Origin of the sequence: Pueribacillus sp. YX66, from assembly GCF_041725775.1 — a bacterium.
Lineage (GTDB): Bacteria > Bacillota > Bacilli > Bacillales > UBA6769 > Pueribacillus.
The window spans coordinates 1-95,058 of record NZ_JBEUEL010000009.1 but is presented as its reverse complement, the minus strand read 5'-3'; the positions used below and the strand labels follow the sequence as shown (position 1 = coordinate 95,058).

84 protein-coding genes and 3 pseudogenes are annotated in these 95,058 nt (G+C 39.0%); 72 read left to right on the top strand and 15 right to left on the bottom strand.

Annotation, left to right across the window (positions count from 1 at the left end):
- Nucleotides 1–165 precede the first annotated feature (165 nt).
- The 8 genes from ABU914_RS06240 to ABU914_RS06205 all read left to right on the top strand — a co-directional run bounded on the left by ABU914_RS06240 (nucleotide 166) and on the right by ABU914_RS06205 (nucleotide 7,669).
- The gene (locus tag ABU914_RS06240; protein WP_379668872.1) at nucleotides 166–927 is read left to right on the top strand and encodes an SDR family NAD(P)-dependent oxidoreductase; all 762 of its coding nucleotides are present in this window, start codon (nucleotides 166–168) and stop codon (nucleotides 925–927) included.
- A 33-nt stretch (nucleotides 928–960) separates the two neighbouring features.
- On the top strand, nucleotides 961–1,410 hold the full coding sequence (locus ABU914_RS06235) for a MaoC family dehydratase N-terminal domain-containing protein (protein WP_379668871.1): 450 nt from the start codon (nucleotides 961–963) through the stop codon (nucleotides 1,408–1,410).
- The gene (locus ABU914_RS06230) at nucleotides 1,407–1,808 is read left to right on the top strand and encodes a MaoC/PaaZ C-terminal domain-containing protein (protein WP_379668870.1); all 402 of its coding nucleotides are present in this window, start codon (nucleotides 1,407–1,409) and stop codon (nucleotides 1,806–1,808) included. Before ABU914_RS06235 ends, ABU914_RS06230 begins: the two co-directional genes overlap by 4 nt.
- Before the next feature lie 111 nt (nucleotides 1,809–1,919).
- Nucleotides 1,920–3,494 (top strand): FMN-binding glutamate synthase family protein, encoded by a 1,575-nt coding sequence (locus tag ABU914_RS06225; protein ID WP_379668869.1) that lies wholly within the window; start codon nucleotides 1,920–1,922, stop codon nucleotides 3,492–3,494.
- Between the two features lie 192 nt (nucleotides 3,495–3,686).
- On the top strand, nucleotides 3,687–4,508 hold the full coding sequence (locus ABU914_RS06220) for an MBL fold metallo-hydrolase (protein ID WP_379668868.1): 822 nt from the start codon (nucleotides 3,687–3,689) through the stop codon (nucleotides 4,506–4,508).
- Between the two features lies 1 nt (nucleotide 4,509).
- Nucleotides 4,510–5,688: an iron-containing alcohol dehydrogenase gene (locus tag ABU914_RS06215; RefSeq protein WP_379668867.1), complete on the top strand. Its 1,179-nt coding sequence runs from the start codon at nucleotides 4,510–4,512 to the stop codon at nucleotides 5,686–5,688.
- A gap of 36 nt (nucleotides 5,689–5,724) precedes the next feature.
- The gene (locus tag ABU914_RS06210) at nucleotides 5,725–6,123 is read left to right on the top strand and encodes an acyl-CoA thioesterase (protein WP_379668866.1); all 399 of its coding nucleotides are present in this window, start codon (nucleotides 5,725–5,727) and stop codon (nucleotides 6,121–6,123) included.
- 922 nt (nucleotides 6,124–7,045) lie between these two features.
- Complete coding sequence (locus ABU914_RS06205; protein ID WP_379668865.1) at nucleotides 7,046–7,669, top strand: trimeric intracellular cation channel family protein; 624 nt, start codon at nucleotides 7,046–7,048, stop codon at nucleotides 7,667–7,669.
- A 636-nt stretch (nucleotides 7,670–8,305) separates the two neighbouring features.
- On the opposite strand, the gene ABU914_RS06200 is transcribed toward ABU914_RS06205, so the two are convergent.
- Nucleotides 8,306–8,803 (bottom strand): sigma-70 family RNA polymerase sigma factor, encoded by a 498-nt coding sequence (locus tag ABU914_RS06200; RefSeq protein WP_379668864.1) that lies wholly within the window; start codon nucleotides 8,801–8,803, stop codon nucleotides 8,306–8,308.
- A gap of 844 nt (nucleotides 8,804–9,647) precedes the next feature.
- On the opposite strand from ABU914_RS06200, the gene ABU914_RS06195 reads away from it, so the two are divergent.
- Nucleotides 9,648–10,865: an MFS transporter gene (locus ABU914_RS06195; RefSeq protein WP_379668863.1), complete on the top strand. Its 1,218-nt coding sequence runs from the start codon at nucleotides 9,648–9,650 to the stop codon at nucleotides 10,863–10,865.
- Nucleotides 10,866–10,962: 97 nt separating this feature from the next.
- Here the strand turns inward: ABU914_RS06195 and ABU914_RS06190 are convergent, their stop codons facing one another.
- Nucleotides 10,963–11,958, bottom strand: coding sequence for an NADPH:quinone oxidoreductase family protein (locus tag ABU914_RS06190; protein WP_379668862.1), 996 nt, complete (start codon nucleotides 11,956–11,958; stop codon nucleotides 10,963–10,965).
- Nucleotides 11,959–12,496: 538 nt separating this feature from the next.
- Here ABU914_RS06190 and ABU914_RS06185 point away from each other — a divergent pair.
- The 4 genes from ABU914_RS06185 to ABU914_RS06170 all read left to right on the top strand — a co-directional run bounded on the left by ABU914_RS06185 (nucleotide 12,497) and on the right by ABU914_RS06170 (nucleotide 15,286).
- The gene (locus tag ABU914_RS06185) at nucleotides 12,497–12,937 is read left to right on the top strand and encodes a MarR family winged helix-turn-helix transcriptional regulator (protein WP_379668861.1); all 441 of its coding nucleotides are present in this window, start codon (nucleotides 12,497–12,499) and stop codon (nucleotides 12,935–12,937) included.
- Nucleotides 12,934–13,389, top strand: a complete 456-nt coding sequence (locus tag ABU914_RS06180) for a hotdog fold thioesterase (RefSeq protein ID WP_379668860.1) — start codon at nucleotides 12,934–12,936, stop codon at nucleotides 13,387–13,389. Before ABU914_RS06185 ends, ABU914_RS06180 begins: the two co-directional genes overlap by 4 nt.
- Nucleotides 13,390–13,401: 12 nt before the next feature.
- Complete coding sequence (locus tag ABU914_RS06175; protein WP_379668859.1) at nucleotides 13,402–14,202, top strand: MBL fold metallo-hydrolase; 801 nt, start codon at nucleotides 13,402–13,404, stop codon at nucleotides 14,200–14,202.
- Between the two features lie 106 nt (nucleotides 14,203–14,308).
- A complete protein-coding gene (locus tag ABU914_RS06170; RefSeq protein ID WP_379668858.1) occupies nucleotides 14,309–15,286 on the top strand; it encodes an NAD(P)H-dependent flavin oxidoreductase in 978 nt (325 codons plus the stop codon).
- Between the two features lie 817 nt (nucleotides 15,287–16,103).
- Here the strand turns inward: ABU914_RS06170 and ABU914_RS06165 are convergent.
- Nucleotides 16,104–17,750, bottom strand: a complete 1,647-nt coding sequence (locus ABU914_RS06165) for an AMP-binding protein (protein WP_379668857.1) — start codon at nucleotides 17,748–17,750, stop codon at nucleotides 16,104–16,106.
- A 277-nt stretch (nucleotides 17,751–18,027) separates the two neighbouring features.
- Between ABU914_RS06165 and ABU914_RS06160 the strand changes: the two genes are divergently transcribed.
- Nucleotides 18,028–18,177 carry a hypothetical protein gene (locus ABU914_RS06160; protein WP_379668856.1) on the top strand — a complete coding sequence of 50 codons (150 nt, stop codon included), beginning with the start codon at nucleotides 18,028–18,030 and terminating at the stop codon, nucleotides 18,175–18,177.
- 46 nt (nucleotides 18,178–18,223) lie between these two features.
- Here the strand turns inward: ABU914_RS06160 and ABU914_RS06155 are convergent, their stop codons facing one another.
- Together ABU914_RS06155 and ABU914_RS06150 are read right to left on the bottom strand one after the other, a co-directional pair.
- Entirely contained in the window at nucleotides 18,224–18,595 is a 372-nt protein-coding gene (locus ABU914_RS06155; RefSeq protein ID WP_379668855.1) for a YhjD family protein, read from the bottom strand.
- A gap of 123 nt (nucleotides 18,596–18,718) precedes the next feature.
- Nucleotides 18,719–20,140 (bottom strand): aldehyde dehydrogenase family protein, encoded by a 1,422-nt coding sequence (locus ABU914_RS06150; protein ID WP_379668854.1) that lies wholly within the window; start codon nucleotides 20,138–20,140, stop codon nucleotides 18,719–18,721.
- 264 nt (nucleotides 20,141–20,404) lie between these two features.
- Between ABU914_RS06150 and ABU914_RS06145 the strand changes: the two genes are divergently transcribed.
- The 6 genes and pseudogenes from ABU914_RS06145 to ABU914_RS06120 all read left to right on the top strand — a co-directional run bounded on the left by ABU914_RS06145 (nucleotide 20,405) and on the right by ABU914_RS06120 (nucleotide 25,542).
- Nucleotides 20,405–20,881, top strand: coding sequence for a PCYCGC motif-containing (lipo)protein (locus tag ABU914_RS06145; RefSeq protein ID WP_379668853.1), 477 nt, complete (start codon nucleotides 20,405–20,407; stop codon nucleotides 20,879–20,881).
- Nucleotides 20,882–21,266: 385 nt separating this feature from the next.
- Nucleotides 21,267–22,724: pseudogene (locus tag ABU914_RS06140) on the top strand (type I restriction endonuclease subunit R); the annotation flags it as partial.
- Nucleotides 22,714–22,948 (top strand): annotated as a pseudogene (locus ABU914_RS06135) (N-6 DNA methylase); the annotation flags it as partial. The pseudogenes ABU914_RS06140 and ABU914_RS06135, both read left to right, overlap by 11 nt.
- The gene (locus ABU914_RS06130) at nucleotides 22,945–23,571 is read left to right on the top strand and encodes a restriction endonuclease subunit S (protein WP_379668852.1); all 627 of its coding nucleotides are present in this window, start codon (nucleotides 22,945–22,947) and stop codon (nucleotides 23,569–23,571) included. The pseudogene ABU914_RS06135 and the gene ABU914_RS06130, both read left to right, overlap by 4 nt.
- 154 nt (nucleotides 23,572–23,725) lie before the next feature.
- On the top strand, nucleotides 23,726–24,097 hold the full coding sequence (locus ABU914_RS06125; protein ID WP_379668851.1) for a DsrE family protein: 372 nt from the start codon (nucleotides 23,726–23,728) through the stop codon (nucleotides 24,095–24,097).
- A 182-nt stretch (nucleotides 24,098–24,279) separates the two neighbouring features.
- Nucleotides 24,280–25,542 (top strand): MFS transporter, encoded by a 1,263-nt coding sequence (locus ABU914_RS06120; protein ID WP_379668850.1) that lies wholly within the window; start codon nucleotides 24,280–24,282, stop codon nucleotides 25,540–25,542.
- A 31-nt stretch (nucleotides 25,543–25,573) separates the two neighbouring features.
- Here ABU914_RS06120 and ABU914_RS06115 read toward each other — a convergent pair whose 3' ends face one another.
- Nucleotides 25,574–27,058 (bottom strand): methyl-accepting chemotaxis protein, encoded by a 1,485-nt coding sequence (locus tag ABU914_RS06115; RefSeq protein ID WP_379668849.1) that lies wholly within the window; start codon nucleotides 27,056–27,058, stop codon nucleotides 25,574–25,576.
- Nucleotides 27,059–27,404: 346 nt separating this feature from the next.
- Nucleotides 27,405–28,289, bottom strand: coding sequence for a LysR family transcriptional regulator (locus ABU914_RS06110; protein ID WP_379668848.1), 885 nt, complete (start codon nucleotides 28,287–28,289; stop codon nucleotides 27,405–27,407).
- Between the two features lie 232 nt (nucleotides 28,290–28,521).
- On the opposite strand from ABU914_RS06110, the gene ABU914_RS06105 reads away from it, so the two are divergent.
- The 4 genes from ABU914_RS06105 (at nucleotide 28,522) to ABU914_RS06090 (ending at nucleotide 33,726) form a co-directional block, all read left to right on the top strand.
- The gene (locus ABU914_RS06105) at nucleotides 28,522–30,696 is read left to right on the top strand and encodes a malate synthase G (RefSeq protein WP_379668847.1); all 2,175 of its coding nucleotides are present in this window, start codon (nucleotides 28,522–28,524) and stop codon (nucleotides 30,694–30,696) included.
- Between the two features lie 342 nt (nucleotides 30,697–31,038).
- Nucleotides 31,039–31,833 (top strand): enoyl-CoA hydratase/isomerase family protein, encoded by a 795-nt coding sequence (locus tag ABU914_RS06100; protein ID WP_379668846.1) that lies wholly within the window; start codon nucleotides 31,039–31,041, stop codon nucleotides 31,831–31,833.
- Nucleotides 31,814–32,515 carry an ABC transporter ATP-binding protein gene (locus ABU914_RS06095; RefSeq protein ID WP_379668845.1) on the top strand — a complete coding sequence of 234 codons (702 nt, stop codon included), beginning with the start codon at nucleotides 31,814–31,816 and terminating at the stop codon, nucleotides 32,513–32,515. The genes ABU914_RS06100 and ABU914_RS06095 overlap by 20 nt, the downstream gene beginning before the upstream one ends.
- Complete coding sequence (locus ABU914_RS06090) at nucleotides 32,512–33,726, top strand: ABC transporter permease (RefSeq protein WP_379668844.1); 1,215 nt, start codon at nucleotides 32,512–32,514, stop codon at nucleotides 33,724–33,726. The genes ABU914_RS06095 and ABU914_RS06090 overlap by 4 nt, the downstream gene beginning before the upstream one ends.
- A gap of 412 nt (nucleotides 33,727–34,138) precedes the next feature.
- On the opposite strand, the gene ABU914_RS06085 is transcribed toward ABU914_RS06090, so the two are convergent.
- On the bottom strand, nucleotides 34,139–35,323 hold the full coding sequence (locus ABU914_RS06085) for an MFS transporter (protein ID WP_379668843.1): 1,185 nt from the start codon (nucleotides 35,321–35,323) through the stop codon (nucleotides 34,139–34,141).
- Between the two features lie 773 nt (nucleotides 35,324–36,096).
- On the bottom strand, nucleotides 36,097–36,168 hold the full coding sequence (locus ABU914_RS06080; RefSeq protein WP_379668874.1) for a hypothetical protein: 72 nt from the start codon (nucleotides 36,166–36,168) through the stop codon (nucleotides 36,097–36,099).
- A 375-nt stretch (nucleotides 36,169–36,543) separates the two neighbouring features.
- Here ABU914_RS06080 and ABU914_RS06075 point away from each other — a divergent pair, with 375 nt between their 5' ends.
- The 6 genes from ABU914_RS06075 to meaB all read left to right on the top strand — a co-directional run bounded on the left by ABU914_RS06075 (nucleotide 36,544) and on the right by meaB (nucleotide 44,190).
- Nucleotides 36,544–37,077, top strand: coding sequence for a GNAT family N-acetyltransferase (locus ABU914_RS06075; RefSeq protein ID WP_379668842.1), 534 nt, complete (start codon nucleotides 36,544–36,546; stop codon nucleotides 37,075–37,077).
- A gap of 315 nt (nucleotides 37,078–37,392) precedes the next feature.
- Nucleotides 37,393–37,764, top strand: a complete 372-nt coding sequence (locus ABU914_RS06070; protein WP_379668841.1) for an iron chaperone — start codon at nucleotides 37,393–37,395, stop codon at nucleotides 37,762–37,764.
- Nucleotides 37,765–38,270: 506 nt separating this feature from the next.
- Nucleotides 38,271–38,903: a TetR/AcrR family transcriptional regulator gene (locus ABU914_RS06065; protein WP_379668840.1), complete on the top strand. Its 633-nt coding sequence runs from the start codon at nucleotides 38,271–38,273 to the stop codon at nucleotides 38,901–38,903.
- A gap of 49 nt (nucleotides 38,904–38,952) precedes the next feature.
- A complete protein-coding gene (locus ABU914_RS06060) occupies nucleotides 38,953–41,019 on the top strand; it encodes a methylmalonyl-CoA mutase family protein (RefSeq protein ID WP_379668839.1) in 2,067 nt (688 codons plus the stop codon).
- Nucleotides 41,006–43,189 carry a methylmalonyl-CoA mutase gene (scpA, locus tag ABU914_RS06055; RefSeq protein WP_379668838.1) on the top strand — a complete coding sequence of 728 codons (2,184 nt, stop codon included), beginning with the start codon at nucleotides 41,006–41,008 and terminating at the stop codon, nucleotides 43,187–43,189. Before ABU914_RS06060 ends, scpA begins: the two co-directional genes overlap by 14 nt.
- Nucleotides 43,186–44,190, top strand: coding sequence for a methylmalonyl Co-A mutase-associated GTPase MeaB (gene meaB / locus ABU914_RS06050; RefSeq protein ID WP_379668837.1), 1,005 nt, complete (start codon nucleotides 43,186–43,188; stop codon nucleotides 44,188–44,190). The genes scpA and meaB overlap by 4 nt, the downstream gene beginning before the upstream one ends.
- A gap of 28 nt (nucleotides 44,191–44,218) precedes the next feature.
- Here the strand turns inward: meaB and ABU914_RS06045 are convergent, their stop codons facing one another.
- Entirely contained in the window at nucleotides 44,219–44,749 is a 531-nt protein-coding gene (locus tag ABU914_RS06045; RefSeq protein ID WP_379668836.1) for a chromate transporter, read from the bottom strand.
- Nucleotides 44,746–45,330, bottom strand: coding sequence for a chromate transporter (locus ABU914_RS06040; protein WP_379668835.1), 585 nt, complete (start codon nucleotides 45,328–45,330; stop codon nucleotides 44,746–44,748). The genes ABU914_RS06045 and ABU914_RS06040 overlap by 4 nt, the downstream gene beginning before the upstream one ends.
- 153 nt (nucleotides 45,331–45,483) lie before the next feature.
- On the opposite strand from ABU914_RS06040, the gene ABU914_RS06035 reads away from it, so the two are divergent.
- Nucleotides 45,484–46,302, top strand: coding sequence for a methyl-accepting chemotaxis protein (locus tag ABU914_RS06035; protein WP_379668834.1), 819 nt, complete (start codon nucleotides 45,484–45,486; stop codon nucleotides 46,300–46,302).
- A gap of 67 nt (nucleotides 46,303–46,369) precedes the next feature.
- On the opposite strand, the gene ABU914_RS06030 is transcribed toward ABU914_RS06035, so the two are convergent.
- Nucleotides 46,370–46,717, bottom strand: coding sequence for a DUF3243 domain-containing protein (locus tag ABU914_RS06030; RefSeq protein ID WP_379668833.1), 348 nt, complete (start codon nucleotides 46,715–46,717; stop codon nucleotides 46,370–46,372).
- Nucleotides 46,718–46,814: 97 nt separating this feature from the next.
- Entirely contained in the window at nucleotides 46,815–47,924 is a 1,110-nt protein-coding gene (locus ABU914_RS06025; RefSeq protein ID WP_379668832.1) for an NAD(P)H-dependent flavin oxidoreductase, read from the bottom strand.
- Nucleotides 47,925–48,061: 137 nt separating this feature from the next.
- Here ABU914_RS06025 and ABU914_RS06020 point away from each other — a divergent pair, with 137 nt between their 5' ends.
- The 21 genes from ABU914_RS06020 (at nucleotide 48,062) to ABU914_RS05920 (ending at nucleotide 69,009) form a co-directional block, all read left to right on the top strand.
- Nucleotides 48,062–48,610 carry a hypothetical protein gene (locus ABU914_RS06020; protein WP_379668831.1) on the top strand — a complete coding sequence of 183 codons (549 nt, stop codon included), beginning with the start codon at nucleotides 48,062–48,064 and terminating at the stop codon, nucleotides 48,608–48,610.
- 849 nt (nucleotides 48,611–49,459) lie between these two features.
- Nucleotides 49,460–49,621, top strand: a complete 162-nt coding sequence (gene sda / locus ABU914_RS06015) for a sporulation histidine kinase inhibitor Sda (RefSeq protein ID WP_379668830.1) — start codon at nucleotides 49,460–49,462, stop codon at nucleotides 49,619–49,621.
- Between the two features lie 604 nt (nucleotides 49,622–50,225).
- On the top strand, nucleotides 50,226–50,738 hold the full coding sequence (locus ABU914_RS06010) for a hypothetical protein (RefSeq protein ID WP_379668829.1): 513 nt from the start codon (nucleotides 50,226–50,228) through the stop codon (nucleotides 50,736–50,738).
- A 463-nt stretch (nucleotides 50,739–51,201) separates the two neighbouring features.
- A complete protein-coding gene (locus ABU914_RS06005; RefSeq protein WP_379668828.1) occupies nucleotides 51,202–51,843 on the top strand; it encodes a TetR/AcrR family transcriptional regulator in 642 nt (213 codons plus the stop codon).
- A gap of 140 nt (nucleotides 51,844–51,983) precedes the next feature.
- Nucleotides 51,984–52,322: an SCP2 sterol-binding domain-containing protein gene (locus ABU914_RS06000; RefSeq protein WP_379668827.1), complete on the top strand. Its 339-nt coding sequence runs from the start codon at nucleotides 51,984–51,986 to the stop codon at nucleotides 52,320–52,322.
- A gap of 117 nt (nucleotides 52,323–52,439) precedes the next feature.
- Entirely contained in the window at nucleotides 52,440–53,981 is a 1,542-nt protein-coding gene (locus ABU914_RS05995) for a class I adenylate-forming enzyme family protein (RefSeq protein WP_379668826.1), read from the top strand.
- A gap of 68 nt (nucleotides 53,982–54,049) precedes the next feature.
- On the top strand, nucleotides 54,050–55,195 hold the full coding sequence (locus tag ABU914_RS05990; RefSeq protein ID WP_379668825.1) for an acyl-CoA dehydrogenase family protein: 1,146 nt from the start codon (nucleotides 54,050–54,052) through the stop codon (nucleotides 55,193–55,195).
- Nucleotides 55,192–56,406, top strand: a complete 1,215-nt coding sequence (locus ABU914_RS05985) for an acyl-CoA dehydrogenase family protein (protein ID WP_379668824.1) — start codon at nucleotides 55,192–55,194, stop codon at nucleotides 56,404–56,406. Before ABU914_RS05990 ends, ABU914_RS05985 begins: the two co-directional genes overlap by 4 nt.
- A 227-nt stretch (nucleotides 56,407–56,633) precedes the next feature.
- The gene (locus ABU914_RS05980) at nucleotides 56,634–57,437 is read left to right on the top strand and encodes an enoyl-CoA hydratase/isomerase family protein (protein WP_379668823.1); all 804 of its coding nucleotides are present in this window, start codon (nucleotides 56,634–56,636) and stop codon (nucleotides 57,435–57,437) included.
- Nucleotides 57,438–57,459: 22 nt separating this feature from the next.
- Complete coding sequence (locus ABU914_RS05975; protein WP_379668822.1) at nucleotides 57,460–58,302, top strand: SDR family NAD(P)-dependent oxidoreductase; 843 nt, start codon at nucleotides 57,460–57,462, stop codon at nucleotides 58,300–58,302.
- 21 nt (nucleotides 58,303–58,323) lie between these two features.
- Nucleotides 58,324–59,469, top strand: a complete 1,146-nt coding sequence (locus ABU914_RS05970; protein ID WP_379668873.1) for a thiolase family protein — start codon at nucleotides 58,324–58,326, stop codon at nucleotides 59,467–59,469.
- A 187-nt stretch (nucleotides 59,470–59,656) separates the two neighbouring features.
- Nucleotides 59,657–60,004, top strand: coding sequence for an SCP2 sterol-binding domain-containing protein (locus ABU914_RS05965; RefSeq protein ID WP_379668821.1), 348 nt, complete (start codon nucleotides 59,657–59,659; stop codon nucleotides 60,002–60,004).
- Nucleotides 60,005–60,054: 50 nt separating this feature from the next.
- A complete protein-coding gene (locus tag ABU914_RS05960) occupies nucleotides 60,055–60,960 on the top strand; it encodes a R2-like ligand-binding oxidase (RefSeq protein WP_379668820.1) in 906 nt (301 codons plus the stop codon).
- A gap of 215 nt (nucleotides 60,961–61,175) precedes the next feature.
- Nucleotides 61,176–62,012, top strand: a complete 837-nt coding sequence (locus tag ABU914_RS05955) for an alpha/beta fold hydrolase (RefSeq protein ID WP_379668819.1) — start codon at nucleotides 61,176–61,178, stop codon at nucleotides 62,010–62,012.
- 82 nt (nucleotides 62,013–62,094) lie between these two features.
- A complete protein-coding gene (locus ABU914_RS05950; RefSeq protein ID WP_379668818.1) occupies nucleotides 62,095–63,096 on the top strand; it encodes an NAD(P)/FAD-dependent oxidoreductase in 1,002 nt (333 codons plus the stop codon).
- Between the two features lie 15 nt (nucleotides 63,097–63,111).
- Entirely contained in the window at nucleotides 63,112–63,345 is a 234-nt protein-coding gene (locus tag ABU914_RS05945) for a DUF362 domain-containing protein (protein ID WP_379668817.1), read from the top strand.
- Between the two features lie 585 nt (nucleotides 63,346–63,930).
- Complete coding sequence (locus ABU914_RS05940) at nucleotides 63,931–64,551, top strand: DUF6230 family protein (protein ID WP_379668816.1); 621 nt, start codon at nucleotides 63,931–63,933, stop codon at nucleotides 64,549–64,551.
- Between the two features lie 246 nt (nucleotides 64,552–64,797).
- A complete protein-coding gene (locus ABU914_RS05935) occupies nucleotides 64,798–65,484 on the top strand; it encodes a hypothetical protein (RefSeq protein WP_379668815.1) in 687 nt (228 codons plus the stop codon).
- A gap of 56 nt (nucleotides 65,485–65,540) precedes the next feature.
- Nucleotides 65,541–66,725, top strand: a complete 1,185-nt coding sequence (locus ABU914_RS05930) for a DUF6114 domain-containing protein (RefSeq protein ID WP_379668814.1) — start codon at nucleotides 65,541–65,543, stop codon at nucleotides 66,723–66,725.
- 27 nt (nucleotides 66,726–66,752) lie between these two features.
- Nucleotides 66,753–68,333, top strand: coding sequence for a hypothetical protein (locus ABU914_RS05925; RefSeq protein ID WP_379668813.1), 1,581 nt, complete (start codon nucleotides 66,753–66,755; stop codon nucleotides 68,331–68,333).
- Nucleotides 68,334–68,391: 58 nt separating this feature from the next.
- On the top strand, nucleotides 68,392–69,009 hold the full coding sequence (locus ABU914_RS05920; RefSeq protein WP_379668812.1) for a hypothetical protein: 618 nt from the start codon (nucleotides 68,392–68,394) through the stop codon (nucleotides 69,007–69,009).
- A 238-nt stretch (nucleotides 69,010–69,247) separates the two neighbouring features.
- Here ABU914_RS05920 and ABU914_RS05915 read toward each other — a convergent pair whose 3' ends face one another.
- Nucleotides 69,248–70,768 (bottom strand): response regulator transcription factor, encoded by a 1,521-nt coding sequence (locus tag ABU914_RS05915; RefSeq protein ID WP_379668811.1) that lies wholly within the window; start codon nucleotides 70,766–70,768, stop codon nucleotides 69,248–69,250.
- Nucleotides 70,769–71,231: 463 nt separating this feature from the next.
- Here ABU914_RS05915 and ABU914_RS05910 point away from each other — a divergent pair, with 463 nt between their 5' ends.
- The 15 genes from ABU914_RS05910 (at nucleotide 71,232) to ABU914_RS05840 (ending at nucleotide 90,361) form a co-directional block, all read left to right on the top strand.
- Nucleotides 71,232–72,995 carry an ABC1 kinase family protein gene (locus tag ABU914_RS05910; protein WP_379668810.1) on the top strand — a complete coding sequence of 588 codons (1,764 nt, stop codon included), beginning with the start codon at nucleotides 71,232–71,234 and terminating at the stop codon, nucleotides 72,993–72,995.
- 184 nt (nucleotides 72,996–73,179) lie between these two features.
- Entirely contained in the window at nucleotides 73,180–73,506 is a 327-nt protein-coding gene (locus ABU914_RS05905; protein WP_379668809.1) for a hypothetical protein, read from the top strand.
- Nucleotides 73,507–73,991: 485 nt separating this feature from the next.
- Nucleotides 73,992–75,767 carry an ABC1 kinase family protein gene (locus ABU914_RS05900; RefSeq protein WP_379668808.1) on the top strand — a complete coding sequence of 592 codons (1,776 nt, stop codon included), beginning with the start codon at nucleotides 73,992–73,994 and terminating at the stop codon, nucleotides 75,765–75,767.
- 22 nt (nucleotides 75,768–75,789) lie between these two features.
- Nucleotides 75,790–76,122 (top strand): hypothetical protein, encoded by a 333-nt coding sequence (locus tag ABU914_RS05895; protein ID WP_379668807.1) that lies wholly within the window; start codon nucleotides 75,790–75,792, stop codon nucleotides 76,120–76,122.
- 42 nt (nucleotides 76,123–76,164) lie between these two features.
- Nucleotides 76,165–77,265 carry a Zn-dependent alcohol dehydrogenase gene (locus ABU914_RS05890; RefSeq protein ID WP_379668806.1) on the top strand — a complete coding sequence of 367 codons (1,101 nt, stop codon included), beginning with the start codon at nucleotides 76,165–76,167 and terminating at the stop codon, nucleotides 77,263–77,265.
- A gap of 23 nt (nucleotides 77,266–77,288) precedes the next feature.
- On the top strand, nucleotides 77,289–78,779 hold the full coding sequence (locus ABU914_RS05885) for an aldehyde dehydrogenase family protein (protein WP_379668805.1): 1,491 nt from the start codon (nucleotides 77,289–77,291) through the stop codon (nucleotides 78,777–78,779).
- 362 nt (nucleotides 78,780–79,141) lie between these two features.
- Nucleotides 79,142–79,753, top strand: coding sequence for a DUF6230 family protein (locus tag ABU914_RS05880; protein WP_379668804.1), 612 nt, complete (start codon nucleotides 79,142–79,144; stop codon nucleotides 79,751–79,753).
- A gap of 104 nt (nucleotides 79,754–79,857) precedes the next feature.
- The gene (locus ABU914_RS05875) at nucleotides 79,858–80,442 is read left to right on the top strand and encodes a DUF6230 family protein (RefSeq protein WP_379668803.1); all 585 of its coding nucleotides are present in this window, start codon (nucleotides 79,858–79,860) and stop codon (nucleotides 80,440–80,442) included.
- A 57-nt stretch (nucleotides 80,443–80,499) separates the two neighbouring features.
- Nucleotides 80,500–80,988 carry a DUF6114 domain-containing protein gene (locus ABU914_RS05870; RefSeq protein ID WP_379668802.1) on the top strand — a complete coding sequence of 163 codons (489 nt, stop codon included), beginning with the start codon at nucleotides 80,500–80,502 and terminating at the stop codon, nucleotides 80,986–80,988.
- Between the two features lie 62 nt (nucleotides 80,989–81,050).
- A complete protein-coding gene (locus tag ABU914_RS05865) occupies nucleotides 81,051–83,513 on the top strand; it encodes a hypothetical protein (protein ID WP_379668801.1) in 2,463 nt (820 codons plus the stop codon).
- 176 nt (nucleotides 83,514–83,689) lie between these two features.
- Nucleotides 83,690–84,940, top strand: a complete 1,251-nt coding sequence (locus ABU914_RS05860; protein WP_379668800.1) for an immunoglobulin-like domain-containing protein — start codon at nucleotides 83,690–83,692, stop codon at nucleotides 84,938–84,940.
- A 716-nt stretch (nucleotides 84,941–85,656) separates the two neighbouring features.
- Nucleotides 85,657–86,673: a DUF6801 domain-containing protein gene (locus tag ABU914_RS05855; protein ID WP_379668799.1), complete on the top strand. Its 1,017-nt coding sequence runs from the start codon at nucleotides 85,657–85,659 to the stop codon at nucleotides 86,671–86,673.
- Nucleotides 86,674–86,686: 13 nt separating this feature from the next.
- The gene (locus tag ABU914_RS05850) at nucleotides 86,687–87,292 is read left to right on the top strand and encodes a class D sortase (RefSeq protein ID WP_379668798.1); all 606 of its coding nucleotides are present in this window, start codon (nucleotides 86,687–86,689) and stop codon (nucleotides 87,290–87,292) included.
- A 73-nt stretch (nucleotides 87,293–87,365) separates the two neighbouring features.
- Nucleotides 87,366–88,151, top strand: a complete 786-nt coding sequence (locus ABU914_RS05845; RefSeq protein ID WP_379668797.1) for a DUF6230 family protein — start codon at nucleotides 87,366–87,368, stop codon at nucleotides 88,149–88,151.
- Nucleotides 88,152–88,177: 26 nt separating this feature from the next.
- Nucleotides 88,178–90,361, top strand: a complete 2,184-nt coding sequence (locus ABU914_RS05840) for a coiled-coil domain-containing protein (protein ID WP_379668796.1) — start codon at nucleotides 88,178–88,180, stop codon at nucleotides 90,359–90,361.
- A gap of 34 nt (nucleotides 90,362–90,395) precedes the next feature.
- Here ABU914_RS05840 and ABU914_RS05835 read toward each other — a convergent pair whose 3' ends face one another.
- The gene (locus tag ABU914_RS05835) at nucleotides 90,396–90,821 is read right to left on the bottom strand and encodes a DUF2243 domain-containing protein (RefSeq protein ID WP_379668795.1); all 426 of its coding nucleotides are present in this window, start codon (nucleotides 90,819–90,821) and stop codon (nucleotides 90,396–90,398) included.
- Nucleotides 90,822–90,946: 125 nt separating this feature from the next.
- Here ABU914_RS05835 and ABU914_RS05830 point away from each other — a divergent pair, with 125 nt between their 5' ends.
- The 5 genes and pseudogenes from ABU914_RS05830 to ABU914_RS05810 all read left to right on the top strand — a co-directional run.
- Nucleotides 90,947–91,402 (top strand): hypothetical protein, encoded by a 456-nt coding sequence (locus ABU914_RS05830; protein ID WP_379668794.1) that lies wholly within the window; start codon nucleotides 90,947–90,949, stop codon nucleotides 91,400–91,402.
- A gap of 254 nt (nucleotides 91,403–91,656) precedes the next feature.
- Entirely contained in the window at nucleotides 91,657–93,039 is a 1,383-nt protein-coding gene (locus ABU914_RS05825; RefSeq protein ID WP_379668793.1) for a DUF5011 domain-containing protein, read from the top strand.
- Between the two features lie 278 nt (nucleotides 93,040–93,317).
- Nucleotides 93,318–94,046 carry a FadR/GntR family transcriptional regulator gene (locus ABU914_RS05820; protein ID WP_379668792.1) on the top strand — a complete coding sequence of 243 codons (729 nt, stop codon included), beginning with the start codon at nucleotides 93,318–93,320 and terminating at the stop codon, nucleotides 94,044–94,046.
- Nucleotides 94,046–94,768 carry a (Fe-S)-binding protein gene (locus ABU914_RS05815; protein ID WP_379668791.1) on the top strand — a complete coding sequence of 241 codons (723 nt, stop codon included), beginning with the start codon at nucleotides 94,046–94,048 and terminating at the stop codon, nucleotides 94,766–94,768. Before ABU914_RS05820 ends, ABU914_RS05815 begins: the two co-directional genes overlap by 1 nt.
- Nucleotide 94,769: 1 nt before the next feature.
- A pseudogene (locus ABU914_RS05810) lies at nucleotides 94,770–94,979 on the top strand (amino acid dehydrogenase); the annotation flags it as partial.
- Nucleotides 94,980–95,058 lie beyond the last annotated feature (79 nt).

Below are 95,058 nucleotides of genomic sequence, written 5' to 3'. Positions count from 1 at the left end.
TTTTATGATAGAGTGCCTTCTCTTTTTTGGCTAGTAAATAAGGTGAAAATATCCCCCGAGTAAAATATTACACATATAATGCTTTGACAACAAACTGAATACTCGGTATGTTAAAGATGTAGATTTTTTTAAGTGTTTAAACAGAAAAAAGGAGGAGTCATTCAGATGGGAAGATTTGACGGTAGAGTTGCAATTGTAACAGGAGGAAGCCGGGGTATTGGACTCGGAATTGCAACGAAATTTGCAGAAGAAGGCGCAAAAGTCGCAATTTTTGACATTAACGAAGAAGCGTTGGAGCAAGGTGCGAAAGAACTTCGTGATAAAGGCTTCGAAGTGATGACACAAGTAACAAACGTTGCTGACGCTGAACAGGTAGAAGCATCAGTGAAAGCTGTCGCCGATCAATTTGGAAAAGTTGATATTCTCGTTAACAACGCTGGAATTATTCGTGACAACTTGCTTTTTAAAATGACAGACGAAGATTGGCAACTAGTGATGGACGTTCACTTGAAAGGTTCATTCAACTGTGCACGTGCAGCACAAAAGTATATGGTTGAGCAAAAATATGGACGTATCGTAAACATTTCATCGACGTCTGCCCAAGGAAATCGTGGTCAAGCAAACTATGCAGCTGCAAAAGCGGGTCTTCAAGGTTTTACGAAAGCACTTGCAATTGAGCTAGGTAAATATGGGGTCACGACAAACTCTGTTGCACCTGGTTTCATTGAAACAGAAATGACGAAAGCAACGGCAGAAAGAGTTGGAGTGCCTTTTGATAAATTCGTTCAAGGGGCGATTTCGCAAATTCCAGTTGCTCGTAGTGGCAAACCTGAAGATATTGCAAACGCTGTCGCATTTTTCTGTGATGAAGCATCTGGATTCGTAAACGGTCAAGTTATCTATGTTGCTGGTGGTCCAAAAGATTAATTTTTATTTAAAAAAATACGAGGGGGACAGACAATGTTCAAAGATTTGATTGGCAAACGCTCAGAAAAAGTGTTGAACACAATCGAGCGTGGGGCAGTTCGTAAATTCGCTCATTCGATCGGTGACGAACATCCGATTTTTGTCGATGAAGACTATGCAAAAAACTCACGCTATGGAAAAAACATTGCACCTGTTACATTCGCACGTACGCTCAATTTTGGAACGATTGAAGAGCTAAAACTTCCGAAACAAGGACTCATTCATGGGGAACAAAGTTTCCATTATGAGCGTCCTCTTTATGTTGGTGAAGACGTTTACTGCTACACGGAAGTTAAAGATTACTATGAGAAAACAGGAAAAAGTGGAACAATGAGCTTTCTCGTTACAGAAAATAACGGTGAAGACGAAAACGGCAACACAATTTTTAAATCAAGATCCGTCGTTATTATTAATGAAGCTGTGAGAAAGGGGATGAACGCATGAGCACGTTAGCAAATCTCCAAGTTAGCGATTCGCTTCAACCGGTCGAATTAGCACCTGTATCACGTATGGATTTAATCAAATATTCCGGTGCATCTGGGGACTTTAACCCGATACATACGATCGATGAAGCAGCAAAAAAAGCTGGTCTGCCTGGCATCATCGCTCATGGTATGTGGACGATGGGGAACTTAGCGAAGCTGTTTACCCCTTATCATGAAGAAGGATTTGTTCAAGATTATGCTATCCGTTTTGCGGGCATGGTGTTTATTGACGACGTCATCACATTAAAAGCGGAACTCTCTGAAAAAAATGATGACGTTCTCGTCTTTAATGTCGTAGCTGAAAATCAAGGTGGAAAAGCAGTCATTAAAGGAACAATTAATTTTAAACTCGTTTAATAATAGTAAAAGCTTCGTTCATTCTATTGAACGAGGCTTTTTTTTGGTATGATGGATTTACATAATGTGACAAGAATGGACATTTTTTTAAAACCGCGAGGAGGAACGTAATTGAATATTGCCGATTGGTTTATTATCATCTTTTTTATTGGTCTCGTTTTACTTACTCTCGTTATTGTCGTAACAGGCGTTATCCTTTATTATTTTGACAAAAAACAAGCGGCAAGCCCAGTGTTAAGAAACTATCCGTTGCTCGGACGGATGAGATATTTTCTAGAACAAATCGGTCCTGAATTTCGCCAATATTGGTTTAACAGTGATCGGGAAGCACGTCCGTTTTCACGGGCTGACTATCAGCACGTCGTTAAAAGTGCTAAATATAAGCAAGATATTATCGGGTTCGGCTCAACGAAAAATTTTGATGAACCTGGGTTTTACATAAAAAATGCAATGCTTCCGAAGCTGATTTCCGAATTAAAAATTAATGACAAAGCAGTCGTTGAAACGAAGCGATATACCGTTATCAATGAACCAATGTTTAAGAGACGGGAAGAAGTTTTTGAAAAACATATGTCACAAGCATTTTTACTTGATGATGAAAACGCGATTGTTATCGGTCCGAACACAAGACAGCCATTCATTGTGAAAGGTCAAATTGGCATGTCAGCGATGAGCTACGGATCACTTGGGAAAAATGCGATTACAGCATTATCTGAAGGGATCGCTATGGCGGAAGGTAGCTGGATGAACTCAGGAGAAGGTGGACTGTCGCCGTATCATCTCACCGGGGGAACGGACGTTATTTTTCAAATTGGTCCTGGTTTATTCGGAGTCCGAGATGGTGATGGAAAATTCGATTGGGAAGAGCTTAAACGGAAAAATGAAATTCCACAAATTAAAGCTTACGAATTAAAGTTTGGGCAAGGCGCAAAAGTTCGGGGTGGTCACGTTGACGGTGAGAAAGTCACACCGGAAATCGCAGAAATTCGGAGAGTCGAACCGTATAAAACGATTGATAGCCCAAATCGATTTAGAGACTTTCCTGATTTGCCATCTGCATTTGAAATGATCGAAAAAATTCGTGACGTGACTGGGAAGCCAGTAGGAATGAAAGTTGTCGTAGGCTCACCAGATGAAGCGGATAAGCTTGCAAAAACAATAAAGGAAACTGGAAAAGGTCCAGATTTTATAACGGTTGATGGCGGGGAAGGCGGAACGGGAGCATCGTATCAGGAACTTGCGGATAGCGTCGGCTTACCGATCCAATCAGCGTTACCGTTAATGGATAGTGCGTTACGAAAGTACGGGATTCGCGAGCAAATTAAAATCATTGCGTCTGGAAGGCTGTTCAGTCCAGATCGGATCGCAATTGCACTTGCAATGGGAGCCGACCTTGTTAACATTGCACGTGGTTTTATGATTGCCGTCGGATGTATTCAAACGTTGAAATGTCATACGAATGAATGTCCAGTCGGTGTTGCAACGACCGACCCAGATCTTGAAAAAGCACTCGTCGTTGAAGAGAAAAAGCACCGTGTTGCTAATTATTTAATTACGTTACGCGAAGGTTTATTCCGGATTGCTGCAGCAGCAGGTCACGAATCACCAACTCAATTTACAAAAAAAGATGTTTATTTTAAAGATGAAAAAGGTCTTGTCTATTCATTAGATGAATTATATCAATAATTTACAAGCAGTAAGGTTCGGGGTGCTCTCAGCATTTTGAACCTTATTTTAGTATAGAAGTTTCTTCAATAATTAAACGGAATCGGCTATAATTAACAAAAAGAGACTTTCATCGCTTGTTTGTGCGAATATGAATATCAGGCGGTTGACACGTGATAATTTTCGAAAAAGTCATAATAAAGAGGTTTTCCAATGCTTACTACGTTCCAACATGAAGATGTGATAATTGGGCACTTAGGGAACATGCAGAGAACAAGCTATTTATATTATGTCGATGGGATGCTCGTCGATACGGGTCCGCCGAAAATGCTTCAGCACGTCATCCCGTTTTATAAACAAACCGAAATTGATTTCGTCTGTTTAACTCATTCACACGAAGATCATTGCGGTACAGCACCTTGGTTAGCCAACGAATGTGGAATTCCTGTATACGCTCATAAAAATGCGATTGACATTTGTTCGAAGCCGGCAACGTATCCACGTTATCGTCAGTTCGTCTGGGGCTTAAGAGATGAAGGTTTTCCTGTTCAACCGATACAAGAAACATTTCAGACGCGTAACTTTACGTGGGAAGTGATTGAAACTCCTGGGCACGCATACGATCAAGTTGCTTATTACAATCGAGAAAAAGGCTGGTTATTTGCTGGGGACATTTACGTTACACCGAAAACGCGCCTCATTTTATCATGGGAGCATATACGTGACACAATGAATTCACTCCAGCGTGTCCTTACTTACGATTTTGACCATATGTTTTGTGGCCATGCTGGACATGTCAAAGACGGGAAACGAATGTTGCAGATGAAATTTGATGACCTTGAAGAAAAGAAAGTAGAAATTTTGTACCTCCATGAAAAAGGTTGGTCCGTTGACGAAATAACAAAAAAATTATTTCCAAAACATTATCCGCTTATCGATCTTTCGGAAGAAGAGTGGCATTCGAAATATATTGTTGAGACGATGATTGATGGTTTCGCATCAAAAGAAACAAGTACTTATAAAAAGGAGAACTAAAATGGTAGTTTCTAAACTTGTTTTTCCAACGTTAAGTTATACAGGTTGGGGTTCGATCAAGCAACTTCTTTCATCCGTTAAATCGTTTCAAGCGAAACGAATTTTATGTGTGACCGACGAAATTTTAGTGAAGATCGGACTCGTTGACAAAGTCACAAAGCCACTCATTGAAAAGGGCTATGAACTTAACATTTATACCGACGTTGAACCTGAACCTCCACTGGAATGTGGACAAAAGCTTGTTGACTATACAAAAGCAGAGAAGTTTGAACTCATTATCGGTTTAGGTGGAGGAAGCACACTTGATCTTGCAAAAATTGCTGCGATTTTAGCGACTCATGACGGTGCAGTTAAAGATTATTTAAATTTAACAGGAACGAAATCGTTAAAAAATAACGGACTTCCAACGATTTTAATTCCGACAACGTCGGGCACAGGTTCGGAAGTGACGAACATTTCCGTTTTATCACTTGAGACAACGAAAGATGTTATTACCGATGATCGGTTAATGGCAGATGTCGCGATCGTAGACCCCGAACTTACGGTTTCCCTGCCTGCAAAAGTAACAGCAGCGACTGGAGTTGACGCACTCACTCATGCTGTTGAAGCATTTTTATCAGTACAAGCAAGTCCGACGACAGATGGTCTAGCATTGCAAGCAGCCCGACTTATCGATCACTCACTTCGAAGGGCTGTGAAGAATGGAAGCGATCGTGAAGCACGGACAAACATGAGTATGGGGAGTTATATGGCAGGACTCGCGTTTTTTAATGCTGGTGTTGCTGGTGTTCATGCGTTAGCCTATCCGCTTGGGGGACAATTTCATATTCCACACGGGGAATCGAATGCCGTGTTACTCCCGTACGTGATGGCATATATTCGTCCTAGTTGTGTAAAGAAGATGGCGTATTTATATGAAGTCCTTTCCGGTGACACGAGTAAAACTCTAGCTGAAGCGTCACATTTATTTGTTAAAAGAATGGAAACGCTCGTACGCGATGTCGGGATCCCATCGACATTGAAAGGTTTTCAAATTCCACGTTCCGCTCTTGAATCGCTTACAGATGATGCGGTAAAACAGACACGTTTGTTAGCGAGAAGTCCGAAGCCATTATTACGAGCGGATATATTTACGATTTACGAGGCAGCATTTGAAGGAAAACTTCCGAACGAACTATAAGATTCAACGATGACAACAAGATAGGAGAGATAGCCGTTGTTTGAAACAACGATCGAACCGCGTGTTAGTGAAACAGACGGAGCGGGTCACATTAATAACACGACGATCCCGATTTGGTTTGAAGCTGGGAGAAACAAAATTTTCGAAATGTTTACACCCGACTTTTCATTTGAAAATTGGCGTTGCATCATTTTACATACGTCCGTTGACTTCGTCAGTCAACTTTATTACGGATACGATGCGGTCGTAAAAACATGGGTTGAAAAGATCGGAAATACGAGTTTCGTCTTATATGAAGAAATTCATCAAAACGAGACACTCTGTGCGAAGGGAAAAGCCGTGTATGTGAATTTTAATCTAAAGACGCAACAGAAAGAGCCGATCCCCGACAATATACGTAAACAGTTGGAAGAGCATTTAATAGAAAGTGAATGAAAGCGACATTTCCTTTCGTAGGAAATGTTGCTTGTTTGGTGTGCCCAGCATGGGCGCAGTCTATAGGGTGCAAGTCCCGAGCTGTGACGGGAGAAGTAACCGTTAGCTTAACGTAAGGGTGTCCGTGGTGACATGATTGGACTGGCCATTCCGGAAGGATCGGCTTATGAATGGGGCAACTGTCGTAAAGGATACTGACAAATATCCAACAGTCAAATATTTATTGGTTAAAATTCTTGGCAACACCTACTGGAGATCCCAGGCGCTCAAAAGTCTAGTATCATCTTATGAAACTTTGCGACATCAATCTTGATTGAACCGCCGTATACCGAACGGTACGTAAATCACTTCCTTTGTATTCGTGCCATTTTCTCGGATTCAAGTTATAATACATTTAGATTCACTATGTTATGGAGCTGGAAATTTCAATAGCGATCAAGGGGATTTTTGTGATGGGGAAAAGGATCATATTCATTATAATATTTTTATTAAGCTTTTTTTCTTTAATCATTTCACTAAAATTATTCTGGAACTTAGGTATTTTTGTTGATGAGTATGGTTTAAGTCCTAATATTGTTAATGGCGGCGACTTTTGGCTTATCATGGATTGGTTAAGATTATTATTATTGTTTTTACTATGTGTAATATCCGGTACTCTTATTTTTAGTAGTAAAGAAAAAAAGTGAAATAAATGTCGTGTTAAATGATAAAACGAACTAGAACTTCTAAATCTAAATCATTGGAAGTTCTAGTTTTTTATTTCATATTAAACTTTAATAGAATTTTTGATGATTTATCGTTCGTGAAAAGAAGTCTATACTTATGAGGCGAGACATTGATAAATATTCTTGAAAAATTCCATTAAATCGGTTTGATTGTGGTAAACTATAATTTCATGGAACAGCGTAAGGAGGAGCCATTCGTGGTTTGGGACGTGTTAAATATAATCGGTACGATCGCGTTTGCGATTAGTGGTGCGATTGTCGCTATTGAAGAAGACTACGATCTTCTCGGTGTTTACATACTAGGGTTTGCGACGGCCTTCGGTGGAGGGATTACACGGAATTTATTAATCGATCTTCCGTTAGGGCTCGTTTGGCAACAAGGCATCCTTTTCTATATTGCAGCGGTTGCGGTTGCGATCGTTTTTGTTTTACCGAATTATTGGTTAGAACGTTGGAATCGATGGTTTGTTTTTTTTGATGCAATTGGACTGGCCGCTTTTGCCATTCAAGGAGCCATGTATGCGAAAGAAATGAACCATCCGATTATCGCAGTCGTGCTTGCAGCAGCATTAACAGGGGTAGGTGGTGGTGTGATCCGCGATGTGCTCGCAAGACGACAACCTCTCATTTTTAGAAAGGATTTATATGCGGTCTGGGCGATGCTTGGTGGTTTTATCGTCGGTATGGGGTTTGCCGAAAGTGAATTTGTTTTATATAGTCTTGTGGCGCTTATCGTCCTTTTAAGGATGCTTGCATACCAATACGGTTGGCGTCTGCCACGGCGACAAAAAAGCGGAGAAGAGCCATCCCCAATGCGATGAAAAAGACAGCAGATCTCGATTTTATGACGCTGTGTACAGACATCATCTTCCAAAATGAGAATAGTTCAGTGACCTAGATATATAAATTTTATTGTCAAAAATACTTACCTAGTTAATCTAAGCTTGGAGAAGCTCACATATCAAAGACTGCTGACGGATCCTGGCCGGTTTGAAAAAACATTTCAAATTACGTTAGCAAATTAAAAACCCGCTTTGAGACGGGTTTTATAGATGAAAGGACTTGGGATAGTTCATGAGTTCTTTCTTTTTACATTTCTTCAGATTTATTTCATTCAAAAGCAATGTATGTTGTTCTTTTGTAATCAATCAATTTTTGAAGAGATGTTTTCATCGTATTCCAACGATGTTTTAGAATATAAATTTCGTCTTTTAGATTGATAAGCATGTTTTCCTAAAAAATTGGAAAAACGGCGAAACCCTAAAAAAACGAGAAAAAAAGTAGCGATGTAAGGTCGAAAAGAATATTTAAAACTAGCCGGGAATATGTGAGAATAATACTTATAAAAGTTACACATACATCATATAAAACAATGGTAAAGAAATGTCATAGTTATCGTTCCAGCGTACATTTTAGTCATTTGTAGAAAAGCTCATAAATGACTATGAACTGAAATTCTACGTAACGTTGTAGGAGGTTTGTTTTCTTAGTTTTTTTAATGCTCCTTTTCGCCACGACTTCACAGCTTCAACGGTTGTGCCGTATTCGCTTGCGATTTCTGCAAACGTCTTTTCATTCAGAATCGCTTCAATGGCCCACGTTTTTTGCTTTTCTGTTAACGCCGTCAAATAGCTTTCGAACATCTCTTTGTCTAATAACGTTTCTGAGTAACTTTCATAATCCTGATTCATCAACTTGTTTGAATCAACGGTAAAGCGCTCGTCATATTGAGAGTCTTTACGAAGCTGATCAAGCATGCTTCCTCTAACACTTACGTAAGCATACGCTGAAAATTTCCCTTTTCGGTCATCATAGTTTTGCCAGGCTTTCCATAATGCAATTAACCCAATTTGATAAAATTCATCATAGTTTTTGTAAATGTTTAACGATTTAATTTGGTTTTTAATCATTTTTTCATATTGTTGAAACACATCATAAAATGAATTGTTGTTCATCACTTTTCCTTTTTGAAAAGCGCGCTTTTCCTGTATTCCGCGGTACAGTTAACATAAATGATAGCGGCGTTTTTTTCCTATCTCGATTTCTAGCGAATGATTATTAAAGAAAGTTTATTTTCTAAAAATCTTTACGTGATAAAAGGAAAATTATATGAAATATTGGAATATTTTAAAATAATCGAACGATATTTTTACATAAAAAACGAAAGGAGAGATAAACACTGCCAGATGTTATTCAAAAGTATGACATTAACGATGAAACGATGGTGTTGTTACCGCGTTTTGATGACTATGCGAATAGTTTCTATATGATCGTGATGGAAGGAATTAAGAGGGAGATGGGCTTGCGAAAGTGTGCTGATCGCGATTAGCGATGAACTAGCGATTTTTTTCGCATGAATCTTCGAGCAATCACTCAACGTTTGACTTTCATATACGCATATTGAATGACTAGAAAAAAAGGACAAGCGTCAAGCTCTTGTTTATTTTTCAAAAGTACCTGTAATCATCTCGAAACGAAAGTGCTACGAATGGCACAATACCGTTATTTGCTACAAAACCACACTAATGTAATACGATGTACGTCCCGTTATAGTCTTAGAAAAGAGTCGCTCGTGTTCGTTCATAATGACCAAAAACAAACGTATGTAGGGAGAAAAAAATAAAAAGATAAGGTATAGTAGAGAAATGTGACTTATTGTTTTCACTGATTTGGTATCTTGCAAGTGTTATTTATTGCTTCAGATGACGAGCGCAGTTACCTGTAGTAAGTTAAGTTGTGTGCTTTGAACTTATTTTGCGCGCCATGCGCTTTTGTGTTTTTCAGTTGGAGGCATCTAAGATGGTAGGTACACACTTTGATAGACGATTATTTTGGAAAATGAGCAGTGCGATGTTTATAGGCGGCTTTGCGATCTTTCTACTTTTATATACAACACAGCCGTTGTTCCCGATTTTCTCTGAACAGTTCGAAGTGTCTCCAGCGATAGCAAGTTTATCGCTTTCCGTATCGACGGCCACGCTCGCAATCGCGATGCTGTTTACAGCAGGGGTTTCTGAACGGTTTGGGAAAAAACAAATCATGACATTATCATTAATCACATCGGCGTTGCTTACAGTATTTTCCGCATTCAGTCCAAGTTTTAGTGCATTGCTCGGTTTGCGTGTTTTGCTTGGAATTACGATTGCTGGTTTGCCTGCGATTGCAATGGCATACATCGTTGAAGAATTTCCAAAGCGAACGATCGGACTTGCAATGGGACTATATCTCGCTGGCAACACGATCGGTGGTATGACAGGGAGAATATTGACAGGCATTCTTGCAGACTATTTTTCTTGGAAGATTGCATTGCTTTTCGTTGGAGCGTTGTCTTTATTGTGCGGAGTCGTGTTTTGGAGATTATTGCCGAATCCTCGTTATCAAAAGAAACAGACTAAACTTAACTTACATGAAATGTTTCATCCGCTCTTCGAGCATCTTAAAAATGTTCGGCTTCTCTGTTTGTACGGTCTCGCATTTTTATTAATGGGCGGATTCGTTACGCTGTATAACTACGTGACGTACTATTTGCTTGGAGCCCCGTATTACTTAAGTCACACGTTCGTTAGCTGGATTTTTTTGTTATACATTATGGGAACGATTAGTTCAACGGTTATGGGGAGATTAGCGGATCGGATTGGAAGAATGACAGTACTTGTAATTGGATTAGTCCTTATGCTAGGAGGAATACTGTTGACACTTCACCCGCATCTGTTTATGAAAACCGTTGCTATTGCTCTTTTTACGTACGGATTTTTTAGCTGCCATACAGTTGCAAGCAGTTCTGTCGGAATGAATGCGACTCATCATAAAGCACACGCCTCATCGTTATATTTGTTGTTCTATTATACGGGTTCAAGTGTGTTTGGAACGGTTGGAGGGTTTTTTTGGAACCGCTACGAATGGTATGGGGTGACATCGTTTATTAGCGCACTCATCCTCGGTGGATTTTTGCTTACGCTTTGTTTATTCGTCTTACAAAGTAACATGAAAAAATCGGCGAAGCATAACCTAAATTAATTAAGCAGCGAATTAAAAACTCGCTGCTTGTTTAAGTTTGCCTATACATATACTGGTGCAGTCTATACAGTGCTAGTTTTGAACAGTTAATCATAATTTACGATAATTTTACGATAGTTCGACCGCGGACTTCGCCTTTTAGAATGCTGGAGAGGACGTTCGGTAATCCATTCAAATCAACTTCTTGACCGATATCGCTTAGCAGTGACTCAGGTTTTAAATCTGTCGCCATTCGCTCCCAAAGTGGTTTCCGAATGTCCATCGGGCAATAGACGGAATCAATGCCGAGCAAGTTTACGCCACGGAGAATGAAAGGGAAAACCGTTGTTTCTACTTTCGGACCTCCTGTGAGTCCACTTACTGCAACACTTCCACCGTACTTTGTATTGCTTAACAATGCAGCGAGTGTTTTACCGCCAACCGGATCGATCGCTCCTGCCCAGCGCTGTTTTCCGAGCGGACGGATTTTTTCTGGATTGATTTCTTCTCGTGAGACGACGTCTTTCGCTCCAAGTCCTTTTAAATACTCATGCTCACTCGCTTTTCCTGTACTCGCAACGACATCGTAACCGAGCTTCGCTAACATTGCAACTGCTAAACTTCCAACTCCACCCGTAGCTCCTGTTACGACAACCTCACCGCTGTCAGGACGAACGCCATGTTCTTCAAGTCGTTGAATCGAAAGTGCAGCCGTAAACCCAGCTGTTCCGTATGCCATCGCTTCTTGTAATGAAAGACCTTTCGGCAACGGAATAACCCACTCTGATTTCACTCTTACATATTCACTAAACCCACCGTAATGAGTTACCCCTATCTCATAGCTCGTGGCAATGACTTCATCACCTTCTTTAAAGCGCGAATCTGTTGATGATACAACCGTTCCTGCTAAATCAATCCCAGGTACGAAAGGATATGTACTTACAATATTTCCATTCGGAATCGAAGCAAGTCCATCTTTATAATTTACACTTGAATACGCTGTTCGAATTGTGACTTCTCCTTCAGGCAAGTCATCAAACGTAAGCGTTTTCACATCAGCTGAAAATTGTTCGTTGTCTTTATTTACAACTAGTGCACGAAATGTATCGGTCATTCCTTTTTCCCCTTTCAATTCTATGTTGAACAATCTATTTTCAGTATAGTGTAAGATCAGAGTCGTATCAATGAGGAAAAGATAGAAAGAGTGACAACAGCTTATAGTTATTTGAAAATTACAATTAATATGTAGTTGCATAGTTGAGTAAGCGACTGATCCTTATACCTTCGTTAGAAGGGTGGAGGTCCGTGATTACAGCAGACGTAGCAAACACCACTTTTGCATTTGGCATCTTTGTTTTAACCTTGATTATGGTTGTAATCATGCTTCTGCAAATTAAAAAGCAATCACCCTCAGCTTTCCAGGCTATGTTGGATGATTACACTTGCTTAACGATTGACTGGCCGCGCCATTACAAGAGATATAGGTGTGGCTAGCACCTGTGTCTTTGTTGATTCTATCCCCATTATATGGCAAGCATTTACGCTAATCAACAATGAACGAGAGTCGTTTTATTGTTTGCGCACAAATTACTTGTATACAAACTACTTGTGCACATGGTATACTCTGAGTAATTCGAATATTTAATTAGGAGGTGAATGAAATAAACGCAGGTCATATTTGTGTCCACTTTTTACTTGGAAAAGCGTTACAACGAGCGAGTCAAATTAGTAAAGCGAAACTCGAGCCTTATGGTGTTACACCAGTGCAATACGCTCTTCTTTATCAACTGTGGAAAAAAGATGGACAGTTTAGTTATGAACTGGGCAAAAGTTTGTTGTTAGATAGTGCGACGATTACAGGAATCATCGATCGTCTTGAACAAAATGAGCTCATTAAACGACGTTTTGATCCGACGGATCGACGCACAAAACTGATTTACTTAACGGAAAAAGGTAAAGAATTGGAACAGCCATTAAAAAAGAAAATGGATGAAATGAATGAAGAAGTCTTGTCTGGACTAGATGATAAAGAAAGAAATCAGTTTAAACAAATGCTTTTTGATATTGGAATCCGAGGAGGTCGATTGACATGATTATTTCAAACGACATTTTAGAACGTTTTGGCGCAAAAAATGAGGAAGAGTTTGCAGAACAAATAAAGCAACAAAACGAAAATACGTTGCTTGCGCAACTCGACATGGAATATGTAGAATTGACACCAGATCGTGTTGTCATGACGATGCCTGTCGGACCAAAAACGTGGCAGCCAGCGGGGATTTTACACGGTGGAGCCTCTGTTGCATTGGCGGAAACCGCAGCGACAATTGCAACAGCTATCAATATTGATCAATCAAAATATAATCCCGTTGGGATGGAAATTAACGCAAATCATATTCGTAGTAAAGCAGATGGCGTTGTAACAGCAACAGCTACACCGTTTCACAAAGGACGGACGACAATGGTTTGGGATATAAAAATTACTGACGAAAACGGAAAATTGATTTGTATTTCTCGTTGTACGATGGCGGTCATTGTGAAACGATAGAGGTGTGAACTAATGATTGAAGTATTTGAAAGAGAAAACGTAACTTGTGGAAAAGTGCAAATTTCAATTGCGGGTCAAAAAGCGAATCCAGTGTTTGTTTTTATCGTTGATGGAATGCTCATCGATACAGGACCGGAAAGAGCGGAAGCAAGTTTAATCCCGTTTTATGAAAATTATTCATTTGAGTTAGTAACGTTAACACATAGTCATGAGGACCACTCAGGCACTGCTCCATGGATTGAAAAAAACCGGAATGTTCCTATTTACGTTCATCCGAACGGAATCGAAATTTGTGCTGAACCTTATCCATATCCACTATACCGCCAATTGACTTGGGGAAAAAGGGAAGCGTTTACAGCGGTGCCACTCGGTGATACAATTCAATCACGGAGCAGGGAATGGGAGGTGATTTATACGCCGGGTCATGCAGATGATCACGTTTCTCTATTTAACAAAGAAACAGGACAGTTATTTTCAGGTGATTTATTCGTGCATCCCGAAACAAAAGTTATCATGAATACGGAATCGATTCCAGTCATTATGGATTCAATCCGAAAGTTACTTACGTATGATTTTGATTCAATGTTTTGCTGTCACGCTGGCTTTATACAAAACGGAAAAAAAGTATTGAAAGAAAAGTTGGAAAACCTTGAAAATCTAACTGGGGAAGTGAAAGAGTTTTATCAACAGGGATTATCATTAGAAGAAATTAATGCGAAACTTTTCCCAAAAAAATATCCTATTATTACGATTTCCGAAGGAGAATGGGATTCACTACATATTGTTTCTTCAATTATTGCTGAATTCCAATAAACGTATTGTCGTCAATCTAGTAAAGCAAATCGTTCTTAAACTTGGCTGATCTTGCCGTAATCAAATTGTTTATAAAATCAATAATTAGAATGGAGAGATAAAAAATATGTCACATATTCCATCAATTCTACAAAACTTACGTATTCCTGTCATTGGTGCACCGCTTTTCATTATTAGTAATCCAAAGCTAGTCATTGCCCAATGTAAAGCAGGAATTGTCGGTGCAATGCCTGCATTGAATGCAAGACCGATTTCTCAGCTCGATGAATGGTTAGCGGAAATTACTGAAGAGTTAGAAGCACATAATGCTCGTCACCCCGATCGACCCGCTGCACCGTTTGCTATTAATCAAATTGTACACCGTTCAAATCAACGTTTAGAGCAAGATATGGAACTGTGTGTAAAATACAAGGTTCCAATTATTATTACATCTTTAGGTGCTCGTGAGGAAGTTAATGTTGCAGCACACAGCTATGGCGCAACTGTTCTACATGATGTCATTAATAATCGATTTGCTCACAAGGCGATCGAAAAAGGTGCAGATGGCTTAATTGCTGTTGCCGCAGGAGCTGGTGGGCATGCTGGTGCAAAAAGTCCATTTGCATTAGTTCAAGAAATTCGAGAGTGGTTTGATGGACCACTTGCATTGTCTGGTTCAATTGCGAGAGGCGAAAGCATACTTGCTGCTCAAGCGATGGGTGCTGATTTTGCTTATATTGGATCACCGTTTATTGCAACATATGAAGCACGAGCTGTTGAAGAATATAAGCAGATGGTTACTGAAAGTACATCTGACGACATCGTGTATAGTAACTACTTCACTGGTGTTCATGGTAATTATCTTGCACCATCGATTCGCAATGCTGGCTTGGATCCCGATTCACTTCCAGAAAGCGATCCATCCCAAATGAGCTTTGCTAGCAGTGGAAATAAAGATGCAAAAGCATGGAGAGATATTTGGGGGTGTGGACAAGGGATCGGAGTGATTAAAGATATTACGAGCGCCGAAGCATATATTGACCGGCTTGCTCAAGAATACGCTGTTGCAAAACAACAATTGAACAAAAAAGTATCGGCATATTAACATAAAAAATGGAAGAAGGGAAGATTCTCCTCTTTTTCACATTGCACTTTAGATGGTGACTAGAATAAGAATGATGAAAGATGGAAATCGTTGAATCGGTGAAAGATCTAATGCAATAGCGCGCGGGCTTAACATTGCCGAAACGGAGGAAGGTGAAGTTGTCATTGAACTTGAAGTTACCGAACGACCATTTAACCTGATGGGCACGATGCATGATTATTGTATACTTTGTGACATTATGGATGTTGCAATAGGGTGCGTAAGCACGTTGTCTGATGATGAACTATTTACGACTTAAATTTCTTCAAACCAATCTGGAAGCAAAACTTTGAGCAATCGGCTAAGCGATAAAAAAGGGAACAAGACGGGATCGCATAATTGTCATATTTATGACGAAAAAGAAAGCTTTGTCGCATATTTGTATGATTAGTAAGGGGAAGGATGAAAATTTTACCCAAGGTAAGATAGATTCATAAATCTTCTTTGGAGGAAAAAAGCTGAATTTTCCACAATCCTACGCGACTAGCTTCGTTAATGAAAACATCATAGTGAAAGATGGTATAGAGAGATTTTGATAAAATAAAGTCTCGTACTATAATTAAAAACAAAAACTAGCAAATACGATCTTTCGATTTTTTATAGAATACGAGAAACAAAAGAATGCATATTCAAAAAGGATTGGATTAGACTTTGTGATGAAAGGCTTATATGTCGAAAGTGAACTGGGACAAACTCGCAAAAACACAGTCTTCACGTGTGAAAAGCAACCTAAAAACAGTTGTCAAGTTATGCTTGACAACTGTATACTTTAAAAATGCTAATTTTCGCGTAATAGAAAGCGTTGGATTTTACCACTTGGTGTTTTGGGCAGTGTTTCGACGAACTCGATTTCACGTGGATATTCATGGGCTGATAAATTCTCTTTTACAAACTGGCTTAATTTTTGGCTTAACTCATCACTTGGTGTAAAACCTGAACGAAGGACGACAAACGCTTTTACAATTTCTCCGCGCTTTTCATCTGGGACCCCCACAACTGCTGTTTCCGCTACAGCCTTATGATTCATCAATGCACTTTCGACTTCAAATGGTCCTATTTTATACCCCGCACTCGTAATAATGTCATCCGAACGTCCAGAAAAATAAAAATAGTTCTCATCGTCTCGGCTACCATTGTCACCTGTCAAATAGTAACGTGCGTCCATCGTAAATCGCTCAGTTGTACGTTTTTGATCTTGGTAGTAGCCACGAAACCATAGCAAAGGAGAATGCTCTGTATCGATGGCAATTTGACCTTCTTCACCAGGTGGTAATTCATTGCCTTTTTCATCGATAATCACGATTCGATAGCCTGGCATCGGTTTACCCATTGAGCCCATTTTAAGGGTATGCTGAAGTTCTGCGTAATGATGGTTGTTAACGATCATCCCATGTTCAGTTTGTCCGTAATGGTCGTGGATTGGGACACCTAAATGAGCTTCGGCCCACGCACTGACATCTGGATTCAATGGTTCACCGGCACTTGAAAGAACACGTAATTTTAATTTTTCTTTCGAGTCCTGAGGAATTCCCTCCGCTCGCATTGCACGATAAACCGTTGGTGCAGCTGCAAAATTTGTGACTTCATATTCTTCGAGAATGCGATATGTTTCTTCGACGTTAAATTTTGCGTTGAACATCATCGTCGTCTGACCTAGAAGTAGGGGACCAATTAATGCAAAATATAAGCCGTAAGCCCAACCAGGATCAGCGATATTCCAAAAGACATCATCTTTCCGGAGGTCAAGTCCAAACCGCATATATCCTTCAAAAGCTGCCAATGCGTTTACAGGAACTTCTACGCCTTTTGGTTGCCCTGTCGTCCCTGAAGTGAAAAGCAAAATGAACAAATCATCTCCTGTGACTTCACTGTTTTTCGAGAGGGGAGTGGCATTGTAAAGCGAATTCCAAAATTGGATGTCAGAAGACTTCGATTCAAGAACATGTTCAGATTCAGACGTTACAGTAATCACGTGGACACGAGAAGTGTCAATTGGATTTGATTCAGATGCTGTTTCGTTTAGTTTTGCACGATTTTCTGAATCGGTTATGACAATTTGTGCACCACTATGATTTACACGGTAAGCGATCGCTTGCGGACCAAATGCGGTAAACAAAGGAACATGGATCGCCCCAAGTCTCCAAACAGCAAGAGCCGAAATGAAGAGCTCAGGTCCCTTTGGTAATAGAATAGCGACACGTTGTCCTTTTTTAATCCCTAAATTATGAAGAACAGTGGCGAATTTCTTAGAAAGTTCAGCTAGTTCACCATACGTATAAGTTTGCTTTTCACCTACTGAATTTTCATAACATAGTGCGACTTTATTCTGATTATGACGGTCGCAGAGTACGTGAGCGACGGAAGGGATTTGGCGATTATATTCGTGAAGTAAGTTTTCAACCTGTTTTGAAAGAACCTCCGGCATTTCATTCACCTCTCAATTTTTTAGTGCACCTTCTCCATGAAAGTGAACTATATTTAAGTATTATAACAATATTCAGAAATATAACACAACCTACTTGATGGCTATTTGTAAAGTACTATTTATTGGCTTACGTCTATTCGTATGGATATTCAATCATATTTTTAGTGGATTGAAGCCCTGCAAATCCTGGAAACGAAGATAGGAAGTAAAAGTGACGTTTGTTGCTTGAAAAGATTTTATCGCAAGTTTAATCGTTTTAAAATCCGTAGTTGAATGAATGCAAGTCGAACGAGGTCTGATGGAAGACAAATGCGATGGTAGGCGGATGATTCCGTCAACACATGCTGTTTTATTTCGAGGATTGACGGGTACACGGAATCGTTTTGCTGTTCCTACTTACATGGATATTCATCTCATTGGAGATTAAATAGACGATGAATCGTGGGTCTTGTGATGTTTTGTTTTAGAAACAGTCATTGTTCATTTCGGTCATTTTTTGCGTGAATTATATATTTTTCTAAATATTCTTCTGTTTTGTTTTTTAAAATAACAAAAGCATAACGGTATGTTTCTTCGTACCCGCGAACGTACGCTTTATACACAATGCTTGTATGATCTCTCGAATCCTCAAATACTTTCATTCCTCGTTTATACACTTCACGTTTTACGATCCGTAAGTCATTGCTTACTGTTCGGAAGATGCTTTCGTTTAATTTCAAATAGGGTCGAGGTAATTTTGTGTAGGTAGCGAGTGCCTGAGCATCATGAACGAGCACCTTTTTTACTAACGGAAGAAAAATCATCTGTTCAACTAATGTTCTCTCTTCATCATTCGCATAGGCCATTTAAGCTCAACTCCTCTTACTATTATACGGAACGAATGTTCTGGAGGGAAGAGAAAAGAAAAACAACAAAAACACTTACCCGATGGATAAGTGCTTTTGCTTAAGGACTTATATCATTGAGAGCTACATACCGACAACTGATTTTACTTCTAAGTATTCCTCAATCCCATAGTCGCCCCACTCACGACCGATGCCGGATTGTTTATAGCCGCCAAATGGAGCAGAGTAGTCCCCGGAAGCACCATTTACAACAATACGACCAGCTCGGATGGAGTTTGCAACTTTCTCAACCGTTTCCTTGTCTTCGCCAACGACATACCCAGCTAAACCATAAATCGTATCATTGGCGATTTCAATCGCTTCATCGACGTCTTCATACGTAATGATAGACATGACAGGTCCAAAGATTTCTTCTTGAGCAATGACCATATCATTTTTTACATTTGTAAATACGGTCGGCCTAACATAGTAGCCTTTTTCCAAGCCTTCCGGTTTACCGGTTCCGCCCTCAACGAGTGTGGCACCTTCTTCGATCCCTTTTTCAATATAGCCTTGCACGCGTTTGTATTGCTTTTCAGAAATGAGCGGTCCTAAGAAGTTTGTTCCGTCTAGGGGGTCCCCAACACGATAATTCGGTAGGACTTCTTTGACGGCTTCAATAAACTCATCATGCTTTGATTTTGGTATGAGTGTCCGCGTTGCGGCTGTACATACCTGACCAGAATTAAACACAACGTTTGTAACCGCGATTTTGGCAGCTTTTTTCATATCAAAGTCATCAAGAATGATGAGGGGAGATTTGCCTCCCAGTTCAAGGGCGACCTTTTTAACTGTTTTTGCTGCGTTTTCGGTAATCTTTTGACCTACTGCACCAGATCCAGTAAAGGAGACAAAATCGATATCAGGGTGAGAGCTAATGCCATTTCCGACAATTTCCCCTGTTCCATTGACAAGATTAAAGACACCTTTAGGTACTTCCGCTGCCTGAAACACTTCAGCAAGAATAATAGCTGCGAAAGGTGTAAGCTCTGAAGGTTTTAATATAACCGTACACCCTGCTGCAAAAGCACTTGCGAGCTTTGTGGCGGTTTGGTTCGTCGGGAAATTCCATGGTGTAATCAGTCCGCTTACCCCAATCGGTTCTTTACGGATGACCGTATTTCCACGCCTTTCATTAAATTCAAAAGTTTCTAGCTCCTTCGCTGCCTGGCGGAAATGAGCCAATCCCATGTTGTAGTGTGTTCTTTCACTGATTGAAAGCGGTGCTCCTAATTCTTGCGTAATGACGTTCACAATATCGCCTTTGCGTTTCTCATATTCGTCAGCAATTCGATTTAACAATTGAATTCGTTCTTCTTTCGTCGTTTGAGAAAACGACGGAAAAGCCGCTCTTGCTGCTGCAACAGCTTTATTGAGGTCTTCTTCTGTCCCGTCACTAATTTGGCCAATCACTTCTTCTGTAGCTGGGTTGATGACGTCAATAATCCTTGAACCAGTCGACTCGACCCATTCTCCATTAATAAAATGTTTTAATTGAATTCGCATTTTATATACCCCTTTCAATCAAAAGTCACATACTATAAGTTTATAATAATTTTCCTAGAATAGATATATAAATCTTAATCTTCGGAAATTATTATTGTTTAAACCGATTGCGGGAACCCTGTATTGAAAGGGATAGTATCCGTGAGAATGATTGAGTTGCTAAAAATAATTTGAACACGTTTTCGTCAGATTGCCACGGTTATAAATCGTTCTGTTGTGCTAACATATGGATAGACTGTACAGAAAATAGGAGTGGTTCGCATCATGCGCAAGATCGTAAACTTATTCTTTATCCTTGCTTTATTGTCCTTGCCGTTAGGAGCTTGTTCAACGAAAAAAGCAGAAAATCATTCTCAACAACCGCAACTCGGTGATTTGCGGGAAGAAACAGAATCAACGTCTGTACTCCCACCTTTTTTAGACAATAAATCAGATGATATGAAACTTATCTATAGGGCTGTTTCCCAACACCAACACTTACTTGAACAGATCCCGTGTTACTGCGGTTGTGGCGATTCCGTCGGGCATAAAGACAACTACGATTGTTTCATTTACAAAAATAACGAGGACGGTTCACTCGTCTGGGACGACCATGCGACGAGATGCCAAGCGTGCCTAGATATTGCAGCGGAATCGATCGTCATGTATAGCGAGGGAAAATCAATCAAGGACATTCGTGACCACATTGATAATCAATATAAAGAAGGCTATGCCGAGCCGACGCCGACACCTGAGGTGTAAGGAGAGGAATAAACGCTGAATCGAAAATGTAATAAAAAGCTATACGTACAAATAATGGAGTGATTGTGAAACGATAGGTCAAGCATTGAAGTCGAGATTGTTTGAAAGTATGACTTTTCCGAGAAACACGATTTCTTCAAATGTGTTTTTATGGCTAGAGACATCAACCGTAAAGTCTTGTTCCTCATCAATTCCCATCGCCCATTGCTCATGTTTTTACTTTATAAACGCAATTCTTAACAAGAATAAGCAGAAAACTACTTCAGTCATGCTAGAGTTGATTTTTCTCAAAATCTTTTAGAACATTTCCCTACTTCGAACGAAAGATGTACTATAATAGTAGTTATTATGTACGGAAGCTACAAGCAAGCGGGGGTCAAGACGCATGGGTTATCAACGAGAAGCGGAGTTAGAGAAACTATTAATCCAACAACTTGTGAAGCAAGGCTATGAAGAAGTGAAAATCCCTGATTATGATGCGTTAATTGCAAATTTTCGCGAACAGTTGAATGCTTTTAATCGAGAAAAGCTTGCAGGCAATTCGCTAACCGATAAAGAATTCAGTCGTTTCCTGACACATATCGGGGGAAAAAGTATTTTTGAAACTGCGAAGCTTCTTCGGGACAAGCAGCACTTCCAGCGTGACGATGGTTCGGAAATGTATTTGGAGTTGTTTAATGCACGAGATTGGTGTAAAAATATTTTCCAAGTGACTTCACAAACGACGGTTGAAAGTAAATATGTAAACCGTTATGATGTGACGTTGCTTATGAATGGACTACCTGTCGTGCAAATCGAGTTGAAGCGCCGCGGGCTTGATTTCAAAGAAGCATTTAACCAAATCGAGCGTTATCGCAAGCATTCATTTCCTGGATTATACCGTTTTCTCCAATTGTTCGTTATTTCAAACGGGGTTGACACGAAATATTATGCGAATTCCGACGCGGACATATTATTCGACTATACATTCTTTTGGTCGGATGAACAGAACAACCGAATAACGAATGTGCATGAGTTTACAACGACCTTTCTACAAAAATGCCACATTGCGAAAATGATCGCTCGTTATATGGTCGTAAACGAAACAGACAAAATTTTAATGGTGCTTCGCCCATATCAAGTGTACGCCGTAGAAGCCTTGGTGAAGCGTGCGCTTGAAACGAGAAATAACGGCTACATTTGGCATACGACAGGAAGTGGGAAGACACTCACTTCGTTTAAAGTGAGTCAAATTCTCGCGAATGAAGAAAGCATTCATAAAGTTTTTTTCTTAGTTGATCGAAAAGATCTCGATAGCCAAACGATTTCTGAGTTTAATAAATTTGAACCCGGTTCTGTTGACACGACAGATAAAACTGACAAGCTCGTTTTACAAATGAAAGACTTATCAAAACCGCTTATTTTAACAACGATCCAAAAGATGGCAAATGCCGTCAACAATCCTCGTTATGCGAAGGTGATGGACCAGTATCGGGATAAGCGTGTCGTGTTTATTATTGATGAATGTCATCGCAGTCAGTTCGGGGACATGCACCGCGATATTTCCCGACATTTTCAGCAGGCACAATATTTTGGTTTTACGGGTACACCCCGTTTTGAAGAAAATAAAAGCCAAGACGGCCGCTCAACAGCGGACTTGTTTGAAAAGTGTTTGCACACGTACTTAATTAAAGATGCGATACATGACAATAACGTGCTTGGGTTCTCCGTTGAATATATTAAAACGATCAATATTGAAGTGGATGAAGAAGACGATACAAAGGTGGAAGGTATTCTGACGGATGAAGTGTTGATGCATAAAGACCGTCTCAAGCTCATCACTCAAAACATCCTTGATGAGCACGTATATAAATAGAGAAACGATTGACAAATATTCATACGCTGCAACGTTAGAAGAAATTGCAGAAAACGACTACAACTTAAACATTCCACGCTACGTCGACACATTTGAAGAAGAAGAAACCCGTCGACCTCGAAGCCGTTCAAATGAAATTAAAAGAAATCGACGACGAGATGGAAGAAATTGATCGCGAATTAGAGAAGTATTTCGAGGAGTTGGGGATATGAGTGAAAAGACTCCGAAGTTGAGGTTTAAGGATGAGAATGGTGGGGAGTTTCCGGAGTGGGAAGAAACTACGTTAGGAGAATTAAGTAAACCCCTTACCTATGGATTAAATGTAGCCGCTATCGATTATGATGGAGAAAACAAATATATTCGTATTACAGATATAGATGAACAGAGTCATAGATATATTGATTCTAATAAAGTATCTCCTGCAGGTTCTATTTCAGAAGACTATAGAGTTAGAGAAGGAGATATTCTTTTTGCAAGAACAGGAGCAAGTACAGGAAAAAGTTATATGTATAGAAAAGAAGATGGCAAAATGTATTATGCTGGCTTTTTAATTCGTGCTCTTATAAAGAAAGGATATGACCATCGTTTTGTTTTTTATCAAACTTTAACACGTAAATATAAAAATTGGGTCAGTGTAATGTCAATGCGTTCTGGTCAACCTGGAATTAACGCTAAAGAATATTCATCATTTAAATTTTATACACCATCTTTAAAAGAACAACAAAAAATCGCTGACTACCTTTCTGCCATCGATCGCAAAATTGAAAAGGAAAAAGAAAAGCTTGAAGCTCTAGAAGAACAGAAAAAGGGCTTTTTACAGCAAATGTTCGTATAAGTCTAAAAAATGCAAGGACTGTTCATCAGTCCTTGCATTTTTTATTTCTTTTCGTGTCTTTTCAGACCTATATCTGGATATGTTGATATATAGAATAGGATAGGAGTATACTATACGTGTATAGGTATTACAACATAGGAGGCTGATTTAAGGTATGAGTTATGCAGATTTATTAATTACGTTGACAGCGCATGAACGGGATGAAAACAATGTGACGATTGCGTTTACGATGGGAGCGAAAGCGTTAGAGAAAGGACATCGTGTCGAGATATTGCTTCTATCTGATGCGGTTCATTTAGCGGCAGAAGGCTATGCCGATAAAATTGATATCGGACCGCCATTTAAAGCAATCAAAGATATTTTGCCAGTGTATTTAGAGCAAGGCGGAAAGCTGAAAGTTTGTTCATCATGCATGGAACATAACGGGGTCGCAAAAGAAGATATTATCGATGGGGCAGAAGTGATCACAGCAGATGATGTCGTTGATGCGATCATGAATTCGAACAAAACATTGCAATTGAATTAAAAGATTGATCGGGGTGTGTGCCCGATCTTTTTTTCTTATCAAAGTCTTAGGGTCTGTAGCACCTCTTATATAATGAAAGGTACCTATTCCAAATGCACATGGAACATGATAGTATCAAAGTAATCAGAGTTAAAACTTCGGTTGTCTAACAGCTCCGGAATAGCGAAAAAGAGTTGAGCCGTATGAAAGCAACAGTTACCCAAAATACATATAGCTCTATGACACCATGGAAAATGCTTGCATGGCTATTTGCAACACAAGTGCTCGTAGCGTTTGTCGGGCGAAGTCTAGCACCTTTAGGTGTGTTAATTGGACATGATTTGTCGTTGACGAAGGCGCAAATCGGAATGTTGCCCGCGGCTCTTTTCCTCGGTCAGTCGATCGCCGCCATTCCCGTCGGGTATGTAACAGATCAACTTGGCTCAAAACGACTTTTGCTAGCTCTAGCGGTTTGTCTCGGAGCTAGCTTTATGTTTATGACGTTGACGTCTTTTTTTATTCTCGTTTTGATTATGATTACGGTAGGCGGTCTTGGGTACGGTGCGATGCATCCTGTCTCTAACCGCGGAATTATGTATTGGTTTACAGCAAGAACGCGCGGAACGGCGATGGGGATTAAGCAAATGGGGGTTACGCTTGGGTCGGCACTCGCCGCTCTCGTGCTTCTTCCATTGGCAAACGCTTTCGGGTGGCGACCTGTTCTACTCGGTGCCGGATTACTATTAATCGTCGTTGGGTATTTGACGTATTTATTTTACTACGATCCGCCGCGTGAAAACGAAATACGAAAAACGAATCGAGGCGGTTTTTTTGCATCAATGAAAGTCATGTTACGACATAAGCCGCTTTTGCTCGTCAGTTTGGCAGCGGTTGGGCTACAAGGCAGTCAAATGATGTTAAATACGTATTTAGTTTTGTTTGCATATGAAAAGCTGGCAATCTCGCTAGTGCTAGCCGGTGTTTTGCTAGTCATTTCAGAAATTGGCGGTTCGTTCGGTCGCGTCGGTTGGGGTGTGATTAGTGATCGTATTTTTAACGGCAGGCGCTTAATTATCCTTATGCTTATTTCGATTTTTGCAGGGTTCATTTCAATCGTTATTTCACAACTACCGACAGGAACTTCGTTTGGGGTTATGGCTGTCATTACGTTCATTTTCGGGTTTTGTATAGCAGGGTTTAATGGTGTATGGATGAATGCAGCTACGGAGCTCGTGCCACGAGAGCAATCTGGTGCTGCAAGTGGATTTAGCATTATGATCGGTTCATGGGGTGTCATTCTTGGACCACCGCTTTTCGGTTTGATCGTTGACAAAACTGGAAGCTTTTCGGCGGGCTGGATTTTCTTATCTGGCATTTTAATAGTCGTCATCATGTTATTGCTTGTAGCGATGACGCTCGTGAAAAAAACGAACGATAATCCAAAACCGAGCCAGCTTAATTATTAAGGTAGTGACCCGGTTTCGTTTTTTTCAGCAATTAATTTTCCACCATCGATTGGATGACACCATCAATCCGGTTGACCATTTCTACAGCTTGTCGGTTGTTGTTCGTGTTTTCATTGACAGTTGCCGTTAATTCTTCCATTGTCGCTGTCGTTTCTTCAATCGCTGCAGCGAAGTCGTTAATTGATTTTTCAATAAATTCATTAGATGATTCGACTTCTCCAGATTGAACAGTGAGCCGTTCGACTTGCTTTTGTAGCATTTCGATCGCTTCATCAATCGTCATAAATGCATGTTTCGTTTCTTCCGTTTTTTCCATGTTTTTTAGCATGACGCTCGCATTTTCACTCATTTGCTTATGGTTGAATTCAGTGCTTTCGTTAACTTCAATTAAATTTTTCGAGATTTGTGCAGCGGTTTTTGATGTTAATTCTGATAAGTTTTTCACTTCATCTGCGACGACGGCAAATCCTTTTCCGTGTTCACCGGCTCGTGCTGCTTCAATTGAAGCGTTCAATGCAAGCAAGTTCGTTTGCGAAGCGATTTCTTCAATGTTGTATGCAAACGATGTCGTTTCTTTAATTTTATTCGCAAGCACGGTCATTTCGTTTGCTGACATTTCGATCATTTCTTTAAAGTATTTCATTTGGCGAATGAGTTGCTCGACATTCGTCCTACCATTTTCAGATGAATCGCTTGTCGCTTCGGCTTGGTTTTTCAAATCATTTAAAAGTTCTGACATTTCTTGGATGGCTTGTGATGTCGTTACAATCGTTTCTTTAATATCAGTAATTCGTTCTGTTGATGTTTGCATTGACGTGGATACTTCTTGGAATGCGATGTCCATTTCACTTAACGAATGCAAGTTTTCTTCACTTTGTTTCGCAAGTCGACCAGTGTATTCGCTTACAATTTGCGTGTTCGTATTGAGCATCTCTTGTTGTTTTTTATTTTGGTCAAATTGCTTGGCGATTTGGATTTGGCTTTCTTCAGTCTGTTCTTGCATAGCAGAAGAAACGCGTTGTTGAGCAAAAAGAACGATAATGACAAGGATACTTAATAAATAGACGGTAACAATATTATTTGATTCAAGCCCGATCATGTCACCAAAAGTAAAAACTATGAATGATTGCATCACTACCGTTAATAATGCAGAAACTCCGAGAATAATTCGATTTGATGAAATCGATGCAATCGCCAACATGAAAAATGGCAGCATGACGCTCGTGATAGACGCATTTGACATCACAATAATAAAGAAACAGAGGAAGGTTGCGACATTTAATATGTACGGAACAATATGTACCGCTATATCGTTTTTCTGCAAGTAAAATGAAATCGAAATTCCAACGACGACACTAATAGCTATTATAAGTGAAGAAATATATTCGGCGATGAGAAAAACGTTAACTGCAATACCGATAATTCCAGATACGACGAGTAAAATCATCGTCAAATTGTTTTTGCGAAGCAAATCTTCTTTTCGGATATTTTCAATGGTCATTGGTTCTTGTTGCATAATTACACCCCCTGAAATTTTTTATAAAAACTGAAAATCTTTGGTATTAATGAATTTACGAAAAGTGTTCCCTCCTTATATGAGAGAAGATTCCTGCTGAGGCTTACATTCAGTGACGAGCATGACAGGTTAAAAAGTCTTGCTCAACAAGAACTGCTGCGTCCTTACGAAATAATTCTTGCTCGTGTAAGCTCAATGTCAAATCTTCCATATTCGAATAGTTTTCATAGAAGTGTTTACACTACGAATTTTTCGGCTGCGATTCATCACCGCAAGTGATTCTCTTATCATAGTATAGAAGAGCTACACGAATGATAAAAAGAGTAATGGAACATCCGGCTTGTGATTACAGCGGATGTTTTTCACAAATTTCGATAAATTCACGAACTGCAAATGGAAGATATTTATTTTTCTTCCAAATCATTCCCAGTTCTAAGTTGACTGGGTGATCTTCAATCGGGATGGAGACAATGTTTTCGTTAATAATGTTTGCGCAAATTTTGCTTGGAAGCAATGCGACACCTAATTTCGCTTCAACCATTTCAATCATAAAATCTTTCTGTGAACTTTCACATACAATATGTGGATAAAAGCCGTGTCTTGCACATTCTTCCATAATGCTGTCATGTAATGAAAAATCATGCCGATATTGAATAAAAGGTTCACTTTCGATTTCTTTAAATGTGATGAACGGCTTTGAAGCTAACTGATGTTCATGATGAACGATAAGCATTAAAGGGTCCTTTAATAACTTTATCGTCTCGAAGCTCCCTTTTTGAATAGGCAAATTGCAAATTAATCCAATATCGAGCGTTCCTTCATCGACGCCATCTTTAATTTTTTTTGACCCGACCTCAGTTAATGTCACTTGAATACCTGGATATGATTCAATATACTGACTTATAATCGTTGAGAAAAATGCTGCACCAATGATAGGAGGGATGCCAATTCGGACTTCCCCTTTTTTTAAATTGACGACATCCGTCAGTTCTGAAGTTAAGTTGTTAAATGCATCGATGACGGTCTTAGCATTGGTTAAAAGTGCCTTTCCTGCGTCGGTTAATTCCAGTTGCTTTGCCGAACGATAGAAGAGAGGCACACCGAGCGTATCTTCCATATTTTTAATCGTTTTGCTTAAAGATGGTTGTGAGATGTGCAAGGTTGAAGCAGCTTTTGTAAAATTTAACTGTTTCGCAACTTCCATAAAGTATTCGAGTTGACGAATATCCATATGAGCACCCTTTCGAAAAACAAAGACTGTTTACATTGTTGATTTTGAACACTATTGGTAAACTGTTTAGTTTCGTTCTACAACGAGACTTAAGAGACAATAAAAATATCGACTTGAGCTATAGCTTAAAGTTATAAGTCCCATGCAAAACAAATATTTTTATTTATAGTCTTCTTATATTAGAATATAGGATAGATACAGAAAGAACAATATTACTAAGGAGGAATTTTGAGTGGCTGATTACGTAAAAGTTGGTAATCTTCAAGTAGCAAAAGTTCTTTACGACTTTGTTAACTCTGAAGCACTTCCGGAAACAGGTCTAGATCAGGACAAGTTTTGGGCTGACCTCGATCAGTTAATCGCAGACCTAGCACCGAAGAATAAAGCATTGTTGGAGAAGCGTGAGGAACTCCAAAAACAAATTGATGCATGGCATAAAGAAAATAAACAAATCGATTTCGAAAAATACAAGGCATTTTTAAAAGAAATTGGTTACCTTGAGCCTGAAGTTGAAGACTTCAACATCACGACAGAAGGTCTTGACAAAGAAATTCAAGAACTTGCAGGACCACAACTTGTCGTTCCAATTGATAACGCTCGCTATGCCTTGAACGCTGCAAATGCTCGCTGGGGTTCTCTCTATGACGCCCTATACGGAACAGATGCAATTAGCGAAGAAGGCGGAGCTGAGAAAAAAGGCGCCTACAATCCTGTTCGTGGTAACAAAGTAATTGATTATGCGAAAAACTTCCTCGATGAGCACGTTCCACTTGCATCAGGCTCCCATAAAGATGCTACAAAATATACGGTTGCTGATGGAAAACTAGCAGTAGCGTTAGAAAATGGCGAAACTGTTGGCTTGAAAGATGAAGCTCAATTCGCTGGTTACCAAGGTGAAGCAGACGAGCCTACAGCTATTTTAGTGAAAAACAACGGCTTGCATGTTGAAATTCAAATTGATCGTAGTCATTCTATCGGAAAAGATGATAAAGCAGGCGTAAAAGACCTTTATATCGAATCGGCAACATCAACAATTATGGACTGTGAAGACTCTGTAACAGCAGTTGATGCTTATGATAAAGTTACAGTTTATCGTAACTGGTTAGGTTTAATCAAAGGCGATCTTTCGTCAACATTTGTAAAAGACGGAAAGAAAGTTGTTCGTACGATTAACGATGACCGTACGTACAAAGCTCCAAACGGTGAAGAATTTTCACTTAAAGGTCGCGTCCTCATGCTCATTCGTAACGTAGGTCACTTAATGACAAACAACGCGATCTTATACGGAGATGGACAAGAAGTTCCTGAAGGAATTATGGACGGTGTGTTCACAAGCTTAATGGCAAAGCACGAGCTTGTCGGCAATTCGAAGTTCAAAAACTCTGAGCACGGCTCTGTTTATATCGTTAAGCCGAAAATGCACGGTTCTGAAGAAGTTGCGTTCGCAAATGAACTATTCGGTCGCGTTGAAGATATGCTTGAGTTAAAACGCAACACTCTTAAAATGGGTGTAATGGATGAAGAGCGTCGCACAAGCTTGAACTTGAAAAATGCGATCAATGAAGTAAAAGAAAGAATCTTCTTTATTAATACTGGATTCTTAGACCGTACTGGTGACGAAATTCATACATCAATGGAAGCTGGTCCGATGATTCGCAAAGGCGATATGAAGTCATCGACATGGCTAGATGCTTATGAGAAGAATAACGTGGCTGTCGGGATTCAGACAGGCTTAAAGGGTCACGCACAAATCGGTAAAGGAATGTGGGCAATGCCTGATAAGATGGCTGACATGCTTGAGCAAAAAATCGGTCATCTGAAAGCAGGTGGGAATACAGCTTGGGTACCTTCACCAACTGCTGCAACATTGCACGCACTTCATTACCACCAAGTTGACGTAAGAGAAGTCCAAGAAGAAATCGCGAAAAATCTTAAAGATTATCGTGATGACATATTGGAAGTACCAGTTGCAGAAAATCCAAACTGGTCACCTGAAGAAATTAATGAAGAGCTTGAGAACAGTGCACAAACACTTCTTGGCTATGTAGTTCGTTGGGTTGAACTCGGTGTAGGCTGTTCGAAAGTACCTGACATTAATGATGTCGGCTTAATGGAAGACCGTGCTACATTACGGATTTCAAGCCAATTGATGGCAAACTGGCTCTATCACGGCGTTTGCACAGAAGAACAAGTATTAGATGTGCTTAAGCGCATGGCTGAAGTTGTTGATAAACAAAACGCTGACGATCCATTATATCGTCCAATGTCTCCTAACTTCGACGACTCAGTTGCATTCCAAGCCGCAAAAGATCTCGTATTCGAAGGAAAAGAGCAACCAAGCGGATATACAGAGCCAATCCTACACCGCCGCCGTCTTGAAGCAAAAGCTAAATATGGTATTCAATAATTAAAAACTTCAAGTACAGGCAGGGCTTTCTAATCTCCCTTTCCTCCTGCCTAATCTTGAGTACAAAAACCGACCCTCAACATTGTTGTTGGGGGTCTTTTGTATGTGGCGTACTTCGCAAGCCATTAATTGCTAGTCGGTGAAAGTCCAACCTAAAGGAATTGCTAAGTGACAAAGTAACTTTCGAAGAGTGCTAGCCACTTAGTTTTCTACTAACGAAATGGTTTATCACAATGAAAAATCCGAATTTTTAAAATAATAAATGTGCTATAATCGAATTAAATTTTTAAACTATTTTCATATGTAAAGGGTATCTGTTTTTGGAAAGAGGAGGGGAAAGGTTTGGGATATAAAACGTTGAATTTTGAGATTGTTGACCGCGTTGCATGGATTCGACTCATTCGGCCTGCGCTAAATTTACACATGGCGAATGAATTAATGGATGTCGCTTGGACGTGTGAGCAAGATGACACTATTCGTGTCATTGTGATTACGGGTACAGACAATACGTTTTCATTCGGTGGTGATTTAAAAAGCTTTGCATTAGGTGAAGAAGATGTTTCGAAGCATTTAAAACGAGTCACTATTCCACTGCATGAAGCTATTTCTCGATTTGTTCGTATGAAAAAACCTGTCATTACAGGCGTGAATGGAATCGCTGCCGGAGCTGGCATGAGTTTAGCGATGATAGGTGACATCGTTATCGTGGTGGAATCAGCGAAGTTAACGATGGCTTATACGAATGTTGGCTTAACCCCAGATGGCTCATCAAGCTACTTCCTTCCTCGGCTAGTCGGAATAAAACGTGCGCTGGAATTAACGTTGACAAACCGTGTACTCACTGCAATGGAAGCAGTCGAGTGGGGGATCGCAACAAAAGTAGTTTCCGATGAACACCTTGAAGTAGAATTAAACGAGCTTGCATCGCAAATATGCGAAGGGCCTGTTCACGCGTACGGAGCTGCTAAACTACTCCTATACAATAGCGATGAACAAACACTTGAATCACAAATGGCATTAGAGTCCGATCTCATTGCAACACGGGCAGGCTCAGAGGAAGGTAAAGAAGGCATTTCAGCGTTTATTGAAAAACGGAAAGCGAGTTTTATAGACAACGATGAACAACATAACGATTAAGATTAAAAGCGCAGGTTACTTAGACGATCCAGAAGTGATTAAAGACATACAATTTACATTGAGACAAGGTGAACTAGTTGGTCTTATCGGAGCGAACGGAGCAGGAAAAAGTACGACGATGAGAGCAATGATGGGCTTACTTCCAAAGTTTGAAGGGACGGTTTCACTCGATGATATTCGGTATGCATACATTCCAGAGCATCCAATTTTTTATGATGAGTTGACACTTTGGGAGCATCTTGAGTTTGCGACAGCCGCGTTTCATTTGGAAAAATGGGAAGCACGAGCAAACACTCTTCTCACCCGATTTCAGCTTGACCACGTGAAACATGATTTACCGACAGGCTTTTCAAAAGGAATGCGACAAAAGGTCATGCTCGTGCTCGCATTTTTGCTTAAGCCAGAACTGTATATTATCGATGAACCGTTTATCGGACTTGATCCGCGTTCAACGAAGGAGCTTCTAAACATGATTTTAGAAGAAAAAGAGCGTGGTGCAGCAATATTCATGTCAACGCACGTTCTCGATACAGCCGAAAAGATTTGTGATCGGATCCTGTTAGTCTCTGGGGGTACGCTCATTGCGCAAGGGACGTTGGCCCACTTGCGTGAACGAAGTCAGCTTCCAAATGGGTCGCTGTTAGATTGCTTCGATCGACTGTTGGAGGCTGTTGAATCATGACGGCAGCAAAATTATTTTTGCAACGCTTTTTACAAAACTTTCGCTTTCAAGTGAAATCTTGGCGGCTTGGCATTGATTGGACCGTTTTCGTTTATTTGCTTATTCCAGCTGTTATCGTTGCAGTCGCCGTTTATCGTTCCTGGTGGGTCGAAACGCCGATTTGGATGGATGATCTGTCGTTTACTAGCTTTTTATTTATGTTTTACGTTTTGGCATGGATGGGGAGCATTCGCTTATTTATCGAAGAAGCCGATCAATTATTTTTACTGCAGAAGCGTTCTGTTTATCTTACGCTACGGTCGTTCGGAATCGGCTATTCTTTAGTTAAATCAACGGTTGCCGTAGCTTTTATTCTAGCTGTTTTTTTACCATATTTAGTGAAGCAACAGCATGCTATTCATGAACTAATTCGGATGTTTATTTTGCTTTCTCTTTGGAAAGCGGTGTTTTTACTCATAAAGCAATCTTTATTTTTCTTCGTGTCAAGAAGATTCATTCGTTTTTTATTGTTAACTTCAATTTTTTTACTCTGTAATCGTGTGTTTATATTAAGTGTTGATGATTTAAAATCAACCGTTTCTTTTATAATCGTTCTTGTATTGGTAGCGTTTGTTATTTTCCTTAGTCGCTTGAAAATATGTGTTATTGGGCATTTTCATGAAGAATTGGAACGGGAAATAGATTCTAAATATTTTGTGGCAAGTTTAATGCTCTTACAATCTGGTGCGATCGAAAGGCGCAAGATTAAACAACGCAGGAAACCATGGATCTTTCGGAAATCTAATCAGTGGTTTAAGCAGCGAAGCTTTCATCATGTTGCCATCGAGCACTATATTAAAGCGTGGTTAAGAAAGCCGCAACATATTTTTTCATATGTTCGTTTTTTAGGTTTTTCAATTGTGGCATTAATCTTATTTCCTGGCGGATGGAATATGATTGTTCTGATCATGATCTTACTTCTCTTTTATCAAATGGTGAAAGGGGAGTGGGAGCAATTTGAACGGTCCCCTTTTATTGAAATCGTAGCGCGTGATCGAGCCGATTTAAAGAGCGTGAAAAAGCAAATTTTATTGATATTCACGGCTCCAGCTTATTTTATTTTTCTTATCGTTCATGGAGTCGTCAGTTCAAAATGGTTGTTTGCACTAGTCATGTTATGTTTTGTATTTTACTTAACATTTAAAACTTGGTTGAAACCCAATCGAGCTTAAATAAACATGATGAACGAAAGTGATGAATATATGTATAGTAAACAGATTCATGAGGAGGAGGAAGAATGAACGAAAAACCCCCTTATTACATGTTCTGGTTACTACTAATTTTCATCATTGTGTCTATCGTAGCTTTACTGTTTGCAATGGCTAACTAAATCTTCATCAGTCGAAAAAACGGAGTTGAACAGTGGACAAACTATATTGAATAAAGATGAGATAAGGAAATTTATTCTTTTTAAGTACATCACTAAAAAATCGTGATGTCTTTTTTTTGCTTTTAAAGCGCAGCATTCTATGCCTGAGTCCGTCCCCCTAATCTCTCTAACATAATTGCCTAATACTTATTTGCATATCTATTGACAAGCTGTTTTTTGCCAACGAAAACGCTACACAAATCGTAGCTTCTTTTTTAAACGTGTTCAGGTTCTTTTTTCATGAACAGGATGTACAAAATGATTGACGTACTGACAGATAGTGCCGCCATAGCATAAATACCGCCGTACCCGAAAAAATTAGGGATAAAACCGAACAGCATTGCACCGAGACCCACTCCGAGATCAAAAAATGAGAAAAATGTTGCATTTGCCATCCCTTTTCGATCGGAAGGGGCTTTGTTCACTGCCCATGCTTGCAGAGCGGGCTGGATCATGCCAAATCCTAAACCGTAAAAAATTGCCGCCGAAATAAGCATCCATTCATGAGCGAGAAATGTAAGCAATAACATACCTAAAATAATCGAAAGCGCACTAGGAATAAAAATGACACGAATGCCTCTTCGATCATACAGTCGTCCACCAAATGTTCTAGAAAACATAACTGCTATGGCAAAGAAAAAGAAATACCACTCAATCCCATTAATTCCAACTTCCAGGGCGTAAAGTGGAAGGAATGTTGCGATTCCACCAAACGTTACTGTTATAAAAAAAAGTAAAATTGCCGGTTTCAATGCGGACTTTTCATAAAAATCCCATTTTTTTTTGGGAATTTGGGCGACGTTCGCTTTAACTGGCTTATATCTGATAAAGGAACCGAGCAAGAGAGCAGCAGCACCTAAAGTTGCACAAATGAGGAACAAAATATGAAAATTTACAATCGGAACGAGCGCAAGACCTAACGCTGGTCCAAATGCCATCGCAATGTTTCCTGATAAACCGAAATAGCCCATTCCTTCTCCCCGGCGTTTCGGAGGAATTAAGTCCGTCGCGACAGTACCACCTGCAGTCGTTGACAGACCCCAACCAGCTCCTTGTATAATACGCATTGCAAACAGAAAAAAAAGACTTGCAACGAACATATAGGATCCGACAGAAATAACAAAAATGGCAAGACCGAGTAAATATATAAACCGCCGACCTTTCGTTTCAAGGGCGTGCCCAGCCCAAGGGCGGATAAGAAGGGCCGAAAATGTAAAAATACCAACAACAATTCCGATTAATCGATCGTTCCCGCCTAAATATTCAACGAACAGTGGTATCGTCGGCAACGTCATTTGAAAGCCTAAAAAAATAAAAAAGTTTGCAAAGCAAACGAATACGAAATCACGGGTCCATATTTTATCACTCGCTGTTGTTAACTGTGATGCTTGAGTATTCATGACAGCCTCACCTTTCTGACAAAACAATCCCAGACCTTCTCTCGTTCGATTTTACATCATTTAGCTACATAATGGGAGTAATTTGTTTTATTATTCTATTTATGTGGACGAAATAGCATTACTGTCATGGGTAAAACGAAGACAAAGTTAGATTTCAGATTATCACTTGTTTAGTGATTTACATTGTTATTGAAATGGTGAGCGTCGGATTCCCAGTGAAATGCAAACACAACCGAAAGCAGATAAGGAGTTGATTAAATACATCGAAGAGAACGCTAGACTGTTTATAGTTCAATGCGAGATATGCAAGAGCCCCGGAAACGTTCGCTCTACTTTTGATCTGTGTCTAAAGGGCTCATGCTAATGTCAGCAGTTTCCCATTGAGGAAGTTAATGTCCAGATCATTCATAAGTTTTGCTAATCAGTTGATTAGAACAGATGCACCGAAACTTCACAACTGTGATGTCATTTTGAATGGGAAGCAACACCACGGATCCGTATTTAGTAAAAGTGTCATTTGAAAATATGTTCATCAATTTTAGGTTTGTCCATTGAACAACATTTGACACATTATATTACGAAAATCGTGTTAGATATGTATCTATTTAATGTCGAGGTGCGAACAATATAACGAATACACCAACTAAACTGGTGTTTTCTTATCAATACCCTATCCCAAAAAACTGAAATTACGATACAGACCCCACCGAAGCTGCATATACTAATGCTTGGAATGTAGCGATAACACCGTAGAAAAAGAGCAAAACCACCACTTAAACCCAAATGGAAAGACTTGCCTTCTGTAGCCATAACCAGATAAGATAACTCCCGCCGACTTCGGCCAAGCCCGCAATAATAAATAAAATCGTTGATCACATCCTTCCTTTCTCATTCATTAAATGTCGTTAAAAATAAAAATGGATTACGCAAAAAGGGAAAAGCAAGCATTTCATAAGAAGAGAAAAACCACTTTTTTAGGAATCACATTGTAGGAAAAGGGTGTAAAATTATAGATTTCACTGTGTTGAATAAGTAATCATGGTTAGGCATATCACTCTAGATTTCAAAGCTTTAAGGCGATATAATTTATTCAATCGTTAAATGGGCACATATCGCTTGTGAACTTTTGATACGTTGAACAGTAGAAGGAGGAACCGCTTATTAACCCGTCATTAGAAATAAAGATGTTACCTCGTAACGCCAGCATGAATAATGCGGATATGGAACGCATTACAAACATCGTTAACCGTGTGTACGCTGTATCAGAAGGAGATTTTTGGCTACCAGGTGTAGATCGTACGACTATAGAGGAAATAAGAGGGTATACGAGCAAAGGAGAGATTGCTGTTGCTCGATTAATGGGTCAAATTGTTGGTTGTATTCGAGTTCGTCGGGTTGACCAAGAAATCGGAGAATTTGGACTACTAGCAGTGGACAAAAACACTCAGGGCGAAGGTATTGGACGAGAGTTAGTTCGCTATGCTGAACAGAAATGTCAAAAGGAACACCTTCGCAAAATGCAACTTGAATTGTTAGTCCCTAAGGAAGGATCCCACCCAGCTAAAACGATGTTGAAAAATTGGTACACACGTATTGGCTATAAGCCGATTTACACAGAATCGCTTGAGGCGTTGTTTCCGCGGTTGGCAAAAATGCAAGCGATCCCAAGTAAGTTTGTCATTTTTCAAAAAGAATTAAGCGAGTACAAGGTCTTGCTAGCAAACAACGAAAACGCTTGCCCTAACAAGTCATGAATCTTAAAAAAAACAGGAACTTTATTGGTAACGTCAAAAGATTTATGAAAACTCTCCGAAAATTGAAGGCTTGACATTGAGCCTCCACGAGCATGACTCTTTACGTAAAGACGCAGCAATTCTTGTTGCGTAAGGCTTTATAGCCTATCATTCTCGTCACTCAATGTAAAGCCTCAGCGGGAAAATGATGTTAATCTCCTCTCATAAAGGGGGGGGAAGAACACTTTTTACCCTTAAGTTCATGAATACCAAGGGTTTTACAATTTTTCATTAAAAAACTTTTGACAGTACGACTTTATTGAAGGAGGAGATAATATGGAAGTTTTTCAAGAATATTTAGCTAAGATCGATACCCCCACCCACCGAGAGCGAATGGAAGAAGTGTTGGCTTGGGTAGGGAAACAATTTCCTAACTTAGAACCAAAGATTGCGTGGAACCAACCGATGTTTACCGATCACGGCACATATATTATTGGCTTCAGTATCGCCAAACATCATTTAGCTGTTGCTCCTGAGAAAGAAGGCATTAATCAGTTTACGAATGACATTGTAGAGACTGGGTATGATCATACGAAGCAGTTAGTACGAATTCCTTGGGAACAACCAGTTAATTTCTCGTTATTAGAGAAAATGATTACGTTTAACATACAGGACAAGGCGAACTGTTCAACGTTTTGGAGAAACTAAACGAATTCATTTTAAACTCCAAAGAGATTTGCTTATTGTTCGGCAGTGCCTTATAACAAACTCTACTTTGAACGTTGAAGATTTTACTTTAGTCTTCCTATTAGAAACCTCATAATACTTCTATTTTTAAAAAGCAGTCGGCTGCAAACAGACTCATTGCGTTTAAATGATATTCCGTTTTAGTGTGCCTATGCTAGAAACACTATTCAACTGACAATCACAAACAATAAAAATTTTCCGAATAATTGTTGGCGAAAATTGGAAATTGATTTAATATAAGTTTAACAAACTTTCTCCTTCTAGTAAGATAGATTTTTACTGTGGAGCATTTTCAGCACTTGCAACAACTAGTAAGACTGCTTACATGGCTTGCTGTCGTTTTTTAGCGACGATGGCAAGCCTTTTTTCCTTGCAAATCCCTTGAAAAATTCATACAATTTAAATAAAGACAGACTGGTCGGTCTGCACACTAGAGGGGGGATCGACAAACGTTACGGAGGAAAGCGATGAATGGGTCGAAGTCTACGAAAGAAAAAATTACTGATACCGCTCTCAAGTTATTTGAAATGTATGGTTACAATAAAGTAACTGTGGACAAAATTGTTCAAGAGAGCGGGACGTCGAAAGGTGGTTTTTACCACAACTTTAAATCGAAAGATGAGTTGCTTTTCACGATTCATGATTATTTTATTACATATGTTTTAGACAAAGCTGAAGAAGCCTACGAAAAGTGGAATACACCGGCGGAGCGTCTTTATGAAATTGTAAAATCATTCGTTATGATGTTTGAGAAATATCGTGCACATGTGACGGTATTTTATCAAGAAAGCCTTTATTTAGCAGCTGAATTTACTGAGAAAGTTGAAAAAAAACGTGACCGTTACAAAGAAATTATGTTTTCTGTCGTACAAGAAGGGATTAATATTGGGGAGTTTCGTAAAGAAGTGCCCGTTGAAATTATGTCAATGGCGATATTCGGTATGATTAACTGGACGTACCGATGGTATAAAACAGATGGAACATATTCACTCGAAGAGATTGCTGCAATTTTTGCAGATTTGATTATGCACGCGTCGCTTACTGACGAAGCGAAACAAAAGCAAGCCTACTCACGGTTTTTTCTAACAACTCAAACATGAAAGGAGTGAAGTGTTTCCTATGTCTTCATCGACAAGGGAGCGCGACAAGATGAGCGAAAAAACGTTACAAGAAGTGTTAAATGAAATTAATGAATTTCCAGTTCCTACGTATGAAGAATGGAAAAACATCACTGAAAAATCGTTAAAAGGTGCATCGTTTGAAAAGCTTTTAACGAAAACATATGAAGGCATTACATTGCAACCGATGTATCAAAAAGAAGTGCTCGAACCGTTGCTGTATATTGATTCACTTCCTGGCTTTTTTCCGTTTCAGCGTGGCACGACGTCGGTTCGCAATCAAGATGAGCCATGGATTGTAAATCAAAAGATCGCTTATCAGCAACCTAAAAAAGCGAATGAAGCGATACAACATGATCTTGAACATGGGCAAACGAGTGTCCATTTTGTACTCCATGACACGACGATGGTAAATGAACAAAAAGGGGTAGTCGTTCAAGACATCGAAGACTTAAATATTCTCTTTGAAAATATTAATCTTGAGCACTTTCCAGTGTATGTTTCTACACATGCGATATCACTCCCATTTCTCGCATCATTTGCAGCTCATTTGAAAGAGAAACGAGTGTTTCTTGGCGATGTTAAAGGAACAGTAGCAGCTGATCCGCTCGGGTTACTCGTCGAAAATGGCTCACTCCCTTATTCGCTCACATCGATTTATGATACGCTCGCTATTACTACTGAATGGGCGGTGCACCATATTCCGCAATTATCTACGCTTCTTGTACAAGGCCAACCATACCATAACGGTGGCGGAAGTGCTGTTGAAGAGCTCGCATTTTCACTGGCCACAGCGGTTGAATACGTTGAAAATATGCTGAAGCGTGGACTGACGATAAATGAAGTGGCTTGCCGAATGACATTTTCGTTTTCAATCGGCTCGAATGTTTTTATGGAAATTGCTAAGTTTCGTGCAGCTCGCATGCTTTGGGCAAATATCGTGAAAGCGTTTGGCGGTAACGACAAAGCGCAACGAATGTTTATTCATGCTGAAACGTCGAAATGGAATAAAACGATCTATGATCCGCACGTAAACATTTTACGAGGGGCAATCGAAGCATTTGCGGGTGCAGTCGGTGGTGTTGACAGTATGCACATCGCACCATTCGATGAACTGACACAAATGCCGACTGACTTTTCACGAAGAGTTGCGAGAAATACGCAAATTATTTTACAGGAGGAAGCGCATCTCGGAAAAGTGAATGATCCAGCTGGCGGCTCATGGTATGTCGAAGCACTAACTGATGAAATTGCGAAAAAGTCATGGGAACTGTTTCAACACGTTGAGGAAAAAGGTGGGATGTTTGCGGCTCTTCGATTAGGGTTTCCTCAAGCAAAAATAGCGGAAATAGCAGCGAAACGCGATAAAAATATTAAACATCGTAAAGACGTGTTTGTCGGTACTAATAAATATGCAAATCCATTTGAAGTTGTCCAAATCGAAAGCGAACAGCAAGGAGAGAAAATTGAACAAAAACAGAGTAAGAAGCGTGCTCTGTCGCTTGATGTAACAGGAAAAACGATTTTTGATAATGCCATTGAAGCAGCTAGCGACGGTACGACAATCGTCGATATTCTTCACGCATTGCAGCTTGAACAAACTTCAACGACAATCGAAAGCATTCCGCAAAAACGGGGAGCAGAGCCGTTTGAACAGCTGCGGCTTGCAATGGAACGTCATCTTGAAAAAACGGGAAAGCGTGAAAAAGTATTTCTTGCGAATGTCGGACCGATTGCGGACTACAAACCACGTGCAGATTTCGCGAGTAGTTTTTTTGAAGTTGGCGGATTTGAAGTCGTTTCAAACAATGGTTTCGCAACAATAGAAGAGGTTGTGGTAGCAGCAAGGGAATCTCGAGCAGGTACGATTGTCATTTGTTCAAAAGATGACATATACCGAGAAGCTGTTCCTGTATTGTTAGAAAAATTAGCATCGGAAAAAACGACGGTGTATGTGGCAGGAAATCTATCAAACGAAGAATTATCTCGATACAAACAAGCAGGGCTTGCTGATACCATTCATGCTAAGTCGAACGTATATGACGTTCTCGTCCAATTGCAAAGAAAGAAAGGGGTGCTGAACATTGACAAAGCCTGATTTTACAAAAATCGCGTATTCTGTACGTACGAAACCGAGTGATGTCCAGACATGGCGTGAGCTTGCCAAACAAGAAACTGGAAAATCACTAGATGAACTTCTCTTTAAAACGCTTGAAAGCATCGATGTTGCCCCTGTTTACGCAAAGCAAGATATCGAAGGTATGAAACATCTTGATTACGTTGCAGGCATTCCTCCGTTTTTTCGAGGACCGTATCCTGCCATGTATAAAACAAGACCGTGGACAGTAAGACAATATGCTGGCTTTTCGACGGCTGAAGAAAGCAATGCGTTTTATCGCCGTAACTTAGCTGCAGGGCAAAAAGGACTTTCAATTGCATTTGATTTGGCAACACATCGTGGGTATGACTCTGATCATCCCCGTGTCGTTGGAGACGTTGGTAAAGCAGGTGTTGCAGTTGACTCGATTTTAGATATGAAAATTTTATTTGATGGCATCCCACTTGATCAAATGTCAGTATCGATGACGATGAACGGCGCTGTCCTACCAGTGATGGCGTTTTACATTGTGGCAGCTGAGGAACAAGGTGTGAAACCACATCAGCTGTCAGGAACGATTCAAAATGATATTTTAAAAGAATATATGGTTCGGAATACGTACATTTATCCACCAGGCCCATCAATGCGGATTATTGCAGACATTTTTAAGTACACGTCTGAGCATATGCCGAAGTTTAACTCGATTAGCATCTCAGGCTACCATATGCAAGAAGCTGGGGCAACTGCTGATTTAGAGCTTGGCTACACGCTTGCCGACGGACTTGAATATGTACGAACGGGACTAGAGGCAGGGCTTGATATTGACAAATTCGCTCCGAGACTTTCGTTCTTCTGGGCGGTCGGGATGAACTATTTTATGGAAGTCGCAAAAATGCGTGCTGCACGACTCATCTGGGCAAAGCTGATGAAGCAGTTCAATCCGAAAAATGAAAAGTCAATGGCACTTCGTACACATAGCCAAACATCTGGCTGGAGTTTAACAGCACAAGATCCGTTTAACAACGTGACGAGAACCGCGATTGAAGCACTTGCAGCCACCCTTGGGCATACTCAATCACTGCACACGAATGCACTTGATGAAGCAATTGCCTTACCTACAGATTTTTCAGCGCGTATTGCACGTAATACACAGCTTCATTTACAAGAAGAAACAGGAATTACGAACGTGCTCGATCCGTGGGGCGGGTCATATTACGTTGAGCGATTAACAGCAGAACTCGTCAGAAAAGCTTGGGGACATATAAAAGAAATTGATGAGCTTGGCGGTATGGCAAAGGCGATCGAAACAGGCTTGCCGAAAATGCGGATCGAAGAAGCTGCCGCTCGTAGACAAGCACTGATTGACTCTCGAAAAGAAGCGATTATCGGTGTAAACAAATATCGTCCGGAAACGGAAGAAGAACTCGACATTCTAGAAGTTGACAACACAGCTGTTCTTGAAGCGCAAAAAGAACGTTTGAAAAAGTTGCGTGCTGAACGAGATGAGACACAGGTCCAAGCGGCATTGCAAGCCATTACGAAAGCGGCCGAAACTGGCGAAGGCAATTTACTTACTCTCGCAGTTGATGCCGCACGTGCACGGGCAAGTCTCGGTGAAATTTCCGATGCGTATGAAAAGGTCGTCGGACGCCATCGGGCGACGATACGAGCAATTAGCGGTGTGTATAGTTCTGAATTTGGAGTTGAAGAAGAAGTGGAACGGGTGAAACGGATGTCTGATGAATTTTTCGAAGAAGAAGGCAGACGTCCACGGATTATGATTGCAAAAATGGGGCAAGATGGACACGATCGTGGAGCAAAAGTTATTGGAACTGCGTTTGCCGACCTCGGTTTTGATGTCGATATCGGTCCACTTTTTCAAACACCTGAAGAAACAGCGTTGCAAGCGGTTGAAAATGATGTCCATGCGATTGGGATGAGCAGTCTTGCGGCCGGACATAAAACATTGCTTCCGAAGCTTGTCGCTGAACTTGAAAAGCTCGGACGAGAAGATATTCTTGTCTTTTGCGGAGGAGTCATCCCGCCTCAAGACTATGAATTTCTAAAAGAACATGGTGCATGTGAAATTTTCGGACCAGGCACAGTCATTCCTGTAGCGGCTCAAAAAGTGCTTGAAAAAATTGAAGAAAGATTGAGCGAAACAATATGACAAAGAAAAAAAGACATAGACCGTTCACCGTTGATGACTACGTAGAAGGAGTGCTCTCTCGTGATCGTGTGATGGTAGCCCGTACAATAACGCTTATCGAAAGCAATGCAAAAAAACATCGTGAGCTTGCAGAACTAGTATTAAAAAAGTTATTGCCACACACAGGTAACTCCATACGCATTGGAATAACAGGTGTTCCTGGAGCGGGAAAGAGCACACTCATTGAAGCGTTTGGATCGATGCTTTGCGATGATGGGCATCAGGTTGCCGTTCTCGCGATAGACCCTAGCTCAACTGTAACAGGTGGGAGCATCCTCGGTGATAAAACACGAATGGAGAAGCTTGCACGCAATCCAAAAGCTTTCGTCAGACCGTCTCCTTCAGGTGGTACGCTCGGCGGAGTGACTCGAAAAACGCGTGAAACGATGCTCATTTGCGAAGCGGCTGGCTTTGATGTCATCATTATTGAAACTGTCGGAACCGGACAGAACGAAGTCACTGTTCGCTCAATGGTTGATTTCTTTCTCGTTATTGCACTTACTGGTGCAGGCGATGAGCTTCAAGGAATGAAAAAAGGTGTCATGGAGCTAGCTGATTCTATTTTTATTAACAAGGCCGATGGTGACAACAAGCAGCGAGCATTGCAGGCGCGAGCCGAATATAATCGTATTTTATATTTTTTGCAATCGCCGACGGAAGGCTGGAAACCGAAAGCATTCACGTGTTCAGCAATGACAGGTGACAATATTCGTGGCATTTGGGATGTCATTTTAAAATTTGAAGAAGTGACGAAAGATTCAGGTGTGTTTGAACGAAGACGGAAAGAACAACTACTAGAGTGGGTGGACTGGATGATAGAAGATGAATTAAAGCGTCGTTTTTTCGAAAATGAAGCAGTGAAAAAACAATTGCCTCACATTCGTTCCAATGTTCTTCATGCTGAATTATCACCAGCAGCTGCAGTTAAGAAAATAATGGAAATCTACGATAACCAAAAATAAACTCCGCCAGATATAGCGGAGTTTTTTATTATGATAAAAAGATTGCTCCATAGACAAGACTACCACTGATAACAAACGCAGGGTGAATTTTTCGTTTTTCAAGCAAATAGTAACTCGCAGCAATCAAAAATAGTGAATGCCAAACACCAGATTCAATGACGGATTGCGAAAAGAACTGATACGTCAATACACCAAGTAATACAGCGATAACAGGTCGAACGTAAGCCGTCATTCGTTGCACTTTCGGCGAATCTTTAAATTTATATAAAATTCCGAGTAGAAAAATCATGAGGAGCAAGGATGGCGCAACCGTAGCAAAAAGAGCGACGAACGCACCAGGTATCCCCGCCACTTCATAGCCAATATAGCCAGCCATTTTCGTTGCTATCGGACCAGGTAAGGCATTACCAATGGCTAGAACTTCCCCAAATTCTTTTGTCGTTAACCAAGCGTAACGACCGACAACTTCTTGTTCAATTAATGGGATTGATGCGGGTCCGCCTCCGTATCCAAGAATACCTGGAATAAAAAATGCGAGAAAAATGTGCCAATAAATCATCGAGATTGAACTCCTTTTTCTTTCGTTGGATCATCGCTAGAATCTTCTTTTTTATCTTTTTTCAATAGTGCGAATAGTAATAAGGCAATGATTAAAAATCCGGGATGTAACCCGAAAAATTCTAGAAGGAGAAGACTCGCTCCAATCATGAGACTAGCCGCGATCAGACCAAGCTTTTTGGTCGATTGAGTAATGAATCCCCACGTTAAGACGCCCATCAATACACCAACGACGGGCACAACTCCTTTTGTCATTCCTTCAACGATATCTATATTTTTAAAAGATGAAAGGGAAACAAGTAAGACAACCATGAGAACGACTGTCGGAATAACGGTGGCAAACACCGCAACAAGCATCCCAAGCCAACCAGCGACACGATAGCCAATATAGCCAGCCATTTTTGTGTTAATTGGTCCAGGCAATGTATTCGCAAGTGCGAGCACGTCACTAAATTCTGTATCATTCATCCATTTATACGTGTCAACAACTTCTCGGTAAACGAGTGGTATTGCAGCTGGCCCACCGCCATACCCGAGAATGCCTGACCGAAAAAAAGCAATAAAAAGTTGTACGTATGTCATTGTGATCCCTCACTATAAACAGTAGCCACTTTTCTTAGTATCACAAACTCTTCATCTTTTGACAATCATATTGAAAATATAGCAAAAAGGAACTAATTTTTCCGAAAATTGTATATTATACTAGAATAAGAGATAAACATGGGGGTGAAAAGATTGCATCCAAAGTTAAAACTTATCAAAGATGCAATGGCAGACTTTCAGAAAACGTTTCATGAAGATACTTGCCTTTATCTGTATAGCCAAGAGAAAGTTGAACACGCATTACCAGGAAAGACGATTGATTTGAACATTGAAGTTGGCACTTCGATGGAAGAGCTAAAAGGAATTTTATCGTACACAGTTTTGCGAACGGGAAAGTTCATGAAGAGGGAAGTTGGAGCAGAAGTACTCGGTATCCCGTATATCGCAACGGCTCAACCGATTTTTGACGGTGACGAGGTAGTTGGAGTGATCAGTGCAGTTACTTCTATTGAAAAAGTTGATATGCTTCGTAACGGAGCTAATGAACTAGGGACATCGGTCCGGCAAATGTCAGCAACATCAGAAGAAATGCTCTCGGCTTCAAATGATATCGCTGTTCGGCTTCAAGAGCTTTCAGCGCAATCGGAAAAAATGAAAGCTGAAATCGAAAACATTTATTCAATTTTAGGTCTTGTTAGAGGAATTGCGAAACAGTCCAGCATTCTCGGTTTAAATGCTTCGATTGAAGCAGCACGCTCGGGGGAGCAGGGAAAAGGTTTCAATGTCGTCGCGAAAGAAATTCGTAACTTAGCCGAAAATAGTAACGATCGCGTCCTTGAAATCGAAAAACAACTCCAAGTGATTCAAGAAGCAATTGAGATGATGAACGAATCAACTCAAACAATTGCAACTTTTACTGAAGAACATAACGCAAGTATGCAAGAGTTACATGCTACATATGAAAGAATTGGAGCGACATCGGAATCATTATTGGAGGCGAGCAAAATCTAACTTTGTGTATTGAAACCGTTTCTTACATAAAAAAGGCAGAGCATGATATTCGCTCTGCCTGTATCAATTAATGTGTTCCTTTGGATTGGTCAACCATTCTCACAAGTATATGGGCAAGTTTATGACGTTCATCATCATCCGCAACAAGCCACATTTCTTTTAAAAGGTGTTGTTCACGGTTTTGTGGCTCTTCATTGCGAGCTAAATAATTAGCGACTTTTTCAGCTGCAGAAGCAAGCTGATGCTCATCCATTCCCATTCTTTCGCCCATATCAACTTTATCTTTTAAATACGATCTAAAGCGGTTAAAATTATCAAGAATGTCGTCTTTCTTCTCAGGGCTCATTGCATCCATTTTTTTCTCAATGCGCTCCAATTCGATGCTTTCGTCCTTATTTGTAAAGTCTCTATCCATTGTTGTCATCCTTTCTAAGAAAAATGTTGTTCAGTATTATATTTCCCATCGTTTTTAAAAAAATGTATTTTTAACATAAAAAGTATATTAGAAAGGGTTATTTTTTTGCAACGAGCTTTTCATATTCTCGCACAATCCAATTGATGAGATCGACAGCTTTCGTTTTTTTACTTAGGCGTGCACCTTGACCCGCCCAAAGCGACATAAATTGAATATTTTGCTGCTTTCCAGCTTCTTTTCGAAGCGCACGTGTCAATGTATTTTGAAAAGGATACGCAGGAATCGCGTCTTCATAATCATTCATTTGTTCGATAAAATAGTTATGAATCCCACGTGCAGGCTTACCCGAGAATACATTTGTCACAACTGTACTATCTTCAAAACTTTCCAAAATTGTTTTTTGGTGAATTGGATTCGTACCACTTTCTTCGCATGTAAGAAAGGCAGTGCCAAGCTGGACCGCAGATGCTCCAAGAACTTCGGCGGCAAGAACGCCTCTCGCATCCATAATCCCGCCAGCGGCAATGATCGGAACTGTCACATGGTCGACAACTTGGGGAACGAGTGCCATTGTGCCGACCATTGCCTGTTCATATGACGTTGAAAATGTACCGCGATGACCGCCCGCTTCGCTTCCTTGAGCTACAATCGCGTCCATCCCCGCTTTTTCCAAATGGATCGCTTCATTGACTGTCGTCGCTGTACCAATGACAAAGGCACCAGCTCGTTTTAGCCTCGAAACCGTTTCTTCACTAGGGATACCAAATGTAAAACTAACAATAGGAACTCCTTCATCAATCACAACATCAATCAACTCTTCAAAAGGCTCTTCAAAGTCAGTGGGCAGTTCTTGAATCTCTATGTCAAGTTCAGTATAGAAAGGGTGTAGCAATTGAGCAGCCTCTTTAAGTTCTTCTCGTGAATACGTCACTTCGTCATCCGATGGAACAAATAAATTAACTGAAAAAGGCTGGTCAGTCCGATCCTTCGTCTTTTGAATGACTTCGCAGAGTGCATCTGGCGTCATATACCCTGACCCAATCGAACCGAGTCCACCAGCGTTTGATACCGCAGCAACAAGTTCAGGCGTCGTAATCCCACCAGCCATCGGAGCTTGGATGATGGGGTATGAAATGTTTAGTTTTTTTGTGAATGTAGAAGAGAGCATAGTGACCTCCTTTAAAAAAATAGTATAACCAGTAATCATATCTTATATTGGCTATGTTACATTTTAACTAAACTTACGTCTATAAGGTAAGCATCAATTAAAAATGATTTGTTGTATCACTTTTTTGGATATTGATAATGTGTGGAGAGCATGAAGGTATTGTTTAATGAAATAACGTGATAGTCAATTCGGTTAAAGTGATCGATAAGATAAGGCTAGTAATTATTGAATTACCTGAATTATATGCTGAAGCAAGTTCATACAATGAATTAATAGGGATAATTAATCAATTAGCAGTTGAAGGAACACATTTTATAATTGTTACTAAACAAAATGAATTAATTGGCAATAGAAACTTTCTATATGATGGAAAGGTTGTAAACGAGGTCTCAATTGAAAATATTAAAAGAAAAGTAATCAGTAGTGTCCCTTTTTATTGTGAAGACACTTTATTTAATAAAGTAAAAATGTATATATTAAACACTGTGGATAACGATGATTTCTCAGTAAAAGAAAACCCATACGTTAAAAATAATGAAGCATTCCTTGTTGTTATTTACACAATAGCACACCATTTGAACATTGACCTAAACCTTGATGTATATGGGCTTTCTGATAACTTGGATAAATATATTAGAAATGTAGTTATTGAAACTCATGCTATAATTAATTTGACGTTTTGGTACCATCTCAGTTTTCGGTATAGTGAAACAGAACCTATTTGAAAGTTGATACGAACATAGTTTCATCTTCATTTTTACCTTGAAAAATACTGATCAGTTTCACGCATTACTTTTTTCAAGTGTCAGCATATCTTCCATATGAATTCAACTTTACACGCACCTTCTAACATCCCGCCATCCAAATATTTTCCCGTATTGTTTTTTCAAGATTTTTGTATTTTCATACAAAAATACGAAGATCTTTTAAAAAATTTAAAATAGCTATCGACAAAATATTTCTATTGCACTATAATTGGCACAAAAGGCCAATATAGTAAAAATTTGTAATATACAGTAAGAATTTCAAATATTCTATCTTATTGCCCTCTTTTTTAAAATAAAGTTAAAAAATGCGTCGAAACAACACGGTTTCCATATTTTTTTGAAGAAAATATAGGTATAATGTTTCATATAAATGAGTATGACTTAAGTCTGTTGTGGATTTATATTGCTAGTTATAATCAACTAATTTTTTACAATTGGATGGAAAGACTTTACATCTGCGTTTTCAACGTTATAATTAAAAATGTTGTGTTTAAATTATTTTTCGGTAACCTCGTAGGTAATAGGACATATGAAAATAGACTAAATTCCTTTTTATATAATAATGTATATATCAAATTTATCAATCGACTCTTGGCTTAAAGTAAAGTGGACAAGACTTAGGTGCATTCTATTTAACTATAACTTTAGTAATTGAATAGTAGCTTGGAATGCCATTAAAAAAGCTAACTAACTTTCCCTTTTTTTGGGACTTACATATATAAATATAAACTTTTAGTTAGGATTAACTTTTTAAGTTTGGACATAAGGGGTGTCCAATAAAGTTATCACTGAAAGGAGGGGGGAAGGTTGTTTGAGAATTTAAACGACCAAGACCTAATTGAAAGCTACGAACAATCAATAAAACTTAAATTAGAAAAGAATTTTATTGAATTGTTAGCAAAAGCCATTCGGCAACGAGGGCTAGAGAAGTATGTGAATGTTAAAAATAAAGAGATGGTTAACATGTAGGAGTAAAGCGTGTTAACCTTTTTTCTTTTTATGAATCCCGTGTTTTAAAATGGTGCTGATTTTTTGTCTTTACCACGATCGATAACTGGAGTTTTTAGCGATGATTGCAAAAATTCCCTTTTCAACGTCATAGAGTGGTCAATGAATCTTTCTCCTAGTCAGCATTTCTCTTGGCAACTTTGCTTCTTAGGAATCTTCATTTTTAAATTTTATAAACTAATGAAGAAGTCATTTCATCTCAATCTCACCCAGCATATTTTTCACCATTCATTCGCCCATTTCTCCTTGTTATCATCGAAATCGACCAGACAACAATGTTGCCATGACACTATAACATCGAAACTTCCTATATTAGTCGTTACGTTCTTGAAAAAGCAATAGTGATTTTCATTTTGTTTTAAATTTGTTTGCTTTTTTAAATCGAAATTCTAGAAGCTTGTACTTTTTTCGATATAAAAAATTTTTGTGTGACTAAATTGCTCAATATTTCAGTTTTTTTTGTATGTTTGTCGGATCCATTTATATTTACCCGTTAAAAATAGGGGTTGCAAGTTTCCTTGGCTTTCAATAGTTTATAAAGACCAGTGAAAAGGAGATGTTAAACATGCCAGTATTTCGGAATGCAGAGCATGCGTATAATGTGATTGGTGAGTTTATGAAAGTACCATCACGACCGCGATCGATTGAAGATTTACGTCAATGGTGGGGGAATCATCCGGCGTATTATGAGGATGGCGATGAAGTCGATAAAATTAACGCAATTGGCAGAAGAATTCGCAATATTAATATGGTATTTGAATTTCGGATTACGGATCCAGATGTCATTGTAACCATTGATGCGAGGAATGTAAAAGAGGGTGAAAATTTTTCAGTCATTCAAGGAAAGTCACCGACAAAACCTGATTTGATCGTTCAAACAACTGGTGACGTTGCACATCAGTTTTGGGGCGGACAAATTAGTGTACCTATCGCACTCATAACAGGTAAAATTCGCACAAACGGTTCAAAGAAGAAAGCGTTGCAGTTATTACCGAAAATTACGCCTGCGTTTTCTTTGTATCCTCGCTATTTAGAACTTATTGGAGAAGAAAAACTACTTCGGCATTTGCAACAGTAACCGAGAAACTTACGAACAAAAGTGAAATGTTTATGTCTCACATTTGTAATTTGAACACTCGAAAAATTTTATCTTAGATCGTCGGTGCCATTTTCGTTTCCGCAGAATGTAATCGGTCTTAAGGGTGCGCATATGCTAGGTTCAAATAATGTTCCATACAACTTGTTCAAAAGCTTTTTCAAACCATTGGTATCACTTATTGCACAACAAAACCTAAATCCTTTTATTTTTGTTCATGAGCTTGTAGTTGTCACTATACAAACTTGATTACATTGGATATGAAGTTTAATTTATCTCTACGAATATAGGATGCCTATTTTTTGAAAATTAAAAACCCTACAAATTTAGGACTATACGTTTTCAATGAAAAGGTTTACATTATTACACAACCGTACACTGTTTTAATTTTTTTATTTTTGAAAATACGGGTACGTACTGGTATTGATAAAGAGGTGAGCATAACGTGGATACGTCATTCCTTTTTGCAACAAAGGTTGAAAAACAACCTCAAGATAAGCTCCTGGATGCAGCGCTTATACTATTTTCTGAAAAAGGGTATCGTGATACGACTGTGCTGGACATTGTAGCATACGCTCGTGTTTCAAAAACAACATTTTATAACTTTTATAAAACTAAAGAGGAATTGTTGGCTCACCTTTTTGAAACGTTGTTGGAAGAAGTACTAGCGATGATAAAATTAGCGGCTCAGCGAGAAACTGTTATTACGGAAAAGGCGTATGCAGGCATTAAACGCTACGTTGAGATTTGTGTGAGGGAACACGAGGTCGCTAGGTTGTTACTCGTTTCATCAGTAGGAATTAGTGATGCGATTGAAGAGTTACGAAAACAAGCTTATGACCGCTTCGCACTGTTTATTTTTGAAACCGTAAGGACGGAATTAGGATTTACGGATTCAGCATCGGATGAAGAAATTTACTTGTTCTCACAAGCGATGGTAGGTGCAATAAACCAAGTTGTAATCCAACAAGTTCTCCTATCAAAAAAACAGATTAAGATTGACTATGTTGCGAGGTTTTTAAACCGAATTGTAGTAGGTTCATACATGTTTTTACTCGCTGAGCAAATTCCACTCGTAACGGAATGAAACCTGCTTAAGTTGTAATTAAGTATTACATTGTTAAAGGGGGAATGCGATGATTGATTGAATTGCTTTAGGAATGTAAACGTTGTGAAACTAGACCATGGTAAGTTATTAAAATGGATAAAAAATAGGGAGGAATACAAATGCAAACAACAAAAGATATTTTTGACATGATTAAATCTGAAATGGAAAGAGATTACTCTCAAGCTGATGGAATTGAAGCAACGTTCCAATTTAACATTACAGGAGACGACGCTGGAACGTACCAAGTGATCCTTGGTACTGACTCAGGAAGTGTCGTCGAAGGTGACCAAGAAGAAGCTGATTGTACAATTACAATGGATTCAGAAGATTTCAAAAAAATGGTTGATGGTGAATTGAATGGTACTGAAGCATTTATGGGTGGTCAACTACAAATTGATGGAGACATGGGACTTGCGTTAAGACTTCAAGATATTTTATCAGCTTATAGTGGTGATTAATCTAGTTATTTAAATGAACATGAAAAAGCAGAAGCCAGATGAGCGTGCCCGCTAACGTAGATACATACTAGAAGTCTGGCTTCTAGTCTTGTGTTCTGAAGTTGGGAGAGAAGTGTAATGAATCTAAATCAGATTTTGCGCAAAAACATTGAGCAATTTGGCACTTATCCCGTCCTCATCTTCGAAGATAAAGAGTATACAAATACGTACATCGATGAGAAATCATCACAGTTAGCTCATGCACTGATGGATTTAGGAGTACGACAAGGAGATCGCGTATTAATCACGATGCCGAATAGTCCAGAAGTTGTTATCGGTTTTAATGGGATTATAAAGTGCGGTGCTGTTGCAGTGCCGATTATGCCACTTTTGCAGGCACAAGAAATTAATTATATTTTGGGAGACTGTGAACCAAAAGTGGTATTAACGACTGAATTATTATTACCAAAATTACTTAATGCGGTAAAAGGGTTAGAAAATCCTCCTAAAGTATTCACTTTAGATAACCCGGATTCACCTTATACGTTGCTTACAGTGATGGGAGATGTTCCAAAAACAGTGCCGGAAGTGTCGATTCAAGAAAATGATGAAGCTGCATTACTTTATACGGCTGGAACAACGGGTAACCCTAAAGGTGTCATCCTAACGCATAAAAATTTGTATTCAAATGCAAAAGCTGCTGCAGAAACGGCAAGCATTTTAAAATTAAAGCAAGGGCGTGTCGCATTGGGAGTCTTGCCTTTCTCACACGCTTTCGGATTTACGATGATGAATGTAACGCTTATTTTAGGCGATAAAAATGTCCTTCTGCCACAATTTGAACCAGGGAAAGTGCTTGAAGCGATTGAAAAGCATAAAGTGACGCATTCAGCGATGGTTCCAGCCATGTTTCACGCGCTGTATCATCACCCGGATGCAGACAAATACGATACGTCAAGCTTTTTTGCCGTTACATCGGGATCGGCTGCCCTTCCACAACAACTCGCGAAAAATTTTCAACGTAAATTTAGTTGCGTTATCTTGGAAGGTTATGGGCTATCGGAAGCAGCCCCAATTGTCACTGCAACGGATCCGATGAAAAAACTTAAACCAGGCTCTGTTGGTACACCGCTTCCTGGAATCGAAATTGCAGTTGTCGATGAAGACGGAAATCGCTTGCCACCGAATGAAGTCGGTGAGTTAATCGTATCCGGTCCGAATGTATTAAAAGGGTATTATGGCAAGCCAGAAGAAACGAAAAAAGCGCTTAGAGACGGTTGGCTTCATACAGGTGATATGGCTCGCATCGATGAAGAAGGCTATCTTTTTATCGTTGATCGTAAAAAAGATTTGATTATACGTGGAGGATTTAACGTTTACCCTCGTGATCTCGAGGAATTACTCATGACACACCCGGATGTTGCTGAAGCGGGAGTCGTCGGTGTTCCATCACCACGCATGGGAGAGGAAGTTGTTGCTTACGTTGTAAAACGCAAAGGCTCAATGATAACAGAAGAAGATCTTAAACAATTTTGTCAAGACAAACTTGCGAAATATAAAACACCACGTTTTATAAAAATTGTTGGATATATGCCGAGAAATTTAATCGGAAAAATCGATAAGAAAAAGCTTCGAGAGCAAGCAAAAGAGTTTGAAGAAGCAGCATCTAAAGTGGAATAACAATAAAAATTTCTGAAAAGTTGAAACGTTATAAATGATGTAAATTTAAGTTTTGAGGAGGGAATCCAATGATTTCTTTTCGTCCAACAGAAGAGGAACAGGCATTTAGAGAAATGGCGAAAAACTTTGCGGTCGAAACAATTCGTTCAGTTGCGAGAGACTGTGAAGACAATCGTGCAGTTAACGAAGACATCGTCAAACAAATCGAAGAATTAGGTTTCGGAGCATTAGAGCTACCAGAAAGTTGGGGGGGGCTTGAACTTCCGTTAATTACGCAAGTACAAATTTTACAATCACTAAGCTACGGGGATTTAGGTGTCGTGCAAGGATTACCTGGAGCAGGAGATGCTGCATCGCTCATTCGGCTCGTACCTGATCATCCCAATTTACAAGCATATAAACAAGCAGGGCAAAACGGTACATGGCCAGACGTTGCATTTATTGATGCGACAAACATTGATGACCCGTGGTTAGCGACTCTTCAAATTAAACGAGATGGAGATGGATACATAGTGGATGGTACGTCTCAACCTGTACGTCTAGCTAAAAATGCACAATACGTTGCAATCGCAGCCGTTGATTCTGAAGGAGAATCAGTCGTATTTTGGCTTGACAACAACGGTTGGACAGTCCAGGATGGCGACTATCGACTAGGCTTATTAGCAGCAGGATTAGGTCGTATTCAATTTTCGAACGTAAATGCTGGAGCGAACCAAATTATTGCCCGTGGCAGTGAAGCGGAAGAATTAATTACAAACGTGCAAAATCGGATTTACGTTTTGCAAGGAGCGAAACAAGTCGGCTTAATGGAAGCGGTGTTAGATTACACAGTAGAGTATACAGCTAATCGAAAAGCGTTTGGCCAGGAAATCGCAAAGTTCCAAGGAGTTTCGTTTACAGTTGCAGATATGGCTTTTGAAATGCAAGCAGCAAATCATCTTGTTTGGTTAGCTGCAGTAACCGTAGAATCTCAAGCGAAAGACGCAAATCGAAATGCATTAAGAGCAATGTACCGTGCGCATCGTGCCGTAAGATTTGTGACCGATAACGGCGTTCAAATGCTAGGGGGACATGGATTCGTTCAAGAATTTCCGGCTGAAAAATGGATGCGTGATGCACAAGCACAAGTGGCTCTGTACGGGAGAGAAAGAGATTACCTTATCCGTCGTGGAGAGCAAATTATGAACCTAGCGAAGAAGGAGGTCGCCCGATGATTTCATTTGAATTGTCACCACAACAAAAACAAATTAAAGATTTAGTCCACTGGTTTGCGAAAAGTGAAATTCGTCCCATTGCAATGGAAGCCGATAAAAATGGAAAAGTACCTGATGAATGGCTCGATAAAGTAAATAAAATGGGAATTCATTTAAACGCGTCCTCTTTTGGCGGTAGCGGAAAGAAAAAGGACGACGGAAGCTCATCAAAAAAGAAAGAAAGAGAAGGAAATCGGATGGGGGTCATTGCAACTGAAGAAATGGCATGGGGTTGTCCTGCAATTGCACTTTCACTTCCGGGAGCAGGTCTCGGTGGGCCTCCAGTACAAAGCAGTGGAACACCTGAGCAAAAAGAACGGTTCCTTTCCATTTTTACAAAAGATAAGCCACGTTGGGGTGCGTATGCGCTAACAGAACCTGAAGCTGGTTCAGACGCTTCCGGTATTCGCACAACAGCGACAAAAGTTGACGGTGGCTACATTCTAAACGGTCAGAAGATTTTCATTACAAATGGTGGTCGTGCATCATGGAATGTTGTATTTGCGACAATTGATCGTAACTTAGGACGTGCTGGACATCGTGCATTCGTCGTTGAAAAAGGTACACCAGGATTTAGCTGTACACGTGTCGCACAAAAGATGGGCCTTCGTGCAAACGAAACAGCTGAACTGCTTTTTGAAGATTGCTTCGTACCCGATGAAAATTTACTCGGTGGTGAAGAAATGTATAGCGCGAAAGAAAACAGACCATCTGGGTTTAAAGTTGCGATGGCGACATTTGATAGTACACGTCCGATTGTTGCAGCAATGGCAATCGGAATCGCGCGTGCGGCGTATGAATATACACTCGACATCGTGAAAAAAGAATATCCGAAACACGGTCGTCTTTACTATGAAGCGAGTGAACTATTAGCTGAAATGGAACAAGACATTATTGCTGCTAGACTGCTCACGTGGGAAGCAGCTTGGAAAGCAGACATGGGTGAACCGAACGCAAAAGAAGCAGCGATTTGTAAAGCTGTGGCAGGAAAATCAGCACTTGATATTTGTTCAAAAGGCATTGAACTGTTAGGTCCAGTAGGACTAGACGGTCACCTCGTTGAAAAGTTATACCGTGACGTTAAAGTGTTCGATATTTTCGAAGGAACTAACCAAGTACAACATTTAGTTACTGCTCGCCGTCTATACGCACAACACGATTTATACGTATAACTAGAAGTTAGAGGTCAAAAGTCGGAGAACAGAGTAAAACAAATCCTTAAAGCAGTGTAAATATTTTTAAAGGAAAGACTTAAACGTTGTGTATGTACTTTGAATCTATAACGAGAAGTCAGAGAGCAGAGTAAAAGCAAATCAAAAAGTCTTAAGGAAAAAGCTTAAATTTAACTTCTGAACTCTGTGAATCGATTCCAACACTAATAAATAGAGGAGGAACGACATTGTCATACGAAACGATTCGGATTGAACGAAAAGATAAAGGTGTCGTTTGGGTTACGATCGATAACCCCCCTGCAAATGCACTGAGTGAAAATTTAATGAATGATTTGGAACAGCTAGTTGATGAGCTTTCATCTGACAGAAATGCACGTGTCGTTGTTCTCGCATCAGCAAATGAAAAAATCTTCGTTGCTGGAGCCGATTTAAAAGGGATGATTGCCGGTGGAAGTCAATTTGCAGGAAATGAGTCGGGGATTTCGGAGCAGAGTGGACGCATGCAAAAATGCTTTGACCGCTTTGCTACGATGCCAGTTCCGGTTATCGCGGCCATTAACGGTCATGCTTTAGGTGGCGGTTGTGAGCTAGCGATGGCATGCGACTTTAGAATTATGGCCCAAGGAAGAGGGAAAATTGGTTTAACGGAAGTATCCCTAGGCTTAATTCCAGGTGCTGGCGGAACGCAACGAATGACGAGATTGCTTGGACGTGCAAAAGCAACAGAGCTCATTTTCTTCTCTAAACGGTTAGATGCACAAGAAGCATTTGAAGTTGGACTCGTCAATAAAGTGACAACACCAGAAAGCCTTGAAGAAGAAACGTTAGATTTCGCTGAAGAGTTAGCTGAAGGTGCAGTGAGAGCGATGGGACTAGCGAAAGAAGCGATCAATGCGGCTGAAGGTTCAATTGAAGAAGGAATGAACGTTGAAGCAAATGCTTTTGCTCAAACGTTTAAAACAGGAGAACCAGGCGTGGGTTTAGCAGCGTTTTTCCAAAGGAAAAAAGCGAACTTTTTACCGAAAAAATAAACATGAAAAGGTGGGAGTTACAATGTCTTCATGGGCAAATATGTTAGAAGGGAAAGTAGCTGTAGTTACAGGAGCATCACGTGGGCTTGGTCGTGCAGACGCGTTAGCCCTTGCAGAAGCTGGAGCAGATGTCGTTATTACAGATATTTTAATCGAATCAGATGATGACAGTAAGCAAGAGGCCCAAAAGTTAGGTCCGCTTTCACAAGTGTTACAAAGTACAAAAGTCGTCTACGCTGAAAAAACAGCACAAGAAATTCAAGCGATGGGACGTCGTTCATTCGCTATCAAAATGGACGTAACAGACCTTGAACAAGTAAAAGAAGTATTTGCAAAAGTAAAAGAAGAATTTGGTTCGCTTGACATTCTCGTAAACAATGCTGGAACACTTGACCATACCGCTCAAATTGAAAAGCAAAGAGACGATTTTTGGGAGCGCGATTTAAAAGTAAACTTAACAGGAGCTTATAACTGTGCAAAAGCCGTTTGGCCATATATGAAAGAACAAGGATGGGGTCGCATTATTAATATGGCTTCTGTTGCGGGAACACTTGGTGGTTTTGGGCAATCCAGTTATTCGACGACAAAAAGTGGACTTCTAGGCTTCACAAAAAGTTTAGCGTTAGAAGGGGCGCGCCATGGGATTAATGTCAATGCGATTGTTCCTGGAATTATCGCGACTGAAGCATTTAAGATGGGGAACCCAAAAATGAATGAACGCATGATTGAGCGAACAGCATTCAAACGTCCTGGGGAACCTGAAGATATCGCAAATGCAATTACGTTTCTCTGTTCAGATAAAGCAAAATATATTACTGGTATTGGCTTGAACGTATCTGGTGGAATTGAATTATTTACGTTTTAAAAGTAAAGGAGTGGAAAGATGATGAGAGAAGTAGTCATTGTCGATGCGGTTCGGACCGCAGTCGGCCGACGGAAAGGCACATTTTCAAAAACACATCCTGTTGATATTCTCGTTCCTGTACTGAAGCAACTCGTCGAACGAAACGGAATTGAAGCGGGAGATGTGGAAGACGTTGTAACAGGCTGTGTTACGATGACGGGCGAACAAGGTGGGAATATTGGACGTCAAGCTGTACTTGCGGCTGGTTTTCCAGTGGAAGTCCCTTCATTCTCATTAAATCGCATGTGTGGTTCGAGTCAGCAAGCCATTCATAATGCCGCACAAGCAATTCTTGCTGGTGATCATGATATCGCAATCGCTTGTGGAGTTGAAAACATGACACGTGTAAAAATGGGTAGTGACATGGGACGATTTAGCCGCGATTTAACACGTAAATACAACATCGTTCCGCAAGGGATTTCCGCAGAAATGATTGCGAAGAAATGGAATTTGACACGTGAAGAGCTTGATGAATTTTCATTGCAGAGTCATGAGAGGGCGGCAGAAGCGACAGATAAAGGGATGTTTGAACGTGAAATTATTCCAGTTGAAGTAAAGGACGAGGATGGAAATATCGTTACATTCGATAAAGACGAAGGAATTCGTCGTGACACATCGTTAGAAAAACTTGCAAGCTTAACCCCGTCATTCCAACCGAAAGACGGAGTTGTCACAGCAGGAAATTCAAGTCAAGTGAGTGATGGAGCTGCTGGCTTGTTGCTCATGTCTGGAGACAAGGCAGAAGAACTCGGCTTAAAGCCGCGAGCACGTATCGTTGCACGTGTTGCTGTCGGGGAAGATCCAATTATTATGTTAACAGGCATCATTCCAGCAACACGCAAAGTGTTGCAAAAAGCAGGCTTGACGTTCGATCAAATTGACATCTTTGAAGTGAACGAAGCATTTGCGTCCGTTTATAAAGCGTGGGAGCGTGAGTTTGAGCCTGACGTGAGCAAAGTAAATCCGCGTGGAGGTGCAATTGCGATCGGACACCCGCTTGGAGGAAGTGGTGCTAGAATTGCAACAACCTTGTTGCACACACTTGAAGATACAGGAGGAAAATACGGTCTCCAAGTGATGTGTATCGGATTTGGGATGGCAACAGCAACGATTATAGAACGATTATAAGTCTAACTTAATAGTATATTACAAGACGGTGAGGGAGTGAATTTCACCTCGCCTCGCCGCTTGTCCATGAACGAACGAATGATGTGCTTTATCCGTTTTTTCATCAAAAAATAGAATGCCAATTTTTAATCGTTGGTCGTTTTTCACACAACATTCAATTTAAAATATTTTTTGAGGAGGTAGTGAGATGTCGCAACCAAGTATAAAAACTGTTTTCCAAATGATTGATGCAGCCTTAAAACTTGATCCGGAAAATTTGGAAGGATCTGAAGGAGTATACCAATTTAATATTACTGGCGATGATAGTGGGACGTATCAAATGATTATTGACGAAAATGGTGGTAAAGCTATTGAAGGTACAGAAAAAGACGCAGATTGTACGTTAACGATTAGCGATAACGATTATCGTCATATGATTGCAGGTACATTGAATCCGACTGAGGCATTTATGAATGGAAAACTAACGATTGATGGCGATATTGGATTAGCGTTAAAATTACAAGCAATTTTAAATGAATTCGCTCCAAGCGTGTAATGTAAGCCCTTTCTTTAGATTGAAAACAACAATTATAGGAGGTTAACAAAATGGTTCACCACGAGAGTTTCCAAACAGTAACAGGATCCATTAATTGGGATGACCCCATGTATAAGTTGTATGAAAAAGCGAAGAAAATTGGGAAATGGAATCCAGCTGACATCGATTTTAGTCAAGATGTAAAAGATTTTCAAAGCTTGAGAGATGAAGAACGTATCTCTGCATTGCCGTTAATTTCAGCTTTTTCGGCAGGTGAAGAAGCGGTTACGCTTGATATTCTGCCAATGATGCATGCGATGGCTAATCAAGGCCGCTTAGAAGATACGATGTATTTAACGACATTTGTACATGAAGAAGCAAAGCATACAGAAATGTTCTCACGTTGGCAAGAAGCTGTTGGTATTGCACATATGGATTTATCTGTTTTTCATACTGACAGTTATAAGCGAATTTTTTATGAAGCGTTGCCTGAATCAATGAATCGTCTGCTTACGGATGATTCTCCAGAAGCAGTCATTCGTGCAGCGACTGTTTACAACATGGTCGTTGAAGGAATTTTAGCGGAATCCGGTTACAATGCGTTCCGTGAAATTTTTAAAAAAGCGGGTTTTTTCCCTGGATTATTAGAAGGAATTGACTATTTGAACATGGATGAAGGTCGTCATATTCAATTCGGTATTTACACGATTCAACGACTTGTTGCGGGCAATGATGAACATTATAAAATCTTTAATGATTACATCGATGAATTATGGGTGCATGCAAAAGACTTTGTAAATTATTTAACACAGTTATCAGAACAGCAAGAAAAATTAATCACCTATGAATCAAAAATTAATATTGATCCGACGTTGTTAAAACAATTTGCCGAAAGACAATACAAAATTCGCAAAAGTAAAATTGATCGGGTCAGAAAATACGACAGTGTGGAAGAACTTGAAAAAGCGACACAGTAAAGTATGATTTCTTCCTATGCACATATTCCTAGTAAGCCATATAAGTTATCGTTCATCATAGTTAAGAATAGACCGTTGTTGACAATTTCCATCAATGGGGCATCCTTCGCTGATAGACAGTGATATGCCGTAATTGTAGGCTCATAGATAGCGAGATTGAACAGATCAAAATGAGGGGTGTTTAATGGAGGTCACTTCAAAAGGGGTGGTAATTTTTGTACGGAACAAAAAAGCAAGTGACGATTAACAATCTTAATTTTTCAATCATTGATGAAGGCACGGGTCCAACGGTCCTCTTTTTACATGGTTTTCCGGATTCATCGTATTTATGGCGGAAGCAAATTCCTACTTTCGTTCAAGCCGGATATCGGGTAATCGCTCCCGATCAACGTGGCTTCGGAGAGTCCGATAAACCGGCGGAGGTGGAAGCATATCAATTACCAAAACTAGCAAATGATGCGATTGGGATACTCGATCAATTGAACATTGAGCGAGCACATATAGTCGCACATGATTGGGGCTCTGTAGTTGGTTGGCTTATTGCCGCAATGTATCCGAATCGAGTGCACCGATTTGTTCCGCTGTCGGTGGGACACCCGTCCATTTTCACAGACTTTACAACGGATCAACTTGAGAAATCTTGGTATATTTTATTTTTCCAATTTCAAGACATCGCTGAACAAATGCTTAAGAAAAATGATTGGGCACTATTCAAAAATTGGTCTCGTCACCACTCTGAACATCTGAAATGGATCGAAGACATGTCTCGTCCTGGCGCACTTTCAGCTGCTTTAAATTGGTATCGAGCAAACTTTGCACCAGAAATGATGCCTGCGATGCCGCTCCAAATCCCGTCTATCCAAGTGCCGACGCTCGGAATTTGGAGTCGTAATGATGTTTTGTTAACAGAAGAACAAATGAAACGTTCCGGGGAAAAAGTCATTGGTGAATGGCAATATGAAAAGATCGATGCGAGTCATTGGATTCCACTAGATGAGCCTGCCATTTTAAATGATTTAATTTTAAATTTTTTCGAAAAAAAGAATGTGTGAAATTAAAAATTGTTAGAACGGTTTTTTACGATTTTGGACAAATACGTCTGTTAATTCCGTTAAAAAAATCGCCGGATAGGGTGTGGAAGCTTTGGATAAAAAAGAAATCTTTGATGTCACGATCATTGGTGGAGGTCCAACAGGATTGTTCACTGCCTTTTACGGTGGCATGCGCCAAATGAAAGTGAAAATTATTGAAAGTATGCCTCAATTAGGCGGTCAACTTTCTGCATTATATCCTGAGAAATACATTTACGATGTAGCGGGATTTCCAAAAGTTCGTGCTCAACAACTTGTCGACCAATTGATTGAGCAGGCTTCTCAATTTAAACCGACAATTGTATTAGATGAAACAGTTCAAGACGTGAAAAAACTTGAAGATCAAATGTTTAGAATCACGACAGATGCAAGTGTTCATTACTCGAAAACGATTATTATTACTGCTGGTGTAGGTGCGTTTCAACCGCGTCGTTTAAAACTACCAAATGCGATGGCCTATGAAGATAAAAATTTACATTATTTTATCGACAACCTTAATCATTTTAAGGATAAACATGTCGTTGTTTTTGGTGGTGGAGATTCGGCTGTTGATTGGTCGTTAATGCTTGAGTCAATAGCAAAACAAGTGACGATTGTTCATCGCCGTGATCAATTTCGAGCCCACGAAAGCAGTGTCGAACTATTAAAGAAATCAAATGCACAAATTGTTACCCCGTATGAACCGATACAGATCAATGGAGATGGGAAGAAAATTCAAGAAGTGATCATTAAAAAAGTAAAATCAGAAGAAACAATGCTCCTTCCCGTCGATGAAGTGATTGTCAATTATGGGTTTGTCTCTTCACTAGGGCCAATTAAAGAGTGGGGAATAGAAATTGAAAAAAATTCCATCGTCGTGAATACGAAAATGGAAACGAATATCGAAGGCATTTATGCCGCAGGTGATATTACAACATTTGATGGCAAAGTTAAATTAATCGTAACAGGTTTTGGTGAAGCTTCTGTAGCCATTAGTAGTGCGAAAACATACATCGATCCGAAAGCACGTATGCAACCACAGCACAGTACGAGTCTTTTCGGATGAAAGGAGAGAATGTAAATGCCATTTGTAATCGTGTCCCCATGTATTGAGGAGAAAGCGGGAGAGTGCGTAGAAGTATGTCCAGTTGACTGTATTCATGAAGGGGATGATATGTTTTATATCGATCCCGACCATTGTATCGACTGTGGAGCGTGTCAAACAGCCTGTCCAGTTGATGCGATTTACCAAGAAGAAGATGTTCCAGAGGAAGAATTTGAATTTATTGAGAAAAACGCTGCCTTTTTTAAATAATGTGAACGTAACTCAGGGTGTAATGAGTGTCTATGAATCCACACTTAAAACATTTGATAGATTTAAGTTTGATTTTATGGTTGGATAATCGAAACGTGTTAAATATAACGTCCCCTACGAAGTTAGGGGGTCGTTTTATTTTACGCAAAAAATGTAAAAATCTTACTTCTAAAACGACTGTAAAACTGATTTTATTAGCTTTCACTTTCATAAAATTGGAAATGAAAACAGAATTAAATGAGAATTTAGAGTGGCGACTACTCGTTCCTTCAGATTACAAACCATTATCCCCCTACAAAAGTAGGTTCTTTACTTACTATTGTTTAAAAGCACTAACATTATTTAAATCATTGATATATATAGATTAACACACTTTAATAATACTTAATTTACCATTGAAATGGAAAATTATTTTTAAGTAGTATAAAAACACTATTATTTATGGATAGATTTCATAAAATTTTAACGATATATTTAAATCAGAATACTTAGTTAAGTGATAGTTTAATAGAATGTCCAAAAACTATGAAAAAGGTATTTATTTTGGGGGAAATAGTAATTTTTTAGGATAGGAGGAAAAACAATATGGTAAATGCTTTAAATGTCAACATAAAACGTTTCAGTTTCGTTGCTGGGGCTGGAACTATTGGTCTAATTGCATTGCTAGTCACGTTACTCATGTCAGGTACCGTATTTGCTGCATTTCCACTTGCTGGGATTGGTGGATTTACAATCGAAGCGACGAAAATTAAAGGTGAGACTTTTGAGTTATATCCAGAAATTGGACCTACTGAAAAGAAAGATCCTTGGATGAACGCGGCAATTTACATTCAAGATGAGACTAATATTAGTAATCTTAAACTTATAAAAAATTTAAATGTTAGTAACGCCCTAGGAGAGTATGGTATTACTGATGTAGATATTATTGTGAGTGGATCAGGACAGGATATAAGTGCTAGAGGGCTAAGACTTAAAGTTACAGGTCTTCAAAGTGATGATTCACTCTTAAAAGAATTAAATATTACAGAAGGTACTGAAAATATGAAAGGAGATAAACAACCTTTTCTTTTAGCAGCAGATCAGTTGGAACTAAAGAATGCTGCATTAAACTCTCATTATTTAAGTGTAGGAAGTATTGGGATTCCAGGGTTAAAAATTCAACTTGTTCACAATAGAAATGACGGGACAAGTAAAGGAGGCTTTTAATACTAGCCAAGTCTAAAATTTATACTATCTATTTCCCCCAAAGTGAATGGGCAATTTGCTCGTAACCTTGAGCCTCTAGGGATGTTTTTAAATTAGTAAAATGATAGGTTAATCGATTTTGGTTGCATATTAAGAGATGGTACCCATCATGCTTGAGTTCGAAATACGGAATACTCAGCTTAATTCATCAAAAATAAAAGTTTCAAAATTAATTTTAATATCGAAAAATGCTGAGGAGGGTTAGCGGTGGCAATCCCTTTAAATGTAAATATAAAACGTTTTCTTATAACTGCAGTAGCTGGGATTACCGGATTACTCATCGTACTTGGGGTTCTATTAATTTCAGGTCGTTTGCTCCAAGCAATTCCACTTACAGGTATTGGAGAGTATGTCGTTGCAGCCGAAAAAATTGAAGGTACTGAGTTTAAAATGTTTCCCCAAATAGAGATGACTAAAAACTTAATATCAACAACAAATACATCGATTGAACTTGGTCATGCAACTATTGAAGGATTAATGTTAAAGAAAAATCTTAATGTTAGCGACGTGTTTGACTCTTATGGGGTATCGAATATTGATATCGTAGCGACATCAACCATCGAGATTACGGGGAAAAATTTAAAATTAAATGTATATGATGTGAAAGTTAAATATCCGCAATTTATAGATCTACAGGTGCAAGAAAAAAGTTCTGATATGACAGAGCGAAAATTGAAACAGAAAGTGCTCGGAATAAACATTGATAATCCACTAGTAGCTAATAAATTGCTGACAGATGAAAACCCTCAAGCTGTGTTGAAGGAGTTAGATTTAACGTCAGTCGACCTGTTATTAAAGGATGCCGAACTGACAACTCAGTATCTGTCTGCGAAAAATATCTTGATTAATCCGTTGGGATTACGAGTGAAACTGGAAAACAATCTAAAAGATTAAACCAAACGTTAAATCTAAAAGTAAAGACTAGAAAATGACATTGAGGGGTGTTTTTTATGAGAAAATTTAATATGAATTTTAGCTTATTGTTTGAAATTATTAATGCTGCAATGATTGGCTTAATAACGGGTTCTTTTCTTGGAGCTTTTCCATTTGGATTTGGAATGTACGGAGCCCTTGTTGGAGGTGGAGTAGGAGCGGTTTTTTTAACATCATTTATCTTATTATTACGTTTTAAAAAATGGGAAACAGCTAAGCTAATTGTGAAATACGGCAGTATTGGTGTTTTGCCGGGAGTGTTAATTGGTGGAAGTAAAATTATCGGATTAGGTATCACTGGGGCACTAACTTTTGGACTTATAAGTGCGATTATTTATGGTACAGCTGTTTATAAACTTGTTGATTATCATTCGAAATCCGAGAAGTATATTCTTTACCCGGGACATTATGCTGTTCTTTTTTTACTCGGTTCAATCAGTGTTTTTATTACAATTCTTGTCGTTGGTTTTCTTACGAACATACTAGATTTAGAAGCATTGATACTAGAATTACCGTTTATGTTAATAGTATCTTTAATGACTGGTATCTTTATATTTATCTATATCATTAGTTTTTTAGTGAAGAAAAGAAAGTACGTAACATGGACACATGCCTTTAAAAAAAGTTTATTCACGCTAGGTTTTTTACTCGGCCTTATAGTTCTTATTTTTGCAGCTATAGGTTTTACACGCTCTGGCTATTTTCCTTTAAATACAATGATTTATATTGTGGCAGGCTTTGTTATTCCATACACAATCGGACTTGGTCTACCATTGTCACTCGGTTATTTAATGGCATTCAATACAAATCGTCCTGTCATGGGATCTATTTTCTGTATTGTAGGAAGCGGATTCGTAATTTTTATTGGAATACAAGTGGCTCCAATGTTGTTGTTGCCGAATAGTGGATTAATGTGGGCTGGACTTATAACCGGATTGTTCATGCTTATGTTCGGTCTTTCAGCCTTGTTTAAACCTGAAACTCATTTTTTCGCAGGTACTTCAATTATTATCTTTTCGATTCTTTCATTTCTTGGTGCAGCTGGAGGTTTAATTATTGGTGGTCTACTTGGATTAGCAGGCGGGATTTTAATTGCATCATGGGATGGGTTAGAGAAAACGGTCAATCATGATCGAAACGAGAACACGTCAAACTCTTCAAGCAGCATACCAACTGTACCGACAGATACAGTAAGTAGCTAATTGCGACAGAAAAGAGAGGTAATTGGCATGACATTTTTAAAAAAGTCACAAACATTTGCGCTTATTAGTGCACTTGTTCTTACTCTATGCTTTCCTCCCGTTACAAAGAAAGCAGGGGCAGTTACACTAGAAAACTCCATCTATTACGTAAAAGTTGAAGAACTAAAAGGGAAGTCAAGTTTAGGTCAGCTAATAATTGGAGTAATCGGGGGATTGTTGACTGATACTAAGTTTAACTTTTCGGAAACAAAAATAAAAGGTCTGGAACTTTCGAAATTAGTGAATACGGAACAAGGTCCGATGGTGGTGACGATAACATCAGATAAGGAAGATGAGTTGATTGATGCCGGTGAGTTATACATAAATACTAGAAAAATGAATTTTAATTTTTGGCGTACACTTGGAGATTTACCTAGTTTGATAAGAGCAGGTACAGTTTATGATATAACTGCGAACGTAATCGAGTTAGAAAGCACCAATATTCAAATCGAAGACTTAGTTGTTGAAGTAAGTTTTGATCCAAATGAAATTGCTAGAATTCAAAATATGCAAAGGGCTCTTGAAGTTACAGAGCCTAAAGACAACATAGAAGAGCTTTTGTTAGCTTTAGATGAAGCAGAAGGCGGAAAATTAACGCAACAAACAAAAGACTATAAAGCATTGCTAACTGATCTCCCAATTCAACAAGAAAACACAAATAAAGTTGATAAAAAGCTTGAACAAGCAGAACGACAACAGTTACAACTTGATACTGATATTACACATTTAGAAGATTTAATTGACTTAACCGAACAGTTGCTTGGAGAGCCAAAGTTTGATGAAATGATTGAAAAAGCACAAAAACAGTATGAATTGGTTACGGTTCAATGGGATGAATTTACTTCGATACTTGAGCAAACGAGTGCACTAATCGAACACATACAGAATACGTTATTACGTTACACAGAAATTGTGAATTTGCGCTTTAAATATTTAAAAGAACTCGGTCTCGATGATTGGTCTAAGAGTTACCAACAATTAGAAGAGGTGAATGAGAAACTCAAAGGCACTATTAATATGCTGAAATTGCTTATCGAACGTTTACAGGCTTTAATGAAACAAAAAGAAGATCATTTCGAACGAATAAATAAATCATCGAAATCGTTGGAAGGCGTATTACATCAGAATATCCAAAAGTTAAATAGTACACAAGAGAAAGAGAGTATAGTAAATTCATTAATGAAACTGCTAGATAAAGAGCTTGAAAAACTAGAAGAAAATGATACATCGGTTCCTATTGATGAAGAGGAAAATCTTGAAGAATTACAACATGAATTTGAAAACGTGTTAATTGAACTGGAACAACAGATGGTAGATCTATTGAAAGAAAATGGTGATCAACAAAAAGAAGTTCTTAGATTAATGAGAGAGACATTAGCTATTTATTCATCACAGCTTATAAAATATTCGCAAGCGTTAAATAAGCAACAAAATGAACTTTTACTTGGTGATGAAGCCGAACAAGTTAGTGATCTAGAAAATAAATTGTCGATCATTGAAGCGATCATTGCTCGAATTGAGGAACTTGAACAAGAGATAATCCGTTTGTCAAGTAAAGGTGAAAAATAATGCCAAGAGAAAACTTGGGAAAGTCATGACTGCCGGGGTTGATGGAGGGAGGTACTCTATGTTAAAAGCCTTAAACATAAATAAAAAGCGTTTTTCCCTCATTGCGGGTATAGGAAGTATTGGACTCACTTTAATACTTTTAATATTATTGTTGACAAATTCAGCTATTGCTGCTTTTCCAATTGCGGGGATTGGTGGGATTGTCATTGAAGCTGACGAAATTTCAGGGACTCATTTAAAAATTTCTACCCATATTAGTTCAACATCAGAACATGACGATTGGGGTCAAGCACGTGTTGAATTAGGAACCGCGAATATAGCGGGTCTATACTTATCCAAAAAAATTGACTTGGAAGGAGCACTTAGTGAATACGGTGTGAAAGATCTTGATATTGTGATTACTCCAGCACCTGGATCCATTGTGACAGGGAATCAATTAACATTGGGGATTACAGGGCTTACTGCAACTTATTCTGACTTTCGTAATTTAAGGGTGGATGAAAATAGAAGTGCAAATGATCCGATCGATGTTTTTCACTTAAGCGCTAATTCATTATTATTAAACAACCCAAAGCTGAATACCCATCTATTGTCAGCCGAAAGCATTACCATCCCTGGCTTAAAGGTTAAGCTAATAATTAATAAAAATGACGGCACAACAATTGGTGGCTTTTAAAAAACCAGAAAAGGATAAAACATTTTCTGGTTTTTTGCTTTTTTAAAACTATCTAAATTGTATAAGGTTTGAGACAAGCAACGATTGAGATTAAGTGTAAAAATAAATTTTTAAATGTTAATCGTTATAAAACCGGTCCGATTCATTTATCGGTCCGGTATTTGGGTATAAAGAGATTGTTAAAGTGTAATGTGAACCGTGGCTCCAGCACTACAGTGAGCAGATAGTAAGAACGCAATTAAATAATACCTTTACGAATCGCTTTCACAATGGCTTCCGTTCGATTTTTGGCCTTCATTTTTTGCATAATGGTTGAAATATAATCTCGAACGGTGTATTCGCTTAAATGTAATCTTTGTGCTGCTTGATGCGTAGATTTGCCTTCTGCAATTAACTGTAACACTTCAATTTCACGTGGTGATAATTGTGCGATTGCTATCGCTTGATCGAGTTGAGACTCATCTGGACTAATTTTTGTTAATAATTCTCCAGCACTTTGTCCAAATTTCATCAGTGCAAGAAATGTTTCACGAGAAAGCTTAAATTTTGTTTTCGGACCTTGATCAACAATTGCTGCTCCGATTAGTCTGCTTTCTGAAGGAACATAAATAGGTACAAGTACAACTGATTCAAGCTGAAATTGTTTCACATATTGTTCGGGTAATCCAATGATCGCTTCAGAAATGTAAAGAGGTTGTATATTTTTGGCATGCTCACTTAAAGATTCCCAATGTTGTAAGTGTTTTTTTATAAATGGTAGATTGTTAATGTTTTCATTAATGTTTTGGATTGCTTCTGTACTTATCGAATGAGCGAAAAGCCCAACTCCTAACTGATCGATATTCGAATAAGCGAATAATGCACATCGTTCAAAAGGTAAATAATTTACAAAGCCCGATGCAATATTTTTCAATGCTTGATAGTAACTTTTTGAACGCATGATCCATTCATTAAATAAAATGACCGCATCCATCCATTGCTGTTTTCGTTTTGTCGCCTTTAATGCCTCTCTTCCTTCTAGAAATGTTTGGAGCGAAAACATAATAAACGGGACTATTTCAGATTCAGGCTCTGTCGAACAAAACAGTAACGTATAATCTCCCCAAGGAATCGGAAATACCCGACATTCATTAGTGTCAGAAGGTATCGATTCGAGCAAATGTTCAGATAATTTGAAAAGAGAATCTACGTAATTGAATTGAAGCACTTTATTTGGAATACTGTGAGATGAAAAAATGTCTTTCACTTGAAACCCTGATGACAGTCTTATGAGTTTTGCAGCCCATATTATAGGTAATTGGCGTGAACGTACAAGTTGTTCAAGAAATGAATTGAGATCCAATTCACGTTTTAATGTCGAGTCCGAAAAAATCTCTTCGTTTATTTTTGAAAATAAATACTGTACTGCCTGATGCCGATCATACGCGTTTCCAACATGGGATTTTATAACTTCGTGCACACTATTTTCTAATAGCGTGATATAAAAAACTAATTTGTTTGGCTCAACGGGTTGACAATTCATAAATTTTTTATCATTTAACTTTTTAAACAGACCTTCGATGTCGGTTTCTTCATAAAATAGACAATCTGATAACATGGAGATTACAATTTGAAAATCTTCAGGCGTTTTATTTTGTTTATCTTGAAGTTCTGATAGCCTAGATTTCCATTTTTCTTCAATAGGTTGTCGGTAATCGCGTACGATGTCAACTCCAGTTTCTAACACGTTTTTTAATTGTTGACTTAACGTTATTTGCAAATTTTATACCCCCCTTATGAAAATCTAGCGACTATTGTCGTATACGAAATGTGGATAATTGGCTACTCCTCGTAATTTGTTTAGTCTCTTTGTGAGAATTTTACAACATTTTAGTAAAATATGCTACATATATAGGGTGAAAAAATTCACTTTCCTACTTTTAACGGAATTGAAGAACTTGATTCCTTCTTTTATGATTAAATGGAAATCATATTTTCATCGGTATTTTTAAGGGAAAAAGGTAGGTGCATATCAATTCCCGAGAGTGCCACTGTTGGACTAAAAGCGGTGTCAAGTAAGGCAGAATGAAAAAGCTACCATGCAAATGTAGGGGTTTTTCCCCGACATCTAGAAGTACGACTGGTGAAGTCGTTATATTTTCACCATAAAAATGAACTTACTTTTCCGAAAAGTAAATTTTCGTAAAATTTCGTCTTATCAGACGAGTGAGGAGGGATAGTTCTTGAGTGTTGTAAAAGAACAAACATCACCAACGCCAATCGATCGTTCAATCGATCTTGAGGCTGTCGGCAAAGCAATTGAAAAAGAACGAGCAGCGATTACAGTAGGTCGACGAAGAAGAAAAATTGTCTCGGTATTTGTAAAAAACGGACTAGGAATGTTGCTCAAAGATTCGATTACTAGAAAGTTAATGGGAAAGGAAAAACGAAGCCGTACCGAACGAGAACATATGCGCAAAGTTGGAATCCGGTTGCGTGAAGCGTTCGAGGAGTTAGGTCCAACTTTTATTAAGTTAGGGCAAGTTCTTGTTACTCGCCAAGATTTATTTCCAGAAGAAATTACACTAGAGTTAGAAAAATTGCTAGATAAAGTTCCCCCAATCGAATTTTCTAAATTACAGTACATTATGGAAAATGAACTTCCGAATGGAATGGATACGTTCGAATGGTTTGAAGAAGAACCTCTTGGATCAGCATCATTAGCCCAAGTATATAAAGCAAAATTAAAAGATGGTCCAGTCGTAGCAGTAAAAGTCGTACGTCCAACTGTTGAAAAGCTATTCCAAACAGATATTGGAGTAATAAAGAAAATGACTGGAATGCTTCGTAAACGATTGCCGCCTGAGTTATCCGCATCGCTTGATGTTACTGGATTAGTTAACGACTATTATAGTAGTGCGATGGATGAGCTGGACATGATTGAAGAGTCACGGAAAATGTTAGAAATGACAAAATATCGTAGCAAAACAGAGTATGTTGATGTACCAAATATCCACACCGCAACGAAAAATGTTTTAATTATGGAATTCATTGACGGATGGCTCATTAAAGATTTTCCAGTAGATTTCTTTACATTTGAAGAGCGTGTAAAAATAATGATAGACCTCGTTCACCTTTATGTGCAGCAAATGCTAGATGGTCATTATCATGCAGACGCACATGGGTCGAACATTATGATCTGTAAACACCGCAAAAAAGCGATTGTAATTGACTGGGGAATGACAGGTCGAATGGATAGCGTTTTAGCACAAACGTTAATGAGAATTATCATGCATATCCAGTTAAATCAGGCAGAAGATGTAGCTGAAGTGAATATGGAGTTGTTCACACCGACAATTTATACCGACGTCGTTAAATTGAAAGACCAATTGAGAGCGCTTGCATTACGTTACGTCAACGCTGTTCAAGGCAGTGACCGCTACAATTACGGAAATCTTGTGTTGGAAGCGACCGCAATTGGACTTAAAAACTACTGTAAAGTTCCAAATGGTTTAGCACTTTGGGCGAAAGGATTCTCAGCAACTGAAGGTGCTGCGCGTTGGATTTGTCCAGAAATTTCGTACGGTGAAGTTGTTGAAGCGTATGAAATTCCAATCTTAAAAAGTATGTTAAGTAAGCGCTTTGACTATCGTGCGAACTTTAGCTTATTAACTGAAACTGCTAAATTGGTAACAACATTTCCTCGCCGCGCAACACGGATCATGGAAAATCTTGCAGAAAATAAAACACGATTAAACTTGCAAATTCAACCAGATGTTACGGTTAGAAATACGTTAAACCAAATTACAAATCGCATCGCATTGGCATTAGTGACATTTGCGATGATCCTTGCAACTGGCTTCATAATTTCTAGTATCCCTGATAGTACCTTTTTAGGAATGCAAAAAACAACGATTGCTAACGTCAGTTTAGCCATATCGATTATACTTTTCTTATTTACTCTATGGCGACTGTTACGAACGAGGAAACATCGCTCTCTCTTTTAGAATTAAAACGGTTAGGATTTTCTTCATTTCAATGAGGAGATGAATAACCGCCTTCTTTTGACCTAAATGTATTCAAATAATACGTTGTAAAAAAAGTATATGAAAGAGCTAAACTGTAACGCCAAATACGTCTAATAAACTAAAGTTTCGCCGTATCTCAAATGAAAGGAAGGGGGTATACAAAGTGAGTGAAGAACATGAAGATTTAACGATGAAACAACGAATTGATGCGTTTTATCGACAAAGTGGTGGACCAGGAAGTCCAGAAATCGCAAAAATATTGAACGAACATTTAATCTACGGGAAAGACCACGGTGTACGCGGAAAAAAAGAAGATGTTCGTGATGCGTTTACTGAAGTATTTTTAAGTGACCGCTCGACACAACCGGTTGTTCTCGGTTTGATGAAATTAAGAAATGCAGTAAGACAAGAATGGGAACGATATTTAGAAGCGCGTAGGTCTAACTTAGATGAAAAACTTGAACAACTGAAACGTGAAAAAATTGAATAATGTTCGTAAACAAAACGGCTTTACTCTATATTTTTAGGGGTTAGCCGTTTAGTTTTTTTATAGCACACAGTTATAAACTTAATTGTGCTCATTTTATTATGAGAGAAGACCTATTTGATTTTTCTGTAATTAAAAATTTTTTAGCATTAACCTACGATTGTAGTGTTTATTCAATGGAAAAAGTCCGTAACTTTTACATTATCCTAAAAATAGTGATTGTGATGATGGTGTACGCCCTCTCATGATGTTAGTTTAAATCTTAAGTATAGGCTTTATCGATGCAAGAAACTTACGATTTCTCACACGCAAAAACATGATACGACATTTGAGGGATAGTTTTTGTGGAATAGTTTTACTACAATTTTAATAAATCTAATAATAATGACAAATGCAGCTAAATTTGTCATTATGCTGAATAGTTATTTCAATAGCTTCATTAATGAAATCATCCGATCATAGACGAACAGAATTAAGGAGGACATCTAGTGAGTACAGTAAAGGAAACTGTTTTTGAGACAGCAACAGCTTCACGTGAGGATCGGCTGTTAGCGCTATCCTCAATTGGAGAAGAGATTGAAAAAGAAAAAGCCGCGATCACGTTAGGACGACGGCGAAGAAAAATCATCTCTGTTTTTGTGAAAAATGGATTAGGTTTATTATTGAAAGATTCAATAGTTAGAAAGTTGTTAAGTAAAGAAAAACGAAATCGAACAGAAAAGGAGCATTTGCGTAAAGTTGGCATTCGACTTCGTGAGGCATTCGAAGAGTTAGGTCCGACTTTCATTAAACTAGGTCAAGTTCTCGTTACTCGTCAAGATTTATTTCCAGAAGAAATAACACACGAATTAGAAAAATTGTTAGATAAAGTTCCACCCATTGAATTTTCGAAACTTGAATATATCATTGAAAAAGAATTGCCAAATGGGATGGATACTTTTGAGTGGTTGGATGAAGATCCACTCGGTTCTGCTTCGCTCGGTCAAGTATATAAAGCAAAACTGAAAGATGGCCCCGTCGTTGCGGTTAAAATTGTCCGTCCAACTGTTGAAAAGTTGTTCCAAACAGATATTACAGTCATTAAGAAAATGACGGCAATGCTAAAGAAGCGACTTCCACCAGAATTATCGGCTTCCATTGACATTAATGGATTAGTTGATGACTATTATAGTAGTGCGATTGATGAACTTGATATGACGGAAGAAGCTCGTAAAATGCAAGAAATGAAAAAGTATAAACGCGTCAGTGAACATGTTGATGTACCTGACGTTCATATAGCAACAAAAAATGTTTTAATTATGGAATTCATCGATGGTTGGTTAATTAAAGATTTTCCAGTAGATTTCTTCACATTTGAAGAACGAGTTAAAATTATGATCGACCTCGTCCATCTTTATGTCCAACAAATGCTTGATGGGCATTATCATGCTGACGCACATGGTTCAAATATTATGATTTGTAAACATCGCAAAAAAGCGATTATCATCGACTGGGGTATGACTGGCAGAATGGACAGTATTATGGCACAAACGTTGATGAGAATCATTATGCACATTCAACTGAACCAAGCGGAAGATGTTGCAGAAGTTCATATGGAGTTAATGTCCCCAACGATTTATACCGATGTTGTAAAATTAAAAGATGAATTAAGAGCACTTGCGTTACGTTACGTCAATGCTGTACAAGGTAGCGATCGATACAACTATGGTAATCTCGTTATGGAAGCAACAGCGATTGGGTTGAAAAATTTTTGTAAAGTTCCGAATGGATTGGCTCTTTGGTCAAAAGGTTTTTCGGCAACAGAAGGGGCAGCTCGGTGGATCTGTCCGGAAATTTCGTATGGAGAAGTAGTTGAAGCGTATGAAATTCCAATTTTAAAAAGCGTATTAAATAAACGGTTTGACTATCGGGCAAATTTTAGTTTACTTTCCGAAACAGCGAAATTTGTCACAACATTTCCAAGAAGGGCAGCACGAATGATGGAAAATATTGCAGAAAACAAAACCCGTCTTAATTTGCAAATTCAGCCTGATCCCGTCATCCGAAACACGCTAAACCAAATCGCGAATCGAATTGCTCTTTCTCTCATTACTTTTGCAATGATAATTGCAACCGGTTTCATTATCGCGAGTATGCCAGATGGCATTTTTTTAGGAATGCAAAAAGCAACGATTGCGAACATTGGGTTGACCGTTTCGATTTTACTTTTCTTATTTATGCTTTGGCGTCTTTTTCGAACGCGAAAATATCGCTCGCCATTTTAATTGAAAAAGGGAGGTAATTCTAATGAGCGATGAACAAGAACAGTTAACAATGCAACAACGTATTCAAGCGTTTTATCGACAAAGTGGAGGACCTGGAAATCCCGAGATTGCTAGAATTATTGATGAGCATTTGAAATATGGTAAAGATCATGGAGTAAAAGGTAAAAAAGAAAATATTAAAGATGCATTTACAGAAGTTTTTCTAAATGACCGTTCGACGAAACCAGTCGTTCTTGCGCTTATGAAATTACAAATGAATTTGAAGAAAGAATGGGAACGTTATCTTGACGCCCATCGTTCGGTTTCGCACGAACAGTTAATCGAAGAATTAAAGGAAAAGAAATTGAATAAATAAAAAATCCAAATTTTTCAAATTAAAAAATGAGGGGGAATTTTTTTGAAAGCAGCAGTGTTACATCAATATGGACAAGAATTAAAAATTGAAAATGTCGACTTAGAAGAACCACGTAAAGGGGAAGTTCGCGTCAAAATGAAGGCGGCAGGCGTATGTCATAGTGACCAGCACGTCATTGATTTAACGTTGCCGTTACCAGTACCAATTATTCTTGGACATGAAGGTGCAGGAGTTGTTGATGCTGTTGGAGAAGGTGTGACGAGTGTTAAAGTTGGGGATCATGTAGCTCTTAACTGGGTTCCGTCATGTACAAAATGCTATTACTGCCGAACAGGTCGTCCTGATATGTGTGATGAAGCGGCAAAAATTTCTGCAATGGGAACGATGCTTGATGGGACGACAAGATTTTCCCTTAATGGGAGAAAAGTGTATCAGTTTCCCTTAACTGGAACATTTAGTGAATATACTGTCGTACCGGAAAGTTCTGCAATCCCAATTCGGGAAGATGTTCCTTTTGAATATGCTGCACTTGTCGGTTGTTGTGTCATTACAGGTGTAGGTGCGGTAACGAATACAGCGAAAGTAGAACCAGGGAGCACAGTAGCAGTAATTGGCTCAGGTGGTGTCGGATTTAACGTCATTCAAGGAGCAAGCTTAGCTGGTGCAAAACAAATTATTGCCATTGATATTTTAGATGACAAATTAGAAAAGACGAAAACATTCGGTGCTACGCATACGGTGAACGCAAAAGAAAAAGATCCGGTTCGCGAAGTACAGAAGTTGACTGATGGACTAGGTGTAGATTACGCATTTGAAGTGATCGGGCGTCCAGAAACAATGGAACAAGCATATATGATGACGAGAAAAACAGGTCAAACGATTGTAGTCGGGGTTGCAAAACCAAATGATAAACTTTCAATTAACGCGTTTTCTTTGCCGTTCCAATCAAAAACAATTACCGGATCATGGTTAGGTCAAGGAAATCCAGCAGTCGATTATCCGAAACTATTAGACTTAAATGCAACTGGTAAATTACAGCTTGAACCTCTCGTTTCAAAAGTGTATTCACTAGATCAAATTAACGTCGCGTTCGAAGATTTAAAATCAGGTAAGAACATTCGCGGTGTCATACGTTTTGAGTAAATTAATAAGAAAGTAGGGATAGGATGAGTATTTCCGTAAATACGAAAGAAGCACAATTATTTATTGGTGGCAAGTGGGTGGAATCATCATCTGGTCACACATTTGAAGTCATTAATCCGGCATCTGGAGAAGCGTTCGCAACGGTGCCCGATGCGAACTCGGAAGATGTGGAACGTGCCGTAAAGTCCGCTCAAAAAGCTTTTGAATCACGCCGTTGGCATTCCATCCCTCCGCTTGAACGAGGAAGAGTGTTACGGAAAGTTGCTGAGTTAATCCGTAAACACCAACAAGAACTTGCACAAATCATGACACGCGAAAACGGGATGCCAATCAATATGGCAACGTTTGTCGAAATCCCGATGGCTGCTGATTGCTTTGATTTTTTCGCATCTCTCGTTGTGCAACCGCAAGGGGAAGTCGTGCCATTTTCATTAAGTGCTCCGTCCGAACATCTCGCATGGACGATGAGAGAGCCGATTGGCATCGCAGGTTTAATCACACCGTGGAACTTCCCGTTACTTATGCCAGCTTGGAAAATTGCACCTGCGCTAGCGGCTGGTTGCCCGAGTATATTAAAACCAGCTCCAGAAACACCGTTAACGGCTTTAAAATTAGCAGAACTTTGTAAAGAAGCAGGTGTACCAGATGGGATGCTTCACATCTTAACTGGAAAAGATGAAGCGGGCAAAACGATTGTCAGTCATCCGGACATACCAAAAATTGCTTTTACTGGCGAAACAACAACGGGTAAACACATTTTACAATCTGCTGCTGAGAACATTAAACGAGTTACGCTTGAACTCGGAGGAAAATCACCGAATATTATTTTTGAAGACGCTGATCTTGATGAAGCTGCAAGAAGTGCATTGTTCGGGATCTTTTACAATTCGGGACAAGTTTGTCAAGCCGGAAGCCGAATTTTAGTTCATGAATCTGTGTACGACGAGTTTTTAGAGAAGCTTGTTGCAAGAGCCAAGAAATTAACCGTCGGACCTGGAACAGAAATGAAAAACAATCTCGGTCCTGTCATCAGCAAAGAACAGTATGAAAAGATTTTGAATTATATCGAAATCGGAAAATGTGAAGGAGCCACATTACTTTGTGGAGGAAACGTACCTGAAGAACAGAAGGAAGGTTATTTTATTGAACCAACAGTCTTTTCAGATGTATCATCGTCGATGCGAATTGCCCGTGAAGAAATTTTCGGTCCAGTTGTAGGTGTCATTCCGTTTAAAGACGACGACGAGGCTGTACAAATTGCGAACGATACGATTTATGGCTTGGCAGCGGCAGTTTGGACACGTGATATTAAACGCGGACTTCGAATGGCCCAACGAGTAAAAAGTGGAACACTTTGGCTCAATACGTATCAAGTACTTTCACCGACAATGCCGTTTGGCGGCTATAAGCAAAGTGGTATCGGAAGGGAATCAGGCATTCAAGCATTGCACAATTTCTTAGAAACAAAGTCAGTTATTGCTGATTTGAACGAGCGTACAATCACATTATTTTAAAAAGCGAAAAGTATGAAAATGAAGCTGTTGTGTCTAGAATTTGCAATGGCTTCGTGCTACATTACTACATTAATTGTTACATTAAACAGAAAGTCCTTAACAGAGGATGAGTTTGCCTTATTTGACTGAACTATGACAAAACTTCTTTTTACAAACGGTAGTTTTTTATAATATTTTGCAAGACTCCATACAAATGTAGGTAAGCGTTTTCATATTTTTAAAAAAACCTATAAATATAGGGTATGTTTTCTTAAGTTAATAATTTACAATTTGATATAATAATTCCTATTGTATTCCGTAAGTTCATATTAACACTGGTGAATCGTTGAAAAGCTTCGACATCACTAAGAGGAGGTGTGAAAGTGAATGAAAAGACAGAATTTGGCTCAATTGTGAAATGGAAGCTTTTCATAGCACTCTTTATAGGTTTTTTACTTCTTGGCTTAATAACTGTTACTCTAGGGATCACCAGTACAGCATTTGGGTTACCCATTGGCGGAATAGGGGAGTTTTATGTTGCTTTTGATCGGCTTGAAGGAACAGGATTTTTATTAGATTCTAACATTGAAAAAAGAGGCAAGTCTGATCAGGCACCACTCGTTCGCAACGAAATCGAAGATGCAACTGTTTACGGTTTGCACATATACAAAGATTTGCAATTGCCGGTATTTGGCTTGATTCGTTTGAATATTAAGTCTTCTGAGCCAACGGAGATAAAAGGGCTTGTGCAAAAAGCACGTTTTATCGAAGCGAACGTAGATTTTGTAAACTTAGGTATTAGAAATCAAGACATGACACAACTGACTTCAAATAGGTCACTTTTGGGGAAAAATGCCGATGTCGTTTCGTTAACGGATGTGAAAATGGTGACGGATTACTTATTTCAAGATATCGTCTCCTTAACAGGTATGACTGTATCAATCGAAAAAATTGATTATTCAGAACAATGGGAAGATATCGATGTTAGGAAATAAATGAATCTGTAACTAATATTCAAAGTGGCGATGTTTTTAATTTGTAGACCTTAAGTTTATCATGTTTAAAGTTTTAGTCGTTTAATAATTTGGAGGTGACTACGTTGCAAGAAAACGTAATGATTGTTGGTCAAGTAGCCAAAAAGAAATTTTTAGCGGCACTTCTCGCTGGTCTTTTAGCTTTCGGAGGAATTGCAGCATTTTTTGGATTAACGACAACTGCTTTCGCATTGCCATTAGGTGGAATGGGAGATTTTTACGTTATTGTTGATGAGTTAGAAGGTACGGGGTTCAAACTACAGCCTCAAGTCGGTGAAACAGGAAATGCAGATGCTGCTCCGATGGTGCGAAATCTTATTGACAAAGTTGAAATCAAAGGGTTAACAATTTACAAAGATTTAAAATTACCAACAGGGAAATGGATAAGAATTAACATTAAAGCTCCAAGTGCTTCGATTCAGGGACTCACACAAGATGCTCGTTTTATTGACGCGAATTTAGCTTTTACAGAAATGAGCATAGCAGAAAAGAATTCAGACGATTTCACAGAAAACTGGACTCATAATGCTGATACAGTCACGATTACAGACGCAAAAATTGTCACAGATTACTTATTTCAAAACTTTGTATCCCTTAATGGAGCAAAGATTTCTATTGATAACATTGATGGTCCTGACTTAATTGAATAATTGACATGAAAGGGTGAATGTTCACTCTTAACCCTTCGAAAAAGGGAGCGGATGCCAATGAACAGAAAAGAAAAGAAAATGTTAAAAAGGCAGGAAAAACTACAGAAAAAACATGAGAAAATGTTGGAAGCTAGCAAGTTTACACTTTGGAGAAATAGCCGTCCATTTTGGGGGGCGACGTTAACTCTACTTGCTGGTTTCATGATTTTATACATTCCGATTCATCTATTTGCCCTTGCATTTACGCCAGGAAGCTATGCCATTTTAGGAATTTTATTCGGTGGATTGATTGTTTTGATCGGAATTCTAGCGTATTTTTATCCGCACCTCTCTACATTGTTTGGAATAGTAACAATTTTTTTATCGGTACTTTCTATAATGGGGGCACTTGGTGGGTTTCTCATTGGAACTATTGTCGGCATTGTTGGAGGGGCAATTTTAGTCGGCTGGAATTCAGAATCAGTTACGATCTCTACCGATAAACCGAGTCAAAAGAAAAAGAAAAAAATCGAGGGGGATCAGTCATCAACGCCGGCGTCGTTATAACACGGGTATAACATAATAGAGGGGGTCAATGGAGCAAATAGTTTGCTAGGGAGAAGGTTATCATGAGTGATATTTGCTTTCATCAGAAACGAAGCATCCTATCTAGCTTGTTTTTCATGTTCGTGCTTGGGTCGTGTTTATTCTCCCCAGAATTAAAAACCGCTACGGCTAAAGATAACCATAGCGGTGGTTTTGTTATACACTCTGAAAAAGTTGACGGAACGATCAACATCATCGCAATGCTATTCGGAGAAGTGGACATTAGTGAAGGGAAGATTTACGGTTTAACGATTACGAAGACATTAACTACACCACAAGGCAATTTGATCGTGAAAATTAAATCACCAGGTCCCGTTCCAGTGTCCAACTTAACTGGGAAAACGTTAGGAGGCCTTAGCTTACCAAAAGGAATCTGTGAACCTGGAAAATTCGGGTATATTTGTTTTGAAGATGTCACGATGACATTGAGTGAACAACAAGTCGATTCAATAGCAATCCCGAATGCTACCATTGAAACTTGCTATGAACAGGATTGTCCTGAAAACAAACAGGAGGAAGTTGAAACACTACAAGCGTCCGATGCTGAAGTGAAGACTTTGGAAGAGATAAACGATGAACTCATAGGATTGCATGAACAATTAACGATCGTCGATGATTTGCTCATGAAAGCAAAAACAATTGAAACGACGATTCGTAATGAGAAGCAGCCAGAGCAAATTAAAAAACAAATTGAACGCTTAGGGAAACATTTACAAGATGCTGACGCTCTATTATCAATGGCTAACGATATAAGTGGATGGTATAATTCATTTAACGAAAACGCAACAGAATATGGATTAATTTCTGGAGTTGTAGAAGATATTTTAAAACAAATGTCAAAGCTCCTTAAAGAACATGAGCAATATGTAGCAGAGTTAGACGAAGCACTCCATGTGTTTGAAGGACGAGATGCGGATAGTGATAACGGTCCGTTCGATGAGAAACATCGCGCTTATTTACAATCACTTATGAATCAGTTTGAATCAGAAGAAGATTTGAATTTTACTGAAGTCCAAAAACAAATCGTAGACATTAAAGAAAAAATAAAAGCGAAACAATCTGAAGCGAAAGATGTTGAGGAAAACCGTCAGTTATGGAACGAGCAACTATCTTCGTTCCACACTACGATCCATCATCGTGGCAACGCAATCGCTGAATCTGAAAAATTTACCGACAACGAGCGTGAGAAAATTACTTCTGTATTAGATGTCGCAGACCCACATAAATTCATTGAAAAGCAAATCAAAGATCTCGTATTACAATCAGAAGATCCGGAGATCTATGAAGATCTGGAGCGTCTTGAAACTTTTCTTTCAGATGTGTTTAAACAGCTTGAATCTAGTAAATTATCGATTCAACATCTTGAAGAGATCGCCAATTTAACAGAGGAAATTGAAACTGCACTAAGTAGTCAGCCGGAGGGTGAAGGCGCATCCCAGTTTCAAGCCATTGAGAAAAAACTTGCGGAACTTTCAGAACTAGCGAATATGCCCGAGCAAATGGCAACAACGTATAAGCTCACGCCATTACAAGATCATGAGAAACATTCGTTCCGAGTGATGATGCTTGATCAAATCGAAAGATGGCAGCAACTTCCGAAAATTTTCTCTCGCGAAATACGCGATCATCAACTTGAACAAATAGTGGAAGAATTCAATGGTCTGAAGGAACAAATTGCGAATTTAAAAGAGAAAATAGAAGAGAATTTGGACGAACTTGAAATTGACGGAGAGTTTATGAGCGGGGAAGAAGCAGATGACGATGATGGAGAGTCATTGGATCGAATGGTGCCAATACTTGATCGCCTCATTAGCACACCGATACCGTTGCCGAGTGAACAAGGCTCACATCTAAATGATGTGAACGAGTCTCAGTCTGGAGAGAAATCGTCAAATCAATCAGCTGAAAATAAATCTACTCATAGTGAAACGAAACCGGATAAAAATAAGGATAAATCACCACCGGTATCATCATCACCAGTGCAAAAACAACCACCGAAACAGAATGAACTAGACGATAAGCGTAATCAACAACTAATCGATGCAGCTTTACGTCAAGGACAACAACATGTTAATTCAATACGTAAAACAACGAAACAAGCTGATGGTAACTTGAAAAAGCTCGAACAAACATCGACAGATTTAACGAGGGTGATCCTTGGAAGGCACGCAATTAAGGCTATTCCTTCTGGTGAGTTCGATACGAACTTAAGAAAATTAGAGCGACACGTCAATAGCTTAGATAACCCTGTGAAGCAACTTCGTAGTTCAATTGACAGGGCAAGTCAATTACTAGATAAGCAAGCGAACGCAAACCGTGAGTTATCAGAACTAAAAGCAACATTACAAGCAGTCATTGTATTGAAAATACGACTAGAAAATGTTAGGGAAACATTAAACACTTATCCAGACTATGTTGTGTTTGTCAATACAAAACGAAAAAATATCGATAATGTACTAAAAAAGTTTGATCCTATGCTGAAGTAAAGGTAATGGAAAAGGCTCAAAGGTGAACAATCGCTTTTGAGCTTTATCATTAGGTATTACGCTCGTTTAATGTAAAATGATTAACAGGAAATTTAAGAAATTTCAATGAAGGGGTGTAAAAAAATAGATTAACAGATTTAATGAACTGAAAATTTATAAAAGGGGGATTGCATATAATGAAGCATGTTCTTCGTTCCATTTATTCTTTATTATTTAGTTTTATTCTTATTTTATCCATCTTTTCATCACATGCATTTGCCGAGAGACCAACGTTACAATATGTTGCACTTGGTGATTCATTAGCTGCCGGCTTTTTAAATTCACAAGAGCTTGGTGATGGTTATCCAGTATACATAGCGGAAGGCATTGAAGAAGAAACACCTTATTATGTAAATTTAATCAATTATGGTGTCGGTGGATATACAACAGTTCATCTTTTAGAACAATTAGAACGATCAGATGTACAACAAGACTTGTCGAATGCTGATTTCATCACGATCGACATCGGAGCAAATGATATTTTATGGAAAATCGGGACAGATTTCGATTTATCTGATCCTGAAGAGTTAAATAGAATTATACAGGAAGTAAATGAAGCGATTTCAACAGTAAAAACGAACGTAACCGAAATATTGTCTCAAATTAAACAATTGAACCCTGAGGCACCGATCTTTTTTATGGGTTACTATAATGCACTTCCATATTTAGATGGTCAAGAGATGATTGAATTAATGATCTCCATTTTGAATAGTGCTCTTCAAGATGCATCTGAAGAAACAATTTTTGTGCCGACTTTTGACGCTTTTAATGGCAAACACGACATCTATTTACCGAATCCAAATGATATACACCCAACGAAGGAAGGTTACGAAGTTATCGCTTCCCTTTTCCTAACTGAAATTTTACCAATACTGCCACCTGTAAGCTCTATTCTTGAAATTACACTGCATGGAGATAATCCACTTGAACTAGAGGTAGGTGAGCCGTTTATAGATCCTGGTGCTTCAGCGTATGACAGCATTGATGGTGATTTAACGGACGCAATCAAAATCACTGGGGAAGTAAACACGAACGAAGCCGGCACATACACACTTACGTACACTGTAACGAATTCGTTAGGAGAAACTGTTTCAGCTGACCGAATCGTTCACGTAATGAAAGTCGATGATTCGGCGAATGATCCGCCACCTCAGGTTAAACCAAAACAACCACAACCACCTACGAACGACAGTAGTAAAAATGATACTCCAAAAAAGAAAGAGGAGCCAAAAATAACGACAAAAACTAGCAAAACAACAACTGGTGAAAAACTACCTAGTACTGCTACGACGTATCCAACATTTATTTTAATTGGTATTTTGCTTACGATAGCTGGCTGTAGTTTCTTCATAATGAAGCAAACTTTTGCTAATCGAAATATCGTTTAAAGTGTTACGAAATGTTAGACATCATTTTATAAATCCGACAAAAATAGGTGATGATTCATGCTAAATCCGAAGTTTATAGGATGTTTAAATGAGAAAATATTTATATGAGAAGATAAGATTTGTTTAATAGGCGAAAATGGGTCACAAGCATATGTGTTGTGACCCATTAATTAGAAAATATAAAATTACTTCGATATTCATGAATTGACTATAAATACCTATAAAAGTAGGGTGATTATTTTAAATTATATGAATTTTGGCAGAGTGTTATAAGTCTTATAAATAAAAAATAAGGTTTCTGAATCCTGTTTTGGATTACTCAATTCATCTATATTTCTTTCATTAAGCCTAAGAATAAAATCAAATTTCAATCATTAATTGGAGAATCCAATGATTCTTAAAAGGTGCAAATGGGAAAAAATGTAGAACCCGACAATCATCGGGTGTTCAAAATAATCAAAATATATTAACTTTATATTAGAGTCTGAAGATTTCTACATCTGACTCTTTGCTAAAAATAAACCTTGTAGGTCGTTTGCAAGTAGAAAAACAGGAAGATGTCAACTCGATTTTGCAGATACAACAAGAATGGCATCGCTTTCAATCGAGGAGGTGATTAAGAGAATTCAGTAAAAAGTTGCTTTATTATACACAACAAAAAATTAGTTAAGGAGGCGTTCAAAATTAAAGTAAAAAGCATCTTTAAAAAAGTTGCAATGACTGCTTTAGCGATTCCGCTCTTGTCTTTTTATTCATCTAATGCACCTGCTCCTGCAGTACATGCAGCTGGAGAGGAACGAGAAGTAACCGTAGAACTTACGTATTATTGTGAAAGTGTGACGAACTTTGATATGCCGGTAAAAATTACAGCCATCGCTCCAACTTGGTTAGAGCCAGGTGAAGTGAATTATTCCGGAAACTCTTACACCGAAGTGACGATCCCTGCAGATGTAGTTAATATTCTTCGGGATATCCTTCAGGTTGAAGCAATTTCTGGAACTGTAACTCGTTTTGATGTCAGTTCTACTAACACTAATAAAACGATAAACGTAGCGGAACTCTATGATATTGAATTTCCATATACAGAAATTCCAGCATCTGGAGGAATCACTGTGCGAGTACCAGAAACAGGAGGATTTGATGTAGGTCCATTTGAAGCTGGTGAATCAGGAGAAATGGTTTTTAAAGCAGGACAAATTGATACGAATTTAATTTCCCATGGTATTTTAGGAGATACCGCATTACCTGCAGAGTGTTCACCTAAACCAGGTGAAGATAACACGATTGTGACAATTCCGATTGGAGAACCAGGTGATCCAACGGATCCAGACCCGACAGATCCAACAGATCCAGACCCGACAGATCCAACGGATCCAGATCCAACTGATCCAACGGATCCAGACCCGACAGATCCAACGGACCCAGGCCCGACAGATCCAACGGACCCAGGCCCGACAGACCCAACTGATCCAACGGATCCAGACCCGACAGATCCAACGGACCCAGACCCGACAGATCCAACGGATCCAGGGGATGATGACGACGGAGACGATAACGGTGATGGCAAAGGTAAAGGCACCGGAACTGGCGACAAAGGTGATGACGGCAAAAAAGGTGGTTTACTGCCTAAAACAGCTACAAGTACACCGTTCTTAATCTTGCTCGGTACATTGATCGCACTGGCTGGTGGAGCATTGGTCTTTTTCAGAAAGAAAAAAGTTATGACTGAATGAGGATGATTTCACGATGAGAAAACTAGGCCTCGTTTTTCTCATCCTCGGTGTTGGGATTGTTGCTCGCTATAGTTATGAGTATTGGCAAGCAATGAAGTCTGTCAATGTAGCTGGTAGTGAAGCGAATGCCTCCACCGTTCATCAACAACCTGCTTTTTCGGAAGCGGATTTAGTTGATACATTGGGGGCTAAACCCAACTTTGATATTGGTGAGGGTGTAGCGAATCTAGTTATTCCAAAAATAAATACGTCATATGAAGTTTATTGGGGCACAGACGAACATACATTATCAAAAGGTGTCGGGATGTACGTTAGTGAATGGACCGTTCCTCCTGATGGAGAACGACATACTGTCCTTTCTGGTCATCGTGATACGGTGTTTCGTCCACTTGGTGAGCTAGAGGATGGTGATCGATTATTCGTTTCGTATCTTGGGGTCGATTATGAATACGAAATTAATAAAATATGGATTACTCATGCAGAAGATCGAACGGTTATCGTTGAAAAAGAAGAACCGACACTAACATTAACAACTTGTTATCCTTTTAATTATATTGGAAGTGCTCCCGATCGTTACATCATTCAGGCAAATCTCGTACAAAAAGGAAAGTTATTATGAAATTTCACCATGTGACACACATGCCGTTTGAGCGGTATGTGTGTTTCTTTTAAAAAGGGAAGAGGTGAAAAGTTTGAGGAAAGAAGATATACACGTACATCTTGGCTATACGATTAAGTCAAAAGTCTTTCTTGCTCTACTCGCAGGTTTTCTGTCATTGGGAGGCGTGGTTGCTTTGTTCGGTATGACAAGCACAGCTTTAGCACTACCTGTAGGTGGTATGGGTGATTTTTACGTTAAGTTTGAAAAGCTTGAAGGCGAAGGTTTTTCCCTGCATCCACATATTGGGGAAACAAGTGATGATGATGCTGCTCCTCTCGTTAGAAATCAGATGGAAAAAGCAACGATCGAAGGTTTGCATATATACAAAGATTTAAAATTACCTGGAGACCATTGGATTCGGATTAATGTGACAACATCGGAGCCAACTACGATTAAAGGTTTAGTTCAAGATGCAAAAGTCGTTGACGCTAATCTAAGTTTTGGTGAGATGACGGTAGCGCAAAAAAATACTTCAAAAATGTCAGCTTTGGAAGCATTTAAACAAAATTGGACACATCAAGCGGATACCGTTACGATTACAGACGCGGAAATTTCAACTGCTTATTTATTCCAATCTGCAGTTAATTTGCAAGCTGCACAAATTTCGATTGAAATGCTTGATGGACCATATGATGGCCCGAGTATTGGACGAGATCGGCCAGGTGGAGGAAAAGGTTCGGGTCTTGATCATTCAGCTGGCGGAGGAAAACTGCCGAAAACAGGCACTCATTATCTCGCATTGATTTCAGTCGGTGCTCTTTTAATATTGTTTGGTGCCCTGTTTGTATTTAGAAAAAAACTTAAATTTTTAAAGTAAATGCGAATGAATGAAGGTGAAGTTTGATGAAAACGAATCGAAAAGTTCATAAGCGAATCTTCCACTTCACGATTGCACTTATCTTCATCATTGGATTTTCTTGTCCTTCGTCTATATCACTTGCTCAAGAGGAGGAAGTTGATGATGTTGGACATAGCGGTGGATTTATCGTAAAAAGTGAAAAGATTGAAGGTGTCATGGATGCTTTCGAAATAATGCAAGGAAATGTTGATATTCCTGAAGGGCAAATTACTGGTTTAACGATTACGAAAATACTTACTGAAACTGAACACGGTACACTTGTCATAAACATTAAATCTCCGGGGCCTGTGCCGCTTGATGATTTAAGGGCGAAATCAATAGGTCTTCCCTTCTTTGCCTCTCTATGTGAGTCTGAACAAGAAGAATGGCTCTGTATGGAAGGAGTCGAAATGACGTTAAGTGAACAATCGGTAAATTCGATTGTTCTTCCAAATGCCACTGTAGAAACTTGTTATGAAGGTCAATGTGAGGACGACAAGGAAGAAGAGATAGAAGAAATGAGCATCATGCTTGATGAAAGCAAAAGTGTGGAAGATATTGAACACGATCTCAATAGTGTGAATGCAATGATGCATGTCGTTGAAGAACAGATTGAACGTGCAGAAGAAACAGATCAGGCGATAACTGATGATGAACAGGAAGAACGGGTAAAACAATCGTTGGAGAACTTTGATATAAATGAGATAGAGCTTGATGAACTCGAGGTTATCGCTAATGACATTCATAACAATTACTCAACATTTAATAAACATGTTAGTCAACTCGCATTAACAACAGCTGTCGTTGATGATATCTTGAAACATATGTTGCTCATTCTTGAACAGGATGAAAAAGAAATGACAAGACTTGAAAACGAAATTGATGAAGCTAATGAAGCGATTTCGGAACAAAAGCAAACGCAACAGACACAAGAAGCTTTAGCTGAAAATGAGGAACTTGCTAAAAGTATTTCGAACTTAAAAGAATTGATGATGGAAATTAAAGATAAAATTGATAAACATCAACGTGCACTTCATCCGTTAGAAAAATCAAGCGAAATATTAACTGAAAAACTTACCCAATATTATGAAAAGATTCAATTAAAGGCAGAAAAAGTTGATAAATTAGAAGAGCGTGATGATAAGCAAATCCGTAAAGCATTAGACGTTGCAGAACCGGGAAAAGATCTTGAAAAGCAATTAAGCGACATGATGCAGCAGATGAATGATACCGACTTGGTTAATCTAACAACAAAACATGACCAGTACATTAAAGAAGCGAGTGAGCAAGCGAAGTCATCTGTACTTTCCGTACCGTTAGCGAAACAAATCGGACAACTCGATGCTCGGATTGAAGAAAATATTAATGAAGAGTCAGCCGCTTGGGATGAACAGTCAGATCAATTAAGTGAATTAGAAAGAAAGTTTGAAGAACTTGTTAGCCTCATTCAGTTACCTGAGACACTTTTCTTAGAGTATAAACTGAACGTCTTGCTTGAAGAAAAACATGATTATCGTGTGGAGATGTTTACAAATATTAGTCAGTGGCAACAGTTTCTTTCCGATCTTAAGGAAAAACAAGAGCAAATTAAAAATGCATTAGAACAACATGAATTGAATCAAACTTCACTTGATAAGCTTGCTGAAGTCATTATCAAGTATAAACAACGATATACAGTAGCGGAACTAACGACAATCGCCCAACATTTAAACATTGGAACACAGTTAGCACGTGAGCGAAAGCTTTCAGAACTAATTGAAAACGGAAATCATGTCGTAAATTCAGTTACGCCTATCATCGACACGGCTAGCAGCCACATTGAACAACTTGAAGCCATTTTGCCAGGGCTAGTAAATAAAGTTATGGTAGTTAATCTATTGCAAGAGGACTCTCTCGTTGAATTTAAAGACGCTTTTGCTAAGTTTGAGCAGTCTGTTATGAAATTGGAACGACCTGTTAAGCAATTAAACAACCACCTTGCAATTGCTGAAGATTTACTAGGGGATCAGGCTCCAGAACATCAAGAGCTTCAAAAAATGTATGCGACGATGGATACGGTTACGGACATCATGAATCGATTAGAAGTTCTAATCGAAGAATTAGATACATTGCCGTACTTTAGTAAAATTAAAGATGTAGTAAAGGAAATGCAAGCCGTGCAAACGCAGCTAGAATCGGTTCTACAATAAAAATATACAGACTCAATCGGATTTTTCGATTGGGTCAGTTTTTTTGTTGTTTTGATCTACGTAGCATAAGCCAACCGATGATAATAAGCAACAGTCCGACAGCGTCAAACAATATATCAGCTAACAATTGGTATCTACCTGGTTTGACGTGGTGGATTTGTAAGATGTGATGATTAATGATTCCTTCAACAAAGTTAAATAGTCCTGCTCCTAAAATGAAGCTTCCCCAAAAGTATGTTTGTTTTACTTCATGAGGGTCTGTTTTCCACATTAAAATACCTGCAATAAATATAACCATTGTCACGAAACCATGAAACCAACCATCACTCATTACTTGATGAAACCGATCAGTGTACATATAAATACTATGCCATTGTAGTAGCTGATGGAAGATAATTCCGTCAAGCATTCCGATTATACCAATCCCAAACAAGAGTGGTCCGAGAACCTTTTTTTGCATCCTTACTGCCTCCAATCTCTCCTCGTATTATTTCCATTATGTTCCGTTTTCGTTTACGATAAACAGACGATTTTTGGTACACTACATATAGATTAATTTCGGTAAATTGAAGGAGGCATTCGTTTATGACATCGAATTGGACCCCAGAACGGGCGTACCGTATTTTGCAGGAAGTGTATACAGATCAATTGATGCAGGATGAAAAACGGAAAGTGTTTCAAAAGTTGAAAAACCAACTTACTCATTTCTTGCACTATTTAGCAGTCGATCACGCGCTAATTCCGTATGAAGAACGGATGAAGCTGTTTAAAGATTTTGCATATATGCCGGGTGATACCATTTTTTGGTCGATGCAATATTTATTTAACCTTGCTCGTGGGGAAAAAGAAATCGATCGAAATGAGACAGAGAGGCATTTGCAGCGAGTATATCGTGCATTGTTTACACCAGCTGGGCTGCGAACGCCTGCAATACCAGATTCATTTTGGGAAACACCATTGGGCATTGCTTGTCTTATTGCAGAAAAAGGGATAGAAGCGGTCTATCCGATATTAGCGGAAGTTGAAGAAAACATGGAATAGTGTATGTAATCAGATGACGCGACATAGAGTTTTTTACCTACTTCTTTCAATATAGTTGTAATAAAACCCGACAATGTTCGGGTTATATTATGTTTAACGATGATTTATGATTAACTGGAAAGATGTGAAATTCTTTCGCTTCACTCAATGTCCATTCATAACTTTTAATGGTGAAATGAAGTTCAGGAATGTAACCTAGGAAGGGGGTCTATTCGGCTAACTTGTTCGTGTATTAACTTTGAAAGGGGAAAAAAATGAAATATTCATTGAAAAAAACGGTCGTTACATTTTTAATAGTGCCGATGATGACTTTATTTCTGGTACATCTTCATACGGCATATGCAGAAAGTAATCGATCTAACATTGAGGTAACGCTAAATTATGTATGTGGGATTAATTTTCCTGGTTTGCCGAAAACTAATTCTTGGACAGCTACACTAAACACAAATGCACCCAATTCAGTTGCCCCAGGTCAAGAATTTTATTTGACGGATACATCCATTTTGTTAACAACAACGATCAATAACCGTAGTGAATCACCTAGACTAGCTATTATTGAATCAACAAATTTTGTTATTCAGTCAGAAAATACAGCAAATACTTATCCATTTCCTTTACAAGAGTTTGAAACAGAAATTCCTGCCGGCGAAATGAATCATACTTTTTATTTAAACGGTGATTCTCCCGTTGATTTTGGTTCATTTGTTGCTGGTGAAGAAGGGGAAGTACTTCTAACCTCAGATGGTCTTAGTTTAGGAGTTAAATTTGAAGGTGATCCGCTTGCTACGGGTATGGTTTGTGACCCTGTCGAAGGACAGACAACAATCGCAAGGATTCCAATTGACGGAGAAGCACCGGTTATCAATTTAAACGGTGAACTTGAGATGGAAATAAAACGAGGTGATCCATATGAGGAACCTGGTGCGACTGCGATAGATAATATCGATGGTGATGTTTCAGAAAAGATTGAGATTTCTGGTGATGTTGACACATCTACGATTGGAACATATACGATAACGTATACAGTTAGTGATAGCGTAGGTAACGAAGCAACAGCTGAGAGAATCGTAAACGTTGTCGAACCATATGGAACATGGTATACGGGTGAAAGTTCTCCTGATGATAATGTTGGCAGCAATGGTGACCTTTACTTAGATACGACAACAGGTGACATTTATAAACGTGATTCGAACACGTGGACGAAAATTAGCAATTTAAAAGGTGACGATGGTAAGCAAGGTTCAGCGATCCTCATAGGGACAGGTGCACCGGGAACTGACGATGGTAAAGAAGGCGATCTTTATTTTAATACGGAAACCGGTGACGTATATGAAAAAACAGCAAATGGCTGGAAGAAAATTATGAGTTTACAAGGACCTAGAGGTCCTCAAGGTCCGAAAGGAGAGAAAGGACTATCTGGTTCTAGCGGAGGTGGCGATGCTAGTGGTGATGGCGGTGGAAAAAGAAGCCCGAAGTCACTGAGCGGAAGCATAGATAGTGATAGCAAAGGAAAAACTGCTCAAGGTGGTAAACTACCAAAAACAGCCACGGTTTTACCAACGATATTTTTTATTGGTACGCTTCTCATTGCTGCAGGTAGTATTTTGTTTTTAAGGCGTAGACAAGCAACTAATTAATCTTAAATGTTAGCACACGTTTTTGGAGAGCGTGTGCTTTCTTTAATTTCAAAATTATCGTCATTGCTGTAAAGCTGAGTCGTTACTCTTTTGACAAACAATCATGTGTAATGCGATTTATTTCATCTATTTGCGTATGTAGGAGTTTATTTAGGAATTGCGATATTAATAAATCTTGGAAAATAAATGGTTGCATCTCGCTAGGAAAGAAAATATACTTACATTAACATATAGTCATCAGATCACCTAATGACTGAAATGGGTAGGAGTGACGAGGCATGTTACGGGTGGAGCAAGTGCAGACTAAGAAAATGTCTGAAGACGTTGCTGAACAAATCAAAAAGATTATTTCTGATGGTGACTTGAAGCCAGGGGACAAGTTGCCGTCACTACGTTCACTCGCTGAATCGTTTCAAGTTGGACAATCTACGATTCGAGAAGCGTTTAGTGTACTAAAAACGATTGGTTTAATAGAGACGAGACAAGGAGAGGGGACGTTCGTTCGGGCTCATCATCCGCTCACACTACATCAACCGATTTCTGATTTTCTTCTTATTAATAAAGATGACATGATTGATTTGCTCGATGTACGGAAAATGCTTGAGCGGGGGACAGTAGCGTTAGCTGCAAAAAGACGAACCGACGATGATTTGCGAAAGATCGAGAGTGTGCTTAAACAGATGGAAAATGATTTACATTCTGAAAGTTTCGGAGAAGACGCGGACTGGGCGTTTCATTTTGCAATTGCAGAAGCGAGCCGAAATAAAATTGTTATTTCGCTTATGGAGGAGCTATCAACGAAAATAAAAAGCGGGTTGAAAGCGAGTCGTTTGCAAATGTATGTAACTCCTGGCATGCCTGAACAATTATTGGCAGAGCACCGGAATATTTTTATAGCCATTCAAGAACAGAACGTAGAAGAAGCAGAAAAATATATGGTTAATCATCTTGTTGGAGTGCGAGAGCAGTTAATCGCTACGAATCTATTTGAAGGGGAGTCATCGTAATGAAAGTTTCGTTGTTTATTACGTGCTTAAGTGACATTTTTTATCCAGAAGCGGGAAAACATACAGTAGAATTATTGGAAAAATTAGGATGTATCGTTGATTTTCCAGAACAGCAAACGTGCTGTGGACAACCTGCTTTTAATAGTGGTTTTCAAAAAGAAGCAAAGTCCGCGGCGAAGCAATTGATTAAAAGTTTTGAGCAGGCAGATTATGTTGTCACACCTTCGGGTTCCTGTGCATCGATGGTACATGAATATCGAAAACTATTTCACGACGATAAGGAATGGAAGGAAAAAGCGGAGGTCCTCATTAATAAGACGTTCGAACTTACTCAATTTCTCGTGAACGTATTAAAAGTGGAAAATGTAAATGCGGAATTTCCTGCTAAAGTTACTTACCATACGTCCTGTCATATGACGAGATTATTAAACGTTGAAGATGCACCTTTTAAACTATTAAACAATGTGAAAGGACTTGATTTAAAGCCACTACCACATGCTTACGACTGTTGTGGTTTCGGAGGAACGTTTGCTGTAAAAATGACTCCAATTTCGAAAGAAATGGTTGAAGCGAAAGTCCAGCATATTGAAAATACTGGCGCGGACGTTCTCATCGGTGGAGACTGTGGATGCTTAATGAATATTGGGGGGCGGATTAGTCGTAAAGGACTTCCGATTCGGGTGAAGCACATTGCTGAAATTTTGAACAGTGGGGTGAAATGAAATGTCAATGAAAATATCTGATGCTCCATTTTTTGAACGTGTGGAACAAGGGCTCGAAAACCAATTTATGCGTAATGCTGTTCAGTCTGCACAAGATCGGCTAAGGGGACGAAAGTTGCAAGTGACGGAAGAGCTTGGTAATTGGGAGGAGTGGCGCGCATTAGGAGAGGAGATTCGTACTCATACACTAGCAAATCTTGATTACTATTTAAATCACTAGCATTGCATTAATTTAGGCTGAATAATCATAAGACATTGAATGTTTAAAAAACTTGTATTTTTGATACAAA

Coding starts and splice junctions, on each gene's coding strand:
- ABU914_RS06045 (WP_379668836.1), bottom strand. CDS start 44,749: ATGATTTATTGGCACATTTTTCTCGCATTTTTTATTCCAGGTATTCTT.
- ABU914_RS06000 (WP_379668827.1), top strand. CDS start 51,984: ATGCAAACAACAAAAGATATTTTTGACATGATTAAATCTGAAATGGAA.
- ABU914_RS06180 (WP_379668860.1), top strand. CDS start 12,934: ATGATTATTTCAAACGACATTTTAGAACGTTTTGGCGCAAAAAATGAG.
- ABU914_RS06160 (WP_379668856.1), top strand. CDS start 18,028: ATGCAAGTCGAACGAGGTCTGATGGAAGACAAATGCGATGGTAGGCGG.
- ABU914_RS05920 (WP_379668812.1), top strand. CDS start 68,392: ATGTTAAAAGCCTTAAACATAAATAAAAAGCGTTTTTCCCTCATTGCG.
- ABU914_RS05850 (WP_379668798.1), top strand. CDS start 86,687: ATGAGAAAACTAGGCCTCGTTTTTCTCATCCTCGGTGTTGGGATTGTT.
- ABU914_RS05930 (WP_379668814.1), top strand. CDS start 65,541: ATGAGAAAATTTAATATGAATTTTAGCTTATTGTTTGAAATTATTAAT.
- ABU914_RS05820 (WP_379668792.1), top strand. CDS start 93,318: ATGTTACGGGTGGAGCAAGTGCAGACTAAGAAAATGTCTGAAGACGTT.
- ABU914_RS05840 (WP_379668796.1), top strand. CDS start 88,178: ATGAAAACGAATCGAAAAGTTCATAAGCGAATCTTCCACTTCACGATT.
- ABU914_RS05825 (WP_379668793.1), top strand. CDS start 91,657: ATGAAATATTCATTGAAAAAAACGGTCGTTACATTTTTAATAGTGCCG.
- ABU914_RS05975 (WP_379668822.1), top strand. CDS start 57,460: ATGTCTTCATGGGCAAATATGTTAGAAGGGAAAGTAGCTGTAGTTACA.
- ABU914_RS06170 (WP_379668858.1), top strand. CDS start 14,309: ATGTCACATATTCCATCAATTCTACAAAACTTACGTATTCCTGTCATT.
- ABU914_RS06090 (WP_379668844.1), top strand. CDS start 32,512: ATGACGGCAGCAAAATTATTTTTGCAACGCTTTTTACAAAACTTTCGC.
- ABU914_RS05940 (WP_379668816.1), top strand. CDS start 63,931: ATGGTAAATGCTTTAAATGTCAACATAAAACGTTTCAGTTTCGTTGCT.
- ABU914_RS05885 (WP_379668805.1), top strand. CDS start 77,289: ATGAGTATTTCCGTAAATACGAAAGAAGCACAATTATTTATTGGTGGC.
- ABU914_RS06200 (WP_379668864.1), bottom strand. CDS start 8,803: ATGAACAACAATTCATTTTATGATGTGTTTCAACAATATGAAAAAATG.
- ABU914_RS06195 (WP_379668863.1), top strand. CDS start 9,648: ATGGTAGGTACACACTTTGATAGACGATTATTTTGGAAAATGAGCAGT.
- ABU914_RS06165 (WP_379668857.1), bottom strand. CDS start 17,750: ATGCCGGAGGTTCTTTCAAAACAGGTTGAAAACTTACTTCACGAATAT.
- ABU914_RS06230 (WP_379668870.1), top strand. CDS start 1,407: ATGAGCACGTTAGCAAATCTCCAAGTTAGCGATTCGCTTCAACCGGTC.
- ABU914_RS06025 (WP_379668832.1), bottom strand. CDS start 47,924: ATGATTACTGGTTATACTATTTTTTTAAAGGAGGTCACTATGCTCTCT.
- ABU914_RS05865 (WP_379668801.1), top strand. CDS start 81,051: ATGAGTGATATTTGCTTTCATCAGAAACGAAGCATCCTATCTAGCTTG.
- ABU914_RS06130 (WP_379668852.1), top strand. CDS start 22,945: ATGAGTGAAAAGACTCCGAAGTTGAGGTTTAAGGATGAGAATGGTGGG.
- ABU914_RS05925 (WP_379668813.1), top strand. CDS start 66,753: ATGACATTTTTAAAAAAGTCACAAACATTTGCGCTTATTAGTGCACTT.
- ABU914_RS06120 (WP_379668850.1), top strand. CDS start 24,280: ATGAAAGCAACAGTTACCCAAAATACATATAGCTCTATGACACCATGG.
- ABU914_RS06075 (WP_379668842.1), top strand. CDS start 36,544: ATGGAACGCATTACAAACATCGTTAACCGTGTGTACGCTGTATCAGAA.
- ABU914_RS06070 (WP_379668841.1), top strand. CDS start 37,393: ATGGAAGTTTTTCAAGAATATTTAGCTAAGATCGATACCCCCACCCAC.
- ABU914_RS05870 (WP_379668802.1), top strand. CDS start 80,500: ATGAACAGAAAAGAAAAGAAAATGTTAAAAAGGCAGGAAAAACTACAG.
- ABU914_RS05965 (WP_379668821.1), top strand. CDS start 59,657: ATGTCGCAACCAAGTATAAAAACTGTTTTCCAAATGATTGATGCAGCC.
- ABU914_RS06220 (WP_379668868.1), top strand. CDS start 3,687: ATGCTTACTACGTTCCAACATGAAGATGTGATAATTGGGCACTTAGGG.
- ABU914_RS05945 (WP_379668817.1), top strand. CDS start 63,112: ATGCCATTTGTAATCGTGTCCCCATGTATTGAGGAGAAAGCGGGAGAG.
- ABU914_RS06040 (WP_379668835.1), bottom strand. CDS start 45,330: ATGACATACGTACAACTTTTTATTGCTTTTTTTCGGTCAGGCATTCTC.
- ABU914_RS06235 (WP_379668871.1), top strand. CDS start 961: ATGTTCAAAGATTTGATTGGCAAACGCTCAGAAAAAGTGTTGAACACA.
- ABU914_RS05835 (WP_379668795.1), bottom strand. CDS start 90,821: ATGCAAAAAAAGGTTCTCGGACCACTCTTGTTTGGGATTGGTATAATC.
- meaB (WP_379668837.1), top strand. CDS start 43,186: ATGACAAAGAAAAAAAGACATAGACCGTTCACCGTTGATGACTACGTA.
- ABU914_RS06095 (WP_379668845.1), top strand. CDS start 31,814: ATGAACAACATAACGATTAAGATTAAAAGCGCAGGTTACTTAGACGAT.
- ABU914_RS05990 (WP_379668825.1), top strand. CDS start 54,050: ATGATTTCTTTTCGTCCAACAGAAGAGGAACAGGCATTTAGAGAAATG.
- ABU914_RS06240 (WP_379668872.1), top strand. CDS start 166: ATGGGAAGATTTGACGGTAGAGTTGCAATTGTAACAGGAGGAAGCCGG.
- ABU914_RS06010 (WP_379668829.1), top strand. CDS start 50,226: ATGCCAGTATTTCGGAATGCAGAGCATGCGTATAATGTGATTGGTGAG.
- ABU914_RS05995 (WP_379668826.1), top strand. CDS start 52,440: ATGAATCTAAATCAGATTTTGCGCAAAAACATTGAGCAATTTGGCACT.
- ABU914_RS05815 (WP_379668791.1), top strand. CDS start 94,046: ATGAAAGTTTCGTTGTTTATTACGTGCTTAAGTGACATTTTTTATCCA.
- ABU914_RS06150 (WP_379668854.1), bottom strand. CDS start 20,140: ATGCGAATTCAATTAAAACATTTTATTAATGGAGAATGGGTCGAGTCG.
- ABU914_RS05895 (WP_379668807.1), top strand. CDS start 75,790: ATGAGCGATGAACAAGAACAGTTAACAATGCAACAACGTATTCAAGCG.
- ABU914_RS06085 (WP_379668843.1), bottom strand. CDS start 35,323: ATGAATACTCAAGCATCACAGTTAACAACAGCGAGTGATAAAATATGG.
- ABU914_RS06175 (WP_379668859.1), top strand. CDS start 13,402: ATGATTGAAGTATTTGAAAGAGAAAACGTAACTTGTGGAAAAGTGCAA.
- ABU914_RS06030 (WP_379668833.1), bottom strand. CDS start 46,717: ATGGATAGAGACTTTACAAATAAGGACGAAAGCATCGAATTGGAGCGC.
- ABU914_RS05860 (WP_379668800.1), top strand. CDS start 83,690: ATGAAGCATGTTCTTCGTTCCATTTATTCTTTATTATTTAGTTTTATT.
- ABU914_RS06110 (WP_379668848.1), bottom strand. CDS start 28,289: ATGGATATTCGTCAACTCGAATACTTTATGGAAGTTGCGAAACAGTTA.
- ABU914_RS05830 (WP_379668794.1), top strand. CDS start 90,947: ATGACATCGAATTGGACCCCAGAACGGGCGTACCGTATTTTGCAGGAA.
- ABU914_RS05985 (WP_379668824.1), top strand. CDS start 55,192: ATGATTTCATTTGAATTGTCACCACAACAAAAACAAATTAAAGATTTA.
- ABU914_RS06125 (WP_379668851.1), top strand. CDS start 23,726: ATGAGTTATGCAGATTTATTAATTACGTTGACAGCGCATGAACGGGAT.
- ABU914_RS06065 (WP_379668840.1), top strand. CDS start 38,271: ATGAATGGGTCGAAGTCTACGAAAGAAAAAATTACTGATACCGCTCTC.
- ABU914_RS05960 (WP_379668820.1), top strand. CDS start 60,055: ATGGTTCACCACGAGAGTTTCCAAACAGTAACAGGATCCATTAATTGG.
- ABU914_RS05970 (WP_379668873.1), top strand. CDS start 58,324: ATGAGAGAAGTAGTCATTGTCGATGCGGTTCGGACCGCAGTCGGCCGA.
- ABU914_RS06190 (WP_379668862.1), bottom strand. CDS start 11,958: ATGACCGATACATTTCGTGCACTAGTTGTAAATAAAGACAACGAACAA.
- ABU914_RS05855 (WP_379668799.1), top strand. CDS start 85,657: ATGACTGCTTTAGCGATTCCGCTCTTGTCTTTTTATTCATCTAATGCA.
- ABU914_RS06060 (WP_379668839.1), top strand. CDS start 38,953: ATGAGCGAAAAAACGTTACAAGAAGTGTTAAATGAAATTAATGAATTT.
- ABU914_RS06115 (WP_379668849.1), bottom strand. CDS start 27,058: ATGCAACAAGAACCAATGACCATTGAAAATATCCGAAAAGAAGATTTG.
- ABU914_RS06215 (WP_379668867.1), top strand. CDS start 4,510: ATGGTAGTTTCTAAACTTGTTTTTCCAACGTTAAGTTATACAGGTTGG.
- ABU914_RS06145 (WP_379668853.1), top strand. CDS start 20,405: ATGCGCAAGATCGTAAACTTATTCTTTATCCTTGCTTTATTGTCCTTG.
- ABU914_RS06155 (WP_379668855.1), bottom strand. CDS start 18,595: ATGGCCTATGCGAATGATGAAGAGAGAACATTAGTTGAACAGATGATT.